Here is a 115,343-nt window from a genome sequence, read left to right as displayed (position 1 = left end):
TTCGCCGCTACGGTGCGAACATAGACCTGACATGGCACACCCGCGAGTTTTTTCAGTCGTGGGCTGAAATCAAGCATTCGGCGAGTGATCGCCTCTATTTCTTTACCCGGCGTTGCTTCACGCGTTTTCACCACTGCGCCGCTAAATTGTTCTTTGCCACTTTCATCTTTAAAGCGGTAAAGCACCGCCAGATAATGGTCGAACAGGTTATGTTTCCATTCCGGTTGGGAATAGGTGTCATATTCCAGATTGCCATTTTCCTGGCAGTCAACGTCATATAACGGCAGGAAATCTAACAGTGAGGTAATACGTAATGCCAGTTCACGCATTTCCGCATTATTAATTGCATGAATGATTGCTCGCGCCAGCATTTCAATCTGCAACTCATTGACGACTAACTCACATTTGCTACCGTCATGTAGCGTTAATACGAAGGTAAGATTTTCGCCTTGATTATCGGTAAGTTCCAGCGTGTTAACCCGACGATTAATATCGGCATTTTTAAGCTCATCAACCAGAATTTCTGGGATGTTTTCTGCCATTTTCTTAATGACTTTATCGCGAGCTTGCTCATACTGAAGGCGTGCAGCAGCATCCAGTTTATGCTTTTGATGCAGACGACTTTCCAGCGCAATCAGCAGGTCGCGCAGTTCCATGACAGACATAAAGAACAACGATTCTTTATTGCGAGGTTCTTTAATTTTCAGCGCCAGTGCAATGAAATTATTACTCTTGCGAATAACACCGGTATTAACACCCTTGATGCTTATGGCCATGTAGGTTCTCCCTAACCATTTCTCAATTAAATAATTAATTTTAATTTATAAGCCAGATAAATGGGCTTGGTAGTAATAGTTGTTAAAATAACATAAATAGCCGTGCTCACTCTATATAAACAGAAAAGAAAGGTTAATTATTGGTGTTAGCTATATAAAAAGTAACAACAGCAATGCATATGAATAATTAAAGGTTATGCAACGGGCAAAGATTAAATTTCTCAGTTTAATGACAGGTTGCTGTACTTGCGTTTGTTGCTCTTGCCGGATGCGGCGTAAACGCCTTATCCGGCCTACAGTTCATGCAAATCCATTCAATTTCAATGCACGATGTAGGCCTGATAAGCGTAGCGCATCAGGCAATTTTAATGTTTAACTTCCCTGTTTAATCAGTTACTGCTGGCGTAGCTGGAGATCCAGCGGCGTTTTGCTGGGTTCGCCGCCGATTTCTCGCGCCAGTTTCGGCACCAGATAACCCGACACCAGTGTCAGCAACTCACGCATAATCTGCCGTGCTTCGTCATCACTCACCATAAAATGCGCCGCGCCCTGTACTTTATCGAGCACATGCAGGTAATACGGCATTACGCCGGCATCGAACAACGCATTACTCAGGTTTGCCAGCGTTTGTGCGTTATCGTTCACACCACGTAACAGAACGCTCTGGTTAAGCAGGGTGACACCGACACGGCGCAATTTAGCCATCGCCTGACGGAACGTTTCATCTACCTCATTGGCATGATTGATGTGATTCACCAGCAAGATTTGCAGCGTAGAACGGGCAAAGCGTTCAACCAGCGCCTCGGTGATACGTGCCGGGATCACAATCGGCAGACGGCTGTGAATCCGCAGACGTTTGATATGCGGGATGGCTTCCAGTTGTGTGAGCAACCAGTCCAGCTCGTGATCTTTCGCCATCAGCGGATCGCCGCCGGAGAAAATCATCTCGTCCAGTTCCGGATGCGCAGCAACATACTCAAGAGCAGTCTGCCAGTTACGCTTGTTGCCCTGATTTTCGGCATAGGGGAAGTGGCGACGGAAGCAATAGCGGCAATTTACCGCGCAGCCGCCTTTGACCAGCAAAAGCGCCCGGTTGTGGTATTTATGCAACAAACCAGGCACTACGCTGTGCTGTTCTTCCAGCGGGTCGGTGGAGAATCCGGACGCGACGACAAACTCATCTTGCGAGGTAAGTACCTGACGCAAAAGAGGATCGTCCGGATTGCCTTTCTCCATGCGATCGATAAATGAGCGGGGCACACGCAGGGCAAACAGCTTTTTGGCGCTGCGTCCGGCCAACAGTTTTTCGTCCGCGTCTATATTCAAAAGACGCAGAAGTTCATCAGGATCGGTCACAACATCGGCAAGTTGCGTTAACCAATCTTCTCTGGATGGGGTATTTAGGGTTACAATATGCGCCATTTTGTGGCTTAGCTACCAATTAACAAATTTCAGAGGGCCTTATGGCAACGTACTATAGCAACGATTTTCGTGCTGGTCTTAAAATCATGTTAGACGGCGAACCTTACGCGGTTGAAGCGAGTGAATTCGTAAAACCGGGTAAAGGCCAGGCATTTGCTCGCGTTAAACTGCGTCGTCTGCTGACCGGTACTCGCGTAGAAAAAACCTTCAAATCTACTGATTCCGCTGAAGGCGCTGATGTTGTCGATATGAACCTGACTTACCTGTACAACGACGGTGAGTTCTGGCACTTCATGAACAACGAAACTTTCGAGCAGCTGTCTGCTGATGCAAAAGCAATTGGCGACAACGCTAAATGGCTGCTGGATCAGGCAGAGTGTATCGTAACTCTGTGGAATGGTCAGCCGATCTCCGTTACTCCGCCGAACTTCGTTGAACTGGAAATCGTTGATACCGATCCGGGCCTGAAAGGTGATACCGCAGGTACTGGCGGCAAACCGGCTACCCTGTCTACTGGCGCTGTGGTTAAAGTTCCGCTGTTCGTACAAATCGGCGAAGTCATCAAAGTGGATACCCGCTCTGGTGAATACGTCTCTCGCGTGAAGTAATGCGGTTGTGGTGCGGCCTGCAGGCTGCACCATCACTTATTCAGGTCAGAGATGATGAAACGCCTTATCGTTCTTGTTTTGCTTGCCAGCACGCTGCTCACGGGCTGTAACACCGCTCGCGGTTTCGGCGAAGACATCAAACATCTCGGCAACTCCATCTCCCGCGCTGCCAGCTAATTTTTCTTCTCTTCCGAAAAATCATCAGATTTCCATCATTTTTGGCGATGTTGTCTATTATTAATTTGCTATAGGCAAACATAAATAACATTACCTAAAAGGAAGACGTTATGGTGAAGAAGACAATTGCAGCGATCTTTTCTGTTCTGGTGCTTTCAACAGTATTAACTGCCTGCAACACCACGCGTGGCGTTGGTGAAGACATTTCTGATGGCGGTAACGCGATTTCTGGTGCAGCAACGAAAGCGCAGCAATAAGCAATAACGGTACGACAGTTATGTCGTGCCGTTTGTTTTTTTGCGATAGTCACAAAGGTAATAGTTGAAATTCCCCTGCCACCTGGCAAAATATCCGTTCAACCATCAGCTTTGCAGGACGACCTGCAAACGCCTCTTTTCACCGGGGACGGCCCCAATTCTCCGGAGCCTGATATGTCCTGGATTATCTTAGTTATTGCTGGTCTGCTGGAAGTGGTATGGGCCGTTGGCCTGAAATATACCCACGGCTTTAGTCGTTTGACGCCAAGTGTTATTACTGTGACGGCGATGATAGTCAGTATGGCGCTACTTGCCTGGGCGATGAAATCGTTACCGGTAGGGACGGCTTATGCCGTGTGGACGGGTATTGGCGCAGTCGGCGCGGCCATTACCGGCATTGTGCTGCTCGGTGAGTCCGCTAACCCGATGCGCCTGGCGAGTCTGGCGTTAATCGTATTGGGGATTATTGGTCTGAAACTCAGCACTCACTAACTACCGGGCTGCTGTACCCAAATAAACTTACTGACATCAAACCCTTCCCGGGTCGCGACTGCCAGCATCTCCTGTTTCACTTCGTCAGAAATGGTTGGCGTGCGGGAGAGTATCCACAGGTAGTCGCGGTCCGGGCCGCAAACCAGCGCATGGCGGTATTCCCGATCGAGTGCAATAACGTTATAACCGCCATAGAAAGGACCAAAGAATGACACTTTCAGCGCAGCGCGAGTTGGTGCGCCGGTAAAGTACGCTTTCCCTTCACTCTGCTGCCACATTCCTCTGTCAGGGTTATAGCCTTTATTAATGACATTCAGGCCGCCGTCATCACGCAGGCTGTATGTTGCGGTGACTTTTTCCAGTCCACGTTCAAAGCGGTGATCAAAACGGGCAATCTCATACCAGGTACCGAGATAACGTTTGGCATCGAAATTATTCACTACGGTCACGCCACGCGGCGGCGTAGGAGAACTGCAGGCAACGACCAGAAATGCAGCTGTCGCTGCGGCAACGAGAGGGAGCAGGCGCATAAATGTTTCCTTACTGGTTTTTTTCTAAGTGTAGATGACAGCAAGGAAAAGCGCAGAAAAGGTCCGAAAATTCGGACCCGATGAAATTTTACTGCAGAGCGTTGAGAATCTGCCAGGCGGCGGCGACTCTCGCTGGATTGGGATAGTTTTTGTTAGCCAGCATCACGATACCCAGCTCTTTTTCTGGAATAAACGCGACATAGCTACCAAATCCGCCGGTCGCCCCTGTTTTATGTACCCATGATGCGCGTACTGCAGGAGTTGGGGGCGTAATCGCTTTTACGGGGCGTGCTGCCAGTGCAATTTTATTGTCACTGCCGTTAACGATGATGTCAGGATTTACCGGCCAGTCCAGCATTTCCCAGCCCAGACCCTGATACATATCGCCGGTTTGCCAGTAGCGAGATTGTGCCACTTGTATCCCTTGTTGAAGCGTTTTCTCATTGATATCAAGGGGTTTTAAATTGATTTGCACCCAGCGGGCCATATCTTCAATGGTCGACTTCACACCATAAGCTTCAGCATCTAACGCCCCTGGCGAAACATGCACTGCCTTACCTTCGCGATATCCCCAGGCGTAATTCTTTTCTTCTGCGGGCGGTACATTAATCCATGTATGGTTGAGTTTGAGTGGCTGGAAGACACGAGTTTGCATCGCCTGCTCAAAACTCAAACCAGACGGCTTCACAGCCAGTGCGCCGAACAAACCGATACTGGAGTTGGCATACAGACGTTGTGTTCCTGGAGCCCATGCAGGCTGCCAGTTTTGATAGAAGCGCAGCAAGTCGCTTGAGGATTTCACTTCATCCGGCACCTGCAATGGCAGGCCGCCAGCAGTGTAGGTTGCGAGATGTAATAGTGTGATCCCATTCCACTGTTTAGCGGTAAGTTCAGGCCAGTATTTTGTTGCGGGATCGCTTAACTTGATTTCCCCTCGAGCAATAGCGTCGCCACCAAGCACGCCCGTAAATGTTTTGCTGACCGAACCTAACTCAAACAACGTTTGCTGTGTGACGGGCTGCTTTTTGGCGATGTCCGCATAGCCCCAGGTAAAGTAATAAGGTTTACCCTGATAAATTACCGCCACCGCCATACCGGGGATCTTTTGTTGCTCTATAAGCGGGGTAATTGTGCGATGCACAATATCGTTGATTTTTTGGGGGGCAGCAAATGTGGAGCAAGAGGCGGTAATTAATAAGGCGCAGAGCGTCGTTTTGAACATAGGGTCTGGTTTCCATACAAAACGGCCCGCCATAGGCGGGCCGGATTTACATTGGCGATGCGTTAGATTGTAACGACACCAATCAGCGTGACAACTGTCAGGATAGCAGCCAGACCGTAGAAAACCCATTTGCCCGCAGGTACGTGGATTTTCAGATCGTGCATCGCGTGGTGCATACGGTGTAAACCACACCACAGCGGCAGAACGATCATCAGGAACAGGAATACGCGACCAATGAAGCTCTGCGCGAACGCCAGAACGCGCTCGTAGCTCAGTGCATCACCCGGAAACAGCCCCAGCGGCAGCAGAATACCCACCAGCAGGATCATCACCGGCGCAATAATTGCGCTCCACATACCACCGGCCCCGAAGAGGCCCCAGAATACCGGTTCGTCAGAACGCTTTGGATTTGGATTGATCATCTCAGGCTCCTTACCAGTACAGGGCAACAAACAGGATTACGAGGGTGGCAACCACAGTTACCGCCCAGAGACTTTTGATAATTGGCTCTGGACCCATTTTTTCGTCTTTTACAATGATATTGGCCGCTTTCGGTGCCAGTTCAAACCAGGTTTTGGTGTGCAGCAGAGCTGCCGCCAGAGTGATCAGGTTAATGATCACAATAACCGGGTTTTGTAAAAAGTCGACGAATCCCGCCCAGGCTTCCGGGCCATTTTTCAGGGCAAACAGCCCGAAAATCAGTTCAATGCTGAACCACACAGCCGGAACCGCCGTGCCTTCGCGCAGCATGTAAAAGCGATAAAACGGCAATTTTTTCCACCAGGTGGACGTCATTGGCCGTACATACGGTTTACGTTTAGTCGTCATGTTGCACTCCTTAGCGTGGTTTCAGGGTCGCGATAAGAAAGTCTTTCGAACTTTCTACTTTGCCCTGCTGAATGGCCGCAGCCGGATCGACGTGTTTCGGGCAGACTTCGGAGCAATAGCCCACGAAAGTACAGCTCCATACGCCGTTCTGGCTGTTCAACTGCGCCATACGCTCCTTCTTACCGTGGTCGCGGCTATCTTCGTTATAACGATGCGCCAGCGTAATGGCAGCCGGACCGATGAACTCTGGGTTCAGGCCAAACTGCGGGCACGCGGCGTAGCACAGACCACAGTTGATGCAACCGGAGAACTGGTGATACTTCGCCATCTGCGCCGGGGTCTGGATGTTAGTACCCTGATCCGCGGTGCGGGAGTTGCCGATGATGTACGGTTTGATCGCTTCCAGACTTTCGATGAAGTGGGTCATATCGACCACCAGATCGCGTTCAATCGGGAAGTTAGCTAACGCTTCAACCTTCATACCGTCGGTGTAATCACGCAGGAAGGTTTTACATGCCAGTTTTGGCACGTTGTTAACCATCATGCCGCAGGAACCACAAATCGCCATACGGCAGGACCAGCGGTAGCTCAGGTCCGGTGCCAGATTGTCTTTGATGTAGCCCAGCGCATCCAGTAATGAGGTAGTTGCGTCATAAGGCACTTCATAGAATGCGCTATGCGGTGCGGTATCGACTTCCGGGTTATAGCGCACCACCTCAATTTTCAGGTTTTTCATCTCAGCCATTCGCCTTCTCCTTCTTATTGGCTGCTTCCGCCTTATCGGCTGCATCCGCTTCGCCACCGTAAACGCGTTTAGCTGGCGGCAGCGTAGTAATCTTCACGTCGCTGTACTCCAGGCGAGTCGTGCCATCAGCATCGCGGAAGGCGAGGGTGTGTTTGAGGAAGTTGACGTCGTCACGCTCGGTGCAACCTTCGTCCAGACGCTGGTGTGCGCCGCGGGACTCTTTACGTGCCATTGCGGAGTGCGCCATACATTCAGCAACGTTCAGACCGTGGCCCAGTTCAATGGTGTAGAGCAGGTCGGTGTTGAACACGCTGGAAGTGTCGGTGATGCGCACGCGCTTGAAGCGTTCCTGCAGCTCAGCCAGCTTGTCGATGGTTTTCTGCATCAGTTCCGGCGTACGGTAGATACCGCAGCCTTCTTCCATTGCCAGGCCCATTTCGTCGCGGATCTTCGCCCAGTTTTCGCCGCCATCCTGGTTAACCAGATCTTTCAGACGTTGTTCAACGCCAGCTGCCTGCGCTTCAATTGCCGCTTCGTTGCCATTACCGGCAGTTGCTGCACGCTCTGTCGCTTGTTCACCGGCCAGACGGCCGAAGACCACCAGTTCCGCCAGGGAGTTGGAGCCCAGACGGTTTGCACCGTGCAGACCAACAGAGGAACATTCACCCACGGCGAACAGACCTTTAATGCGGGTTTCACAGTTCTGATCGGTTTCGATACCGCCCATGGTGTAGTGTGCGGTCGGACGTACCGGAATCGGTTCTTTAACCGGATCGACGCCAACGTACGCTTTCGCCAGTTCGCAGATGAACGGCAGACGTTCATGCAGTTTTTTCTCGCCGAGGTGACGCAGGTCGAGATAAACCACATCGCCACGCGGCGTGGAGATGGTGTTGCCTTTACGCCATTCGTGCCAGAAGGCCTGAGAAACTTTGTCGCGTGGACCCAGTTCCATATATTTGTTTTTCGGCTCGCCCAGCGGAGTTTCCGGGCCCATGCCGTAATCTTGCAGATAACGGTAGCCATTTTTGTTGACCAGAATACCGCCTTCACCGCGGCAGCCTTCGGTCATCAGGATACCGGAACCTGGCAGACCGGTTGGGTGATACTGAACGAATTCCATGTCACGCAGCGGAACGCCGTGGCTTAGCGCCATACCCATACCGTCACCGGTAACGATGCCGCCGTTGGTGTTGTAACGATAAACGCGACCCGCACCGCCAGTAGCCATAACGACCGCGTTAGCACGGATCTGCACCAGCGTGCCTTCCATCATGTTCATTGCTACCAGGCCGCGAACATGACCATCATCAACCAGAATATCCAGCACGAAATGTTCGTCAAAACGCTGGATCTGCGGGAATTGCAGAGAGGTCTGGAACAGCGTGTGCAGCATATGGAAGCCGGTCTTATCGGCGGCGAACCAGGTGCGCTCGATTTTCATGCCGCCGAAGCGACGTACGTTGACGCTACCATCCGGGCGACGGCTCCATGGGCATCCCCACAGTTCCAGTTGGGTCATTTCGGTTGGGCAGTGGTGGACGAAATAATCCACGACATCCTGCTCACACAACCAGTCGCCACCCGCTACTGTATCGTGAAAGTGATATTCGAAGCTGTCATGATCCTGCGCGACAGCGGCGGAGCCCCCTTCTGCAGCAACGGTATGGCTACGCATCGGGTATACTTTTGAGATTAGTGCGATTTTTGCATTCGGATTTGCCTGCGCGGCAGCAATTGCAGCACGTAATCCCGCGCCACCGGCGCCTACAATGGCAAGATCGGCTTGAAAGGTTTGCACGACATTCCTCCAGATTGTTTTTATCCCACAGCCACGTACTTCAGGGTAAGTACCTGAAAGTTACGGTCTGCGAACGCTATTCCACTGCTCCTTTATAGGTACAACAGTATAGTCTGATGGATAAGTCTGAAATTTGACGAGATCGATTTTTTTAGTGCGCAAGAGGGCTAAATTATCACTGAAGATGATTAATTTAATTACTAAACCATCAGATCGTGCTTTTTTTAGTCACTGCCCACCGCTGTTTGATTCCTGCGTAAAATTTGTCTCGCCGTCGCGTTGCGAGTAGACTTCGTGCCCTTGTCAAAAACTGGAGATTTAACTATGAGCGAAACGGCATCCTGGCAGCCGAGCGCATCCATTCCTAACTTATTAAAACGCGCGGCGATTATGGCGGAGATCCGTCGTTTCTTTGCCGATCGTGGAGTGCTGGAGGTGGAGACGCCTTGTATGAGCCAGGCGACGGTAACCGATATTCATTTGGTCCCGTTTGAGACACGTTTCGTTGGCCCCGGGCATTCGCAGGGGATGAATCTCTGGTTAATGACCAGCCCGGAATACCATATGAAACGCCTGCTGGTTGCCGGTTGTGGGCCTGTATTCCAGCTGTGCCGCAGCTTCCGTAATGAAGAGATGGGGCGTTATCACAACCCTGAGTTCACTATGCTGGAGTGGTATCGACCGCACTATGATATGTACCGGTTGATGAACGAGGTGGACGATCTCTTACAACAGGTGCTGGACTGCCCGGCAGCAGAAAGCCTTTCTTATCAACAAGCTTTCTTGCGTTATCTGGAAATTGACCCGCTCTCTGCCGACAAAACGCAACTGCGGGAAGTCGCAGCGAAACTGGATTTGAGCAATGTTGCTGATACCGAAGAAGACCGCGACACGCTGCTACAATTGCTGTTTACCTTTGGCGTAGAGCCAAATATTGGCAAAGAAAAACCGACCTTTGTGTACCACTTTCCAGCCAGCCAGGCATCACTGGCGCAAATCAGTACCGAAGATCATCGGGTCGCTGAACGCTTTGAGGTTTATTATAAAGGTATTGAGCTGGCGAATGGTTTCCATGAATTGACGGATGCCCGTGAGCAGCAACAACGCTTTGAACAAGATAACCGTAAGCGCGCGGCGCGCGGTTTGCCGCAGCACCCCATTGACCAGAATCTGATTGAAGCCTTGAAAGTCGGTATGCCTGACTGTTCCGGCGTGGCATTAGGTGTTGATCGTCTGGTGATGTTGGCGCTGGGCGCGGAGACACTGGCTGAAGTCATCGCCTTTAGCGTTGACCGGGCATAATTCTGAAAAATTACTGAATTAACAGCGAAGAATGGCGTGATAAGCGCCATTCTGTAGCATATGTTTTCATTTTTCCGTTAAAGGCCACAATTTAAGACTGGATATTTGATATCATCCAGGTATCAATTCTGTATTGGTTTTTACGCTGCCTGCTCAATGTTGCGCAGTGCAGTTCAGTGGGCACGTGTTATACACGCGCTGAAATGAAGGATGGTTTCATGCCTCACACGATAAAAAAGATGAGTCTGATAGGACTCATATTGATGATCTTTACTTCCGTATTTGGATTTGCCAATAGCCCATCGGCTTATTACTTAATGGGTTATAGTGCGATTCCCTTTTATATATTTTCTGCATTGTTATTCTTTATTCCATTCGCCTTAATGATGGCTGAAATGGGAGCTGCTTATCGCAAAGAAGAAGGCGGTATCTATTCCTGGATGAATAATAGTGTCGGACCACGTTTTGCCTTCATTGGTACGTTTATGTGGTTTTCCTCTTATATCATCTGGATGGTGAGTACCTCCGCGAAAGTTTGGGTACCGTTCTCAACATTCCTCTATGGTAGCGACATGACCCAGCACTGGCGTATTGCCGGACTGGAGCCTACGCAGGTGGTTGGTCTGCTGGCAGTGGCATGGATGATTCTGGTCACCGTCGTTGCTTCTAAGGGGATTAATAAAATTGCCCGCATTACTGCGGTGGGCGGTATTGCAGTAATGTGTCTGAATTTAGTATTGCTGTTAGTAAGCATTACTATTTTGTTATTAAATGGTGGGCATTTCGCGCAGGATATTAATTTCCTTGCATCACCGAACCCGGGTTATCAGTCCGGTCTGGCAATGCTATCGTTTGTGGTATTTGCCATTTTTGCCTATGGCGGAATTGAAGCGGTTGGTGGTCTGGTCGATAAAACGGAAAATCCAGAAAAGAACTTTGCCAAAGGTATTGTTTTTGCCGCTATTGTTATTTCAATCGGTTATTCGCTGGCAATATTTTTATGGGGCGTCAGCACAAACTGGCAGCAGGTATTAAGTAATGGTTCCGTTAACCTCGGCAATATTACCTATGTGCTGATGAAGAGCCTCGGGGTGACGCTGGGTAACGCACTGCATTTGTCACCTGAAGCGTCATTGTCGCTGGGCGTATGGTTTGCGCGTATTACCGGACTTTCGATGTTCCTCGCCTATACCGGTGCGTTCTTTACGCTTTGCTATTCACCGCTGAAAGCCATCATCCAGGGGACGCCGAAAGCGTTGTGGCCGGAACCGATGACGCGCCTGAATGCGATGGGGATGCCGTCTATCGCCATGTGGATGCAGTGCGGGTTGGTTACTGTCTTCATCCTGCTGGTTTCGTTTGGTGGCGGTACCGCATCGGCGTTCTTTAACAAGCTGACGCTGATGGCGAACGTGTCTATGACGCTTCCTTACCTGTTCCTCGCGCTGGCTTTCCCATTCTTTAAAGCACGTCAGGATCTCGACAGACCATTTGTGATTTTCAAAACGCGTATGTCGGCAATGATTGCGACGGTGGTTGTCGTACTGGTGGTGACATTTGCGAACGTCTTCACCATTATTCAGCCTGTGGTTGAAGCCGGAGACTGGGACAGCACATTGTGGATGATTGGCGGCCCTGTCTTCTTCTCGCTGTTAGCGATGGCGATTTACCAGAACTATTGCAGTCGCATGGCGAATAAACCTGAGTTAGCTCTCGACTGATCATATGAAATCCTGCAACTCATCGTCTCTCCGGCGATGAGTTGTCAGGAAGTAATGCGTATGGATGATACTCTCAGGGCCGGTGATAACTGAAGATGATGTTAAGCTGCTAAATGAGCCACGTTGACATCATTTGGCAGCTTCATGCATTACAAACTTCCCGCCTGACGACCTTTGCCCGCAGACGTCAGCGTTCTCCCCGTTTGTTTACCGTTGAGGCTTTCCAGACGCATCTGGAAGGGCGGGAATGGCATATCGATACCGTGGGCATGGAAGCCAGCCAGAATCAGCTGGTGGATCTCATGGCGTAGCGGCATACGGTGACCCATCTCAGCGGCATAAATACGCAGCTCGAAAATCTGAATCCCTTGTTGCAGATCCACCAGGAAGACTTCCGGTGCCGGGTTGTCGATCACCAGCGAGCAGCGACGCGCTGCGGTGAGCAGGATTTCCGTCACTTCTTCACTGTTGGCATCAGCAGGGGCCGGAATCGTCAACACTACGCGCGTGACCGAGTCAGAGAGCGACCAGTTGATAAACTGCTCGGTAATAAACGCCTTGTTCGGCACGATTATCTCTTTACGGTCCCAGTCGCTGATGGTGGTGGCGCGGGTGTTAATTTTTGTCACGCTACCAGTAAGATCGCGGATCGTTACCGTATCGCCAATGCGAATCGGTTTTTCGAACAGGATGATCAGGCCAGAGATAAAGTTGGCGAAAATTTCCTGCAAACCAAAACCGAGACCAACACCGAGCGCGGCAACCAGCCACTGCAATTTCGACCACTCAATACCAATCATTGAGAAGCCGACCAGCCCGCCAATCAGCATCAGCAGATATTTTGTGATGGTGGTGATGGCGTAACCCGTACCCGGCGTTAAATCCAGGTGCTGCAAAATCGCCAGTTCCAGCAGCGCGGGCAGGTTGCGCACCAGCTGCGTGGTGATGATAAATACCAGAATGGCAATCAGCACCGCACCGAGGGTAATTGGCTCCAGACTTTCTACGCCCTGTACCGTGGAGGTGACATCCCACAGCGAAATATTTTCGAGGAAGCCGAAAGCGGAATGGATTTCTGACCACAGCACAATGACCGAAAGCAGGGCGATCAACATCAAAATTGAGCGCACCAGCCGCAAGGATTGCGCACTGATGGCATCGAGATCGACTTCGCTTTCATCGACTTCAATTGCTCCTTCCGGGCTACTGTGATGATGCGCTTCCTCTTCGCCACGCGCACGTTGCGCTAACATCTCTGCCCGGCGATGCTTCGCCCGGTCAAACGCCAGCCTGCGGCGCTGGATCAGCATCCAGCGGCGGATAACGTGATAAACCACCAGTAGCAGGAACCAGATGGCAACCGAGGTTTCAAGCCTCGCTAACAGCGCCTGTGCCGTTGCCAGATAACCCACAGCCGACGCCAGAATGGCAACCAACGGCGCGCCAATCATCATGTTCCACAGCATATGGTTGGTAATGTTGTCGCCGCTGCCCTCTTTGTTGAGATACAGTGGGATCCCGGCCTTTTTCAGGCTGAGGGTGACCACCGCCAGCGCACCGCAAATGAGGATAAAGCAAAGCCGTCCCAGCGAACCGGAGAATTCACGGTCGTCGAGGTTATCGAACATCATCAGCGCCATAATCAGCGGCACAATAAGCCCGATGCTCATCAGGTAGTAGCGCATCCCACGGGAAACACGTTCGCGCGGCCAGCCAAAATGAGCGATAAACAAGCCGTTCGGGCGGGCAAAGGTGGCGCAAATCATCACTACCCACAGCAGCGGCACGGTGGCCGTTACGCCATCGCCAATCGCGACCGCCAGCGGATAAGGCCACGCCTCGCGCAAGCCGTAACCCAGCGTCATCCACAGCACCGGCAGCGGTGACGCGACGAGAATCGACCAGAAAAGAGTGCGCAACGTCAGCCAGAAGTGATCCTGAGTCACTTTGCCGACTTTCGCCGCCGAACGTTCAAGAAAACGGGTGAAATAGCGGCGCGAGTAAATACTGCAACCGACCAGAATCAACGCGCCAAACAGCGGCAAAATTGTCTCTTTGCTGGTCAGCATCATCACACTGGCTTTGCCCAACTGACTGAAGGTGTCCAGCGAAATGAGACGACGCAGATCCTGGGCGATTTCCAGCGGCCAGGCGATGGTCATCGGGCGCACGTCAGAGGTCCAGAACAGATAGCGGTGCGTTGCTTCGTTCACCTCTTTCAGCGCATCCTCCAGTTGCCCGTTGGAGACTTTCAGCTTGGTCAGTTCCAATAGTAGCGTGTCGCCACCCTGCAACAATGAGTTCAGCAACTCACGCTGAGTGCGTAGTTGTGCTTCCAGAATACGGTTTTGCTCGGCGGTCAGCGGCTGACCGTCGGCCTGATGAATTTGCCGTAGCAGCGGCTGTTTATTAAGCAGATCCTCATAACGTAACCGTTGCACACGCAACTGCGCCATTTCGGTATCAAGCTGTTGTGGTTTCGGCATTTCCGGCAGCCGTGCCACCTGCGCCCGCAACGCTTCGCCGAGCAGGTTGGACGATCCCAGCCATTGCGACTGTTCACGCAGCGTATTCAGCGCCTGCCGAACCTGTAACGTCTGGCTGGTGGCCTGGCGCTGTTGCGAGGCAACGAGATCCATCCGCTGCGCCTGTTGATTCAGTGCCGCCGATAGTTCGCGGTTAATTTTGAATTGCGCGACGATGTCTTTCGGCAAATCGGCGCTGTTTTCTGCCAGCAATTCGGTACTTTCCAGCGCCCGCTCCGCCTCAAGCTGACGTTGGCTGTTCAACTGATTACGTAAGGCCTGCAAATACGCATCCAGTTGCTGGCTCTCTTTTTCCGCCAGCTCTGAGCGTAAGCGCGCTAATTCCTGACGGTTATTGGCAGACAGCTGCGCCAGTTCCAGTTCATCAACGAGCGCTTTCAGGCGTGCGGAGTCAGACTGCAACGCGAAATTTTGTGCCTGATTGAGCGGAGTATTGCCGGTAAGCGTTCCCAGGCGGCGCTCGATCTCATTTAACTGACGGCGGGCGTCGGTTTGCTGTTGCGGCAGTTGATTCAGCGAATCGGCAATCTCGCGGGCGCGCTCCTGCTCTTGCTGGGCCTGACGGCTTTTATCCAGCAACTGGCTGCTGACCTGGAGAATTTCCTGATTCAGCGCGTCGGTAGACATTCCCGGCGACACGCTGCGCGGCTCGTCACGCATGTTGTTTAATTGTGCGCGCAGAGTAGCGGAGAGTTTCGGATAATTATCGATAACTTGCTGATATTGTTTGATGCGCTCAAGGGAACCTTTTCGTTCCTCAAGCGCATTTAAGGCAGACTGGAGCGCCTCTACGACTTCCGGCTGTGCGGGTTTCGCCGCTTTTGCCTGCTCCAGTTCCTGAGTGATTTGTTTGCTATCGGGGGCCGTCGCGGCGTACGCCCCCCAACTGAGGCACCAGGCCATCAGAAAAGTGATAATCAGGCGCACGTCAGCGTTTCCTTTGATGGATTAGACCTGGTCTTTTTTGTCGTCAACCAATGGGCTGGCGTCGTGTTCTGCTTCGATCTCTTCAGCAGGAAGCGGGGCCGGTTCAGCGTCTGGCGTAACAAAGGTTTCGGTAGATACTGCCAGCGGCTGGCCAATTTTCGTGACAGACAGGCTTTCCAGTTGCTCAACCAGATTCACTTTACCCGGTGCAAACAGGTTGATAACGGTGGAACCGAGTTTAAAGCGACCCATTTCCTGGCCTTTCAGCAGTGCCACAGAACCGTCGTTTTCCCCGGCAGGCCAGGTCCAGCGCTTGATGATGCCTTCGCGCGGCGGCGTAATGGTGCCCGCCCAGACAGTCTCAATGCTGCCTACAATCGTCGCACCGACCAGAATCTGCGCCATTGGGCCAAATTCGGTATCGAACAGGCAGATCACGCGTTCGTTACGGGCAAACAGATTCGGCACGTTCTGAGCGGTGAGATGGTTAACGGAGAAGAGATCGCCCGGCACGTAGATCATCTCACGAAGAATACCGTTGCACGGCATGTGTACGCGGTGGTAGTCACGCGGGGAGAGGTAAGTGGTCACAAACGTACCGTTGCGGAACAGGTCCGCCATCAGATAGTTACCTGCCAACAGGGCTTCGAGGCTGTAGTTGTGGCCTTTGGCTTGCAGGATTTTATCTTCTTCGATTTTACCCAACTGGCTGATAACGCCATCGGCAGGCATGACCAGGACATTCGGATCGGTATCGATTGGGCGTACTTCGTCACGCAGCGGACGGACAAAGAATTCGTTAAAGGTGCGGTAGCTGGCGGTGTCCGGCTTTTGCGCCTCTTTCATGTCGACCTTGTAGTATTTAACGAACAGATCGATAACCAGTTTTGTCAGCCATCCTGCCCGCTTGCTTGCGCCCCAACCCGCCAGGCGAGTAAGCCATAGTTTCGGCAGAATGTACTGTAGCGAAAGTTTAAATGAATTTAACAAGGTAGCCTCCAGGCCATTGTTTTGTCGTTCCTGATCCGGCCTACATGCCGGATCCTGAAAAAAAGGGGACGATTCTAACGACGGTTAGCTTAATTGTCAGTCATCCGTATCAGAAAAGTTTTTACGCGTTTTTACCTGCGCCATGCTTTCCAGAATACGGTGATAGTTTTCGAAACGGGTTTCCGCGATTTTTCCTTCCTCAACCGCTTCCCGGATAGCGCAGCCCGGATCGGTATCGTGTTTGCAATCGCGATATTTACACAGACCTAAATAGTCATGGAATTCGACAAAGCCCTGAGTGATTTGTTCCGGCTCCAGGTGCCAGAGGCCGAACTCACGCACACCTGGGGAGTCAATCACATCACCGCCGTGCGGGAAGTGATACAGCCGAGCGGCGGTCGTGGTGTGCTGACCAAGCCCCGAGTTGTCAGAGACATCGTTGGTCAGGATCTCTTTTTGCAGCCCCAGCAACGCGTTCAGCAGGCTGGATTTACCAACGCCAGACTGCCCGGCAAAAATGCTGATACGCCCAGTCAACGCCTCTTCCAGCGGTTTTAGCCCATCCTGAGTATGGCTGGAAACCATCAATACGCGATAACCGATATTGCGGTAGATATCCATCTGTTCGTTGACGAACGCCATGCCTTCGTCGTCCAGCAGGTCTATCTTGTTGAGCACAATAATCGGCTCAATCTGCAAGGTTTCGCAGGCCACCAGGTAACGGTCGATAATATTGAGCGACAGCTCCGGCAAAATGGCGGAGACAATGACAATCTGGTCGATGTTGGCGGCAATAGGTTTCACGCCGTCGTAGAAATCCGGACGCGTCAACACCGAGGTGCGCTCATGCACCGCTTCCACGATCCCTTTGACATTTACGCCTTCCGCCGCCGGTTTACCCGGACGCCAGACTACGCGGTCGCCGGTCACCAGCGAACGGATGGTACGGCGAATATTGCAGCGGTGAACGTCGCCATCGGCGGATTCCACATCAGCGTGCATACCAAAGCGGCTGATGACGATACCTTCATCAGGCTCGCCAAACAGATTGTCGTCGTAGTCGGGCTTCTCCTTAGACGTTTTAAGACGACGCTGGTGATTGGCGTTCACGCGGCGCTGCTGGCCTTTGGAGAGTTTATTTTTACTCAATCGTACAGACTCCTGGTCGCCCCTGATGGGCAAAACATCTATGATACACGCAATTGTGGATCAATATAGTCACTGTGAATGGGTGGAAAATAGCATGAGTGCCAATGAAAACAACCTGATTTGGATCGATCTTGAGATGACCGGTCTGGATCCCGAGCGCGATCGCATTATTGAGATTGCCACGCTGGTGACCGATGCCAACCTGAATATTCTGGCAGAAGGGCCGACCATTGCAGTACACCAGTCCGATGAACAGCTGGCGCTGATGGATGACTGGAACGTGCGCACCCATACCGCCAGCGGGCTGGTAGAGCGCGTGAAAGCGAGCACGATGGGCGATCGGGAAGCTGAACTGGCAACGCTCGAATTTTTAAAACAGTGGGTGCCTGCGGGAAAATCGCCGATTTGCGGTAACAGCATCGGTCAGGACCGTCGTTTCCTGTTTAAATACATGCCGGAGCTGGAAGCCTACTTCCACTACCGTTATCTCGATGTCAGCACCCTGAAAGAGCTGGCGCGCCGCTGGAAGCCGGAAATTCTGGATGGTTTTACCAAGCAGGGGACGCATCAGGCGATGGATGATATCCGTGAATCGGTGGCGGAGCTGGCTTACTACCGCGAGCATTTTATCAAGCTGTAAAATTTTTCCTGGTCACGTAAGCGCCGGAATCCACTTGCGGCGGCGTGATTTTGACGCTAAATTGAACGTCTTGCTGATAATTTCAGCACTTGAGATAAAAACGCAAAAAAAACTTTTTTGGGGGGTTGCAGAGGGAAAGATTTCTCGTATAATGCGCCTCCCGTAACGACGCAGAAATGCGAAAATTACGAAAGCAAAATTAAGTAGTACGCGGGAATAGCTCAGTTGGTAGAGCACGACCTTGCCAAGGTCGGGGTCGCGAGTTCGAGTCTCGTTTCCCGCTCCAAAATTTGAAAAGTGCTGAAAAGCGCAGACCACCCAATCGCAGTATTTCGAATTGCGACAAGGCGGCAACTGAACGAATCCTTGGGAGCTTACAAAAGTAAGTGACTAAGGTGAGTGAAGGCAGCCAAGGCAGTAGCGGTTCGAAAGACGAAGATTAAGCGGGAATAGCTCAGTTGGTAGAGCACGACCTTGCCAAGGTCGGGGTCGCGAGTTCGAGTCTCGTTTCCCGCTCCAAAATTTGAAAGTGCTGTAAGGCACAGACCACCCAAGCGGGAATAGCTCAGTTGGTAGAGCACGACCTTGCCAAGGTCGGGGTCGCGAGTTCGAGTCTCGTTTCCCGCTCCAAATTCTTCTCTCAATAAAATATCCACAGCGACGCGATGCGTTATTGCTGGTTTTTGTTGTCTCTGACAAACTCTTGTAAACAGAGTTATCCACAGCCTCAGGCTGTAATCTTAATTTCAAAGAAACTTCGCACGGTGAATAGTATTTTTTTAACCTATTGATAGATAAGTTAAAAATTAAGATTCCGTTTTGTCGAGTCGATCACTTGACGATTTTATTCGTCTTGAATTGCAATGCGTTTTTATTTTTATTCACAAGCTGTGGATGAATCAGGCGTCACGCGGTAACCCTTTTTCAATCACCCGAACCAGACGCTGTTTTTTCGGCAATTGCACTTCGACTATGCACGCATTTCGTCTCTCTATTTGCTGCGCAATCGCCCACGCTATGTGCTCATCGAGAAGTGGGTGCTCACCTTTACGACTTTCCAGCGCTGTCAAAATCGTTTCATCCCAAGGGGCATTGCCTAATGCTACGGCGATATTACGCAGCCAACGCAGGTGACCAATACGACGAATCGCCGATCCTTCCGTGACTTTTAAAAACTTCTCTTCGCTCCAGGCGAATAACTCAATGAGTTCCGGTGCGTGTAGCGGCTTACGCGGGCTGAAATCCTCTTCTGTGGTGAGCTGTGAATAGCGATTCCACGGGCAGATAAGCTGGCAGTCATCGCAACCGTAAATACGGTTTCCCGTTAACGGTCGCAACTCTTCCGGGATCGCCCCTTCAAGTTCGATGGTGAGATAAGAGATACAGCGGCGAGCATCGACGGTATATGGCTCGACGATGGCACCGGTCGGGCAAATCGTCATACAGGCCACGCATTTGCCGCATCCTTCCTCGACTGGTTGATCCACGGGCAGCGGAATATCGACCAGCAATTCGCCTAAAAAGAAGAACGAACCGGCCTCGCGATTGAGGATAAGTGAGTGCTTACCTGTCCAGCCGAGCCCAGCTTTTTCAGCTAACGGGCGCTCGAGAATAGGCGCAGAATCGACAAACGGTCTAAAATTCAGCGAAACACAATGTTGCTGAATCATCTCGCCCAGCTTTTTGAGTCGGTTGCGCAGAAGTTTGTGATAGTCACGGCCCAGCGCATAACGGCTAACATAGCCGAGTTTGGGGTTTTTCAGCGTGCTGGCAAATGCGGCGTTAGCAGGAAGGTAATTCATCCGCACGCTGATCACGCGCAGCGTACCGGGCAATAACTCATGAGGGCGAGCGCGCAGCATACCGTGACGTGCCATCCAGTCCATTTCGCCGTGGTATTGTTTGTCCAGCCATGCTTGCAGTTTGGGCTCGGACTCGCTGAGATCGGTATCGGTAATACCTACCTGCTGAAAGCCCAGTTCCAGCCCCCACTGTTTAATTTTTTGCGCTAACTGATTGAGATCGAGGGGCTCTGACATGACGGACCATACAATGAAGAAAAACCCCGTAAGTATACCACACACCGTCTGGTACGCCGACGATATCCGCCGCGGAGAACGCGAGGCGGCAGATGTGCTGGGGCTCACACTCTATGAGCTGATGCTTCGCGCTGGCGAGGCCGCATTCCAGGTGTGTCGTTCGGCGTATCCTGACGCCCGCCACTGGCTGGTGCTGTGCGGTCATGGTAATAACGGCGGCGATGGCTACGTGGTCGCGCGACTGGCCAAAGCGGTCGGCATTGAGGTCACGTTGTTGGCCCAGGAGAGCGACAAACCGTTGCCGGAAGAGGCCGCGCTGGCACGCGAAGCATGGTTAAACGCGGGTGGCGAGATCCATGCTTCGAATATTGTCTGGCCCGAATCGGTAGATCTGATTGTTGATGCGCTGCTCGGTACCGGTTTGCGGCAAGCGCCCCGCGAATCCATTAGCCAGTTAATCGACCACGCTAATTCCCATCCTGCGCCGATTGTGGCGGTTGATATCCCTTCCGGCCTGCTGGCTGAAACTGGCGCTACGCCAGGCGCGGTGATCAACGCCGATCACACCATCACTTTTATTGCGCTGAAACCAGGCTTGCTCACTGGAAAAGCGCGGGATGTTACCGGACAACTGCATTTTGACTCACTGGGGCTGGATAGTTGGCTGGCAGGTCAGGAGACGAAAATTCAGCGGTTTTCAGCAGAACAACTTTCTCACTGGCTAAAACCGCGTCGCCCGACTTCGCATAAAGGCGATCACGGGCGGCTGGTAATTATCGGTGGCGATCACGGCACGGCGGGGGCTATTCGTATGACGGGGGAAGCGGCGCTGCGTGCTGGTGCTGGTTTAGTCCGAGTACTGACCCGCAGTGAAAACATTGCGCCGCTGCTGACTGCACGACCGGAATTGATGGTGCATGAACTGACGATGGACTCTCTTACCGAAAGCCTGGAATGGGCCGATGTGGTGGTGATTGGTCCCGGTCTGGGCCAGCAAGAGTGGGGGAAAAAAGCACTGCAAAAAGTTGAGAATTTTCGCAAACCGATGTTGTGGGATGCCGATGCATTGAACCTGCTGGCAATCAATCCCGATAAGCGTCACAATCGCGTGATCACGCCGCATCCTGGCGAGGCCGCACGGTTGTTAGGCTGTTCCGTCGCTGAAATTGAAAGTGACCGCTTACATTGCGCCAAACGTCTGGTACAACGTTATGGCGGCGTAGCGGTGCTGAAAGGTGCCGGAACCGTGGTCGCCGCCCATCCTGACGCTTTAGGCATTATTGATGCCGGAAATGCAGGCATGGCGAGCGGCGGCATGGGCGATGTGCTCTCTGGTATTATTGGCGCATTGCTTGGGCAAAAACTGTCGCCGTATGATGCAGCCTGTGCAGGCTGTGTCGCGCACGGTGCGGCAGCTGACGTACTGGCGGCGCGTTTTGGAACGCGCGGGATGCTGGCAACCGATCTCTTTTCCACGCTACAGCGTATTGTTAACCCGGAAGTGACTGATAAAAACCATGATGAATCGAGTAATTCCGCTCCCTGATGAGCAGGCAACATTAGACCTGGGCGAGCGGGTAGCGAAAGCCTGCGATGGCGCAACCGTAATCTATCTGTATGGCGATTTAGGCGCAGGTAAAACCACCTTTAGCCGGGGCTTTTTACAGGCTCTGGGTCATCAGGGTAATGTCAAAAGCCCCACTTATACGCTGGTCGAACCCTATACGCTCGACAACTTAATGGTCTATCACTTTGATTTGTACCGCCTTGCCGATCCCGAGGAGCTGGAGTTTATGGGGATCCGCGATTATTTTGCCAACGATGCCATCTGCCTGGTGGAGTGGCCACAACAAGGTACAGGTGTTCTTCCTGACCCGGATGTCGAAATACACATTGATTATCAGGCACAAGGCCGTGAGGCGCGCGTGAGTGCGGTTTCCTCTGCGGGTGAATTGTTGCTGGCGCGTTTAGCCGGTTAACCTTTGAAAGGTGGCGGGATGATGTATCGCATCAGAAATTGGTTGGTAGCGACGCTGCTGCTGCTGTGCACGCCGGTGGGTGCCGCGACGCTCTCTGATATTCAGGTTTCTAACGGTAATCAACAGGCGCGGATAACGTTGAGTTTTATTGGCGATCCTGATTATGCGTTTAGCCATCAAAGCAAACGCACCGTGGCGCTCGATATCAAACAAACGGGCGTGATTCAGGGACTGCCGTTGTTGTTCAGCGGCAATAATCTGGTGAAGGCGATTCGCTCTGGAACGCCTAAAGATGCACAAACGCTACGGCTGGTGGTCGATCTTACCGAAAACGGTAAAACCGAAGCGGTGAAGCGGCAGAATGGCAGCAATTACACTGTCGTCTTTACGATTAACGCCGATGTGCCGCCACCGCCTCCTCCGCCGCCCGTGGTTGCGAAACGCGTTGAGACGCCTGCGGTTGTCGCACCGCGCGTCAGCGAACCGGCGCGCAATCCGTTTAAAACGGAAAGTAACCGCACTACGGGTGTTATCAGCAGTAATACGGTAACGCGTCCGGCAGCGCGCGCGACGGCTAACACTGGCGATAAAATTATCATCGCTATTGATGCCGGACACGGCGGTCAGGACCCTGGCGCTATCGGCCCCGGTGGTACGCGGGAGAAAAATGTCACCATCGCCATCGCGCGTAAATTGCGTACTTTGCTCAATGACGATCCGATGTTTAAAGGCGTTTTAACCCGTGACGGGGATTACTTTATCTCGGTGATGGGGCGCAGTGATGTGGCACGTAAGCAAAACGCCAATTTCCTCGTGTCGATTCACGCTGATGCCGCACCGAACCGCAGTGCGACTGGCGCTTCCGTATGGGTGCTCTCTAACCGTCGCGCCAACAGTGAAATGGCCAGCTGGCTGGAGCAGCACGAGAAACAGTCGGAGCTGCTGGGTGGGGCGGGTGATGTGCTGGCGAACAGTCAGTCTGACCCCTATTTAAGCCAGGCGGTGCTGGATTTACAGTTCGGTCATTCCCAGCGGGTAGGGTATGATGTAGCGACCAGTATGATCAGTCAGTTGCAACGCATTGGCGAAATACATAAACGTCGACCAGAACACGCCAGCCTTGGCGTTCTGCGCTCGCCGGATATCCCATCAGTACTGGTCGAAACCGGTTTTATCAGCAACAACAGCGAAGAACGTTTGCTGGCGAGCGACGATTACCAACAACAGCTGGCAGAAGCCATTTACAAAGGCCTGCGCAATTACTTCCTTGCGCATCCGATGCAATCTGCGCCGCAGGGTGCAACGGCACAAACTGCCAGTACGGTGACGACGCCAGATCGCACGCTGCCAAACTAAGGACGATTGATGCCAATTCAGGTCTTACCGCCACAACTGGCGAACCAGATTGCCGCAGGTGAGGTGGTCGAGCGACCTGCGTCGGTAGTCAAAGAACTAGTGGAAAACAGCCTCGATGCAGGTGCGACGCGTATCGATATTGATATCGAACGCGGTGGGGCGAAACTTATCCGCATTCGTGATAACGGCTGCGGTATCAAAAAAGATGAGCTGGCGCTGGCGCTGGCTCGTCATGCCACCAGTAAAATCGCCTCTCTGGACGATCTCGAAGCCATTATCAGCCTGGGCTTTCGCGGTGAGGCGCTGGCGAGTATCAGTTCGGTTTCCCGCCTGACGCTCACTTCACGCACCGCAGAACAGCAGGAAGCCTGGCAGGCCTATGCCGAAGGGCGCGATATGAACGTGACGGTAAAACCGGCGGCGCATCCTGTGGGGACGACGCTGGAGGTGCTGGATCTGTTCTACAACACCCCGGCGCGGCGCAAATTCCTGCGCACCGAGAAAACCGAATTTAACCACATTGATGAGATCATCCGCCGCATTGCGCTGGCGCGTTTCGACGTCACGATCAACCTGTCGCATAACGGTAAAATTGTGCGTCAGTACCGCGCAGTGCCGGAAGGCGGGCAAAAAGAACGGCGCTTAGGCGCGATTTGCGGCACCGCTTTTCTTGAACAAGCGCTGGCGATTGAATGGCAACACGGCGATCTCACGCTACGCGGCTGGGTGGCCGATCCAAATCACACCACGCCCGCACTGGCAGAAATTCAGTATTGCTACGTGAACGGTCGCATGATGCGCGATCGCCTGATCAATCACGCGATCCGCCAGGCCTGCGAAGACAAACTGGGGGCCGATCAGCAACCGGCATTTGTGTTGTATCTGGAGATCGACCCACATCAGGTGGACGTCAACGTGCACCCCGCCAAACACGAAGTGCGTTTCCATCAGTCGCGTCTGGTGCATGATTTTATCTATCAGGGCGTGCTGAGCGTGCTACAACAGCAACTGGAAACGCCGCTACCGCTGGACGATGAACCCCAACCTGCACCGCGTTCCATTCCGGAAAACCGCGTGGCGGCGGGGCGCAATCACTTTGCAGAACCGGCAGCTCGTGAGCCGGTAGCTCCGCGCTACACTCCTGCGCCAGCATCAGGCAGTCGTCCGGCTGCCCCCTGGCCGAATGCGCAGCCAGGCTACCAGAAACAGCAAGGTGAAGTGTATCGCCAGCTTTTGCAAACGCCCGCGCCGATGCAAAAATTAAAAGCGCCGGAACCGCAGGAACCTGCACTTGCGGCGAACAGTCAGAGTTTTGGTCGGGTACTGACTATCGTCCATTCCGACTGTGCGTTGCTGGAGCGCGACGGCAACATTTCACTTTTATCCTTGCCAGTGGCAGAACGTTGCCTGCGTCAGGCACAATTGACGCCGGGTGAAGCGCCCGTTTGCGCCCAGCCGCTGCTGATTCCGTTGCGGCTAAAAGTTTCTGCCGAAGAAAAATCGGCATTAGAAAAAGCGCAGTCTGCCCTGGCGGAATTGGGTATTGATTTCCAGTCAGATGCACAGCATGTGACCATCAGGGCAGTGCCTTTACCCTTACGCCAACAAAATTTACAAATCTTGATTCCTGAACTGATAGGCTACCTGGCGAAGCAGTCCGTATTCGAACCTGGCAATATTGCGCAGTGGATTGCACGAAATCTGATGAGCGAACATGCGCAGTGGTCAATGGCACAGGCCATAACCCTGCTGGCGGACGTGGAACGGTTATGTCCGCAACTTGTGAAAACGCCGCCGGGTGGTCTGTTACAATCTGTTGATTTACATCCGGCGATAAAAGCCCTGAAAGATGAGTGATATCAGTAAGGCGAGCCTGCCTAAGGCGATTTTTTTGATGGGGCCGACGGCCTCCGGTAAAACGGCGTTAGCCATTGAGCTGCGTAAAATTTTACCAGTAGAGTTGATAAGCGTTGATTCTGCCCTTATTTACAAAGGGATGGATATCGGGACGGCGAAGCCGAACGCTGAAGAGTTACTCGCCGCGCCGCACCGATTGCTGGATATTCGCGATCCGTCGCAGGCTTACTCGGCTGCTGATTTTCGCCGCGATGCGCTGGCGGAAATGGCCGATATCACCGCGGCGGGGCGGATCCCACTGTTAGTGGGCGGTACGATGTTGTATTTCAAGGCATTGCTGGAAGGGTTGTCGCCGCTACCGTCGGCAGACCCGGAAGTACGGGCCAGAATTGAGCAACAGGCGGCAGAGCAAGGTTGGGAGTCATTGCATCGTCAACTTCAGGAGGTAGATCCGGTTGCGGCAGCAAGGATTCATCCAAATGATCCACAAAGGCTTTCCCGGGCACTGGAAGTTTTTTTCATTTCGGGTAAAACTTTAACGGAACTGACGCAAACGTCAGGAGACGCTCTACCGTATCAGGTGCATCAGTTCGCCATCGCCCCGGCGAGCCGTGAACTGCTCCATCAACGCATTGAGCAGCGTTTTCATCAGATGTTGGCTTCAGGTTTTGAAGCAGAAGTCCGGGCGCTTTTTGCCCGAGGAGATTTGCATACGGACTTGCCTTCCATTCGTTGCGTGGGTTATCGCCAGATGTGGTCTTACCTTGAAGGCGAAATCTCATACGATGAAATGGTTTATCGAGGTGTTTGCGCCACGAGACAGTTGGCGAAGCGGCAGATAACCTGGCTGCGTGGTTGGGAAGGGGTTCACTGGCTTGACAGTGAAAAACCAGAACAGGCGCGTGACGAAGTATTACAGGTTGTTGGTGCTATCGCAGGCTGAATGTGTACAATTGAGACGTATCGTGCGCAATTTTTTCAGAATCGAAAGGTTCAAAGTACAAATAAGCATATAAGGAAAAGAGAGAATGGCTAAGGGGCAATCTTTACAAGATCCGTTCCTGAACGCACTGCGTCGGGAACGTGTTCCAGTTTCTATTTATTTGGTGAATGGTATTAAGCTGCAAGGGCAAATCGAGTCTTTTGATCAGTTCGTGATCCTGTTGAAAAACACGGTCAGCCAGATGGTTTACAAGCACGCGATTTCTACTGTTGTCCCGTCTCGCCCGGTTTCTCATCACAGTAACAACGCCGGTGGCGGTACCAGCAGTAACTACCATCATGGTAGCAGCGCGCAGAATACTTCCGCGCAACAGGACAGCGAAGAAACCGAATAAGGTTTCGGGCTGTTTTTTTACACGGGGAGCCAGCGATCCTGCGTTCCCCGCTGATCTATTTAGAGGGTTATACGCTTGTTTGACCGTTATGATGCTGGTGAGCAGGCGGTACTGGTACACATCTATTTTACGCAAGACAAAGATATGGAAGACCTCCAGGAGTTTGAATCTCTGGTCTCTTCCGCCGGTGTCGAAGCATTGCAGGTGATTACCGGTAGCCGTAAAGCGCCGCACCCAAAGTATTTTGTAGGTGAAGGTAAAGCAGTTGAAATTGCGGAAGCTGTCAAAGCGACGGGTGCTTCGGTCGTTCTTTTTGACCATGCCCTGAGCCCGGCGCAAGAGCGTAACCTGGAGCGTTTGTGCGAGTGTCGTGTTATCGACCGCACCGGCCTTATTTTAGATATTTTCGCCCAACGTGCGCGTACCCATGAGGGTAAGTTGCAGGTTGAGCTGGCGCAGCTGCGCCATCTGGCTACGCGCCTGGTGCGTGGCTGGACCCACCTTGAAAGACAGAAAGGCGGGATAGGTTTGCGTGGTCCGGGTGAAACCCAGCTCGAAACCGACCGTCGTTTGTTGCGTAATCGCATCGTGCAGATACAGTCGCGCCTGGAAAGAGTTGAAAAGCAGCGTGAGCAGGGGCGGCAATCGCGTATCAAAGCCGACGTTCCTACTGTTTCGCTGGTGGGATATACCAACGCCGGTAAATCTACCCTTTTCAATCGCATCACCGAAGCGCGGGTCTACGCGGCAGACCAGTTGTTTGCCACCCTCGACCCGACGTTGCGGCGTATTGACGTTGCAGATGTCGGTGAAACCGTACTTGCAGATACCGTAGGGTTTATTCGCCACCTGCCGCACGATCTGGTGGCGGCATTTAAAGCCACGTTACAAGAGACGCGGCAAGCCACATTACTGCTGCACGTCATTGATGCGGCGGATGTGCGTGTACAAGAAAACATCGAAGCGGTGAATACGGTTCTTGAAGAGATCGACGCTCACGAGATCCCAACCCTGCTGGTGATGAACAAGATCGATATGCTGGAAGATTTCGAACCGCGTATTGATCGGGACGAAGAGAACAAACCGATCCGTGTCTGGCTTTCCGCACAGACCGGAGCGGGGATACCACAGCTTTTTCAGGCTTTGACGGAGCGGCTTTCCGGCGAGGTGGCGCAGCATACATTGCGTCTGCCACCGCAGGAAGGGCGTCTGAGAAGTCGTTTTTATCAGCTTCAGGCAATAGAAAAAGAGTGGATGGAGGAGGACGGCAGCGTAAGTCTGCAAGTTCGTATGCCGATCGTTGACTGGCGTCGCCTCTGTAAACAAGAACCGGCGTTGATCGATTACCTGATCTAACGGCGTAGCGTCTGAAGCGTGGAGTCATATCCTCTGGCGTCGAAAGACAACAGGGATCACCGCATAACAAATATGGAGCACAAACATGGCGTGGAATCAGCCCGGTAATAACGGACAAGACCGCGACCCGTGGGGAAGCAGCAAACCTGGCGGCAACTCTGAGGGAAATGGAAACAAAGGCGGTCGCGATCAAGGGCCACCTGATTTAGATGATATCTTCCGCAAACTGAGCAAAAAGCTCGGTGGTCTGGGCGGCGGTAAAGGCACCGGATCTGGCGGTGGCAGTTCATCGCAAGGCCCGCGCCCGCAGCTTGGCGGTCGTGTCGTTACCATCGCAGCGGCAGCGATTGTCATTATCTGGGCGGCCAGTGGTTTCTATACCATTAAAGAAGCCGAACGCGGCGTGGTAACACGCTTTGGTAAATTCAGCCATCTGGTTGAGCCGGGTCTGAACTGGAAACCGACGTTTATCGACGAAGTCAAACCGGTGAACGTGGAAGCCGTGCGTGAACTGGCCGCTTCTGGTGTGATGCTGACGTCGGACGAGAACGTAGTGCGCGTTGAGATGAACGTGCAGTACCGCGTCACCAATCCGGAAAAATATCTGTATAGCGTGACCAGCCCGGATGACAGCCTGCGTCAGGCTACCGACAGCGCCCTGCGTGGAGTTATCGGTAAATACACCATGGACCGCATTCTGACGGAAGGTCGTACCGTGATTCGTAGCGATACTCAGCGCGAACTGGAAGAGACGATTCGTCCGTATGACATGGGTATCACGCTGCTGGACGTCAACTTCCAGGCTGCTCGTCCGCCGGAAGAAGTAAAAGCGGCGTTTGACGATGCGATTGCCGCGCGTGAAAACGAACAGCAATACATTCGTGAAGCAGAAGCGTATACCAACGAAGTTCAGCCGCGTGCGAACGGTCAGGCGCAACGTATCCTCGAAGAGGCGCGTGCGTACAAGGCCCAGACCATCCTGGAAGCCCAGGGTGAAGTGGCGCGCTTTGCTAAACTTCTGCCGGAATATAAAGCCGCGCCGGAAATTACTCGCGAGCGTCTGTATATCGAGACGATGGAAAAAGTGTTGGGCAACACCCGCAAAGTGCTGGTTAACGATAAAGGTGGCAACCTGATGGTTCTGCCGTTAGACCAGATGCTGAAAGGTGGTAACGCCCCTGCGGCGAAGAGCGATAACGGTGCCAGCAATCTGCTGCGTCTGCCGCCAGCCTCTTCCTCCACAACCAGTGGAGCAAGCAACACGTCGTCCACCAGTCAGGGCGATATTATGGACCAACGCCGCGCCAACGCGCAGCGTAACGACTACCAGCGTCAGGGGGAATAACGATGCGTAAGTCAGTTATCGCGATTATCATCATCGTGCTGGTAGTGCTTTACATGTCTGTCTTTGTCGTCAAAGAAGGTGAGCGCGGTATTACGCTGCGTTTTGGTAAGGTACTGCGTGACGATGACAACAAACCTCTGGTTTATGAGCCGGGTCTGCATTTCAAGATACCGTTCATTGAAACGGTGAAAATGCTCGACGCACGTATTCAGACCATGGACAACCAGGCCGACCGCTTTGTGACCAAAGAGAAGAAAGACCTGATCGTCGACTCTTACATCAAATGGCGCATCAGCGATTTCAGCCGTTACTACCTGGCAACGGGTGGTGGCGACATTTCGCAAGCGGAAGTGCTGTTGAAACGTAAGTTCTCTGACCGTCTGCGTTCTGAAATTGGTCGCCTGGACGTGAAAGACATCGTCACCGATTCCCGTGGTCGTCTGACCCTCGAAGTACGTGACGCGCTGAACTCCGGTTCTGCGGGTACAGAAGATGAAGTTACTACCCCGGCGGCAGATAACGCCATTGCCGAAGCGGCAGAGCGCGTAACGGCTGAGACGAAGGGCAAAGTTCCGGTCATCAACCCGAACAGTATGGCGGCGCTGGGTATTGAAGTTGTCGATGTGCGAATTAAGCAGATCAACCTGCCTACCGAAGTGTCTGAAGCGATCTACAACCGTATGCGCGCCGAGCGTGAAGCGGTAGCGCGTCGTCACCGTTCACAAGGTCAGGAAGAAGCGGAAAAACTGCGCGCGACTGCCGACTATGAAGTGACCAGAACGCTGGCAGAAGCTGAGCGTCAGGGCCGTATCATGCGTGGTGAAGGCGATGCCGAAGCAGCCAAACTGTTTGCTGATGCATTCAGTAAAGATCCGGACTTCTACGCATTCATCCGTAGCCTGCGTGCTTATGAGAACAGCTTCTCTGGCAATCAGGACGTGATGGTCATGAGCCCGGATAGCGATTTCTTCCGCTACATGAAGACGCCGACTTCCGCAACGCGTTAATATAACGACTGCGGTACAGGTCAATAAAGCCACCGCATCCTCAGGGATGTCGGTGGTTTTCTTTTTCTATATGAATGAATTCGACAATCTGGCTGGCGCTTGCCCTGGTTTTGGTACTGGAAGGTTTAGGGCCGATGCTTTACCCGAAGGCATGGAAGAAGATGATCTCTGCGATGACCAATTTGCCCGATAATATTTTACGTCGTTTTGGCGGTGGACTTGTGGTTGCGGGCGTTGTGGTCTACTACATGTTGAGGAAAACGATTGGCTGAACAAAAAACAGACTGATCGAGGTCATTTTTGAGTGCAAAAAGTGCTGTAACTCTGAAAAAGCGATGGTAGAATCCATTTTTAAGCAAACGGTGATTTTGAAAAATGGGTAACAACGTCGTCGTACTGGGCACCCAATGGGGTGACGAAGGTAAAGGTAAGATCGTCGATCTTCTGACTGAACGGGCTAAATATGTTGTACGCTACCAGGGCGGTCACAACGCAGGCCATACTCTCGTAATCAACGGTGAAAAAACCGTTCTCCATCTTATTCCATCAGGTATTCTCCGCGAGAATGTAACCAGCATCATCGGTAACGGTGTTGTGCTGTCTCCGGCCGCGCTGATGAAAGAGATGAAAGAACTGGAAGACCGTGGCATCCCCGTTCGTGAGCGTCTGCTGCTGTCTGAAGCATGTCCGCTGATCCTTGATTATCACGTTGCGCTGGATAACGCGCGTGAGAAAGCGCGTGGCGCGAAAGCGATCGGCACCACCGGTCGTGGTATCGGGCCTGCTTATGAAGATAAAGTAGCACGTCGCGGTCTGCGTGTTGGCGACCTTTTCGACAAAGAAACCTTCGCTGAAAAACTGAAAGAAGTGATGGAATATCACAACTTCCAGTTGGTTAACTACTACAAAGCTGAAGCGGTTGATTACCAGAAAGTTCTGGATGATACGATGGCTGTTGCCGACATCCTGACTTCTATGGTGGTTGACGTTTCTGACCTGCTCGACCAGGCGCGTCAGCGTGGCGATTTCGTCATGTTTGAAGGTGCGCAGGGTACGCTGCTGGATATCGACCACGGTACTTATCCGTACGTAACTTCTTCCAACACCACTGCTGGTGGCGTGGCGACCGGTTCCGGCCTGGGCCCGCGTTATGTTGATTACGTTCTGGGTATCCTCAAAGCTTACTCCACTCGTGTAGGTGCAGGTCCGTTCCCGACCGAACTGTTTGATGAAACTGGCGAGTTCCTCTGCAAGCAGGGTAACGAATTCGGCGCAACTACGGGGCGTCGTCGTCGTACCGGCTGGCTGGACACCGTTGCCGTTCGTCGTGCGGTACAGCTGAACTCCCTGTCTGGCTTCTGCCTGACTAAACTGGACGTTCTGGATGGCCTGAAAGAGGTTAAACTCTGCGTGGCTTACCGTATGCCGGATGGTCGCGAAGTGACTACCACTCCGCTGGCAGCTGACGACTGGAAAGGTGTAGAGCCGATTTACGAAACCATGCCGGGCTGGTCTGAATCCACCTTCGGCGTGAAAGATCGTAGCGGTCTGCCGCAGGCGGCGCTGAACTACATCAAGCGTATTGAAGAGCTGACTGGTGTGCCGATCGATATCATCTCTACCGGTCCGGATCGTACTGAAACCATGATTCTGCGCGATCCGTTCGACGCGTAATTCTGGTACGCCTGGCAGATATTTTGCCTGCCGGGCTAACAGTGTGATACATTGCTGTGTCGGTTAAGCCATTACGCTATCCGACACAGTGTTAAATCCTCGCTTTTTTCCTTCCCCGAACTGAAATAAATTAGCGACACAGCTTGTGGCTGGTTTATCATCAATATAAATGTATTTTTTCCCGATTTCCCTTTTGAGGTTGATGTGCAGTTAACGAGTTTCACTGATTACGGATTACGTGCGCTGATCTACATGGCGTCATTGCCAGAAGGGCGGATGACCAGTATTTCTGAAGTGACTGACGTCTACGGCGTCTCCCGTAATCATATGGTCAAAATAATCAATCAACTTAGTCGTGCCGGCTACGTGACTGCTGTTCGTGGAAAAAATGGCGGCATTCGCCTGGGTAAATCGGCGAGTGCGATACGTATTGGTGATGTGGTGCGCGAGCTGGAGCCCTTATCGCTGGTGAATTGCAGCAGTGAGTTTTGCCACATTACACCTGCCTGTCGGTTGAAACAGGCGCTTTCTAAGGCCGTGCAAAGTTTTCTTACGGAACTGGATAACTACACGCTTGCCGATTTGGTTGAAGAGAATCAACCGCTTTATAAATTATTGCTGGTGGAGTGACGAAAATCTTCATCAGAGATGACAACGGAGGAACCGAGATGTCACAAGATCCTTTCCAGGAACGCGAAGCTGAAAAATACGCGAATCCCATCCCTAGTCGGGAATTTATCCTCGAACATTTAACCAAACGTGAAAAACCGGCCAGCCGTGATGAGCTGGCGGTAGAACTGCACATTGAAGGCGAAGAGCAGCTTGAAGGCCTGCGTCGCCGCCTGCGCGCGATGGAGCGCGATGGTCAACTGGTCTTCACTCGTCGTCAGTGCTATGCGCTGCCGGAACGCCTCGACCTGGTGAAAGGTACCGTTATTGGCCACCGTGATGGCTACGGCTTTCTGCGGGTTGAAGGGCGTAAAGATGATTTGTATCTCTCCAGCGAGCAGATGAAAACCTGCATTCATGGCGATCAGGTGCTGGCGCAGCCGCTGGGCGCTGACCGTAAAGGTCGTCGTGAAGCGCGTATTGTCCGCGTACTGGTGCCAAAAACCAGCCAGATTGTTGGTCGCTACTTTACTGAAGCGGGCGTCGGCTTTGTGGTTCCTGACGATAGCCGTCTGAGCTTCGATATCTTAATCCCGCCCGATCAGATCATGGGCGCGCGGATGGGCTTTGTGGTCGTAGTCGAACTGACTCAGCGTCCGACTCGCCGCACCAAAGCGGTGGGTAAAATCGTCGAAGTGCTGGGCGACAATATGGGCACCGGCATGGCGGTTGATATCGCTCTGCGTACCCATGAAATTCCGTACATCTGGCCGCAGGCTGTTGAGCAACAGGTTGCCGGGCTGAAAGAAGAAGTGCCGGAAGAAGCAAAAGCGGGCCGTGTTGATCTGCGCGATTTACCGCTGGTCACCATTGATGGCGAAGACGCCCGTGACTTTGACGATGCAGTTTACTGCGAGAAAAAACGCGGCGGCGGCTGGCGTTTATGGGTCGCGATTGCCGACGTCAGCTACTATGTGCGTCCGTCAACGCCGCTGGACAGAGAAGCGCGTAACCGTGGCACGTCGGTGTACTTCCCTTCGCAGGTTATCCCGATGCTGCCGGAAGTGCTCTCTAACGGCCTGTGTTCGCTCAACCCGCAGGTAGACCGCCTGTGTATGGTGTGCGAGATGACGGTTTCGTCGAAAGGCCGCCTGACGGGCTACAAATTCTACGAAGCGGTGATGAGCTCTCACGCGCGTCTGACCTACACCAAAGTCTGGCATATTCTGCAGGGCGATCAGGATCTGCGCGAGCAGTACGCCCCGCTGGTTAAGCATCTCGAAGAGTTGCATAACCTCTATAAAGTGCTGGATAAAGCCCGTGAAGAACGCGGTGGGATCTCATTTGAGAGCGAAGAAGCGAAGTTCATTTTCAACGCTGAACGCCGTATTGAACGTATCGAACAGACTCAGCGTAACGACGCGCACAAATTAATTGAAGAGTGCATGATTCTGGCGAATATCTCGGCGGCGCGTTTCGTTGAGAAAGCGAAAGAACCGGCACTGTTCCGTATTCACGACAAGCCGAGCACCGAAGCGATTACCTCTTTCCGTTCAGTGCTGGCGGAGCTGGGGCTGGAACTGCCGGGCGGTAACAAGCCGGAACCGCGTGACTACGCGGAGCTGCTGGAGTCGGTTGCCGATCGTCCTGATGCAGAAATGCTGCAAACCATGCTGCTGCGCTCGATGAAACAGGCGATTTACGATCCAGAAAACCGTGGTCACTTTGGCCTGGCATTGCAGTCCTATGCGCACTTTACTTCGCCGATTCGTCGTTATCCAGACCTGACGCTGCACCGCGCCATTAAATATCTGCTGGCGAAAGAGCAGGGGCATCAGGGCAACACCACTGAAACCGGCGGCTACCATTATTCGATGGAAGAGATGCTGCAACTGGGTCAGCACTGTTCGATGGCGGAACGTCGTGCCGACGAAGCAACGCGCGATGTGGCTGACTGGCTGAAGTGTGACTTCATGCTCGACCAGGTAGGTAACGTCTTTAAAGGCGTAATTTCCAGCGTCACTGGCTTTGGCTTCTTCGTCCGTCTGGACGACTTGTTCATTGATGGTCTGGTCCATGTCTCTTCGCTGGACAATGACTACTATCGCTTTGACCAGGTAGGGCAACGCCTGATGGGGGAATCCAGCGGCCAGACTTATCGCCTGGGCGATCGCGTGGAAGTTCGCGTCGAAGCGGTTAATATGGATGAGCGCAAAATCGACTTTAGCCTGATCTCCAGCGAACGCGCACCGCGCAACGTCGGTAAAACGGCGCGCGAGAAAGCGAAAAAAGGCGATGCAGGTAAAAAAGGCGGCAAGCGTCGTCAGGTCGGTAAAAAGGTAAACTTTGAGCCAGACAGCGCCTTCCGCGGTGAGAAAAAAACGAAGCCGAAAGCGGCGAAGAAAGACGCGAGAAAAGCGAAAAAGCCATCGGCGAAAACGCAGAAAATAGCTGCAGCGACCAAAGCGAAGCGTGCGGCGAAGAAAAAAGTGGCAGAGTGATCAATACCCTCTTTAAAAGAAGAGGGTTAGATTGCTGACAAAATGCGCTTTGTTCATGCCGGATGCGGCGTGAACGCCTTATCCGGCCTACATAATCACGCAAATTCAATATATTGCAGAGATCATGTAGGCCGGATAAACGTAGTGCATCAGGCAAAACGTAAACAACGAGTACATTAATGAGCGAAATGATTTACGGCATCCACGCAGTGCAGGCCCTGCTGGAGCGCGCCCCTGAACGTTTTCAGGAAGTCTTTATTTTAAAAGGCCGTGAAGATAAACGTCTGTTACCGCTGATTCACGCCCTTGAGTCTCAGGGCGTGGTTATCCAGTTGGCAAACCGCCAATATCTCGACGAGAAAAGCGACGGTGCCGTGCATCAGGGCATTATCGCCCGCGTGAAGCCAGGACGTCAGTATCAGGAAAACGATCTGCCGGATCTGATCGCTTCGCTCGATCAACCGTTCCTGCTGATCCTCGACGGCGTAACCGATCCGCACAACCTCGGCGCGTGCCTGCGTAGTGCGGACGCCGCAGGCGTTCATGCGGTGATTGTGCCGAAAGATCGCTCCGCACAGCTCAACGCTACGGCGAAAAAAGTAGCCTGCGGCGCGGCAGAAAGCGTTCCGCTGATTCGGGTGACTAACCTTGCGCGCACCATGCGTATGTTGCAGGAAGAGAATATCTGGATCGTCGGTACGGCAGGCGAGGCGGATCATACACTCTATCAGAGCAAAATGACCGGACGCCTGGCGCTGGTGATGGGTGCGGAAGGTGAAGGTATGCGTCGCCTGACTCGTGAACATTGCGATGAGTTGATCAGCATCCCGATGGCTGGAAGCGTTTCTTCCCTGAACGTTTCGGTTGCGACCGGAATTTGCTTATTTGAAGCGGTGCGCCAGCGCAGCTAATTTCTCAGAATTATGAAAAGCCATCCAGATTTGGATGGTTTTTTTTTGTCTATAGCTGGTAAGATAATTACGTATTGCAAATATTCATTTTATTAATATTTAAACTTAATCTATATGGAATAATATATGACATGGAATCCGTTGGCGCTAGCGACGGCGCTGCAAACTTTACCTGAACAAAATATTGATGTAACAAATAGCGAGAACGCATTAATTATTAAAATGAATGATTATGGCGATTTGCAAATCAATATTCTTTTTACTTCCCGCCAAATGATTATCGAAACCTTTATTTGTCCGGTGAGTAGTATCAGCAATCCAGATGAATTTAATACCTTCTTATTAAGAAATCAGAAGATGATGCCGTTGTCATCGGTAGGGATCTCCAGCGTACAACAGGAAGAGTATTACATTGTTTTCGGGGCGTTATCGCTTAAATCTTCTCTTGAAGATATCCTGCTTGAGATAACCTCGCTGGTAGATAACGCATTGGATCTGGCTGAAATTACAGAAGAATATTCACACTAATTACAAGGACGGGTATTTATGGGAATTTTAAAAAGTTTATTTACGCTGGGGAAATCGTTTATCTCCCAGGCGGAAGAATCCATTGAAGAAACCCAGGGCGTGCGCATGCTGGAACAGCATATTCGTGACGCTAAAGCTGAACTCGATAAAGCCGGAAAATCTCGCGTTGATCTGCTGGCGCGGGTGAAATTAAGTCACGATAAGCTGAAAGATTTACGTGAGCGCAAAGCCAGTCTGGAAGCCCGTGCGCTGGAAGCGTTAAGCAAGAACGTTAATCCGTCGTTGATTAACGAAGTTGCTGAAGAAATCGCGCGCCTTGAGAATCTCATTACCGCTGAAGAGCAAGTGTTGTCGAATCTGGAAGTCTCCCGTGATGGCGTGGAAAAAGCAGTTACAGCGACAGCGCAGCGTATCGCTCAGTTTGAGCAGCAAATGGAAGTCGTTAAAGCCACTGAAGCCATGCAGCGTGCACAACAGGCTGTAACAACCTCTACCGTTGGCGCATCTTCCAGCGTTTCGACAGCGGCAGAATCCTTAAAACGCCTGCAAACGCGTCAGGCCGAACGTCAGGCTCGCCTGGATGCTGCCGCACAGTTGGAGAAAGTCGCAGACGGTCGCGACCTTGACGAAAAGCTGGCGGAAGCCGGAATTGGCGGTAGCAATAAAAGTAGCGCCCAGGATGTATTAGCAAGACTGCAACGCCAACAGGGCGAGTAATTTTTTTGCCAGCCTCGCTAAAAGGCTGGCAACTATTTTAAGGATAAAATATGTCTGGTTTTTTCCAGCGTCTGTTTGGCAAGGATAATAAGCCAGCTATCGCTCGTGGTCCGCTGGGACTTCATCTCAATAGTGGCTTTACGCTCGACACGTTAGCGTTTCGTTTGCTGGAAGATGAATTGCTGATTGCGCTGCCGGGTGAGGAATTTACGGTAGCCGCCGTCAGCCACATCGATCTGGGCGGCGGTAGTCAGATTTTCCGCTACTACACTTCAGGCGATGAGTTTCTGCAAATCAATACCACCGGCGGCGAAGATATTGATGACATTGATGATATCAAGCTCTTTGTCTATGAAGAGAGCTACGGTATCAGTAAAGAGAGTCACTGGCGCGAGGCGATCAACGCCAAAGCGATGGGAGCAATGACCTTAAACTGGCAGGAAAAACGCTGGCAGCGATTTTTTAACAGCGAAGAACCGGGAAATATCGAACCCGTCTACATGCTGGAAAAAGTAGAAAATCAAAACCATGCCAAATGGGAGGTCCATAATTTTACCATGGGCTACCAACGGCAAGTAACCGAAGATACTTACGAATATTTGCTGCTAAATGGTGAGGAATCTTTTAACGATCTCGGCGAGCCAGAGTGGTTATTTTCGCGCGCGTTGGGTGTCGATATCCCGCTGACATCACTTCATATTATTGGTTAATTACAAGGACGTTTACAATGCATATACTGGATTCACTTCTTGCCTTTAGCGCCTATTTTTTTATTGGCGTGGCTATGGTGATTATTTTTCTGTTTATCTATTCTAAAATTACACCGCACAACGAATGGCAGTTAATCAAAAACAATAATACCGCGGCGTCACTGGCGTTCAGCGGTACATTGTTGGGTTACGTTATCCCCTTATCCAGTGCGGCAATCAATGCGGTGAGTATTCCAGACTATTTCGCCTGGGGCGGGATTGCACTGGTGATTCAGTTACTCGTTTTTGCTGGTGTCAGACTTTATATGCCCGCATTAAGCGAAAAAATTATTAATCACAATACCGCAGCAGGAATGTTTATGGGAACCGCCGCGCTGGCTGGCGGTATTTTTAACGCAGCTTGTATGACATGGTAATGGACGATCATGGCCAGAAAACGCAAATCAAGAAATAACAGTAAAATTGGTCACGGAGCGATTAGTCGCATTGGTAGACCGAATAATCCTTTTGAACCGCGTCGCAATCGCTACGCACAAAAATACTTAACGTTGGCGCTAATGGGCGGTGCCGCTTTTTTCGTATTGAAAGGTTGTAGCGATAGTAGCGATGTCGATAACGACGGCGACGGAACGTTTTACGCGACAGTGCAGGATTGTATTGATGACGGTAATAATGCCGACATTTGCGCGCGTGGCTGGAACAACGCCAAAACGGCATTTTATGCCGATGTTCCGAAGAATATGACTCAGCAGAACTGTCAGTCTAAGTACGAAAATTGCTACTACGACAATGTTGAACAGAGTTGGATCCCGGTCGTTTCTGGATTTTTGTTAAGCCGGGTTATTCGTAAAGATCGCGATGAGCCGTTTGTTTATAACAGCGGCGGTTCCTCTTTTGCTTCGCGCCCAGTCTGGCGCAGCACTTCTGGTGATTACTCTTGGCGCTCCGGTTCTGGCAAAAAAGAGTCTTACTCTTCGGGCGGCTTTACCACCAAAAAAGCGTCTACCGTTTCTCGCGGCGGCTATGGTCGTTCTTCCAGCGCCCGTGGGCATTGGGGAGGCTAATCATGCTGAGACACAACGTTCCTGTGCGACGGGATCTGGACCAGATCGCCGCTGACAACGGTTTCGACTTTCATATCATCGACAATGAAATCTATTGGGATGAGAGTCGGGCTTACCGTTTTACTCTGCGCCAGATTGAAGAGCAGATCGAAAAACCGACTGCGGAACTGCATCAGATGTGCCTTGAGGTGGTGGATCGCGCGGTAAAAGATGAAGAGATCCTGACGCAACTGGCGATCCCGCCGTTGTACTGGGATGTGATCGCTGAAAGCTGGCGCGCCCGCGATCCTTCGCTGTATGGACGGATGGATTTTGCCTGGTGTGGCAATGCGCCGGTGAAGCTGCTGGAGTACAACGCCGATACGCCAACTTCATTGTACGAGTCGGCTTATTTCCAGTGGCTGTGGCTGGAGGATGCCCGGCGCAGCGGCATTATTCCGCGTGATGCCGATCAGTACAATGCTATTCAGGAACGCCTGATTTCACGCTTTAGCGAGCTTTACAGTCGGGAACCGTTTTATTTTTGCTGCTGTCAGGACACCGATGAAGACAGGAGTACCGTGCTGTACTTGCAGGACTGCGCCCAGCAGGCAGGGCAGGAGTCGCGGTTTATCTACATTGAAGATCTCGGTTTGGGCGTCGGCGGCGTACTGACCGATCTTGATGATAATGTCATCCAGCGTGCATTTAAGCTGTATCCGCTGGAGTGGATGATGCGTGACGATAACGGTCCGCTGCTGCGCAAGCGTCGCGAGCAATGGGTGGAGCCGTTATGGAAAAGTATCTTGAGTAATAAAGGGCTAATGCCGCTGCTTTGGCGCTTCTTCCCTGGTCATCCTAACCTTCTTGCATCCTGGTTTGAGGGTGAAAAATCGCAGATTGCCGCTGGCGAAAGCTATGTGCGTAAACCGCTCTACTCGCGCGAAGGCGGAAATGTCACCATTTTCGACGGCTAGAATAACGTCGTTGACCACGCTGATGGTGATTACGCCGATGAACCGATGATCTACCAGGCGTTTCAACCTCTGCCGCGGTTTGGCGATAGCTACACACTCATCGGTAGCTGGATTGTCGATGATGAAGCGTGCGGAATGGGGATCCGTGAAGATAACACACTGATCACCAAAGACACCTCACGTTTCGTTCCGCATTACATTGCTGGATAAGAATGTTTTAGCAATCTCTTTCTGTCATGAATCCATGGCAGTGACCATACTAATGGTGACTGCCATTGATGGAGGGAGACACAGTGCACTGGCAAACTCACACCGTTTTTAATCAACCTATACCATTAAATAACAGCAACTTATACCTGTCTGATGGCGCGCTCTGCGAAGCGGTAACGCGTGAAGGTGCTGGCTGGGATAGCGATTTTCTAGCCAGTATTGGTCAGCAGTTAGGAACGGCTGAATCCCTTGAACTGGGGCGGCTGGCGAATGTGAATCCGCCTGAATTATTGCGCTACGATGCGCAAGGACGCCGTCTGGACGATGTGCGTTTTCACCCCGCCTGGCACCTGCTGATGCAGGCGCTATGTACCAATCGGGTGCACAATCTTGCCTGGGAAGAAGACGCTCGCTCCGGCGCATTTGTGGCGCGCGCGGCGCGTTTTATGTTACATGCGCAGGTTGAGGCAGGGTCGTTATGTCCGATAACCATGACCTTTGCCGCCACGCCATTGTTGTTACAGATGTTACCCGCGCCGTTTCAGGACTGGACCACGCCGCTATTGAGCGATCGCTACGATTCTCACTTATTGCCAGGTGGGCAAAAACGCGGTTTGTTGATTGGCATGGGAATGACGGAAAAGCAGGGCGGTTCCGATGTTATGAGCAACACCACCCGTGCAGAGCGTCTGGAAGATGGCTCTTATCGGCTGGTGGGGCATAAATGGTTTTTCTCGGTTCCGCAAAGCGATGCGCATCTGGTGCTGGCGCAGACCGCGGGTGGTCTGTCCTGCTTTTTTGTGCCGCGCTTTTTGCCTGACGGGCAACGCAACGCGATTCGCCTCGAGCGGCTGAAAGATAAGCTGGGTAATCGCTCTAACGCCAGTTGCGAAGTGGAGTTTCAGGATGCCATTGGTTGGTTGTTGGGGCAGGAAGGGGAAGGAATTCGTCTGATCCTGAAAATGGGTGGGATGACGCGTTTTGATTGCGCCCTGGGTAGCCATGCCATGATGCGCCGTGCATTTTCGCTGGCGATTTATCATGCACATCAACGCCATGTTTTTGGTAATCCATTGATCCAACAGCCCCTTATGCGTCATGTCTTAAGTCGCATGGCACTTCAGCTTGAAGGGCAAACGGCGTTGCTGTTTCGTCTTGCGCGAGCGTGGGACCGGCGTGCCGATGCCAAAGAAGCCCTGTGGGCGCGTTTATTTACGCCTGCGGCAAAATTTGTGATCTGCAAAAGAGGTATGCCGTTTGTGGCCGAAGCGATGGAGGTGCTGGGCGGCATTGGTTATTGCGAGGAGAGCGAGCTGCCGCGGCTTTACCGGGAGATGCCGGTAAACAGTATTTGGGAAGGTTCCGGCAATATTATGTGCCTGGATGTGTTGCGCGTTCTCAATAAGCAAGCGGGCGTATACGACTTATTGTCGGAAGCATTTGTGGAAGTGAAAGGGCAGGATCGCTATTTTGATCGCGCGGTTCGTCGTTTACAGCAGCAGCTGCGTAAGCCAGCTGAAGAACTGGGGCGAGAGATTACTCATCAGCTATTCCTGCTGGGCTGCGGTGCGCAAATGTTGAAATATGCTTCTCCGCCAATGGCGCAGGCGTGGTGTCAGGTGATGTTAGATACGCGCGGCGGCGTACGGTTGTCAGAGCAGATCCAGAATGATTTATTGCTGCGGGCGACGGGGGGAGTGTGTGTGTAAGCGTATACGACTGATGCGACGCTGGTTTCGATTAACTAAATGAAATATGTGAAAATTGTAGGCCGGACAAGGCGCTCGCGCCGCATCCGGCATTGTTCATTTGCTGTAGATGACACTCATGCATACAGTATCGCCTGTACGCGCCAGTTATCAGGCTGCTGGTCTTCGTACATGGTAATAATGCGGTACCATGACGCACCTTGTTCATCGGCCTTTAACGCCACGATACGTTCCACGTCCTGCGGATCCCCTGAAATATTGCTAACTGAGATCTGACCTATTTCATTCAGGCCCGTCACGCAGTCAGCACTGGCGAATTCTGCAGACTGTGCCGTGGCGCTCGCAGGATAAGTCACTAATTGCAGCGAGGGTGAGGCAAGTAATTGTTTCATCGTCAGCTCCATTTTTCGTTTCCCCACATGTTGCAGGGCATTCCATCGCGGTAATAAACGCCCAGGCTTCCAGCCGGTAATTTATTGTGCACAGGTAAACGCATAGGGACGCAAAGCAATGTAAAGCTGACTATGTAAGTTGTCTGATTTATTTACGGTACAAAATGGCTTGTGAATACCACTGTCCTGTCACGATGGTTTCGTCCACCATGACGACAACGTAATAATCAGCTTTTGCAGCGACAGCTTTCGCTTTGATTTCTGCTAATGCGTCATCCGGAGAACCCCGAACCATCGTGCTTACGCTACCTATTCGCTGTAACCCTTGCGTCTGGTCGCGGCGAATCTCTTGCGGATGGTCCGTTACTGGCGGTGCTGGCTGTGGCGTACCTTGCAGTGCGCTACAGGCACTTAACATCAACACCAATAATAAACTGGCAAACCGGTAAATAACGCTATTACGTTTCCTGCTAACCATAGTGTAGTGCCTTATTAATTTAACTTTGGGGGAATGTTCCCGAATTGTTACCTGGTACGCGATTTTCGAATGAAAACGTGACGAAAGCGTAACCCACATCTCAACATTATGAACTAATACCGCCAGCAGAAACTTGTGCTAAGGATTTCTTCATGTCATACCAGACAAAAAGGAGAGACAGATGATTGAAATAGAATCACGCGAGCTGGCAGATATTCCCGTTCTTCATGCTTATCCTGTCGGACAAAAAGATACCCCGTTACCGTGCGCGATTTTTTATCACGGCTTTACTTCGTCCAGTCTGGTGTATAGCTATTTTGCCGTTGCGCTGGCGCAGGCTGGTTTGCGGGTGATCATGCCGGATGCGCCCGATCACGGTAGTCGTTTTAGTGGCGACGCAGCGCGGCGGTTAAATCAATTCTGGCAAATCTTGCTACAAAGTATGCAGGAATTCACTACTTTACGTGCGGCAATAGCCGAAGAAAAGTGGCTGCTTGATGACCGTCTGGCAGTCGGTGGTGCGTCGATGGGCGCGATGACGGCACTGGGGATTACCGCTCGCCACCCCACGGTGAGATGTACCGCCAGCATGATGGGATCGGGCTATTTTACATCACTCGCCCGTTCACTGTTTCCACCGCTGATACCTGAAACGACAGCACAGCAGAATGAATTCAATAACATTGTCGCGCCGCTGGCAGAGTGGGAAGCGACAAACCACCTGGAACAACTTAGTGACAGACCTCTACTGCTGTGGCATGGCCTCGACGATGACGTTGTGCCTGCCGACGAATCACTACGTTTGCAGCAGGCCTTAAGCGAGACGGGACGGGATAAACTGCTAACCTGTTCATGGCAGCCAGGCGTGCGTCACCGCATTACGCCTGAGGCGTTAGATGCTGCAGTGACATTTTTCCGCCAGCATCTTTAAACACGCAGAATGCTGACCCCTTGCGCTTCCAGTTGTTGCAGGATTTCCGGGTTAGCATTTTTGCCGGTGATCAGCATATCAATTTGATCGGCACGGCTAAAAAGCATTCCCGCGCGTTCGCCAATCTTACTGCTATCAACCAGTACCACCAGTTTCCCTACCACGCTCAGCATCTTCTGCTCTGCCATTGCCGTCAGCATATCGGTTTTATACAACCCTTCTGCTGTCAGTCCTTTGCCGCTGGTAAACATCCAGTGCCCGGCATAGAGACTGTTTTCGCTGCCCTGCGGGCTTAAAGTGATGGACTGACTTTTGTTGTACTGTCCGCCCATAATGATCACGCTGTCATGTTCTTGATCGATCAGGTAATTTGCCAGCGGTAGATAATTAGTGATGATTTGCACTGGCTTGCCACACATTTCCCGCCCAAGCAGAAACGCGGTGGAGCCGCAGTTGATGACTACGCTTTCGCCCGGATTAACCAGCTGCGAGGCCGCTTTAGCGATACGTACTTTTTCATCGTGATTCTGCGCCTGATGCAGATTCATCGGCGTCCAGCGCGGGCGCTGTTGGGTAATAGCTTCTGCGCCATTGCGCACTTTTTTCAGTTTGCCGCTTTCGTCAAGTTTATTGATATCGCGTCGCGCAGTGGCAGGCGAAATTCCCAGACGCTCAACGACTTTCTCAACGGTCACAAAGCCCAATTGTGCGAGCATTTCCAGGAGGATTTGATGTCTTTGTGCTTCAGTCATGAGCTATTCCGATAAAATTTGATTTTTTTAGATGATATTTGAAATAGCCAGGAAATACTACGCCGGATAGCGCGAACTACTCCACGCTATCCGGTATAAACGACAGATTACAGGAATGACTTGAACGGCAGATCCGGTTCAATAGTGAAGCAATCATCGAAACCACGCGGATAGTGGTACTCGAAGTTGTCTTTATCCAACGGCCAGGTAAATTTGCCGCCAACCTGCCAGATAAACGGCTTGAAGCCATACTTCAGGCGATCTTTTTTCATCTCCCACAGCACGCGGATCTCTTGCGGATCGGCCTGGAAGTTTGACCAGATATCGTGGTGGAACGGGATAACCACTTTCGCATTCAGGGCTTCACCCATACGCAGCATATCGGCGCTGGTCATTTTGTCGGTGATACCGCGCGGGTTTTCGCCGTATGAACCTAAAGCCACGTCGATCTGATGTTCGTTACCGTGCTTCGCATAATAGTTAGAGTAGTGGGAGTCGCCGCTGTGATACAGGGAGCCGCCAGGCGTTTTGAACAGATAGTTCACCGCGCGATCGTCCATGCCGTCCGGCAGTACGCCAGCCGCTTTTTGATCGGCAGGCAGGGTGATCAGTGCAGTACGGTCGAAAGCGTCAAGCGCATGAATTTCAATGTCTTTCACTTTTACAACATCGCCCGGTTTGACCACGATGCAACGCTCTTTCGGTACGCCCCAGCCAATCCACAAATCCACACAGGTTTTCGGTCCAATGAACGGTACGTCATCAGCACAGTTCTGCATCACAGCAGCAGCGACGTTGACGTCGATATGATCGTTGTGATCGTGAGTCGCCAGTACCGCGTCGACCTGGCGAATCGCAAACGGATCAAGAACAAACGGGGTGGTGCGCAGGTTTGGCTGCAGTTTTTTCACGCCAGCCATGCGCTGCATTTGGTGACCCTGTTTCATTAACGGGTTACCGTGACTTTGTTTGCCAGTGCCGCACCAGAAATCAACGCAAACGTTGGTGCCACCTTCCGATTTTAACCAGATCCCGGTGCAGCCAAGCCACCACATCGCAAATGTGCCAGGAGCGACCTGTTCTTGTTCAATTTCTTCATTCAACCAGCTACCCCACTCCGGGAAAGTGCTCAGGATCCAGGATTCACGGGTGATACTTTTCACTTTACTCATCGCCATTTACCTTCATGATAGTTCAATTCGAATCAATATTTGATTGGTTTTGATTAATCCTGACACTATTTTTTCAGGAAGGCAATGACCATTTTTTGACTTTTTGCCAGGGAAGTTGTTGTTGATTTTGAGTGTGGAAAGATTTAATGGAATGTGTAGTTAAATTAACTAAATGAATTTAAATAAATAATTGTTTCTTTGTGTGAATCCCACTCTATCCGTGTGGAATTATTTGCGGGTCGCGTCACATTTAATCATAAATAATCTTGTTGTGATTACTTTTGAAAATTAGAGTGAGTGCACAACATTCCGGGTGTGCGGAATACCCGGTTACCTCTTCTTCAGGAGATCGTTATGGAGATCCTCTACAACATCTTTACCGTGTTTTTTAACCAGGTCATGACCAATGCCCCGTTGTTGCTGGGTATTGTGACCTGTCTGGGCTACATCCTACTGCGCAAAAGTGTCAGCGTTATTATTAAAGGCACGATTAAAACCATAATTGGTTTCATGTTGTTGCAGGCAGGGTCCGGCATCCTCACCAGCACCTTCAAACCGGTGGTGGCGAAAATGTCCGAAGTCTACGGCATTAACGGCGCAATTTCCGATACTTACGCGTCGATGATGGCAACCATCGACCGCATGGGCGATGCCTATAGCTGGGTAGGTTACGCGGTGTTGTTAGCGCTGGCGCTGAACATCTGTTACGTGCTGCTGCGTCGCATTACCGGTATTCGTACCATCATGCTGACTGGTCATATCATGTTCCAGCAGGCGGGGCTGATTGCCGTTACGTTGTTTATTTTCGGCTACTCCATGTGGACAACCATTATCTGCACGGCGATTCTGGTTTCGCTCTACTGGGGCATTACCTCCAACATGATGTACAAGCCGACTCAGGAAGTGACGGACGGCTGCGGTTTCTCCATCGGTCACCAGCAGCAGTTTGCATCATGGATTGCCTATAAAGTTGCGCCGTTCCTCGGCAAAAAAGAGGAAAGCGTTGAAGACCTCAAACTGCCAGGCTGGCTGAATATTTTCCACGACAACATCGTCTCCACGGCGATTGTCATGACCATCTTCTTTGGTGCCATTCTGCTCTCCTTCGGTATCGACACCGTGCAGGCGATGGCAGGCAAAGTGAACTGGACGGTGTACATCCTGCAAACTGGTTTCTCCTTTGCGGTGGCGATCTTCATCATCACTCAGGGCGTGCGCATGTTTGTGGCGGAACTCTCTGAAGCATTTAACGGCATTTCCCAGCGCCTGATCCCAGGTGCGGTTCTGGCGATTGACTGTGCGGCTATTTATAGCTTCGCGCCGAACGCCGTGGTCTGGGGCTTTATGTGGGGCACTATCGGTCAGCTGATTGCGGTTGGCATCCTGGTCGCCTGCGGTTCCTCGATCCTGATTATTCCAGGCTTTATCCCGATGTTCTTCTCTAACGCCACCATCGGCGTATTCGCTAACCACTTCGGCGGCTGGCGTGCGGCACTGAAGATTTGTCTGGTGATGGGGATGATTGAAATCTTTGGCTGCGTCTGGGCGGTGAAACTCACCGGCATGAGCGCCTGGATGGGCATGGCGGACTGGTCAATTCTGGCACCACCGATGATGCAGGGCTTCTTCTCCATCGGTATCGCCTTTATGGCCGTCATCATTGTAATTGCACTGGCTTATATGTTCTTCGCTGGCCGCGCGTTGCGCGCAGAAGAAGACGCAGAAAAACAACTGGCAGAACAGTCTGCTTAATAAGGAGTTTTGATTATGACCGTACGTATTCTGGCTGTGTGTGGCAACGGACAAGGCAGTTCCATGATCATGAAGATGAAAGTGGACCAGTTTTTAACCCAATCAAACATTGACCACACGGTAAATAGCTGCGCGGTTGGCGAATACAAAAGCGAGTTGAGCGGCGCGGATATCATCATCGCATCTACGCACATTGCGGGCGAAATCACCGTGACCGGCAACAAATACGTGGTTGGCGTGCGCAACATGCTCTCTCCGGCTGACTTTGGCCCGAAATTGCTGGAAGTGATCAAAGAACATTTCCCGCAGGATGTGAAGTAAGGACGCGCCATGAAATTACGTGATTCGCTGGCTGAAAATAAATCCATCCGCCTGCAGGCCGAAGCAAATACCTGGCAGGAAGCGGTGAAAATCGGCGTTGACCTGCTGGTAGCGGCAGATGTGGTAGAGCCGCGTTACTACCAGGCGATTCTGGATGGCGTTGAACAGTTTGGTCCTTATTTCGTTATCGCTCCGGGGCTGGCAATGCCGCACGGGCGTCCGGAAGAGGGCGTTAAGAAAACCGGTTTCTCTCTGGTAACGCTGAAAAAGCCGCTGGAATTTAACCACGACGACAACGATCCGGTGGATATCCTCATCACCATGGCGGCGGTTGATGCCAACACTCACCAGGAAGTGGGCATCATGCAGATCGTCAACCTGTTTGAAGATGAAGAGAATTTCGACCGTTTACGCGCCTGCCGTACCGAGCAGGAAGTACTGGATCTCATTGACCGCACCAACGCGGCAGCTTAAGAAGGAATTGAACATGTCATTACCGATGTTGCAAGTCGCGCTGGACAACCAGACTATGGATAGCGCCTACGAAACCACTCGCCTGATTGCCGAAGAAGTCGACATTATCGAAGTGGGCACCATTCTGTGCGTGGGCGAAGGCGTGCGTGCGGTTCGTGACCTGAAAGCGCTTTATCCGCACAAAATCGTGCTGGCAGACGCCAAAATTGCCGATGCGGGCAAAATCCTTTCGCGTATGTGCTTCGAAGCCAACGCTGACTGGGTGACCGTGATTTGCTGTGCGGATATCAACACTGCCAAAGGCGCGCTGGACGTGGCAAAAGAGTTTAACGGCGACGTGCAGATCGAACTGACCGGCTACTGGACCTGGGAACAGGCGCAGCAGTGGCGCGACGCAGGCATTCAGCAAGTAGTTTATCACCGCAGCCGTGACGCGCAGGCCGCAGGCGTAGCGTGGGGCGAAGCGGACATTACCGCGATCAAACGTCTTTCTGAGATGGGCTTCAAAGTCACCGTCACCGGTGGCCTGGCGCTGGAAGATCTGCCGCTGTTCAAAGGCATTCCGATCCACGTCTTTATTGCCGGTCGCAGCATCCGTGATGCCGCCTCTCCGGTTGAAGCCGCGCGTCAGTTCAAACGTTCCATCGCCGAACTGTGGGGCTAAGGAGCGGATATGTTGTCCAAACAAATCCCGCTTGGTATCTACGAAAAAGCGCTCCCCGCCGGGGAGTGCTGGCTGGAACGGCTGCAACTGGCAAAAACGTTAGGCTTCGATTTTGTCGAGATGTCGGTGGATGAAACGGACGAGCGCCTGTCGCGCCTCGACTGGAGCCGCGAGCAGCGTCTGGCGCTGGTCAACGCGATTGTTGAAACCGGCGTGCGCGTGCCGTCCATGTGCCTTTCTGCTCATCGTCGTTTCCCGCTGGGTAGCGAAGATGACGCGGTGCGGGCGCAGGGGCTGGAGATTATGCGTAAAGCTATCCAGTTCGCCCAGGACGTTGGCATTCGCGTGATCCAGCTGGCGGGCTATGACGTTTACTATCAGGAAGCCAATAACGAAACGCGTCGTCGTTTCCGTGACGGCCTGAAAGAGAGCGTTGAGATGGCGAGCCGCGCGCAGGTGACGCTGGCGATGGAGATCATGGATTATCCGTTGATGAACTCCATCAGCAAGGCGCTGGGTTACGCGCACTATCTCAACAACCCGTGGTTCCAGCTCTACCCGGATATAGGCAACCTGTCGGCGTGGGACAACGATGTGCAGATGGAGTTGCAGGCCGGAATCGGGCATATCGTCGCGGTGCATGTGAAAGACACCAAACCTGGCGTCTTCAAAAACGTGCCATTTGGCGAAGGCGTGGTGGATTTCGAACGTTGCTTTGAAACGCTCAAACAGAGTGGCTATTGCGGGCCGTACCTGATTGAGATGTGGAGCGAAACGGCGGAAGACCCGGCGGCAGAAGTGGCGAAAGCGCGTGATTGGGTGAAAGCGCGCATGGCCAAAGCAGGCATGGCGGAGGCGGCATAATGCAAAAGCTCAAACAGCAAGTTTTTGAAGCCAACATGGATCTGCCGCGTTACGGGCTGGTGACCTTTACCTGGGGCAACGTCAGCGCCATCGACCGCGAACGCGGGCTGGTGGTGATCAAGCCCAGCGGCGTCGCCTACGAAACCATGCAAGCGGCCGATATGGTGGTGGTCGATATGAGCGGCAAGGTGGTGGAAGGGCAGTATCGTCCATCTTCCGACACCGCAACGCATCTCGAACTCTACCGTCGTTACCCGTCGCTGGGCGGCATTGTCCATACTCACTCGACTCATGCCACCGCATGGGCGCAGGCGGGTCTGGCGATCCCGGCGTTAGGCACCACGCACGCTGACTACTTCTTTGGCGATATCCCGTGTACGCGTGGGTTAAGCGAAGAAGAGGTGCAGGGCGAGTATGAACTGAATACCGGCAAAGTGATTGTCGAAACGCTGGGCGATGCCGAGCCTCTGCATACGCCGGGAATAGAGGTTTATCAGCACGGACCATTTGCCTGGGGGAAAGATGCTCACGATGCGGTGCATAACGCGGTGGTGATGGAAGAAGTGGCAAAAATGGCGTGGATTGCGCGCGGTATTAATCCGCAGCTTCATCCCATCGACAGCTACCTAATGAATAAACACTTCATGCGTAAGCATGGTCCCAACGCCTATTACGGGCAGAAGTAGAACACGCGCTGCGGAAATTTCCTTCCTCGGGAGATAACTGGTCTAATTCCGCAGCCGTTTTTCAAAAAAAGCCCCCTGCGAAGGGGGCAAAGCAAACTATGGCAATGTTTCGTTGGTTATACCTGGTGCTAGCGATAAATATCCGCGCTGGCGTGCATATTGCCGTTACTCCCCGGTCCCCGCATCAGAATTACGTGGTAGTACGTTGCGCCCTGCGCATCTGTCTCTTCATTTAATGCCTGACGCGCTTCGCTTTCAGTGGCGAAATTATGATTGATATAAATCACGCCTAAGCTTTGCACATCATCCATGTTTCTGGCCTGGTGGTTATTAATTTCAATGGCTGCCCATGTATTTGCACTTAGCAAAAGCACAGCCAGAAGGGCTAAAACTCGACTGAACATAGATACCTCCTCGACGGCTGACTTTGTGTGCTCTCCTCTGTGATGATCTTCTGATTTAATTTTAATCAATGATAAAGAAGTTGATGGTGACCATTTCTGATGCAGTTGTTCGAAAAAACACTGTGACGGAATGTGATGAACTTCAAATCAGCGAGTTAGTTCTTTTGAGCGAAAGATGAGATTTATTTGTCGGCTGCCCTTGAGTTTAGCGGGGCATACAAGTACTATAACGCGTCATTTTTCAGCCGACCTTTAACACGTTCCTTGCCTCCCCGGGATTCGGCTGACCCAGACAGGAGGCTGAATAATCCGTAAGGAGCAATTCGATGCGTCATTACGAAATCGTTTTTATGGTCCATCCTGACCAGAGCGAACAGGTTCCGGGCATGATCGAGCGCTACACTGCTGCCATCACTGGTGCAGAAGGCAAGATCCACCGTCTGGAAGACTGGGGCCGCCGTCAGCTGGCTTACCCGATCAACAAACTGCACAAAGCACACTACGTTCTGATGAACGTTGAAGCTCCGCAGGAAGTGATCGATGAGCTGGAAACTACCTTCCGCTTCAACGATGCCGTTATCCGCAGCATGGTTATGCGTACCAAGCACGCTGTTACCGAAGCATCTCCGATGGTTAAAGCGAAAGACGAGCGCCGTGAGCGTCGCGATGATTTTGCAAACGAAACCGCTGATGATGCTGAAGCTGGGGATTCTGAAGAGTAATTTCTGATGACCAACCGTCTGGTGTTGTCCGGCACCGTGTGCAGGACTCCCCTTCGAAAGGTCAGTCCATCAGGAATTCCTCACTGCCAGTTCGTGCTTGAGCATCGTTCTGTGCAGGAGGAAGCCGGTTTTCACCGGCAGGCGTGGTGCCAAATGCCCGTTATTGTTAGCGGACACGAAAACCAGGCCATTACTCACAGTATAACGGTCGGCAGTCGCATAACCGTTCAGGGGTTCATTTCATGCCACAAGGCAAAGAACGGACTGAGCAAAATGGTTTTGCATGCCGAGCAGATTGAATTGATAGATTCTGGAGACTAGCCATATGGCACGTTATTTCCGTCGTCGCAAGTTCTGCCGTTTCACCGCGGAAGGCGTTCAAGAGATCGACTATAAAGATATCGCTACGCTGAAAAACTACATCACCGAAAGCGGTAAGATTGTCCCAAGCCGTATCACCGGTACCCGTGCAAAATACCAGCGTCAGCTGGCTCGCGCTATCAAACGCGCTCGCTACCTGTCCCTGCTGCCGTACACTGATCGCCATCAGTAATCGGTCACGGTCCATTAATACGACTTTGAGAGGATAAGGTAATGCAAGTTATTCTGCTTGATAAAGTAGCAAACCTGGGTAGCCTGGGTGATCAGGTAAACGTTAAAGCGGGCTATGCTCGTAACTTCCTGGTACCGCAGGGTAAAGCTGTTCCAGCTACCAAGAAAAACATTGAATTCTTCGAAGCACGTCGCGCTGAACTGGAAGCTAAACTGGCTGAAGTTCTGGCAGCTGCTAATGCTCGCGCTGAGAAAATCAATGCACTGGAAACTGTTACCATCGCGTCTAAAGCTGGCGACGAAGGTAAACTGTTCGGTTCCATCGGTACTCGCGACATCGCTGACGCTGTAACTGCAGCTGGCGTTGAAGTGGCTAAGAGCGAAGTTCGTCTGCCGAACGGCGTTCTGCGTACCACTGGCGAACACGAAGTGAGCTTCCAGGTTCACAGCGAAGTATTCGCGAAAGTGATCGTAAACGTAGTAGCTGAATAATTCGTTATTCAACGAGACGTAAAAACGCCGACCATTGGTCGGCGTTTTGCTTTTGTAGCGAGCACTTGCAGATATCGATAAGGGCCACAATAAGCAGCCCTACGAAGATAATTACTTAGCTGCCTGAATATCAGCCAGCATTGGGGCAAGGGCTGGGTTGTCCTTAGCGAAGTTTGCGTACATTGGCTGTACTTTCTCGATAAACGGAGCTTTATCTACCTGGTAGACTTTCACGCCCATTTTATCCAGTTTTGCAAATTCTTGTTTCTCTTCCTCGCTCCACAAGTCTTTCATGTAGCTCATTGATTCTTTAGCTGCTTTTAATATAACTGCCTGATTTTCCTGGCTAAGTTTATCAAACGCAGCATTGCTCATCAGAACCACATCGGGAACCATAGTGTGTTCGTCAAGGCTGAAGGATTTTGCCACTTCACCGTGACGCATGGTAGTCAGCGCCATCACGCTGTTTTCTGCCATATCGACCACACCCTGCTGTAAGGCTGTATACAACTCGCCGTAATCCAGTGGCGTCGGGTTACCGCCCATGACTTTGATCATTTCAACTGCGCCAGGGCTTGGCTGGACACGGACTTTCATGCCTTTCAGATCGTCTGGTTTCAGTACTGGTTTATTGCCATAGAAACTGCGGGCGCCTCCATCATAAAAAGTCAGCCCGAAATAACCTTTGCTTTTCGTTGAGTCGAGGATTTTTCTCCCGATATCGCCCTGCATGACCTGATAATAATGATCACGATCGCGGAACAAATAAGGCAGGCTAAATAATTTATAGGAATTTTCAAATGCTTCCATTTCTGCCGCATTGGTTTTTACCAGGGGAATAGCGCCAGAACGAATCAGCTCCATTGTTTCTCGTTGAGTACCCAATGTTCCATTTGGATAAATACGAATAGTAATATCACCGTTAGAGTACTCTTTGCTCTTTTTCGCAAAGAACTCCATCGCTTTATGAACAGGATGAGACTTATCCTGATTATGACTCAGTTTTAATGTCACTGCCCAGGACTGGCTTGCGGATAACATAAGAACAGCACCGATAATGCCAGCGGATACTTTTATTTTCATAGATGTTCCTTTTCTAATAAATATGGCGGCAGGTGCCGCCAGTGAATGCGCATCAGTAGCCCAGTGCTCTTGGCAATGCCATACTGATTTGCGGAATATAGGTCACCATTGCCAGCACCAATACCATCACGGCATAGAATGGCAGCATAGGTTTGATAATTTTATTAATCGGTAATTTAGATACACTACAACCGACAAATAACACACTGCCTACAGGCGGAGTACAAATACCGATACACATGTTCAGTACCATGACAATACCAAAGTGAATCGGGTCCATGCCCAGTTCGGTGACAACCGGTAAAAATATCGGCGTAAAAATCAGTACCGCCGGTGTCATATCCATAAAAGTGCCGATAATCAACAGGATAATATTGATAATAAGCAGGATTATTATTGGGTTGTCAGAAATAGTGTTAAGCAAATCGAGAATCAGGAAGGGAACGTCAGCGTTTGACATTGCCCATGACATACCCATCGAAGAACCAATTAATAACAAGACAATTGCAGTGGTAATAACGGATTCCAGAAATATTTTAGGTAAATCTTTAACTGAGATTTCACGATAAAGAACCAGTGCAAGGAAAAGGGTATAAATTACTGCAATTGCGGAGGCCTCTGTCGGGGTAAAAATACCACTTAATACACCCCCCATAATTAAAATAATCAGGAAAATACTGGGGATAGCCATCCATATCGCAACGCCAGCCTGGCGTAAAGTCGGGCGTTCTGGCTTTGGATAACCGCGACGTACCGCGATAATACCGGCTATTACCATCAGTGCCAGACCCAGCAAAATTCCCGGAACATAACCCGCCAGGAACAGTGCGGCAATAGAAGTACCACCACTGACCAGTGAATAGACGATTAACGTATTACTTGGTGGAATAAGCAAACCCGTCGGGGCAGAGGCAACGTTAACCGCAGTACTGAATGCCGGGTCGTAACCCTCTTTAACCTGTTGCGGATGCATGACGCCGCCCATCGCAGCCGCCGAAGCCACGGCTGAACCAGAAATTGCCCCGAACAGCATATTGGCGAGAATATTACAGTGGGCAAGTGAGCCTGGCAGACGACCGCCGAGAATACGGGCAAAGTTGATTAATCGTCGCGCTATTCCTCCATGGTTCATAATGTTGCCAGACAAGATAAAAAATGGGATTGCCAACAACGTAAAACTATCTAACCCGGAGGCTAACTTTTGGGAAACCACACTCAATGCTGAGTTGAAATCGAGTTGTGTGGAAATTGATGCCAGTGTCGATAAACCAATGGCATAAACAATAGGTACACCTAATGCCAACATAAAAAAGAAGGCACCAAATAACACAATAATCGGTAACCAGTAATCCATAATTTCTCCATTCCTACTATGGTTGGTTGTTGTTTGTTATCTTTAGAGTGGTTGTTTAAGTTCGGTTAAAACCATATCTATGGTGTATATAATAATAAGTACACCACTAATCGGGATGCTCATATAGATATATCCCATTTGCCAGCCTAAAGCGGGCGAGGTCTGACCTGAATCGAATGTATCCATCGTTAATAGCCCACCACCATATACCATAATGATGGTTGCGAAGATAATAACGATAATCTGAATACACAAAAATAAATGACGTCGGGCTTTTCCTTTCAGCATCATAGGTAGCAGGTCAATCGCCAGATGCCGGTTTTGCCCTGCGGTGTATGCCCCACCAAAAAGTCCAAGACAAATAAAGAGCAAACGGCTGAGTTCATCTGTAAAAATACTGGGACTAGTAAATATAAATCGTGCAGCCACCTGCCACGTCACACATGCCACGATGATCGCCAAAATGGTAATGTTCAATGCTGCAAGCAGAGCATTAATAGATCTAATTATATTTCGCATAGTGATTAACCTTTGCAATATCATTCATCCTGTGGCTGGTAAATTGTCCCATTAAGAAAACCAGGCCAGTTTTTTTCAAACCAAATACCTCGGATAATAGGAAACTCACGAACAGGTGTTTCTCTGACGTGAAAGATACCGTTGCAATAATGAATAAGTAGTTTATCTTTTTTATCCTCAGTACGCTCTGAACGAAAGCGCCAGGCATCACAAAAACCATTTCGTGTTTGCGGAATAGAATTTCCATCCCTGTCGAGAATAATACGTGCTCCCCGACTACCACCACCTGCGTCAATATAATGCGTTAATTGCGTTAATACGGCGGCAGAAGTCAGTGCCATATGCCGCCACATAAACAGCTCGGCAACTTCACCCACATGTTTGATAGCCAATCCATGCCGTTGGACAAATTCGCTCAATAGCAGGGCATCGCGAGTGGCGCGTCGGACTTTATCGGCATGGCAAATAAATCCCGCATGGTCAGACATTCGTGCCTGAATTTTTTCTCTCACAACCGACAACGGCATCCCGGTCCCGTTATCGTGCGCCTGAGTAATGATCTCTCTTATAGAAGCCAGTGTAGGAGCTACCAGCTGTGCTATATCTCCATCAATATTCCGCTTTTGCGTGCAACCAATAAAACGTGCCAGACGAACAGCAAAAACCTGCCCGGCATTCAATGCTGCACCACCAGGGCGAGTGACGCCGTGTGTGCCAGCAACTTCCCCCACGGCGAAACAGCCGGGCAGGGAGGTTTGTCCCCAGATATCCACTTCAATGCCGCCATTCATATGCTGATTATTCATGGCAAACTGCAAAGGCTGTGTGGTGAGATCGTAACCGTGCATCTTATACAGCGAGATAGACAGCGGATTCATTCGTTGCAGCCGTTCGATGGGCGATGGTGCCAGAGCGTCGTTATTTTCCAGATACGCGCGAACGTCGTCGTCCAGTCGATCTAATGAGAACGGCAGGTCACCCGGCACCGCTTCAGGATTGCGATTGAAATCCATAAATACCTGACGCCCTGATTGCTGCTCTTGCGCTACTGCCATATCTAACAAGCTGGAGCCAAAATCCATCACCCGAGTGGCGTGGAACGGCCACTGATAGCCTTTACGGAAAATGTTTGAAGCCAGCTCCTGGGTGGTGCGATAGTAATCCGCGAGGAAGTTATACTCGTTACCCTCAGCATCCACGGAATAGATATACGGGATCACCTGTACATAGGTGCCGGATAAATTCCACGGAAACGTGCTACGCGGCGTGCCTATACCAAACTGGCTTTCGGTCAGATTGGTTAGCGTCAGGCCTTCCTCCAGCGCCAGCCCCAGCGAGCCAAAACATTTGTGTGGGTACACACTGTCGCGATAAAGCTCGCCAGGCCCTCCTGTTGCCAGTACCACATTGGGCGCAGTCACAATTGCCAGCCCCCAAGGGTTATGGGCGCGATGACCGGTCGCGAGGATTGCCCCCGCAACACGGTCTTCGCCGTTTTCGTCACGCTGATGCAGCAGTTTAATCACTGTTGCACTGGTCAACACTGGAATGGCGAGGCGCTGTACTTCTTCCAACAGCACTTTCACCATTAACCTTGAGGTACGCGGCCCACACGAGGTTGCACGCCCGGCTTCGTCATGGTCAGTTTGATAACGAAGAATCGCGCCATAGCGATCTTCCGGTAATTCCAGACCAAGATATTGCAACCCGCCAAGAGTGTGCAGAGAACCTACCGCTTCGACATAAGCGGTGTCGTGATCCATCGCCCCACCGCTCGCCAGTGCCTCTGCCAGTTTGGCGAAGTTGTCGCCGTTGCCCGCGGTAGCGGCGGTAAACAGTGTCTGTTTATCGGAACCAGAACATGCCGACGTCCCCATATATAACCCAGCGGTAGCGATCAGCACATTTTGCTGGCGGCGTTTAAGTTCAACTGCCGCACGTAATCCTGCTGCGCCGCTACCAACGACCAGCGCATCAACTTGCCAGATCGGGTAATCAACATCCTCAACGGTGACAATTGACGTTGGCTCTGCTGACACAAACCCCTTTGGGAAAGTGACGTGTGTCAGCGCATCAAGGATGGTGTCATCAAGCTGACTCATGCATCCTCCATCGGCGTAAACAGACTACTTTCCATCAGGTGTGGGTGCTTGATAATTGGACGGAAGGCCATATACGGCAGAATGTCGCGCTCAATCTCCACACCCGGCGCGATTTCAATTAATTCAACGCCTTCTGCCGTTAACTGGAATACTGCGCGCTCAGTGATATACAACACTTCCTGACCACTTTGCTGTGCGTAGGCGGCGCTAAAAGTGATTTTTTCCACCTTGGTAACCAGTTTAGGGATTTGACCTGACTGGGTGATATGCAAACCATCTGGCGTTACATCGATCTTGCTGCCTTTAGCGTCGAACGTGCCGCAGAACACCACTTTACGGGCATTTTGCGCAATTTCGAGAAATCCGCCGGGGCCAATCAGATTGCCATTGAGATGGGATACGTTGACGTTACCGTACTGATCCATCTCTCCCATGCCGAGGAAGGTGATATCGATGCCGCCGCCACTGTAGAACTCAAATTGATCGAGTGATGGAATAATGGCATCGGCGTTGCGGGCACAACCAAACAGAGCATCATCAAGCATCATGCCGTTATGTACGCCTTGCTCGACGCTCAGCCATAAACTTTGGTAAGGAACGCCTTCGCGCAGCGCTACTCCTGGAATACCGCCGGGAATACCAAAGCCAAAGTTGGTTGAAGCGCCAGCTACCAGTTCGCGTGCCGCCCGACGGGCAATCAGGCGACGTACCGGATGACTAACCAGTTCAATAGCGTCGTTAGAACTCAGACGGCGATGTTGGCCGCTGATGGTCAGGTCGTAACCGCCAAGATAGGTTTGTGGTTGTTCGCGGTGTTCAACGATGCCATCAACCAGAATGCCCGGTAATTTGACCCGGCGTGGTTCAATCGCGCCAGCTTCCAGCACATCGCGTACCTGTACGAACACTTTGCCGCCGCTGTTGTGTGCTGCCAGCGCCATGGAATAGCTATCCATATCAATCGCTTCTTCTTCAAGGCTGACGTTGCCTCGAGGATCGGCATAAGTGCCACGCAAAATCGCGTAATCCACTTTGAAAGGGCGATAACGAAGTTTGGTTTCACCGTCGATTTCAATCAGTTCTACCAGCTCGTCGGTAGTGCATTCATTCGACTTACCGCCGCCATTGCGTGGATCAACAAACGATCCCAGCCCAACGTGGGTAAAAAGCCCCGGACGTCCGGCGCCGATCTCCCGTAGCAGTGCCTGAATCACGCCACCAGGAAAGCAGTAGGCTTCAATCGTGTTATTTTTTACCAGCGCCTGCATTTTGGGCGACCAGGTAAAGTGCCCGGCAATAATGCGTTTGAGCATCTCTGCGTGCGCAAAACGATTAGTGCCTTTGCAGTCGCGATCGCCAATACCCAGCGAGTGGATTAGCGTCAGGTCGCGAGGGTGTCCGGTTTGCAGGAAACGCGCTTCAATAGCAGCCAGAATATGGTCGGCTTCCACCATACCGCCGCCGTTACCGCTAATAGCAATAGTCGCACCGTCCTGAATTTGCGCCGCCAGTGCCTCGGCGGTTGTTATCTTACGCATACAATTTCCTTATTGATTATGGAAGCTCACGCTACTTTTTTCGGCAAAGGCGCGCGTCGCCTGCTGGCAATCCTGAGTGGCGGACATTAATCCGGCCAGTAGCTGGTGCGGGTAATCGGCATGTTTATTTTCCAGTGCCAGAATCAGTTGCTTAATATGCGCCAGTGCCACCGGACCGCATTTTTCCAGCTGCGCTAACTGGTTCACCATCCAGCTTTCCACCTGTTCTTTTTCTACCACTTCATCAATTAAATTCGCCGCCTGAGCTTCCTGCGCCGTCAGGCGTTTACCCAGCATCAGCATCTGGCGACCGACCACCGGACCAACCTGATTAAGCACACGTTCAATGCCCATCCAGCCAGGCACCATGCCGAGCATCACTTCCGGGTTAGAGAATTTCGCGCCGGGGCGGGCAATACGAATATCGCAGCACAAGGCCAGTTCAATACCACCGCCGATGGTATGACCGTTGAGATTCGCAACGGTTAATTGGGGTAAGTTTCGCAGGCGATTAAAAACGTCATTACCGCGTTTAATCCATTTTCTGCCCATATCTAATGGCGAATAGGCTGACCACGATTTAATATCGCCGCCCGCACAAAAGAATTTATCGCCGGTTGCCGTTAATTCGACTAATCGTAATGTGGTGTCGTTTTCAATTTCATTTAAATAATGGTCGAGAGATTCGATCATTTCTTCATTAATAGCATGACATTTATCTTCACGGTTCAATGTCAGGCGGCAGGAAGCTGCCGCTCTGCTGAACAGAACGGGTTGGTCACTCATGATCATTCCTTAACAATAATGCGCGATGCGATCGACGCTAATATCCAGCGTGCTGTTAATATCTTTCTGCCACCAGTAAGGCGAGAATATTTCCAGTTCTATAGCGCCATTAAATCCGGCGTTTTCAACCAGCCGACGAATTGACGGAATATTGATGACGCCATCTCCCGGCATTCCCCGGTCATTGACCAGATCGGTGGTCGGTACTAACCAGTCGGAAACATGAAACGCGAGGATGCGTTTTCCAGCACGCAGGATCTGACTGGCGAGATCCGGATCCCACCAGACGTGATAAACATCCACCGCCACGCCGAGGCCAAACTCACCATCGGGATCGAGTTCATCACACCAGTCCAGCGCCTGACGTAACGTGCACAGGCAAGAGCGATCGGCAGCTGTCATCGGGTGCAGTGGCTCCAGCGCAATTGGCACGCCGACATCTTTCGAATGTGGCAGCAACTGGCGAATCCCTTGTTTCACTTGTTCTCGCGCTTCATATAGATCTTTAGTGCCCGTTGGCAGACCGCCAACCACCTGCATATAACAGGCGGCGTTAAGCACCGCTGCGTCGTCCAGCGCCCGGCGGTTATCATCAATCGCCAGTTTGCGTTCCGCCAGTGTCGGCGCGGTGTAGTAAGTGCTACGGCACAAACCGGAAACGCTCATGTTACTGGCGGCAAGCTGGCGGGTGATTTGCTGGAGATCTTCACCCTGCAACTCCCTGCGCCAGGGGGCAATTGCGCCAATACCGCGTGCGGCGCAGGCATCAATAATGGCGGGTAGCGGCGTTTTATAGCCCAGTGTCGCGGTATTGATACTGAATAAATCCGGGCGTTGTAACAGATCTCTCATGATTCAGCCTCAGAAGCGCGGCATACTTAAGCCGCCGTCGATGGCGACCGCTTGACCACAGGTGTAAATCAGTTTACCTTCCGCCATCGCGCGGACGGTGGAAGCAATATCAGCCGGATAACCCCAACGTCCCCACGGCACCAGACCTTTGGCAATCAGTTCGTCGTAATAAGCCGTTGCTGGAATAGTCATATCGGTTTTGATGAGACCAGGGCGCACTTCATAAACGCCAATTTGTTCATTACAAAGGCGAGCAGCAAACAGACGAGCAGCGGCAGAAACGGCGGTTTTGGCAATGGTGTATTCGCCGCGATTCATCGCCAGCATGATGGCGTTGATGGAACTGACGAAAATAATCGAGCGGTGCGGCAGCTCCGCTTCCGGTTTCGGCTGTGCCAGTAAGCGCTTACTGAATGCCTGAGCAAGGAAGAACGGCGCGCGGGTGTTAATGGCAATGTTTTGATCGAAGCTGTCTGGTTCGAGGTCGAGGAGGTCACCGCGTTTTTTCACTGAAATGCCTGCGTTGTTGAGCAGGCAGTCCAGACGTCCCCACAGGTTTTGCGCCGCGTCGAGCATCTCTTCATGCAAGGAGAGATCGCCGACATCGGCAGGGAAGCAAATCACTTCCACGCCTTCAGCTATACATTCTTGTTGTGTGATATGCAGTTTTTCTACGCTGTCGGCATCGGGAAGATCGTTAATCAGCAGGTTAAATCCGCCACGAGCAAGCTCCAGCGCACAGCCCTTTCCAATACCACGAGCGGCTCCGGTAATCACGGCAACAGGACGAGTGGATTTCATACAATAGCTCTCTTTTTTTGAATATTGTTTTCTAAGTGACAATTAGCTTGCGACGTGCCGCAAGAAAGATCAACCATCTGGTTGGTTGATATGCGATAGTGATCACAGGACATTTGATAACTTGATGAAAGTACAAGTTTTTATCCTTTTTACTGGAGCTTCTAATTAATCGGGTTAAGATAGTTATCTTGAAGAGGTCGTGGGGAAGCGTTATGTATCTTGATACCAGCAACGTACAGAGCCTGAAGGAAAAGCTGCTGTTATGCGCGGTTAATGAATTTGCCGAATATGGTTATGAAGGGGCCAGGGTCGATAATATTGTTAAGGCTGCGGGGTGTAGTAAACAGACGGTTTATCATCACTTTGGTAATAAAGAAAATTTATTTATTGAAGTACTGGAATATACCTGGAACGATATTCGACAAAAAGAAAAGGCCCTTGATTTCTCAGATCTTCCGCCACAAAAAGCCATTGAGAAAATTATTGATTTTACATGGGATTATTATATTGCTAATCCCTGGTTTTTAAAAATTGTGCATAGTGAAAATCAAAGTAAAGGTGTGCATTATGCAAAATCACAGCGTCTCTTAGAAATTAACCATGCGCACTTGCAGTTAATGGAATCCTTATTGGATGAAGGGAAGAAACACAATATTTTTAAGCCAGATATCGACCCATTGCAGGTGAATATTAATATTGCTGCGCTTGGCGGATATTATTTGATCAACCAGCATACGCTTGGCCTGGTTTATCATATCAGTATGGTTTCCCCCCAGGCACTGGAAGCCAGACGTAAGGTCATCAAAGAGACAATCCTTAGCTGGCTTTTGGTTGACCCTTCATCTACCGCGCACGAATAAAACTGCCATCCGGCTGGCGGGTGAACAGGACCTGTTGATTATTCCCCGTATCAATGGTTAAGCCCGTCACCACGCCGCTGGCGTTCTGGCGGATTTTCACCATTTGCCCGTTTTGCAAATTACTCAGCGGCTTACCCGCGCCTTCTACCTGCGCCATTGCATAGACATCGGTAGCGGGCAGTCCGTGGTCGCGGAACAGCTGCGCCATCGTTTTACCGGGTTCGACACGGTAAGAGCGCCATTGATTATCAATTCCGCTATCTGGCTGGAATGGTTGTGTTTGGGTAGTTTGCGGCTGTTCTTCTGGCTGGCCTTCCTGTATAGGTTCTGGAGCGACCGGAGCCACCTGATCAGGATCATTTTGTGGTGTGACTAATTGCGCCCGCAGCTGTTCTTCTGTCGGCGGTTGTGATTGCGACTGAATATCTAACTGCGCTTCACGCGTCACCACCGGCGCGTTGGGCGTATCATCAGATGGAAGCAGAAATCCGACCACCAATATAATGGCGGCAATAATGATCCCCCGACGATGCATCGGCGGCAGCGGGTCCATGAAGCGAAAATTGTCCGGCGCGTGCCAGACTTTCTCCAGGGTTGGTTTTAGTTCAAAGCGCCCGGGCATGGTTTCCTCCTGCTCCGCGTCTTGTTCCTCAATCATAGCCTATGAATAAGCTAACGCTATGATGTCCGTGGTAAACCCGCCTTTATTATATTCATACGGGATATTGCTATTGTTTCTTTTTCCCCGGGATTTGTCATCATTCCTGCGACAAAGTTTTACCCAAAGAAGTGTGGCTGATATGCTGCCCGCTACTTTTATACCCTAAGAAAGGAAATACGATGACCACCCCAACTTTTGACACCATCGAAGCGCAAGCAAGCTACGGCATTGGTTTACAGGTAGGCCAACAACTGAGTGAATCTGGCCTGCAAGGGCTGCTGCCGGAGGCGCTGGTGGCTGGTATTGCAGATGCGCTGGAAGGCAAACATCCGGCTGTTCCGGTTGATGTGGTGCATCGCGCGCTGCGTGAAATCCACGAACGCGCCGATGCCGTTCGTCGTCAGCGTTTCCAGGCGATGGCTGCCGAAGGTGTGAAATATCTTGAAGAAAATGCCAAAAAAGAAGGTGTGAACAGCACCGAATCTGGCCTGCAATTCCGCGTGATCAACCAGGGTGAAGGCGCAATTCCGGCACGTACTGACCGCGTTCGTGTTCATTACACCGGTAAACTGATCGACGGCACCGTGTTTGACAGCTCCGTTGCTCGTGGTGAACCCGCTGAATTCCCGGTTAATGGCGTGATCCCTGGCTGGATTGAAGCACTGACTCTGATGCCGGTAGGTTCTAAATGGGAACTGACTATCCCGCAGGAACTGGCATATGGCGAGCGCGGCGCAGGCGCATCCATCCCTCCGTTCAGCACCCTGGTGTTTGAAGTCGAACTGCTGGAAATCCTCTAAGCAGCGCATTCTGTTCCCCTCGATCCAGAGGGGAGCAGGCATTCAGCAATAAACCCTTCAGTTTGCCAAACGGCGCTATTTTGTGTTGCAAAGACCCCGTAAGCGTGTATTTTTGTGAGCTGTTTCGCGTTATCACCGTGATATGACACTCACTTTAAACATAAAATTAACATTAGATCTAAATCTTAGTATTCATCCCGCGTATTGTTACCTAATATCGATGAGTCCCGATACAGATTCGTCGTATCATAGACTGACTAAAGGCCGTAGAGCCTGAACAACACAGACAGGTACAGGAAGAAAAAAACATGGTAGATCAGGTAAAAGTCGTTGCCGATGATCAGGCTCCGGCTGAACAGTCGCTACGGCGCAATCTCACAAACCGACATATTCAGCTTATTGCCATTGGCGGTGCCATTGGTACGGGGTTGTTTATGGGGTCTGGCAAAACGATTAGCCTTGCCGGGCCGTCGATCATTTTCGTTTATATGATCATCGGTTTTATGCTCTTTTTCGTGATGCGGGCAATGGGGGAATTGCTGCTTTCGAATCTGGAATACAAATCTTTTAGTGACTTCGCTTCCGATTTACTCGGGCCGTGGGCAGGATATTTCACCGGCTGGACTTACTGGTTCTGCTGGGTTGTAACCGGTATGGCAGACGTGGTGGCGATCACTGCTTATGCTCAGTTCTGGTTCCCCGATCTCTCCGACTGGGTCGCCTCGCTGGCGGTGATAGTGCTGCTGTTGACGCTCAACCTTGCCACCGTGAAAATGTTCGGTGAGATGGAGTTCTGGTTTGCGATGATCAAAATCGTCGCCATCGTGTCGCTGATTGTCGTCGGCCTGGTCATGGTGGCGATGCACTTTCAGTCACCGACCGGTGTGGAAGCGTCATTCGCGCATTTGTGGAATGACGGCGGCTGGTTCCCGAAAGGTTTAAGTGGCTTCTTTGCCGGATTCCAGATAGCGGTTTTCGCTTTCGTGGGGATTGAGCTGGTAGGTACAACAGCTGCGGAAACCAAAGATCCGGAGAAATCACTGCCACGCGCGATTAACTCCATTCCGATCCGTATCATTATGTTCTACGTCTTCGCGCTGATTGTGATTATGTCCGTGACGCCGTGGAGTTCGGTAGTCCCGGAGAAAAGCCCGTTTGTTGAACTGTTCGTGTTGGTAGGGCTGCCTGCTGCCGCAAGCGTGATCAACTTTGTGGTGCTGACCTCTGCGGCGTCTTCCGCTAACAGCGGCGTCTTCTCTACCAGCCGTATGCTGTTTGGTCTGGCGCAGGAAGGTGTGGCACCGAAAGCGTTCGCTAAACTTTCTAAGCGCGCAGTACCAGCGAAAGGGCTGACCTTCTCCTGCATCTGCCTGCTCGGTGGCGTGGTGATGCTGTATGTGAATCCTAGCGTGATTGGCGCGTTCACGATGATTACAACCGTTTCCGCGATTCTGTTTATGTTCGTCTGGACGATTATCCTTTGCTCGTACCTGGTTTACCGCAAACAGCGTCCTCATCTGCATGAGAAGTCGATCTACAAGATGCCGCTCGGCAAGCTGATGTGCTGGGTATGTATGGCGTTCTTTGTGTTCGTGGTCGTGTTGCTGACACTGGAAGATGACACTCGCCAGGCGCTGTTGGTCACCCCGCTGTGGTTTATCGCACTGGGGCTGGGCTGGTTGTTTATTGGTAAGAAGCGGGCTGCTGAACTGCGGAAATAACCGCATTATCATGCTGGATGGCGCAATGCCATCCAGCTTTTAGATTACTCACCCGCCAGCGCGCGTGGGAACAGTACATTGTTTTCCAGACTGATGTGATCCATCAGGTCATCAATCAGTTCATTAATGCCGTTATACATCGCTTTCCAGGTGGTGCAGGCTTCTGGCGGCGGTGTGACGTTATTGGTAGTGTGTTTGATCACTTCCAGCAGTTCGCCCGCTTCATCGTGCTCGCTTTCCATTACGCTGATTGGCCCCATTGCCTGGCTGCCCATGCCTTGTTTGATCATCGGGAAGAGGATCTGCTCTTCTTTCATCATGTGGCTGGAAAGCTCTTCATGCAGCATGGTCAGGTATTTTGTCAGCCCTTTTGGCACGCTCGGTTTGTCGGCGTGAACGCGCTCGACTTTAGTCGCTTGCAGGATCAGCTCCGGCAGTTGCTCGCGGTGACGATCGTGGTAGCGCACGATGATATGGTCGATGATTTCTGCCAGCGGGGCGCTACGCCAGTCTTTCTCAATCGGTTGTTCAGCAAGCTTTGCCAGCTCAGCTTCAATGACCTCAACATCCAGTTCTTTACGTGCCGCCGCACGCGCCAGCGTTTGCTTACCGCCGCAGCAGTAATCCATATCATATTTACGAAACAGAGCCGAAGCGCGAGGGATAGAGAGCGCCAGTTCACCTAAAGGTTGGTCGCGATAAGCCATAGCTGATACCTCATTCTTAATAAGATAAGATGTATTTTAAATGCATCTTTAAGGCAAATGCTATAACCCTTACGTAGCAGAGGCTTATTTAACTCACTGCCAGTATGTCAACTTTCTGAGACAGATTCAGTTAAAGGCTTTTCCGGTTTTGCTCTGACTGCAATGACCACGCCAACCACTAACAGCGCGATACCGCTCAGCGTCATCAGCGGCGGCATTTGCTGGCGTATCAAAAAGGTGTACAGCAAACCTGCCAGTGTTTCGAAAACGATCAGCGGCCCGAGAATCACTGTCGGTAATCGCTGGCTGGCGACGTTCCAGCAGAGTGCGCCAACCCATGAGCAAAGCACGGCTATCGCAACCATCAGACTAATAAACACCAGCGGACGGGGGCCAAAAGGTAAGGAGAAGTCCGGCGTTTGTATATTCAGCCAGTAACAGGCGACGAGATAGCCGATGAGAGAAACCGGCAGCGTGACCAGCGCCTGCGCCGTCGCCCACATCATCGGATGTTTGTCGGGATTTTCCCGCAGCCAGCGGGCGTTGCGCAGGGCATACCATGCCCAGCAGACCACGGAAACTAACGCTAGCACGATGCCAGAGGTATAACGTGCCCAGTCAAAATCGGGGAGTCCGTGGTTTAACTCAGCAATATTCACACACGCCAGGCCGATGCCAATACAAATCAGTGCCGGGGCGAGTTTTCCCCACGCGAGTTTGCCGTCGCGCTGGCTATAAAGCAGATTGGCAAAGACAGGAATGACCACCGGCAGGGTGCCAATAATCATCGTAGAAACAGGCGCGCCAGTACGTTGAATGGCACTGGCAAGGCAGAAGTAATAGATGAGGTTGCCCATCATAGTGAGCATCAAGGCGGTAAGCCAGTCGCGACGCGCCAACTGACGCAGACGCACGCGTCCCAGCCAGGCAATGGGTAGCGCAATTAACCCTAACGCCAGATAACGCCCCATCGACTGCAACATCGCCGGGTATTCCGGCACGATCAACGGCCCGACAAAAATAAGCCCCCACATCAACCCTGCTAACAGGGCGTACAGCACGCCGCTAATCATTACTGGCATCCATTGGTCTGTCAGAAGAAACGTTCAGGAAGCAGACATGATTGCTCCCGGCATCCCGTCATTATCAGAGAGGATGCGGGAGGATGCCACTTTAATTAACTATTTATTAACATTAAAAAGATGGCTTACGCTTTCGGCTAACGTTGTCGTTGGGCGGCCAATCAATTTGCTCAGCGTTTTGCTGTCATCAAACAGACCGCCTTTCGATGCGCCAACGTCAGAATCCGCCAGCATATCCGCCAGTCCGTCAGGCAGGCCAACGCTTTTCAGCGCCGCAGCGAAATCGGTTTCGCTCAGATTTTGATAGGTAACCTGTTTGCCGCTCTGTTTGGTCAGCTCTGCCGCTAACTGTGTCAACGTCCAGGCACTATCGCCCGCCAGCTCGTAAACCTTGCCTTCGTGACCGGCTTCGCTAATCACGCGTGCCGCAGCTGCCGCATAATCTGCCCGCGTTGCCGAGGCAATTTTGCCATCGCCCGCGGCACCGATAAATACGCCGTGCTCCAGTGCTGCCGGGGCGCTGGCGAGATAGTTTTCGGTGTACCAGCCGTTGCGCAGCAGGGTGTAAACGATGCCAGAATCAGCCAACATTTTCTCCGTCTCGATGTGCTCATCGGCGAGGCCGAGCGGAGATTTATCCGCGTGAAGCAGACTGGTATAAGCGATAAATTTCACGCCAGCCGTCTTTGCGGCATTAATAACATTACGATGCTGCGGGGCACGTTGACCCACTTCGCTGGAAGAGATCAGCAGTAGTTTTTCCACTCCCTGAAGTGCAGATGTCAGTGCGGCTTCATCGCCGTAGTCAGCCTGACGCACGGTAATGCCTTGTGCTGTCAGTGCCTGGGCTTTTGCCGGATTACGAACGATAGCCACTATTTGGCTGGCAGGAACCGTTTTCATCAAGGATTTAATAACATAGTGACCAAGTTGGCCAGTGGCACCAGTAATAGCGATCATGGGAAGTCTCCATCGTTTTGTCTTGTGTTTAAATACGCTAACACCTAAACTTACTTTTAGTAAGTACGTACAAAAAGGTAAGTATGAAATGAGTCAGGTTAGCCTGTCACAACAACTGAAAGAGGGTAATCTCTTTGCGGAACAGTGCCCGTCGCGCGAGGTGTTGAAACACGTCACCAGCCGTTGGGGGGTGTTGATTCTGGTGGCGCTACGCGAAGGTACTCATCGCTTTAGCGACCTGCGGCGCAAAATCGGTGGGGTGAGTGAAAAGATGCTTGCGCAGTCGTTACAGGCGTTAGAACAGGATGGTTTTCTTAACCGTATCGCGTATCCGGTGGTGCCGCCGCATGTGGAATATAGCCTCACGCCGCTGGGCGAGCAGGTGAGCGAAAAGGTTGCTGCACTGGCGGACTGGATTGAGTTGAATTTGCCCGAGGTGTTGGCGGTGCGGGATGAACGTGCGGCATAACTGCCGGCTGCGCTTATCCGGCCTACGGTTCATGACTTGTAGGGCGGATAAGATGCGCCAGCATCGCATCCGACAAAAGTGCCGGATGCGGTTGATGATTTATAGGCCGAAAAAGAAGTGTATTACTTACTCAAATCCACCTGATAAATCGCAAACCCGATATCATCGGTCGCGACTTTATTCATCGGATATTGCCCTTTCTCTTTAATAAACGCCGCGGCTTTATCTGATGGAGAGGTTTCGAAACGGATATCCAGTTTCTTATCGCCAGCTATCGGTGCTAAACGCCAGTTGTTATCTGCCGCCGGGTGAATTTCCCCCGCACGTTTCGACTCATCAGCAATCCACGCTGCCAGCACCGAGCGGTTCTCATCCGGTGAAGCAAAAGCGATATGGCTGTCGCCCGTACCGGCAAATTTGCCGCCGTAAGCGCGATAGTTATTGGTGGCAACCAGGAACATGGCGTTCGGATCAATCGGCTTGCCATTAAAGGTCAGGTTCTTAATCCTTTCCGCATTGGCATTAACCATCTGGCACTCGCCGTCATAACGGGCAGGCTGGGTAACATCAATCTGATAATTCACACCATCAATCACATCAAAGTTATAGGTGCGGAAACCATCCCAGTTGATGAGTGACTGTGGTTTCGTGTTGTCAGGATCAATCTGGTTAAACTGTCCGGCGGAGCACTCCAGCCACTCTTTCACCTCTTTACCGCTGGCTTTCACCACAATCAGCGTATTGGGGTAGAGATAAAGATCGGCGGCATTACGGAAGGTCAACTGGCCTTTTTCCACCTCCACATAGCTTGCCGGATCATTTTTGCGACCACCAACTTTAAACGGTGCAGCAGCTGAAAGCACCGGCAGTTTTGCCAGATCCGGATCGCCCTGAATGTAATGCTCGACATACGCTTTTTGCGCGTTGTTCACCACCTGCACGGTCGGATCGTCCTGCACCAGCGCCAGATAGCTATACATATTGTCGGCGGATTTACCGATTGGCTTGCTGACGAACTGGCGTGTGGCATCGTGATCGGCTTTGAGTGTTTCTACCAGCTTGCTGTCTTCCGCCGCGAGGGATTTTTTATTGGCGATGTCGTAAATCGGCCGTGCTTCCGCTTTCGCCTGCGTCACCTGCCATTTACCGCTGTTATTACTGAGTTGTAAGTCGACCACCCCAAGATGATCGCCCCACATGCCCGGCATTACCGCCGGAACACCATTCAGCGTGCCTTTCGCGATATCAGCCCCTTCGATATCAGCAAAATCTTTACCTGGGAAAACGGCGTGAGCATGGCCAAACATAATGGCGTTAACGCCAGGAATTTCACTGAGGTAATAAACTGAGTTTTCCGCCATCACTTTATACGGATCGGCAGATAGCCCGGAATGCGCCAGAACGACAACGACATCGGCACCTTTCTCGCGCATTTCAGGCACGTATTTGCGCACGGTTTCGGTAATATCATTCACCGTCACTTTTCCGGATAAATTAGCTTTATCCCAGCCCATGATTTGCGGCGGCACGACGCCAATATAGCCAATCTTCAGCGTCTGTTTTTTTCCGTCTTTATCGACCACTTCGGTATCTTTAATTAAATACGGTGTAAACATTGGCTGTTTGGTTCTGGCGTCAATGACGTTGGCATTTACATAAGGGAATTTCGCTCCCGCCAACGCATTTTTCAGGTAATCCAGACCGTAGTTAAATTCATGATTGCCGAGTGTACCGACCGTATAATCCAGCGTATTCAGCGCCTTATAAACCGGATGAACATCACCTGCTTTTAATCCTTTCGCCGATATGTAATCGGCCAGCGGACTCCCCTGAATCAAATCGCCGTTATCGACCAGTACGCTGTTTTTCACTTCATTGCGGGCATCGTTAATCAGGCTTGCCGTACGTACCAGTCCGAATTTTTCCGTGGCGGTGTCTTTGTAATAATCGAAATCCATCATGTTGCTATGCAGATCAGTGGTTTCCATGATACGTAGATCGACCGTCGCTGCATTCACACTGGCGGCAATCAGCGTGGCCAGGAGCGTTGCGCTAAACTTAATCATCAGGGACATCCTTTTATCATCGGGAATACGAAAGAAAAGGGAGAATAAACGCCTTACTTATAGAACAGTGAAGAATGCCACAATTTTACGCTTTGAAAATGATGACACTATCACAGTTGGCGCATTCATTAACGATAGGGTATAAGTAAAACAATAAGTTAACACCGCTCACAGAGACGAGGTGGAGAAATGTTAGATCAAGTATGCCAGCTTGCACGGAATGCAGGCGATGCCATTATGCAGGTCTACGACGGGACGAAACCGATGGACGTCGTCAGCAAAGCGGACAATTCTCCGGTAACGGCAGCGGATATTGCCGCTCACACCGTTATCATGGACGGTTTACGTACGCTGACACCGGATATTCCGGTCCTTTCTGAAGAAGATCCTCCCGGTTGGGAAGTCCGTCAGCACTGGCAGCGTTACTGGCTGGTAGACCCGCTGGATGGTACTAAAGAGTTTATTAAACGTAATGGCGAATTCACCGTTAACATTGCGCTCATTGACCATGGCAAACCGATTTTAGGTGTGGTGTATGCGCCGGTAATGAACATAATGTACAGCGCGGCAGAAGGCAAGGCCTGGAAAGAAGAGTGCGGTGTGCGCAAGCAGATTCAGGTCCGCGATGCGCGCCCGCCGCTGGTGGTTATCAGCCGTTCCCATGCAGATGCGGAGCTGAAAGAGTATCTGCAACAGCTTGGCGAACATCAGACCACGTCCATCGGCTCTTCGCTGAAATTCTGCCTGGTGGCGGAAGGGCAGGCGCAGCTGTACCCGCGCTTCGGACCAACGAATATTTGGGATACCGCCGCTGGTCATGCTGTGGCTGCAGCTGCCGGAGCGCACGTTCATGACTGGCAGGGTAAACCGCTGGATTACACTCCGCGCGAGTCGTTCCTGAATCCGGGATTCAGAGTGTCTATTTATTAATTAATTTATGCAGCAGGTCCATCACTTGCTGCACCTCTTCCGGTGTGAGCGCCCCGTCTTTGGCCCATTGCACGCGACCGTCTTTATCCAGCACCACTACAGCAGAACTTTCTTCATCCAGCTGCCAGGCACCGCGCGCGACGCCATTGCTATCGACAATAAACTGCGACCAGGGATAAAGCTTTTTATTACTCTCCAGACTGCTGCGCACAAACATGCCGGAACCCGGAATTGCGTCGTCGGTGTTAACAATGGTGGTGGTCTGGTAACGATCGTGCGGTAACTTCGCTGATTTAATCGCTTCAATCAGCGTCGCGTTTTTCTCTTTTGCAGAGGTGCGACCAGCAATATGTTGCAGTACCCGCACTTTTCCCACTAACTGCGCGCTGTTCCAGGTTTTGTAGCTAAACTGATCTTTATCAAGCACCAACTCGCCCCGATCGGTAATGCCAATCGGCGGCACTCGCTGACCGGTTTCGAACTGATGTGCGGAAGCCATCATCGGCAACAGCAGGCAGGTGAGTGCCAGAATCTTGCGTAGGGTCATGGTGTTTCCTTCTTATGATATGCAGGTGATCCGACCACTTGGGTCTGAGTTTTAATCATATGTGCTATTTATCGAATTTCCCGCAAGTGTGATGCCAGTTTGCGGTCAAGCGCACAAATCATATGAAAAATGAATGCTTATACTGAAGACCGCGCTTCGGTAAAAAGATAATTCTGAATAATTGTAACCTTTAGGTAAAAAAAGTTATACGCGGTGGAAACATTGCCCGGATAGTCTATAGTCACTAAGCATTAAAATTTGCGCCTCATAATAGTTGGGCCGATTGTGGCACCGCACAGGCGTAATACTCAGCAGGAGATAACAATGAAAATTTTCCAACGGTACAACCCACTTCAGGTGGCGAAGTACGTAAAGATCCTGTTCCGTGGACGGTTATACATCAAGGACGTTGGCGCTTTTGAATTTGATAAGGGTAAGATTCTTATCCCAAAAGTGAAGGATAAGCTGCATTTGTCAGTGATGTCCGAAGTTAACCGTCAGGTTATGCGTCTGCAAACAGAGATGGCTTAACCAAAGTGCTATGCAGTAAAAAGTGCTATGCAGTAATAAGACGGCTCCTGATTCAGGAGCCGTTGATGTTTCTGGGGGTTACGCGACGCTTTCTTCTTTATCTTTAGCGTCAGGCAGTTTTGGCGAAAGGGCGGTGGCCTTGCTGTCGATCCGGGTCACCAGCAGCTGGTCGATGCGGTAGTTATCGATATCCACCACTTCAAATTTGTAGCCAGCGAATTTCACCGAATCGGTGCGTTTTGGGATCTTACGCAGCATAAACATCATAAAGCCGCCGATGGTTTCGTAGTTGCCCGACTGCGGGAATTCGTCAATATCCAGCACGCGCATGACGTCGTCAATCGGAGTGCCGCCGTCAATCAGCCATGAGTTCTCATCACGGGCGACAATCTGCTCTTCCAGCCCCTGGCCGACCAGATCGCCCATCAGCGTGGTCATCACGTCGTTGAGGGTGATGATCCCCACTACCAGCGCGTACTCGTTCATGATCACCGCGAAGTCTTCACCTGCGGTTTTAAAACTTTCCAACGCCTCTGAAAGGGTTAACGTATCCGGCACAATCAGCGTGTTGCGAATTTGTACGCCGCTGTTCAGTGCCAGGCTTTGGTTAGCCAGCACGCGGTTCAGCAGGTCTTTAGAATCGACATAGCCGATGATGTGGTCAATATCTTCATTACAGACGAGGAACTTAGAGTGCGGATGTTCCGCCACCTTATTCTTCAGACTTTGCTCATCTTCGTGGAGATCAAACCAAATCACGTTTTCACGCGGTGTCATTGACGACGGAACGGTACGGGATTCCAGCTCAAAGACGTTTTCAATCAGCTCGTGTTCCTGTTTACGTAACACGCCCGCCAGCGCACCGGCTTCCACTACCGCGTAGATGTCATCAGAAGTGATGTCATCTTTACGTACCATTGGCAGTTTGAAAATACGGAAGATCATGTTCGCCAGGCCGTTGAAGAACCATACCAGCGGGGTGCAAACGTACAGGCAGAAGCGCATCGGGTTGATGATACGCAAAGCGACAGCTTCTGGCGCAATCATACCGATGCGTTTCGGGGTTAAATCCGCAAACAGGATAAACATGCCAGTCACTAACGAGAAAGAGAGAATAAAGCTCAGTTGCTCAGAGAGCTCTGCCGACATATAGCGGGAGAACAGGCTGTGAAAAGCTGGAGAAAATGCCGCATCACCGACGATACCGCCGAGAATCGCCACTGCGTTCAGACCGATTTGGACCACGGTAAAGAACATACCGGGATTTTCCTGCATATTCAGAACGCGTTGGGCATTTATATTGCCTTCATCAGCCAGCAGTTTAAGTTTGATTTTGCGTGAGGCGGCAAGCGAGATCTCGGACATCGAGAAGAACGCACTTACAGCGATCAAGCAGAGTATGACTAAAATACTGTTTAACATATCTTATCCGACCTTTCAGGCCAGATCCTCGGAAGGGGAAGTTGATTAATTTGTGTGAAATACACATTGAAAGCCGATTCGAAGAAAGTGAACCGGCATTTTCAGTGGCTAGTATAGCGTAAGGTACTGTAAAGCCGCCAGAGGGTTAAAATTCAGACAGCTGAAAAATGCAAAACTGCCTGATACGCTATGCCGATCAGGCCTACGCAGTCCTTGCAATATATTGAATTTGGACGATTTTGTAGGCCTGGTAAGTCGTTTACGCCGCATCAGGCATAAACAAAACGCACTTTATCAACAATCTACATTTGTACCCGTAACGCTATGCTTCCGGCGGCAGACAGACGCCAATTCCGCCAATTCCACAGTAACCATACGGGTTTTTATGCAGATATTGCTGGTGGTCATCTTCGGCATAATAAAACGGTGTGGCGTTAGCGATTTCCGTGGTGATGTGACGATCGTCATCGGCGGCAAGCATCGCCGCCTGAAAACGTTCCAGACTGGCGCGAGCTGCGGCATCCTGTTCTGGGGTCAGCGGATAAATCGCTGAACGATACTGCGTGCCGTGGTCATTGCCCTGACGCATTCCCTGGGCGGGATCGTGATTCTCCCAAAATACCTGTAGCAACTGCTCATAGCTGATGACGGAAGGATCGTAAACAATGCGTACCGCTTCGGCATGACCCGTATCACCGGAGCACACTTCCCGATAAGTCGGATTTGGCGTATAGCCGCCGGTATAGCCTGCGGCGGTGCTGTAAACGCCGGGTAACTGCCAGAACAGACGCTCCACACCCCAGAAACAACCCATCGCAAAAATGGCAATCTCCATTCCGTCAGGTACATTGGTCATTGAGTGACCGTTGACCGCATGCAGCGTGGCTACGGGCATCGGGGTGTTACGTCCAGGCAGGGCATCGGCGGGGGAAACCAGATGCTTTTTATCAAATAAACTCATGGTGTCGCTCTCCCGAAAATCGGTCATTGGGGTTAAGGTTGTAACAAGAGGCGTATTTGCACACAATAACCACCGTGAATAGGTCTAAAGTAAAACATAAGAAATATTTGGGGTTTAGTCTGCTTTTTAATCCATATTACTGGATTTTTGTTAAGCCGTTTAACGGCGTTCCAGGGGCAGGAAAAAAGGATATTCAGGAGAAAATGTGCGCTATATCCGACAGTTATGCTGTGTAAGCTTACTCTGCTTAAGCGGATCTGCCGTCGCCGCGAACGTCCGTCTACAGGTCGAGGGGTTATCGGGACAGCTGGAAAAGAACGTTCGTGCGCAGCTTTCTACGATTGAAAGTGATGAAGTGACGCCAGACCGTCGCTTTCGCGCACGCGTCGATGATGCCATCCGCGAAGGTCTGAAAGCGCTGGGTTATTACCAGCCGACCATTGAATTTGATCTCCGTCCACCGCCAAAGAAAGGGCGGCAGGTATTGATCGCCAAAGTCACGCCAGGCGTGCCGGTGTTAATTGGCGGCACCGATGTGGTATTGCGCGGCGGCGCGCGGACCGATAAAGACTATTTGAAATTGCTCGATACTCGCCCGGCTATTGGCACGGTACTGAACCAGGGCGATTATGAAAATTTCAAAAAGTCCTTAACCAGCATTGCGTTGCGTAAAGGTTATTTCGATAGCGAATTTACCAAAGCGCAGCTGGGCATTGCGCTCGGCCTGCATAAAGCCTTCTGGGATATTGATTATAACAGTGGCGAACGTTACCGCTTTGGGCATGTGACCTTTGAAGGATCACAAATCCGCGATGAATACCTGCAAAATCTGGTGCCGTTTAAAGAGGGCGATGAGTACGAATCGAAAGATCTGGCAGAACTGAACCGCCGACTTTCTGCTACCGGCTGGTTTAACTCGGTGGTGGTGGCTCCACAATTTGATAAAGCGCGCGAAACGAAAGTATTACCATTGACGGGCGTGGTTTCGCCGCGAACAGAAAACACCATCGAAACCGGGGTCGGTTACTCTACGGACGTGGGACCGCGCGTGAAAGCGACGTGGAAAAAGCCGTGGATGAACTCATACGGTCACAGTTTGACCACCAGTACCAGTATTTCCGCGCCGGAACAGACCCTTGACTTCAGCTATAAAATGCCGCTGCTGAAGAATCCACTGGAACAATATTATTTGGTGCAGGGCGGTTTTAAGCGCACTGACCTGAACGATACCGAATCTGACTCCACTACGCTTGTGGCTTCTCGCTACTGGGATCTCTCCAGCGGCTGGCAGCGTGCCATTAACCTGCGCTGGAGCCTCGACCACTTTACCCAGGGTGAAATTACCAACACCACGATGCTGTTTTATCCTGGGGTGATGATTAGCCGCACGCGTTCTCGTGGTGGCCTGATGCCAACCTGGGGCGACTCGCAACGCTACTCTATCGACTACTCCAACACTGCCTGGGGCTCAGATGTCGATTTCTCCGTTTTCCAGGCGCAGAACGTCTGGATCCGCACACTGTACGATCGCCATCGTTTTGTTACACGCGGCACGCTGGGCTGGATTGAAACCGGTGATTTCGACAAAGTACCGCCGGATCTGCGTTTCTTCGCCGGGGGCGATCGCAGTATTCGCGGCTACAAATACAAATCTATCGCCCCGAAATACGCCAACGGTGACCTGAAAGGGGCCTCGAAGTTGATAACCGGATCGCTGGAATACCAGTACAACGTGACCGGAAAATGGTGGGGCGCGGTGTTTGTCGATAGTGGCGAAGCGGTAAGCGATATTCGCCGCAGCGACTTTAAAACCGGTACCGGGGTCGGCGTACGCTGGGAATCGCCGGTCGGGCCAATCAAACTCGATTTTGCCGTACCGGTCGCGGATAAAGACGAACACGGGTTACAGTTTTACATCGGTCTGGGGCCAGAATTATGAGTTTATGGAAAAAAATCAGCCTCGGCGTGGTTATCGTTATCTTACTGTTGCTGGGATCGGTGGCGTTTCTGGTGGGCACCACCAGCGGCCTGCATCTGGTATTTAAAGCGGCGGATCGCTGGGTGCCAGGACTGGATATTGGCAAGGTCACCGGCGGCTGGCGCGATCTCACCTTGTCTGACGTTCGTTATGAGCAGCCAGGCGTGGCGGTAAAAGCGGGTAATCTGCATCTGGCGGTCGGTCTTGAGTGCCTGTGGAACAGTAGCGTTTGTATTAATGACCTGGCGCTGAAAGACATTCAGGTCAACATCGACAGTAAAAAAATGCCCCCTTCTGAACAGGTTGAAGAAGAGGAAGATAGCGGTCCGCTGGATCTCTCCACGCCGTATCCCATCACCCTGACACGGGTGGCACTGGACAACGTCAACATCAAGATTGATGACACCACGGTGTCGGTGATGGACTTCACCTCCGGCCTGAACTGGCAGGAGAAAACCCTGACCCTGAAACCGACGTCGCTGAAAGGCCTGCTGATTGCTCTGCCGAAAGTGGCGGAAGTGGCGCAGGAAGAAGTGGTCGAGCCGAAAATTGAAAATCCGCAGCCGGATGAAAAGCCGCTCGGCGAAACGCTGAAAGATCTCTTTTCTCGCCCGTTATTGCCGGAAATGACCGACGTGCATTTGCCGCTTAACCTGAACATTGAAGAGTTTAAGGGCGAGCAGCTGCGCGTGACGGGCGACACGGACATCACCGTGAGCACCATGCTGCTGAAAGTGAGCAGCATTGACGGCAATACTAAACTGGACGCCCTGGATATCGATTCCAATCAAGGGATCGTCAACGCCAGCGGCACGGCGCAGCTGTCAGACAACTGGCCGGTGGATATCACCCTCAACAGCACACTGAACGTGGAGCCGTTGAAAGGTGAAAAGGTGAAGCTGAAAGTGGGCGGCGCGCTGCGCGAACAGCTGGAGATAGGCGTTAACCTTTCCGGTCCGGTGGATATGGATTTACGCGCCCAGACGCGACTGGCGGAAGCCGGATTGCCGCTCAACGTGGAAATAAACAGCAAACAGCTTTACTGGCCGTTCACTGGTGAGAAGCAGTATCAGGCGGATGATCTGAAACTGAAACTTACCGGCAAAATGACCGATTACACGCTCTCTATGCGTACGGCAGTGAAGGGACAGGAGATCCCGCCAGCCACCATTACCCTTGATGCCAAAGGTAATGAACAGCAGGTCAATCTCGACAAACTCACCGTCGCGGCGCTGGAAGGGAAAACTGAACTCAAGGCGTTGCTCGACTGGCAGCAGGCCATTAGTTGGCGCGGTGAGCTAACGCTTAACGGCATTAACACCGCCAAAGAGATCCCAGAGTGGCCGTCGAAACTCAATGGCTTGATTAAAACCCGCGGTAGCCTGTACGGCGGCACCTGGCAGATGGAGGTGCCAGAACTGAAGCTGACCGGTAACGTCAAACAGAACAAAGTGAACGTTGACGGCACGCTGAAAGGCAACAGTTATATGCAGTGGATGATCCCAGGGCTTCATCTGGAACTGGGGCCAAACAGTGCCGAAGTGAAAGGCGAGCTGGGGGTAAAAGATCTCAATCTTGATGCCACCATCAACGCGCCGGGGCTGGATAACGCGCTGCCGGGGCTTGGCGGTACAGCGAAAGGGCTGGTGAAAGTACGCGGCACGGTGGAAGCGCCACAACTACTGGCGGATATCACCGCGCGCGGCCTGCGCTGGCAGGAACTTTCCGTGGCGCAGGTTCGCGTGGAAGGCGATATCAAATCCACCGATCAGATTGCGGGTAAACTCGACGTGCGCGTTGAGCAAATTTCACAGCCGGATGTAAATATCAACCTCGTCACCCTGAATGCCAAAGGCAGCGAAAAGCAGCACGAGCTACAGTTGCGGATTCAGGGCGAGCCGGTTTCCGGGCAGCTTAATCTGGCAGGAAGTTTTGATCGCAAAGAAGAACGCTGGAAGGGAACTCTTAGCAATACCCGCTTCCAGACGCCGGTCGGCCCGTGGTCGCTGACCCGCGATATTGCTCTGGATTACCGCAATAAGGAGCAAAAAATCAGCATCGGGCCACACTGTTGGCTTAACCCGAATGCGGAACTGTGCGTGCCGCAAACTATCGATGCGGGGGCCGAAGGGCGTGCGGTGGTGAATCTCAACCGCTTCGACCTCGCCATGCTGAAACCGTTTATGCCAGAAACCACTCAGGCCAGCGGTATCTTCACGGGTAAAGCGGACGTTGCCTGGGACACTACCAAAGAGGGGCTGCCGCAGGGCAGTATCACCCTTTCGGGGCGTAACGTGCAGGTAACGCAAACCGTCAACGATGCGGCGCTGCCCGTGGCGTTTCAGACGCTGAATCTGACGGCGGAATTGCGTAACAACCGTGCCGAATTGGGCTGGACCATCCGCCTGACCAATAACGGCCAGTTTGATGGACAGGTGCAGGTGACCGATCCGCAAGGCCGCCGTAATCTTGGTGGCAACGTCAATATCCGTAACTTCAACCTTGCGATGATAAACCCCATCTTTACCCGTGGGGAAAAAGCAGCGGGGATGGTGAGTGCCAACTTGCGTCTGGGTGGTGATGTGCAAAGCCCGCAGTTGTTTGGTCAGCTTCAGGTTACGGGTGTGGATATCGATGGCAACTTTATGCCGTTTGATATGCAACCGAGCCAGCTTGCGGTCAACTTTAACGGTATGCGCTCGACGCTTGCCGGTACAGTACGGACCCAGCAGGGTGAAATCTACCTGAACGGTGATGCCGACTGGAGCCAGATTGAAAACTGGCGGGCGCGGGTAACGGCGAAAGGCAGTAAAGTGCGGATCACCGTGCCGCCGATGGTACGAATGGATGTATCGCCAGATGTTGTATTCGAGGCTACACCAAACCTGTTTACCCTCGATGGTCGCGTGGATGTCCCGTGGGCGCGCATCGTGGTGCACGATCTGCCGGAAAGCGCAGTAGGCGTCTCCAGCGATGTGGTGATGCTTAACGATAACCTGCAACCGGAAGAGGCAAAAACGGCGTCGATTCCGATTAACAGTAACCTGATTGTCCACGTTGGCAACAATGTGCGCATTGACGCCTTTGGCCTGAAAGCGCGGCTGACGGGCGATCTCAACGTCGTTCAGGACAAACAGGGGCTGGGCCTGAACGGGCAGATCAACATCCCTGAAGGGCGCTTCCATGCATATGGTCAGGATCTGATTGTGCGTAAGGGTGAGCTACTGTTCTCGGGCCCGCCGGATCAACCGTATCTTAATATTGAAGCTATTCGTAACCCGGATGCTACAGAAGACGACGTAATCGCTGGAGTTCGCGTCACTGGTCTGGCGGACGAACCGAAAGCGGAGATCTTCTCTGACCCGGCGATGTCGCAACAGGCTGCATTGTCTTATTTGCTACGTGGACAAGGGCTGGAGAGCGATCAGAGCGACAGTGCGGCAATGACCTCGATGCTGATTGGCCTGGGGGTTGCGCAAAGTGGCCAGATTGTGGGTAAAATCGGCGAGACGTTTGGCGTAAGCAATTTAGCGCTCGACACCCAGGGAGTAGGCGACTCCTCCCAGGTGGTGGTCAGCGGCTATGTATTGCCAGGTCTGCAAGTGAAATACGGCGTGGGTATATTTGACTCTATAGCAACACTCACGTTACGTTATCGCCTGATGCCTAAGCTATATCTGGAAGCCGTGTCTGGTGTAGACCAGGCACTGGATTTGCTCTATCAGTTCGAGTTTTAGCAATGCGAATATTTGTCTACGGCAGTTTACGCCACAAACAAGGCAACAGTCACTGGATGACCAATGCCCAGTTACTGGGCGATTTCAGTATCGATAACTACCAGTTGTATAGCCTGGGCCACTATCCAGGCGCAGTTCCGGGGAACGGAACAGTACACGGTGAAGTTTATCGTATTGACAACGCCACGCTGGCCGAACTTGATGCCTTGCGCACCAGGGGCGGTGAATACGCGCGCCAGTTGATTCAGACGCCGTACGGGAGTGCATGGATGTACGTTTATCAACGACCCGTCGATGGATTAAAGCTAATTGAAAGCGGCGACTGGTTAGACAGGGATAAGTAATAATAAAAGCACGCCACCTTCGGGTGGCGTTGTTTTATGCGATGTATCTCGCGATTTTTTTTGTAACTTTTCCATCTTTTGCTTTTCTCTCCGAGCCGCTTTCCATATCTGCAATCGCATAAAAAACTCTGCTGGCGTTCACAAATGTGCAGGGGTAAAACGGGGGCACGCTTTGAACGGTGAGTATGAGTGAGGTCGGCTAACTTCCAGCAAGTGGCTATGAACAGCAAAATGGTGGTCGGGTTTGCTTGTTCTTACCGTTCAAGCCTTTCAACTGCTGAAAATAAAAATAGTGGAGTAGATAGTTTATAAATTGCGGGCATAAAAAAACCCTTACTAACCGAAGCCCGGCGTTCAGGGTTATTACGCCAGAAGAACTTATTTATTCTTTGCGCGCTCGAAGGAGGCAACGATTTCAGCTTTAGCGGCTTCTGCGTTTTCCCAACCTTCAACTTTCACCCACTTGCCTTTTTCGAGGTCTTTGTAGTGCTCGAAGAAGTGAGCGATCTGCGCTTTCAGCAGCTCTGGCAGATCGTTAACGTCTTTAATGTGATCGTATTCTTTGCTCAGCTTGCTGTGCGGAACAGCAATCAGTTTCGCATCTTCACCGGCTTCGTCGGTCATTTTCAGAACGCCAACCGGACGGCAACGGATCACAGAACCCGGCTGCAGCGGGTACGGAGTCGGGACCAGTACGTCAACCGGGTCACCGTCCAGAGACAGGGTGTGGTTGATGTAACCGTAGTTGCATGGATAGAACATCGCGGTGGACATGAAGCGGTCAACGAACAGTGCGCCGCTCTCTTTGTCGATTTCGTATTTGATCGGATCTGCGTTAGCCGGGATCTCAATAACAACGTAGATGTCTTCCGGCAGATCTTTACCCGCAGGGACGTTGAGTAAGCTCATGTCTGTTTCCTTTAAAAATATGTGGCAAACAAGTGCCGAGTATTATAGCCAACTCGCGCCGAATGTCTTCGCTTGTTTTCGTCTTCATTTTCCTTTTTCACCAGTTTTAAGACGGTATACAGAGCAGGAAAATCCATAACCGTAGCCGCATTTTTCATAGTGAGATGAAAGCGATTACAAACTTGTGATTAACGTTTTATTTACTTTTTTGAAGTGTGATGTAACGCAATCCGTTACATAACGAATTGTCTATAGTTTTTTCGCGAACATCTTTTCACCAATAATAATTACTCCGACGAGGACAACCCTATGTGGAAACGCTTACTTGTAGTCTCTGCAGTCTCGGCAGCCATGTCGTCTATGGCGTTGGCCGCTCCATTAACCGTAGGATTTTCGCAGGTCGGATCGGAATCCGGCTGGCGCGCCGCAGAAACCAATGTGGCGAAAATTGAGGCCGAAAAACGCGGAATTACGTTGAAAATTGCCGATGGTCAGCAAAAGCAGGAAAACCAGATTAAAGCGGTACGTTCCTTCGTTGCACAAGGGGTAGATGCGATCTTTATCGCTCCGGTGGTCGCGACAGGTTGGGAACCGGTATTAAAAGAGGCGAAAGATGCCGAAATCCCGGTCTTCTTGCTCGATCGTTCCATTGATGTGAAAGACAAATCTCTCTATATGACCACCGTTACTGCCGACAACATCCTCGAAGGTAAGTTGATCGGTGACTGGCTGGTAAAAGAAGTGAATGGCAAACCATGCAACGTGGTGGAGCTGCAGGGCACCGTTGGGGCCAGCGTCGCCATTGACCGTAAGAAAGGCTTTGCCGAAGCCATTAAGAATGCGCCAAATATCAAAATTATCCGCTCGCAGTCAGGTGACTTCACCCGCAGTAAAGGCAAAGAAGTCATGGAGAGCTTTATCAAAGCGGAAAACAACGGCAAAAACATCTGCATGGTTTACGCCCATAACGACGACATGGTGATTGGTGCAATTCAGGCAATTAAAGAAGCGGGCCTGAAACCGGGCAAAGATATCCTCACGGGTTCCATTGACGGTGTACCGGACATCTACAAAGCGATGATGGATGGCGAAGCGAACGCCAGTGTTGAACTGACGCCGAACATGGCGGGACCCGCTTTCGATGCGCTGGAGAAATACAAAAAAGACGGCACCATGCCTGAAAAGCTGACGTTAACCAAATCCACCCTTTACCTGCCTGATACCGCAAAAGAAGAGTTAGAGAAGAAGAAAAATATGGGGTATTGAGGGTTGCTATGCCTGATGCCGATTCGTAGGCCGGATAAGGCGCTCGCGCCGCATCCGGCGATGGTGCACTGAAGCCTGATGCGACGCTTACCGCGTCTTATCATGCCTACTGGGAGCACGCTTTACACCGGGGGAAACCATGACGACCGACCAACACCAGGAAATCCTCCGCACCGAAGGATTAAGTAAATTTTTCCCCGGCGTCAAAGCGTTAGACAACGTTGATTTCAGCCTGCGCCGTGGCGAAATCATGGCGCTGCTCGGTGAAAACGGGGCGGGAAAATCGACGCTAATCAAAGCATTAACCGGTGTTTACCACGCCGATCGCGGCACCATCTGGCTGGAAGGCCAGGCTATCTCACCGAAAAATACCGCCCATGCACAACAACTCGGCATCGGAACCGTTTATCAGGAAGTCAACCTGCTACCCAATATGTCGGTCGCTGATAATCTATTCATAGGTCGCGAACCCAAACGTTTCGGGCTTCTACGCCGTAAAGAGATGGAAAAGCGCGCCACCGAACTGATGGCATCTTACGGTTTCTCCCTCGACGTGCGTGAACCGCTTAACCGCTTTTCAGTCGCGATGCAGCAAATCGTCGCCATTTGCCGGGCTATCGATCTCTCTGCCAAAGTGCTGATCCTCGATGAACCCACCGCCAGTCTCGACACCCAGGAAGTAGAGTTACTGTTTGGCCTGATGCGTCAGTTGCGTGATCGCGGCGTCAGCCTGATCTTTGTCACTCACTTTCTCGATCAGGTCTATCAGGTCAGCGATCGGATCACCGTCTTACGCAACGGCAGTTTCGTAGGCTGTCGGGAAACGCGCGAGCTACCGCAGATCGAACTGGTAAAAATGATGCTGGGGCGCGAGCTGGATACCCACGCGCTACAGCGTGCCGGGCGAACATTGTTGAGCGACAAACCCGTTGCAGCGTTCAAAAATTACGGCAAAAAAGGAACGATCGCACCGTTTGATCTCGAAGTACGCCCCGGCGAGATCGTCGGTCTGGCTGGCTTGCTGGGATCAGGACGTACCGAAACCGCCGAAGTGATCTTCGGTATCAAACCTGCTGACAGCGGCACTGCGTTGATCAAAGGCAAACCGCAAACCCTGCGATCGCCACATCAGGCGTCAGTACTGGGTATCGGCTTCTGCCCGGAAGACAGGAAAACCGATGGCATCATCGCTGCTGCCTCGGTGCGGGAAAATATCATCCTCGCTCTCCAGGCCCAGCGCGGCTGGCTACGACCCATTTCCCGTAAAGAACAGCAAGAGATTGCCGAACGCTTTATCCGCCAGCTTGGCATTCGCACACCTTCAACTGAACAACCGATTGAATTTCTCTCCGGCGGCAATCAGCAAAAAGTATTGCTTTCACGTTGGCTACTGACCCGACCGCAATTTCTGATCCTTGATGAGCCAACCCGCGGCATTGATGTTGGTGCCCACGCCGAGATCATCCGCCTGATTGAAACGCTATGCGCCGATGGTCTGGCGCTGCTGGTGATCTCCTCCGAACTGGAAGAGCTGGTGGGCTATGCCGATCGGGTGATCATCATGCGCGATCGCAAACAGGTGGCGGAGATCCCGCTGGCAGAGCTTTCCGTTCCGGCGATCATGAACGCCATTGCGGCGTAAGGAGAACAGTGTGATGCCTCAATCTCTCCCGGACACTACGCCGCCGAAAAGGCGCTTTCGCTGGCCAACGGGAATGCCGCAGCTGGCGGCACTGTTGCTGGTGCTGCTGGTCGATAGCCTGGTGGCCCCGCATTTCTGGCAGGTGGTGCTTCAGGATGGGCGTTTGTTCGGTAGCCCTATCGACATTCTTAACCGTGCGGCCCCCGTTGCGCTGTTGGCGATTGGCATGACGCTGGTGATCGCAACAGGTGGGATTGATCTCTCTGTGGGGGCGGTGATGGCTATCGCCGGAGCCACAACGGCTGCGATGACGGTCGCGGGATTCAGCCTGCCGATTGTTTTGTTAAGCGCCCTGGGCACTGGCATCCTGGCGGGATTGTGGAACGGCATACTGGTAGCGATCCTCAAAATTCAGCCGTTTGTCGCCACTCTGATCCTGATGGTCGCCGGGCGCGGCGTGGCGCAACTGATCACCTCCGGACAGATCGTCACGTTTAACTCGCCGGATCTCTCATGGTTCGGCAGCGGATCGCTGTTGTTCCTGCCAACGCCAGTCATAATTGCGGTGCTGACGCTTCTCCTCTTCTGGCTGTTGACCCGCAAAACGGCGCTGGGGATGTTTATTGAAGCTGTTGGTATCAACATTCGGGCGGCAAAAAATGCCGGAGTTAACACACGAATCATCGTCATGCTCACCTACGTGTTGAGCGGGCTATGTGCGGCGATCGCGGGCATTATCGTGGCGGCGGATATTCGCGGTGCCGATGCCAACAACGCCGGGTTATGGCTGGAGCTGGACGCCATTCTTGCGGTGGTGATTGGCGGCGGATCGCTGATGGGCGGGCGCTTTAACCTGCTGCTCTCAGTCGTGGGGGCGCTGATTATTCAGGGGATGAACACCGGAATTTTACTTTCTGGCTTTCCGCCGGAGATGAACCAGGTCGTAAAAGCGGTGGTGGTGCTTTGTGTGCTGATTGTTCAGTCGCAACGCTTTATCAGTCTGATTAAAGGAGTACGTAGCCATGATAAAACGTAACTTGCCGCTGATGATCACCATCGGCGTCTTTGTGCTGGGCTATCTCTACTGCCTAACCCAGTTTCCCGGTTTTGCTTCCACAAGAGTGATCTGCAATATCCTGACCGATAACGCCTTTCTTGGGATAATCGCCGTTGGCATGACCTTTGTGATCCTCTCTGGCGGTATCGATCTCTCCGTCGGTTCGGTGATCGCTTTTACCGGCGTGTTTCTGGCAAAAGTGATTGGCGACTTCGGCCTCTCGCCGTTGCTGGCATTTCCGCTGGTGCTGGTAATGGGCTGTGCCTTTGGCGCATTTATGGGGCTTTTGATCGACGCCCTGAAGATCCCGGCATTTATCATTACCCTTGCAGGGATGTTCTTTTTGCGCGGCGTCAGCTATCTCGTTTCGGAAGAGTCGATCCCGATAAATCATCCTGTTTATGACACGCTCTCAAGCCTTGCGTGGAAAATCCCTGGCGGCGGTCGCTTAAGTGCGATGGGGCTGCTGATGCTGGCGGTGGTGGTTATCGGTATTTTCCTCGCGCATCGTACCCGCTTTGGTAATCAGGTGTACGCCATTGGCGGCAACGCAACGTCGGCGAACCTGATGGGGATTTCCACTCGCAGCACCACTATTCGCATTTATATGCTTTCCACCGGATTGGCGACGCTGGCGGGGATTGTCTTCTCGATTTATACCCAGGCCGGATATGCGCTGGCGGGCGTAGGGGTGGAGCTGGATGCTATCGCGTCGGTGGTGATTGGCGGTACGCTTTTGAGCGGTGGCGTTGGAACAGTATTAGGAACGCTTTTTGGCGTGGCGATTCAGGGACTGATTCAGACTTACATAAACTTTGATGGCACGCTGAGCTCATGGTGGACGAAAATCGCCATCGGTATTTTGTTGTTTATTTTTATAGCATTACAGCGTGGATTAACGGTGCTGTGGGAGAATCGTCAGAGTTCGCCAGTGACAAGAGTCAACATTGCGCAGCGATAAAAACGCCTCTCCGTGTGGAGAGGCGCAGGAGATTACGCGTCCGGGAACTCACGGATAAAGCGTTCGACATCTTCAACCATATGGTCGTTGCCGACAAAGAACGAACGGCGCTGGTGCAGAGTTTCCGGGATGATATCCAGAATACGCTCTTTGCCATCGCTCGCTTTACCGCCCGCTTGTTCCGCCAGGAATGCCATCGGGTTGCACTCATAAAGCAAACGCAGTTTGCCGTCCGGGTGGCTGGCGGTGCTTGGGTAGAGATAAATACCGCCTTTCAGCAGGTTACGGTGGAAATCCGCGACCAGTGAACCGATATAACGTGAGGTATACGGGCGGTTGGTGGATTTATCTTCTTCCTGGCAGAATTTAATGTACTTCTTCACCCCGTTCGGAAACTTAATGTAGTTTCCTTCGTTGATGGAGTAGGTTTTGCCTTTCTCCGGGAAGCGCATCCGTTCCTGGCACAGGCAGAAAACGCCGAGCGAAGGATCGTAAGTAAAGGCGTGAACACCGCATCCGGTGGTGTAAACCAGCATGGTAGAGGAGCCGTATACCACGTAACCTGCCGCAACCTGTTTGTTACCAGGCTGGAGGAAATCTTCTTCCGTTACCGGCGTGCCGACGGGCGTAACGCGGCGGTAGATGGAGAAAATGGTACCGACAGAGACGTTAACATCGATGTTGGACGAGCCATCCAGTGGGTCCATCAGCACCACGTATTTTGCATGTTCACAGCCTTCAAAGACGACAATCTCATCTTCTTCTTCAGAGGCAATGCCCGCAACGATATCGCGTGCTTTCAGTGCGGCTTTCAGTTTTTCATTAGCGAACAAGTCGAGTTTTTGCTGAACCTCGCCCTGCACGTTCTCAGCACCGCTGGCACCCAGGATATCAACCAGTCCTGCTTTGTTGATATCGCGATGGATAATCTTGGCGCCCAGTTTTATTGCCGACAGCAAAGCAGTGAGTTCACCGGTAGCATGAGAAAACTCGTGCTGCTTTTCGACAATAAATTCACCTAACGTTTTCATAAAACTTTCCCTGCAATGTTTATGGAGTAAAGCGACCGTAACAATCTTAACAAATAATCGGAATGTTGCGCTCAGGTGAATCGCGCCAGCAAATTGCGGATTATCCTGAAATGCGTTTCTCACTTGCCCGACATATGCGTAAAATGAGCGGCAGATTAAAAAAGGATAGTGACGTATGCGCATTCATATTTTAGGAATTTGTGGCACGTTTATGGGCGGTCTGGCGATGCTGGCGCGCCAGTTAGGCCATGAAGTAACGGGTTCGGACGCCAATGTGTATCCGCCGATGAGCACCTTACTTGAGAAGCAAGGCATTGAACTGATTCAGGGTTACGATGCCAGCCAGCTCGATCCGCAGCCGGATCTGGTGATTATTGGCAACGCCATGACCCGTGGAAATCCGTGTGTGGAAGCGGTACTGGAAAAAAACATCCCTTATATGTCAGGTCCACAGTGGCTGCACGATTTTGTGCTGCGCGACCGCTGGGTGCTGGCCGTTGCCGGTACACATGGCAAAACCACCACCGCGGGAATGGCGACCTGGATTCTGGAACAGTGCGGTTACAAACCGGGATTTGTGATCGGCGGTGTGCCGGGGAACTTTGAGGTTTCGGCGCGTCTGGGCGAAAGCAACTTCTTTGTTATCGAAGCGGATGAGTATGACTGCGCCTTCTTCGACAAACGCTCTAAATTTGTTCATTACTGCCCGCGTACGCTGATCCTCAACAACCTTGAGTTCGATCACGCCGATATCTTTGACGACCTGAAAGCGATCCAGAAACAGTTCCACCATCTGGTGCGTATCGTTCCAGGGCAGGGCCGTATTATCTGGCCAGAAAACGACATCAACCTGAAACAGACCATGGCGATGGGCTGCTGGAGCGAGCAGGAGCTGGTGGGCGAGCAGGGTCACTGGCAGGCGAAAAAGCTGACCACCGATGCTTCCGAATGGGAAGTTTTGCTGGATGGCGAAAAAGTGGGCGAAGTGAAATGGTCGCTGGTAGGCGAACATAATATGCACAATGGCCTGATGGCGATTGCAGCGGCTCGCCATGTTGGTGTAGCGCCGGCAGATGCCGCTAACGCGCTGGGTTCGTTTATTAATGCTCGTCGCCGTCTGGAGTTGCGTGGTGAAGCGAATGGCGTCACGGTATATGACGATTTTGCCCATCACCCGACGGCGATTCTGGCAACGCTGGCGGCGCTGCGTGGCAAAGTTGGTGGTACGGCGCGCATTATTGCTGTGCTGGAACCGCGCTCGAATACCATGAAAATGGGGATCTGCAAAGACGATCTGGCACCTTCATTAGGTCGTGCCGATGAAGTCTTCCTGCTTCAACCGGCGCATATTCCGTGGCAGGTGGCAGAAGTGGCAGAAGCCTGCGTTCAGCCTGCACACTGGAGTGGCGATGTGGATACGCTGGCAGATATGGTGGTGAAAACCGCTCAGCCTGGCGACCATATTCTGGTGATGAGCAACGGCGGTTTTGGTGGGATCCATCAGAAACTGCTGGATGGTCTGGCGAAGAAGGCGGAAGCTGCGCAGTAATTCGGCCTCAGCCTGAGATAGTGTGCGTAGGCCGGATAAGGCATTCACGCCGCATCCGGCATTTGAGCATAGTGCCTGATGCGACGCTTGATGCGTCTTATCAGGCCTACAGGTGCACCGCATCCGGCAAACCATACTCACATCAACAACGAAAATTACCCTTCATTCTCCGCCAGTTCGCGCAGATACTGGAAAATCTGGCGTGCGGATTTCGGCGGCTTATTCCCTTCTTTCTCTTTCTTCGCGTTGCGGATCAGTGTACGCAGTTGCTGACGATCGGCATCGGGCCACAGATTCAATACTTCAGCGATGGCGTCATCACCTTGATCGATCAGACGATCGCGCAGGTTTTCCAGTTTATGGAACAGCACCACCTGCTGGTTGTGACGGTTTTTCAGCTTATCCAGCGCCTGACGGATCGGTTCTACATCGCGCTGGCGCAGCATCTTACCGATGAGCTGCAACTGGCGGCGGCGACCTTCCATCTTAATACGCTGGGCGAGCTCAATAGCCGCGCGCAGATCCGCATCTAACGGGATCTTATCCAGCGCGTTTTTCCCCAGATCAACAATTTCCGCGCCAAGGCGTTTTAGCTCCTCGGCATCACGTTTAATTTCACTTTTACTGACCCAGATAATTTCATCGTCTTCGTCTTCGATGTCATCACCGGGAACGTCGTCGAGCCAGTCTTCGGGCTGCTTAGTCATCTCAGGCTCCTTAAAAAAAGAGGCTAATGTTACCAGTTAAGATGCGCACTGAAAAACGGTTCTCTGTTAGACTTCAGAGAAACTCTCTACATTATGGCACTTGCAATGAAAGTAATCTCTCAAGTTGAAGCGCAGCGCAAGATTCTGGAAGAAGCAGTTTCCACTGCGCTGGAGTTGGCCTCAGGCAAATCGGACGGTGCGGAAGTTGCCGTCAGCAAGACCACCGGCATTAGCGTAAGCACGCGTTATGGTGAAGTGGAGAATGTTGAATTCAATAGCGATGGCGCGCTGGGGATCACTGTTTATCACCAGAACCGCAAAGGTAGCGCATCATCCACCGATTTAAGCCCGCAGGCCATTGCCCGTACTGTACAGGCGGCGCTGGATATTGCCCGTTATACCTCGCCAGATCCCTGTGCCGGCCTGGCAGACAAAGAGCTGCTGGCCTTTGACGCACCAGATCTCGACTTGTTCCACCCTGCTGAAATTTCCCCGGATGATGCCATTGAACTGGCGGCCCGCGCAGAACAGGCGGCATTGCAGGCGGACAAACGCATTACCAATACCGAAGGCGGCAGTTTTAACAGCCACTACGGTGTCAAAGTTTTTGGCAACAGCCACGGCATGTTGCAGGGTTACTGCTCTACGCGTCATTCACTCTCCAGCTGTGTAATTGCCGAAGAAAATGGCGATATGGAGCGTGATTACGCCTACACCATTGGTCGTGCGATGAGCGATCTGCAAACGCCAGAGTGGGTTGGGGCCGACTGTGCTCGCCGTACTTTATCGCGCCTGTCACCGCGTAAACTCTCCACCATGAAAGCGCCAGTCATTTTTACCAATGAAGTGGCAACCGGGCTTTTTGGCCATCTGGTGGGGGCGATAGCGGGTGGCTCGGTTTACCGTAAATCTACCTTTCTGCTGGATTCGCTGGGTAAACAAATTCTGCCGGACTGGCTGACCATTGAAGAGCATCCGCATCTGCTGAAAGGGCTGGCGTCGACGCCATTCGACAGCGAAGGTGTGCGCACCGAGCGTCGCGATATTATTAAAGATGGCATCCTGACTCAGTGGCTGCTGACCAGCTACTCGGCGCGGAAACTGGGGCTGAAAAGCACCGGACATGCGGGCGGTATTCACAACTGGCGGATTGCCGGACAAGGGCTAAGCTTCGAACAAATGCTCAAAGAGATGGGCACCGGGCTGGTGGTGACGGAGCTGATGGGCCAGGGCGTGAGTGCCATTACCGGTGATTATTCCCGTGGTGCAGCGGGCTTCTGGGTAGAGAATGGCGAAATTCAGTATCCCGTTAGTGAAATCACCATCGCAGGTAATTTAAAAGATATGTGGCGCAATATTGTCACCGTCGGTAACGATATTGAAACACGCAGTAATATACAGTGTGGTTCTGTGCTGTTGCCGGAGATGAAAATCGCCGGGCAGTAAAAAACTGGCGCGACCTGCCGCGCTATAAACTAAAAAATTACACAAAATCATTCGCACTGCATCGAGACGGAAAGTGAATGAGGGCCGGGGAGCGTACTCGCAGTACGTGACCCGGGCGAATGAGCGTAGCCGTCGATGAGGCAGTGTGAAGGATGAAGTGTAAATAAAAAAAGAAGTGAGCAATGCGTAAAAGCCTGTTAGCTATTCTTGCAGTCTCCTCGTTGGTATTCAGTTCTGCGTCGTTTGCCGCTGATCTTGAAGACAATATGGAAACCCTCAACGACAATTTAAAAGTGATCGAAAAAGCGGATAACGCGGCGCAAGTCAAAGACGCGTTAACGAAGATGCGCGCCGCAGCGCTGGATGCGCAAAAAGCAACGCCGCCGAAGCTCGAAGATAAATCACCGGACAGCCCGGAAATGAAAGATTTCCGCCACGGTTTCGACATTCTGGTCGGTCAGATTGACGACGCGCTGAAGCTGGCAAATGAAGGTAAAGTAAAAGAAGCGCAGGCTGCTGCAGAGCAACTGAAAACGACCCGCAACGCCTATCACCAGAAGTATCGTTAATTCCTCATTTCCCTGTTGCCTGCACTCAGGTAACAGGGAACTTATCATCGCAAATGATGCACCACCTGATTGCTGCTGCCGCGCCAGATCAGGGAAGGGTCTTTTAAATCCTGCACAAATTTGCCGTCGACCAGTACGTTAATCAAATCAACAACCTGCATTTGCGCAGCGTTGAGTTCGTCGAGTTTATAGCCTGTCCACACCCAGATGTCTTTACCCGGACACTCGGCGCGGATGCGTTTTACCAGTTTCAGAATATCCGGCACGTTTTGCGGATGCAGCGGATCGCCGCCGGAGAGGGAAATACCCTGGCGTTTGATACGAGTGTCATTCAGATCGTTAATAATCTGGTCTTCCATTGCTTTAGTAAATGTCTGACCGGAATTTACCCGCCATGTGCTTTTGTTATAGCAACCGGGGCATTCATGAACACACCCGGAGACAAACAGGGTGCAGCGAGTGCCGGGGCCGTTGACGATGTCGACAGGATAGTACTGATGATAATTCATTGTTTCGCCTGGCTTATCAGTCCGCGTATAGGATGCATCCGGTAATCAACGCCTGATGCGACGCTGTCGCGTCTTATCAGACCTACAATCGTTGTTGCCATGTAGGCCGGATAAGGCGTTTACGCCGCATCCGGCATTTGCTTAACGTAGAGTGAAGATTAACCTATCTGCCCATTCCCCAAATGTTTAACGCGGCGCTTAACTTCTTCCTGCTTACCGGCGTTAAATGGACGTGCATCCGGGCTACCTAAATATCCGCACACGCGGCGAGTCACCGACACACGGGAGGCGTCATGGTTACCACATTTCGGGCAAGTGAAGCCTTTGCTGGTGCACTCGAACTCACCGGTAAAGCCACACTCGTAGCACTCATCAATCGGTGTATTGGTGCCGTAATACGGTACATGCTGATAGCTGTAATCCCAGACATCTTCCAGCGCCTTCAGGTTGTGCTGAATGTTTGGATACTCGCCGTAGCAAATGAAACCACCGTTCGCCAGCGGCGGGTAAGGCGCTTCAAAGTCGATCTTGTCGTACGGGTTCACCTTCTTCTCCACATCGAGGTGGAAACTGTTGGTGTAGTAACCTTTATCGGTCACGCCCGGCACCACGCCAAACTCAGCAGTATCGAGACGGCAGAAGCGGTCGCACAGGTTTTCACTCGGCGTGCTGTAGAGACTGAAACCATAACCCGTTTCTTCTTTCCACTGATCCACTGCCTGGCGCAGACGTTCAACAATGGCGATACCTTTCGCGCGAAGCTGCTCGTTGTCGTAAACATGCTCGCCGCCGAACAGCGCGTTAATGGTTTCGTGGATGCCGATGTAACCCAGCGAAATAGACGCACGACCGTTTTTGAAGATTTCAGAAACATCATCGTCAGCATTCAGACGTACGCCACAAGCACCTTCCATATAGAGGATCGGGGCCACGCGCGCTTTCACGCCTTCGAGACGAGCGATACGGGTCATCAGCGCCTTACGTGCCAGCACCAGACGTTCATCCAGCAGCTTCCAGAAGGTGGCTTCATCGCCTTTTGCTTCCAGAGCAATACGCGGCAGGTTCAGGCTGATCACGCCGAGGTTGTTACGACCATCGTGGATCTGCTCGCCGTTTTCATTTTCCCACACGCCGAGGAAGCTGCGGCAGCCCATCGGGGTTTTAAACGAACCGGTGACTTTCACTACCTGATCGTAGTTCAGGATATCCGGATACATGCGCTTGCTTGCGCACTCCAGCGCCAGCTGTTTGATGTCGTAGTTCGGATCGCCTTTTTTATGGTTCAGACCATCGCGAATCGCAAACACCAGTTTCGGGAACACCGCAGTTTTACGGTTTTTACCGAGGCCTGCGATACGGTTACGCAGGATCGATTCCTGAATCAGGCGCGATTCCCAGCTGGTGCCCAGACCAAAACCAAAGGTTACAAACGGCGTCTGACCGTTGGCGGTGTGCAGGGTGTTTACTTCGTACTCCAGCGACTGGAAGGCATCGTAGCACTCTTTGATGGTACGAGAGTTAGCGTAGCCTTCGGCGTCCGGGATGTTCCACTCTTCTGCGGTCTTGCGATGTTTGTTGTAGCTGGCGGTAACAAACGGCGCCAGCACTTCATCGATACGGTTAATGGTGGTGCCGCCATAAATATGGCTGGCGACCTGAGCAATAATCTGCGCAGTTACCGCGGTTGCCGTAGAGATCGACTTCGGCGGTTCAATCTCGGCGTTCCCCATTTTAAAGCCCTGGGTCAGCATGCCTTTCAGGTCGATCAACATGCAGTTGAACATCGGGAAGAACGGCGAGTAATCGAGATCGTGATAGTGAATATCGCCACGCTCATGTGCCTGCACCACGTCACGCGGCAGCAGGTGCTGGCGTGCATAGTGTTTAGCCACGATCCCGGCCAGCAGGTCGCGCTGGGTTGGAATCACCTTGCTGTCTTTGTTGGCGTTTTCGTTGAGTAACGAGGCGTTGGTCTGCTCGACCAGACCACGGATCTCCTGGTTCAGGCGACCGCGTTTTTCACGTTCAATGTCGCGATCGTGACGGTACTCGATGTAAGCACGAGCCAGTTGTTTGTATGGACCCGACATCAGCTGGTTTTCAACTGCGGTCTGGATCTCGTTGATATCCACCTGGTTGCGGCCCTGCATCTGCTCGCTGACAACCGCGGCAACAGTGGCGCAATAATCGGCATCATCGACTTCCGCTGCTTTAGCTGCACGCAGAATCGCTTCTTTGATGCGCTCTGATTTAAACGGCACTTTGCAGCCGTCTCGTTTCATCACATGCGGTGTCATGATCGCTCCATATTTTTAAGAACAGGTTATCCACAGAAATTGGGAAAGGCGTTTTCCGGTTTTTTCGTTTCGTTTTCCGGTGCTTTCCGCAATCGCCATCCGCTTATCCACAACGCCGCACCTTTTTCGTGGGGAGCTGTAGTAGCAATTATAGTCGATTAATACAACATATTGGGTTGGGACGCATTTTAAAGTCTATATATAGTGCTTTGCATCAAGGATGTTTGAACTTTTTTTGATGTAGCTCAAAGTAAAAAGCAGAGCGTACGGATGACGGGCGCTACAGCGTTATGTAAATTTTTTAATGAATTTGCTGGTTGAAAAATCAACAAAAACAACATGCTGACAGACAAAACCCCGGAATGACAGGCATTCCCGGGGCTTAGCGGATACTTACTTCTGTAACCACCAGACAGCCTCAAAAGGCCGTAAAGTCATGGCACAGGGTTGTGGTGAGGCTTCTTCGTAGTTATGCATCACAAGCTGCCAGTTGCCGCGCATTTGCCCTGGCTGCCAGGGTTGGATCTCACGGCTAAGGTTGGCAATGACCAGCAAGGTTTGCCCCTTCCATTCACGGCGATAGCACCACAATACAGGGCTGTTTGGCAGCAGATCCTGGTAATTGCCCCATGTCAGGATGGCTTCCTGCTTACGCAGTGCGATTAACTTTTGGTAGGTGTAAAACACCGAGGAATCATCGGCCAGCGCGGCTTCTACGTTGATTTGTTGATAGTTATCGCCCAAGCCAATCCACGGTTCGCCAGCCGTAAACCCGGCATTATCGCCGTTGCTCCATTGCATGGGTGTGCGACTGTTGTCACGGGATTTGCTGGCGAGGATTGCCAATAACTCGTCGGCATCACGCCCATCGTTGCGTAGCTCGGCAAACATATTGAGGCTCTCCACGTCGCGATAGTCAGTAATGCGCGTGAAATGCGGGTTGGTCATGCCAATCTCTTCGCCCTGGTAGATATACGGCGTTCCCTGCATGCCATGCAGCACCATCGCCAGCATTTTTGCCGCAGGCACGCGGTATTCACCTTCATCACCAAAGCGAGAAACAATGCGCGGCTGATCGTGGTTACACCAGAACAAGGCATTCCATGCTACGTTGTGCATTCCTTGTTGCCAGTGGCGGAACAATGTTTTCAACGCCACAAAGTCAGGTTTAGCCAGCGTCCATTTTTCACCACCGGGATAATCGACCTTCAGGTGATGAAAATTAAAGGTCATCGATAATTCACTGCCTGTCAGTGCCGCGTATCGCTGGCAATGCTCAAGGCTGGTGGAGGACATTTCACCTACGGTCATTAACCCGCGTGGCGTAAACACATCGCGGTTCATCTCGTGCAAAAACTCGTGTGCTCGTGGTCCGTCGGTGTAGAAGCGACGCCCGTCGCCATCCAGGTCTTCAGGGAAACGCGGGTCTTTGGAGATCAGATTCACCACATCCAGGCGCAACCCGTCAACCCCACGATCGGCCCAGAACTCACAGACTTTTTTCAGCTCTGCGCGTACCGCTGGATTCTCCCAGTTGAGATCCGCCTGTTCTGGTGCAAAGAGATGCAAATAGTACTGTTCGCTTTCCGCATGCCAGCGCCACGCACTACCGCCAAATTTTGAACGCCAGTTGTTCGGTGGTGTTTCTGGTTCGCCATCGCGCCAGATATAAAACTGGCGGTAAGGGCTTTCTTTGTTCAGCGCCTCGCGAAACCAGGCATGTTGGGTAGAGGTATGGTTAAACACCATATCGAGAATGATACGAATCCCGCGCGATTTTGCCTGCGTCACCAGTTCGTCAAAATCGTCCAGCGTGCCGTAGGTGGGATCAATCGCCGTATAGTTCGCTACATCGTAACCGTTATCGACCTGGGGAGAGACATAAAAGGGGGTTAGCCAGATGGCATCAACGCCCAGTTTATGCAGATAGTCCAGGCGTTGGATAACGCCACGTAAATCGCCGGTGCCGCTACCCGTGGTGTCCTGAAAACTCTTTGGATAAATCTGGTAGATAACGCCGTTTTGCCACCAGTGGGGAAGATTAGTCATTACGTTATTCCTGCAAATGCGAGGGGGCGCAATTGCGCCCCGAAGAAAATTAAACAATGTCCAGCGTGCCCAGGCGGTATTTCCGCTGATAGATAAACGAGGTGAGTACAATCGGGATGATGATGGCGATAGCCATTGCCAGCGCAAACACCTGCCAGTAGCTCGGTTGAATCGAGAGAATTCCCGGCAGGCCGCCTACGCCGATACCATTCGCCATAACGCCGTTCAGGCCGCATAGCAATCCTGCCAGACCAGAACCAATCATCGCGCACAGCATCGGGAAGCGATATTTCAGGTTGATGCCGTACATTGCAGGCTCAGTGACCCCAAGCCAGGCGGAGATAGCGGCAGGCACGGAGATCTCGCGCTCATTGTGCTTGCGGCTGGAAATGATAATGCCTATCACGGCGGAGCCCTGAGCGATATTCGACAGCGCAATCAGCGGCCACACTGGCGTGCCACCCATGCTTTGAATCATCTGCAAATCAATAGCAAGGGTGGTCTGGTGTACGCCGGTGATCACCAGCGGCGCGTACAGGAAGCCAAACAATGCCGCACCAATCGGAGCAAAGCTGCCGGTCATCAGGTGACGTACCGCAAAGGCAACGCCATCGCCAATCATGCGACCAAACGGACCAATCAGCGCATGGGCGAGGAACACCGCGAGGATCAGCGAACAGACGGGCACCACCACCAGATAGAGGTAATCCGGTACGATGCGTTTAAGGCGAGTTTCAATAACGCCCAGTGCCAGCCCGGCTAACAGTGCCGGGATCACCTGTGCCTGATAGCCCACTTTGGCGATGCTGAACATGCCAAAGTCCCACACTTCCGGCAGCTGCTGCCCGAGCAGATAAGCGTTCATCAGCTGGGGAGAAACCAGTGTCACGCCAAGCACGATACCAAGGATCGGCGTGCCGCCCATTTTTTTCACCGCTGACCAGCAAATACCGACCGGCAGGTAGAAGAAGATCGCTTCACCGATCAACCACAGAAAATCGTAGATCGTTTGCAGGGAAGGGTACATTTGCGCCAGCGTCTGACCGTTGCTCATGGGCAAATCGCCGATCACATTGCGAAAACCGAGGATCAAACCGCCGCTAATCAACGCGGGCAGCAACGGGAAGAAGATCTCCGCGAAATGAGAGATCAACTGCTCATGCCATTTCATATTCTGCCGGGCGGCTTTTTTTACCTGCTCTTTATCAACCTGCGCCTGTCCGGTTGACGCTATTAGTGCTTGATAGTAATCACCCACGTTGGTGCCAATCACCACCTGAAATTGCCCGGCATTGGTGAAACAGCCTTTCACCATGGGGAGTTGCTCAATTTCTTTCGGTCTGGCATTGGCCGGTTGGTTGAGGACAAAGCGCAGGCGAGTAATACAGTGGCTCACCGTCGCAATATTGCCGCGCCCGCCGACCAGTTCAATCAACCGATCGATATCCGTTTGGTTTATTTTGCTCATCATAAAGCCCCATGGCAGATGACATTTTTGGTTGGCTGCAGAATATATTGCGCGGAAAAATTTAAAAACGGGAACGTTCCCGAAACGCAGCGAAGATCACAATTTATCGTTCAGGAAACGATCAGGACAGGGTGGCGGGGATGATGATTTGTTGCGGTTCGCTGCGCCCGGTTACCTGTGCGATCAACTGGCAGGCCGCCTGGCGTCCAGCTTCGGCGTAACCAGGATCTACGGTGACGATCTCCGGATGAAGGAATTTCATTAATGGCGTATTACCGACGCTCGCCAGTTGCAAGGTGTCGATGCGTTGCTCTTGCAGGTATTTACTTGCGCCAAGTGCCAGCGTGTCGGTTGCGCACAGTAAGGCGGTAGTTTCAGGCGTAATCACTTTTGCTACGTTCTCATAGCCTTGCTTCATAGCAAGGCCTGGCAGAGCGGCAACGGGATGCAGTTTATGCGCTTTGCAGAACGCCAGGTAGGCTTCGTGACGTCGCTTCCCGGTCGTCACGTCACTATGCGGCACGCCGAGATAACTGATATTACGATGCCCCTGGTCATACAGCCGTTGCATCAGGATCTTGATTGCCCCTTCGTCGTCATAACAGACCGAAGCAAAACCTTTTGCGTCACGCGCCAGCAGAACCAGCGATGACTGCCAGTGGGCTAACATTTCTTCTGTTATGCCAGTAAAACCGAACAGCACTACGCCGTCGATATTACGCCGTTTCAGCACCCCCAAATGTTCGGCAACTAATTGCGGGGAAAACTGACTTTCCATCATGATTGGGTCGTAACCTTGTTCATAGAACGCTGGCAGCATGGTTTGAACGGCGAGATTTTCTGACAACGAATCCAGGCGGGTAACAATGATGGCGACCACTTTATCGCTTTGCCCACGCATAGCGCGCGCAGAGCGGGAAGGGGAAAATCCATGCTGATTCATCACTGCTTCAACACGCTCGCGGGTGCGCTGGCTCACGCCGCTTTCGTTATTCAGCACCCGGGAAACTGTAGATTTCCCCACGCCGCTTAAGCGTGCGATGTCTTTGATGGTCAGCCGATTTTGCATCCTGTTGTCCTGTAACGTGTTGTTTAATTATTTGAGCCTAACTTTACCCGTGCATTCAGCAATGGGTAAAGTCTGGTTTATCGTTGGTTTAGTTGCCAGCAGGTATTATATCGCCATAGATGCTACGAATATTATTGGATTCTCCTTATTATTTGCGGCGCTTTATTCACTTACCGGAGGTTATATGGAACCTGATCCCACGCCTCTCCCTCGACGGAGATTAAAACTTTTCCGGTAAGCCCGTCTTTTCACGGCGTTACCGGATGCGTAAGGCCGTGACGTTTTAACGTCCCTGCTCAGCTTTATTACCTTCAGGTAAGGCTTCGCCACGCCTGAAGACATTTCTGTACTGTTTCAGACAGTGCGGAGGGACTCCTTATGTTTAAAGAAATCTTTACCCGGCTCATTCGCCATTTACCTTCCCGTCTGGTTCATCGTGATCCATTGCCTGGCGCGCAGCAGACAGTGAATACGGTGGTCCCGCCGTCCTTAAGTGCGCATTGCCTGAAAATGGCGGTGATGCCCGAAGAAGAATTGTGGAAAACGTTCGACACCCATCCGGAAGGGTTAAATCAGGCGGAAGTGGAATCTGCCCGCGAACAACATGGTGAAAATAAATTACCCGCACAACAACCGTCGCCGTGGTGGGTACATTTATGGGTCTGCTATCGCAACCCATTTAATATTTTACTCACCATTCTCGGCGCTATTTCTTACGCCACGGAAGATTTATTTGCCGCGGGCGTTATCGCGCTAATGGTCGCTATTTCTACGTTGCTGAACTTTATTCAGGAAGCACGTTCCACTAAAGCGGCAGATGCCCTGAAAGCGATGGTCAGCAATACCGCGACGGTGCTGCGCGTAATTAACGACAAAGGCGAAAATGGCTGGCTGGAGATCCCGATCGACCAGCTGGTGCCCGGCGATATTATAAAACTGGCGGCGGGGGATATGATCCCGGCAGATTTACGTATCTTGCAGGCGCGGGATCTGTTCGTCGCTCAGGCGTCGTTAACCGGTGAGTCTCTGCCCGTGGAAAAAGCCGCTACCACTCGCCAGCCGGAGCACAGCAATCCGCTGGAGTGTGACACCCTGTGTTTTATGGGCACCACCGTGGTGAGCGGCACGGCACAAGCAATGGTGATTGCTACAGGAGCCAATACCTGGTTTGGTCAACTGGCGGGGCGTGTTAGTGAGCAGGAAAGCGAGCCGAATGCCTTTCAGCAGGGGATCAGCCGCGTCAGTATGCTGCTGATTCGCTTTATGCTGGTGATGGCTCCGGTGGTGTTGCTTATCAACGGTTACACCAAAGGCGACTGGTGGGAAGCGGCACTGTTTGCGCTTTCGGTCGCGGTAGGCTTAACGCCGGAAATGTTGCCGATGATTGTTACCTCGACGCTGGCGCGCGGCGCAGTAAAGCTGTCGAAACAGAAAGTGATCGTCAAACATCTGGATGCTATTCAGAACTTTGGCGCAATGGATATTCTGTGCACTGATAAAACTGGCACCCTGACACAGGACAAAATTGTGCTGGAGAATCATACCGATATCTCCGGTAAAACCAGCGAACGCGTGCTGCATAGCGCGTGGTTGAACAGTCATTATCAGACCGGACTTAAAAACCTGCTCGATACAGCGGTGCTCGAAGGTACGGATGAAGAGTCAGCGCGCTCGCTGGCCAGTCGTTGGCAAAAAATTGATGAGATTCCGTTTGATTTCGAGCGTCGTCGGATGTCGGTGGTAGTGGCAGAAAATACCGAGCACCATCAGCTGGTTTGCAAAGGTGCATTGCAGGAAATCCTCAATGTGTGTTCGCAGGTGCGTCACAATGGCGAGATTGTGCCGCTCGATGACATTATGCTGCGTAAGATTAAGCGGGTTACTGATACGCTGAATCGTCAGGGGCTGCGCGTGGTTGCGGTGGCGACGAAATACCTGCCAGCGCGTGAAGGAGATTACCAGCGGGCGGATGAATCCGACCTGATCCTCGAAGGATATATTGCTTTCCTTGATCCGCCAAAAGAGACAACCGCTCCGGCACTGAAGGCATTAAAAGCGAGTGGAATCACCGTAAAAATCCTTACTGGCGACAGTGAGTTAGTTGCAGCGAAAGTGTGCCATGAAGTGGGGCTGGACGCGGGAGAGGTGGTCATTGGTAGTGATATTGAAACGCTATCTGACGACGAACTGGCAAATCTCGCACAGCGCACCACGCTGTTTGCCCGCCTGACGCCGATGCATAAAGAACGCATTGTGACCTTACTGAAGCGCGAAGGGCATGTGGTTGGCTTTATGGGCGATGGTATTAATGATGCGCCCGCCTTACGCGCTGCGGATATCGGCATTTCTGTGGACGGCGCGGTAGATATTGCCCGTGAAGCGGCTGATATCATCCTGCTGGAAAAAAGCCTGATGGTGCTGGAAGAGGGGGTTATTGAAGGACGTCGCACTTTCGCCAACATGCTGAAATACATCAAAATGACGGCGAGCTCCAACTTCGGTAATGTGTTCAGCGTGCTGGTGGCGAGTGCTTTCTTGCCCTTCCTGCCGATGTTGCCGTTACACTTGCTTATTCAGAACCTGCTGTATGATGTGTCACAGGTGGCGATCCCGTTTGATAACGTCGACGACGAGCAAATTCAAAAGCCGCAGCGTTGGAATCCGGCGGATCTGGGGCGCTTTATGATCTTCTTCGGACCGATCAGCTCGATCTTCGATATTCTGACGTTTTGCCTGATGTGGTGGGTATTCCATGCCAACACGCCGGAAACGCAAACGCTGTTCCAGTCGGGATGGTTTGTGGTGGGCTTACTGTCGCAAACGCTGATTGTGCATATGATCCGCACCCGCCGTGTGCCGTTTATTCAGAGCTGTGCATCGTGGCCGTTAATGATCATGACCGTGATCGTGATGATTGTCGGGATCGCATTGCCGTTTTCACCGCTGGCCAGTTATCTGCAGCTGCAGGCGCTGCCGTTAAGCTATTTCCCGTGGCTGGTTGCGATTCTGGCAGGGTATATGACATTAACTCAGTTGGTGAAAGGATTTTATAGCCGTCGTTACGGCTGGCAGTAAAGAATAAACTGGGCACGATAGCCCCGATTCAGATTGCAGACAAAGTAAGCTTTGTTCATGCCGGATGCGGCGTAAATGCCTTATCCGGCCAACAAATTCAATAAATTGCAGGAATCACGTAGGCCTGATAAGCGTAGCGCATCAGGCGATTTTGCGTTTGTCATCAGACTTAATCCGGGCATGATAGCCCGGATTTCCATCAAGATTAGCGACGAACAGCGATCGCTTCGATCTCAATCTTCACGTCTTTCGGCAGACGGGCAACTTCAACGCAAGAACGTGCCGGGAAGGTGGCATTGTGTTCGGTGAAGAAGGCTTCGTAGGTAGCATTAACGGTTGCGAAGTCGTTCAGATCTTTCACAAACACGGTGGTTTTAACGATGTCGCCCACTTTCAGGCCTGCGGCTTCGACGATCGCTTTTACGTTATCCAGCGACTGACGTGCCTGTGCAGCGACGTCTGCCGGTACTTCGCCCGTTTTCGGATTTACCGGGATCTGGCCGGAGGTGATGATCATATTGCCCAGATCAACGCCCTGTACGTAAGGACCGATAGCTGCCGGTGCATTTTCCGTCGCGATAGTTTTGCTCATGATTTCTCCTTTATTACAGCGGTAAAAAGTCTGGCTCATTATAGGGAGCCAGACTTTTATTACCAACCGCAATTAATTGGCCAGCACCACATTATGGGAAAACTCTTTTTCACAGTATTTGCATTTGAGCGCGATGTCATTGGCGCGTTTTCGCACGGCAAAGCTGGAAGAAACCGGTTCGGCATGGCTGATACAGTTGCTGTTCGGGCAGACCAGCACATTGTCGATGCGCTCTGGCAGACTGGGGCGCGATTTACCCACCACTTCATAGTTGTCGATACGGTTAACCGTGGCTTGCGGCGCATACAATGCCAGTTGATCTACCTGATCTTCACTCAAAAAGGTATTTTCGATTTTGATCAGATCTTTGCGGCCCATCTCGCCAGAAGGCAAGTTCAGACCGATGGTGATGCGCTGATCCGTTTCGGTCAGCTTGAACAGACTCAACAGCTTAAAACCGATCTGGGCGGGGATATGGTCAATTACCGTGCCGCGTTTAATAGCTTCAACCTGCAATTTATTATCGTGTGTCATCTCTATTTCCCCTTACAGTACCAGATCGCGATTCAGAACCAGTGCCAGTAACGCCTGGCGAGCGAAAATCCCGTTGCCTGCCTGCTGGAAGTACCAGGCGTGTGGCGTTTTATCAACATCCGTCGCAATCTCATCAACACGCGGCAGCGGATGCAGCACTTTCATATTGGCTTTGGCGTTGTGGAGATCGCTGGCGCGAAGAACAAACTGCGCTTTCACGTTGGCGTACTCGGACGGGTCCAGACGCTCTTTTTGCACGCGGGTCATGTACAGGATGTCTACTTCCGCCATCACTTCTTCAATAGAGCTGTGCAGACTCCATGCGATCCCTTTTTCATCGAGCATATCCAGAATGTATTGCGGCATTGCCAGCGCGTCCGGCGCGATGAAGTAAAAACGGTTGCCGTCGAACTTCGCTAACGCCTGAGTCAGGGAGTGAACGGTGCGGCCATATTTCAGGTCACCAACCATTGCGACGTGGAGATTGTCCAGACGCCCCTGGGTTTCCTGAATAGTGAATAAGTCCAGCAAGGTTTGCGTCGGATGTTGGTTGGAGCCATCACCGGCATTCAGTACCGGTACATTGCCGGAAAACTCGGTGGCCAGGCGCGCCGCACCTTCCTGCGGATGACGCATCACTATCGCATCGACGTAAGTGCTGATAACCGAAATGGTATCGGCCAGCGTTTCGCCCTTTTTACCCAGTGATGTATTGGCGCTGTCGGAGAAGCCCACCACGCTGGCACCCAGGCGGTGCATAGATGTTTCGAAAGAGAGGCGGGTACGGGTAGAGGCTTCGAAGAAACAGCTGGCAATGACTTTGTGCTTCAACAGCTCTGGTTGCGGGTTTGCTTTCAGTTTCGCCGCTGTCGCCAGCACCAGATTAAGGTCATCGCGACTAAGGTCGTTTATGGAAATGATATGTTTCTGATATAGCGGATTAGCCATCTTTTATCTCCTGACGCCTGGGCAAAAAAAAGCCCCTCGATTGAGGGGCTGGGAATGGGTGATCAACGGGAAAAAAAACGGCAGGCCAGCGTCTTTTTTCAGACGCGGTAAGACAAAATGTCGAACACACTGAACCATACATCCTCCCGGCAAATTGTCCGGCATTATACTCATCGTCAGAAGCGGTGCAAGCATTTGATGCAATATTTTGTCAGCGCAAACGGTTTATTTGAATTAAAAGTCAAGGTATATGCATTTTTATTTGATGTGATTCTGCAGGGGAACTGTCCTTCGGTATCAATAATTGCAGACATTCCCTGCTTTTTCCTTTTTCACTTTCACGCAATCAGATATGCATTTTATTCCATTCATCCGACTTATAGGGCGGAGTGTGAAAGCGAACGGCTAACACTATTGCTTACTGCTCAGGGATGCGCGCTATCACTTTAATTTCAAAATCAAAGCCTGCCAGCCATGTAACACCCACCGCCGTCCAGTTTGGATAAGGTGGGGCGCTAAATATTTCATTTTTCACTGTCATGATGTCTTCAAATTGGTTTTCTGGATCGGTATGGAAGCTCGTAACATCAATGATATCGTCAAAAGTGCATCCCGCAGCTGCCAGGGTCGCATGCAAATTATCAAATGCCAGTCTGACTTGTTGCTGAAAATCGGGTTCTGGTGTTCCGTCCTCTCGACTTCCTACTTGCCCGGAAACAAACAGCAAATCGCCGGAACGAATAGCCGCAGAATAACGATGCTCAGCATACAGTGAATGTCGGCCAGCAGGGAAAACAGCGGTTCTTTCTACCATTTGGTTATCCTCAAGATTTACGACATGAACAGAAGATTTCTCTTTACCGGGAGCCGCTTTTAGCGGACGACGTGAGTAAACAAAACCCAGACATCATGGATAATGGCTGGGCTTAATTGAGCGTAGTCGGTTATGCGCCAAACGCGCCATCAATGGTATGCATCGCGCCGGTAACAAAACTGGCTTCTGGCCCTGCTAACCATGCGACCATACCAGCGACCTCTTCCGGTTGCCCATGTCTTTTGATGGCCATAAAACTATGCAACATATCGCGCATTGGCCCGTTGGCGGGATTAGCATCGGTATCAATTGGCCCTGGCTGGACGACGTTGATGGTGATCCCACGCGGTCCAAAATCACGGGCCAGCCCGCGCGCCATGCCTTGCAGGGCAGATTTGCTGGCGGCATAAGCAGCCATGCCTGCAACAGGCATACGATCGCCATTCACGGAGCCGATGATTAAGATGCGCCCGCCTTCGGGCATCTGCCGGGCGGCTTCAACAGAGGCATGATAAGGAGCATGAATATTGATTTTGAAAAGGCGATCAATATCGTCGGCATTTAATTCCAGGGCATCGCCAAAGACGCCAATACCTGCATTTACTACCAGAATATCCAATGCGCCACTCTTACGAACGACATCAATGACAGCGTCTCTGTCAGCACTATCTGTGAATACTGCTGTCGCTCCAGTCTCTTGTGCCAGGTGTTCAGCGGCATCTTTCGACCCCGCATAGGTGAATCGTACATTGGCCCCATCGGTGACGAAACGACGTACGATAGCGGCACCGATTCCACGGCTGCCACCGAGGATGAGAACTGTCTTACCTGTAAAAGCGCCCATAAGGACTCCTTGATTTATTATGTAACATGCATTACAAAACTGTTTTAACTTTCTGTCAACAAGTTTTGTAATGGTCACTAAAAAACAATCTCGCGTTCCAGGTCGTCCCAGACGTTTCGCTCCTGAGCAGGCAGTCTCTGCGGCAAAAGTGCTTTTTCACCAAAAAGGTTTCGATGCTGTCAGTGTTGCTGAAGTTACTGATTATATTGGTATTAACCCCCCGAGCCTCTACGCGGCTTTTGGCAGTAAAGCTGGTTTATTTAGCCGTGTACTCAATGAATATGTCGGTACGGAAGCTATTCCGCTTGCCGATATTCTTCGTGATGATCGTCCGGTAGGCGAGTGCCTGGTTGAGGTATTAAAAGAAGCGGCGCGCAGATATAGCCAAAACGGCGGCTGCGCTGGCTGTATGGTTCTTGAAGGTATTCATAGTCATGATCCACAAGCGCGTGATATTGCCGTTCAATATTATCACGCCGCAGAAACGACCATTTATGACTATATCGCCAGGCGGCATCCACAAAGCGCACAATGTCTGACTGATTTTATGAGTACCGTGATGTCAGGGCTTTCTGCGAAGGCACGGGAGGGGCACTCCATCGAACAACTTTGTGCAACAGCTGTACTGGCGGGGGAAGCGATAAAAACTATTCTCGAGGAGTGATGCTGACCTTGACCCGAAAGGCGGGAACGCGCCTGCCGATAAGTTGTGATAAGACAATAATTCACGCGTTAAGGCTAGCGGAATTGATCATCTTTTCGTATAACGATAGAAATGAAACATTGTTTTAATTAAGGAGTGGAAAAGATGATCATCGGAAATATTCATAATCTTCAGCCGTGGCTACCCCAAGAGTTACGCCAGGCGATTGAGCATATCAAAGCGCACGTTACGGCAGAAACGCCAAAGGGTAAGCACGATATCGAAGGCAATCGTCTGTTTTATCTTATCTCGGAAGATATGACCGAGCCGTACGAAGCCCGCCGTGCGGAGTACCATGCCCGCTATCTCGACATTCAGATTGTGTTAAAAGGTCAGGAAGGCATGACCTTCAGCACGCAACCTGCAGGCACGCCGGATACCGACTGGTTAGCTGATAAAGACATCGCATTTTTGCCGGAAGGCGTTGATGAGAAAACAGTTATCCTTAATGAAGGTGATTTTGTTGTGTTTTATCCGGGGGAAGTGCATAAACCGCTGTGCGCAGTGGGCGCGCCAGCCCAGGTTCGCAAAGCAGTAGTGAAGATGCTGATGGCGTGATGACTTTTCGCCGTAAATAACTCCAGGTTTACGGCGAGTTTGTGAAAAGAGCGTTTTTTGATATTTTTTTGTGAGTAGAATTTGTAATGCTTAGACGTTCTTATTAACTCAAGGAGTCCGTCATGAGCAAAATATCAGATTTGAATTATTCTCAACACATTACATTAGCCGACAATTTTAAACAAAAAAGTGAAGTTTTAAATACCTGGCGTGTTGGAATGAATAATTTTGCCCGAATTGCCGAGGGGCAGGATAACACAAGAAATATCCTTGATTCTAAGACATTTTTGGAGTTTTTGGTAAAAATATTTACCCTGGGTTATGTGGATTTTAGCAAACGCTCCAACGAAGCGGGTAGAAATATGATGGCTCATATTGAGTCCTCATCTTATATCAAAAATAATGATGGCAGTGAAATAATGCAGTTTGTTATGAATAATCCTGAAGGTGAGCGAGCGGATTCACCCAAGGTGATTATAGAAATTTCACTTTCCACTATCACTACTATGGGGACTCGTCAAGGACATACAGTCATTATATTTCCACAACCTGATGGTTCGACTAATCGTTATGAAGGGAAGTCCTTTGAAAGAAAAGATGAGAGTTCATTACACCTGATTACTAACAAGATTCTGGCGTGTTACCAACGCGAAGCTAACAAGGAAATAGCTCGTCTATTAAATATTCCGCAGGAGTTAAATAATTCTCAGGACTTGAATAACTCGCAGGTGAGTTGTAAAGATTCAGTTGATTCTACGATTACGGATTTATTAGAAAAACCATTGAATAATGCATTATTAGCAATAAGGAAAGAACATCTGCTATTAATGCCTTATGTATGTAATGAATCGATTTCATACTTGCTTGGTGAAAAAGGGATACTGAAAGAAATAGATGACCTTAACGCAGTAAATAATTATCTTCTTAATAATAAGAAAGCTACTGACAATGAAATTAATGACATCAAAGTTAACCTGTCTCATATTCTTATTGATTCCTTAGATGATGCAAAAGTTAACCTTACACCGGTCATTGATTCGATTCTGGAGACTTTTTTAAAATTCCCATATATTAATGATGTAAGAATACTGGATTGGTGTTTTAATAAAAGAATGCAATATTTTGGTGATTCTGAAAAGATAAAGTATGCATGCTCCGTGATAAATCATATTGATTTTAGCCGCGATCAATCTAAAGATTTTAGCTGCGATCAATCTAAAATTAAAATAGCTGAGACCTTATTTTTCAATCTCGATAAAGAACACTATAAAAATAGCCGTAAATTACAGGAATTGATTTGGGATAAGTTGGTTGCATATGTCAATGATTTTAACTTAAGCAATCAAGAAAAATCACGCTTAATACTAAGGTTATTTGATGATGTTAAGTTGCTATTTAATGAAGTGCCTGTCAGCATTTTAGTAAATGATATTTTTTTTTGAAGGATTTTTTCATGAAGCAACCTGATTTTGCTAAGTGGTATTTCTATCAATTACTTAAAGATTATGAGGGAGAACAGCTGTATCTTAATGAGTTAGGATATGTTTATGGTAATGAAGAAAAAACAAATGAAATTGTAAAAAACAATCCGGGTTATGTCGTTAAGATTTTTGAAGAAAAGATGGTTAATGAATTAAAAATTAGAACAAGAATGATGAAAATCCTCCGGAAGATTTACGTATAGCAATAGAAAAATATGGATGGAATAATTGAACTATTACTGCATAAAATAATGTGATGCCGGGATGTTTTTGTATTTTCCGGCATCTTTATAGCGATATCAATTATTTACTGAGCGTCGCGACCATCACCGCTTTGATGGTATGCATGCGGTTTTCCGCCTGATCAAAAACAATGCTGGCGGCAGATTCGAAGACCTCATCAGTCACTTCCATTCCGCCATGTAGGCCAAACTCTTCCGCCATTTTCTTACCAAGCGTCGTCTGGTCGTCATGAAACGCGGGCAGGCAGTGGAGGAATTTGACCTCCGGGTTACCGGTCAACTGCATCATCTTGCTGTTCACCTGATAATCACGCAGTAATGCAATCCGTTCTGCCCATTTCTCTTTTGCTTCCCCCATCGACACCCATACATCGGTATAGATAAAGTCAGCACCTTCAACTCCTTTGGCTACATCTTCCGTCAGCGTAATATTCCCGCCATTTTGCTGTGCCAGGGCGCGGCATTCCGTAACCAGCGCAGCTTCCGGCCAGCATGCCTGTGGCGCGACCAGACGCAAATCCAGACCGGTAAGCGCCGCAGCTTCGAGCATCGAATTGCCCATGTTGTTACGTGCGTCACCTGCATAGACCAGCGTCATTTCGTTGAATGCTTTACCGGGTAAATGCTCCTGCATGGTGAGGAGATCCGCCAGCAACTGCGTGGGGTGAAACTCATTGGTCAGGCCGTTCCATACCGGCACGCCAGCGTATTCCGCCAGTGTTTCGACAATCTCCTGACCATAGCCGCGATACTGAATACCGTCATACATGCGACCCAGCACGCGGGCAGTGTCTTTAATCGACTCTTTATGACCAATCTGACTGCCGCTTGGGCCGAGATAAGTAACGCGAGCACCCTGGTCATATGCGGCAACTTCGAAAGAGCATCGGGTACGGGTCGAGTCTTTTTCGAAGATGAGCGCGATGTTTTTACCAGTGAGTTTGGCTTCTTCTTTGCCGCTTTTCTTATCGGCTTTCAGTTTCGCGGCTAACTGCAGCAGGCTGTTGAGTTCAGCTGGCGTGAAATCGAGTAATTTCAGGAAATGCTTATGATAAAACCTGGACATAGATCCCTCCTGTGGCTAACGCCTCAATGAATTAAAATTCAATTTATATGGATGATTATTCATTTGCAAGTCTAAAGCATAAATCTTTGTCACAAAGGTGGAGGCAATGTCAGTGGTGTGTGACAATAAGAGTATCGGCAGGACATTAAGAGGAATGAGCCATGGCAAACCCGGAACAACTGGAAGAACAGCGTGAAGAAACACGTTTGATTATTGAAGAATTACTGGAAGATGGCAGCGATCCGGACGCGCTGTACACCATCGAACACCATCTTTCCGCAGACGATCTGGAAACCCTGGAAAAAGCAGCAGTTGAAGCGTTTAAACTCGGTTACGAAGTGACCGATCCAGAAGAGCTGGAAGTTGAAGATGGTGATATCGTGATTTGCTGCGACATCCTCAGCGAGTGCGCGTTGAATGCCGATCTGATCGATGCCCAGGTTGAACAACTGATGACGCTGGCGGAGAAATTTGACGTTGAGTACGACGGTTGGGGCACTTACTTTGAAGATCCTAACGGCGAAGACGGCGACGATGAAGATTTTGTCGATGAAGACGATGACGGGGTTCGCCACTAATTAATTGATTAAAATGCCCGATAGCACACACTAGCGGGCATTTTTTTAGAGTTCGCGTAGCATCCGCACTTCACAATCTACATGGCCCGTGCAGCCAAGTGCATAGTCGATATGTTGAAAACCTAAATGTTCATACAAACCAATCGCTTCTTTCAAAAAAGCGGTCGTTTCCAGATAGCAGCGTTTGAAGCCCATCTCTCGTGCCTGCTCCATCGCCATTAAGGCCAGTTTTTTCGCCAGCCCTTTACCGCGAATAGCCGGAAGAAAATACATCTTCTGCAGTTCGCAAATGTCCGACTCACTCCCGGTTAATGGCGCAATCCCACCGCCGCCGACCACTTCACCATCGTACTCAACCACCCAATATGCATGACCCGGCTGACTATACACTTGATACAACTCGTCCAGGTTCGGATCGGCGACGGTGTAGCCTTTATCAGCGGTAAGACCGTATTCGGCGGATACCTGACGAATGACGCGGGCGATGGCGGGATTATCCTGCTGCGTCAGGCGACGCATTACAGGTGATTGCGGCGCAATGTTATTCATAGTTTAACCCAATAAAAATAAAGTAATTATACATTTGTTTAATACCACTCTCTTCTTACGTGCGCAAGCGACTTATAAAGTAATAAAGTTTTTGCCAGCCTATTACTGATAAGAGTATTGTAACGTGGCAGAACATTTTACTGTCTGTATATATAAATTATATCAATGGATTTTTTAATTCAGGGAATTTTTATGGCTCAAGTTATTAATGAAATGGATGTTCCGTCCCATTCGTTTGTTTTTCATGGTACAGGTGAGAGATATTTTCTTATTTGTGTGGTGAATGTGTTGTTAACGATTATAACGCTAGGTATCTATTTGCCATGGGCATTAATGAAATGTAAGCGTTATCTCTATGCTAATATGGAAGTTAACGGACAACGATTTTCTTATGGAATTACTGGTGGGAATGTTTTTGTTAGTTGTCTTGTTTTTGTTTTTTGCTATTTCGCAATCTTAATGACAGTGTCAGCAGATATGCCGCTTGTTGGCTGTGTTTTGACTTTGTCACTGTTGGTTTTGCTTATATTTATGGCAGCAAAAGGACTGCGTTATCAGGCCTTGATGACCAGTCTCAACGGCGTAAGATTTAGTTTTAATTGCTCTTTGAAAGGGTTCTGGTGGGTAACCTTTTTCTTGCCGATTTTAATGGCCATTGGGATGGGGACTGTTTTCTTTATCTCGACAAAGATGCTACATGCCAATAGTTCAAGTAGTGTTATTATATCTGTGGTTCTGATGGCAATAGTTGGTATTGTTTCCATTGGTATTTTTAATGGTACTTTATATAGCCTGGTAATGAGTTTTCTCTGGAGCAATACCAGTTTCGGTATACATCGTTTCAAGGTGAAATTAGATACTACGTATTGTATAAAATATGCCATTCTCGCATTTTTAGCTTTATTACCTTTTCTCGCTGTTGCTGGTTATATTATCTTCGATCAAATATTAAATGCGTATGATAGTTCTGTGTATGCAAATGATGATATTGAGAATTTACAGCAATTTATGGAAATGCAACGTAAAATGATAATCGCGCAGTTAATCTATTATTTTGGGATTGCTGTTAGCACCAGTTATTTAACGGTGTCGTTGCGAAATCATTTTATGAGCAACCTGTCACTGAATGATGGGCGTATTCGTTTTCGCTCAACTTTAACGTACCACGGTATGCTTTATCGCATGTGTGCGTTGGTGGTGATATCCGGGATTACGGGCGGTCTGGCTTATCCACTGCTGAAAATATGGATGATTGACTGGCAGGCAAAAAATACGTATTTGCTGGGCGATTTGGATGACCTTCCTTTAATCAATAAAGAAGAACAACCAGATAAAGGCTTCTTAGCCAGGATTTCACGGGGAATTATGCCTTCTTTACCATTTCTGTAAGAGATAAAAAAGGCCGGAGCATGCTCCGGCCTTCGTTTTCATTACTGTGTTTTGATTACAGCGCGGCGATAACAGCCTGCTGTTCAATCAGCTTCGCTTTCGCTTCTGCATAGCCTTCCAGCTTTTCACGCTCTTTCGCGATGACCGCTTCCGGTGCGCGGGCGACAAAGCCTTCATTCGCCAGCTTGTTCTCGATACGGCTGATTTCACCTTCAATCTTCGCCACTTCTTTCGCCAGACGCGCCAGCTCATCTTCTTTGTTGATGAGGCCAGCCATCGGGATCAGCAGCTCTGCACCGTCGATGATCTTAGTAACGGAAACCGGACCTTTGTCATCGGCAGGCAGCACGGTGATACTTTCCAGACGCGCCAGGGTTTGCAGGAAGCCACGGTTTTCATTTACGCGACGTTCTGCATCCGCGCTGCAACCACGCAGTAGCAGCTCCAGCGGTTTGCCCGGCGCGATGTTCATTTCTGCACGGATGTTACGTACCGCAACGATCGCCTGCTTCAGCCACTCGGTGTCGGCCAGTGCGGCTTCATCAACCTGAGATGCATCGTACTGCGGGAACGGCTGCAGCATGATGGTGTCGGCAGTGATACCGCAAAGTACTTTCACACGCTGCCAGATGGTTTCGGTGATGAACGGAATGATCGGATGCGCGAGGCGCAGCAGACCTTCCAGTACAGTCACCAGCGTATGGCGAGTACCGCGCAGTTCTGCTTCGGTGCCACCGTTCATTACCGGCTTGGTCAGCTCGAGATACCAGTCACAGAACTGGTTCCAGGTGAACTCATACAGAATGCCTGCGGCGATATCGAAGCGGAAGCTGTCCAGCGCTTCGCGGTACGCTTTGATGGTCTGGTTGAACTCCGCCAGAATCCAGCGGTCCGCCAGCGACAGCGTCATTTCGCCGCCGTTGAAGCCGCAATCCTGACCTTCTGTGTTCATCAGCACAAAGCGGCTGGCGTTCCACAGCTTGTTACAGAAGTTACGGTAACCTTCCAGGCGCTTCATATCCCAGTTGATGTCACGACCGGTAGACGCCAGTGCCGCCAGGGTGAAGCGCAGCGCGTCAGTACCGTGCGGTTCAATACCGTTCGGGAACTGCTTCTCGGTGCGCTTACGGATTTTGTCCGCCAGCTGTGGCTGCATCATATTGCCGGTGCGTTTTTCCAGCAGTTCTGGCAGCGAAATACCGTCAACCATATCCAGTGGGTCGATAACGTTACCCTTGGATTTGGACATCTTCTGGCCTTCGTCGTCACGAATCAGACCGGTCATGTAAACAGTGTGGAACGGCACCTGCGGTTTGCCATTTTCATCTTTGATGAAGTGCATGGTCATCATGATCATGCGGGCAATCCAGAAGAAGATGATGTCGAAACCAGATACCATCACGCTGGTTGGGTGGAACTGACGCAGGGCGTCGGTGTTTTCCGGCCAGCCAAGGGTAGAGAAGGTCCACAGCGCAGAAGAGAACCAGGTGTCGAGAACGTCTTCGTCCTGACGCAGGACAACATCAGCACCGAGGTTATTTTCTTTACGCACTTCGTCTTCGTTGCGGCCAACATAAACGTTACCCGCTTCGTCATACCATGCCGGGATACGGTGACCCCACCACAACTGACGAGAGATACACCAGTCCTGAATATCGCGCATCCAGGAGAAGTACATGTTTTCGTACTGCTTCGGTACGAACTGAATGTCGCCGTTCTCAACCGCTTCAACTGCCGGTTTCGCCAGGACATCGGCACGCACGTACCACTGGTCGGTCAGCATCGGTTCGATGACCACGCCACCACGGTCGCCATAAGGAACGGTCAGGTCATGTGGTTTAATTTCTTCCAGCAGGCCGAGTGCGTCAACCGCAGCAACGACCGCTTTACGTGCAGCAAAACGCTCCAGTTTCTGGAATTCTGCGGGGATCTCGCTGGAATAAACGTCAGATTCGTTACCTTTGGTATCGAACACC

111 protein-coding genes, 3 tRNA genes and 2 pseudogenes (2 of these 116 cut by a window edge) are annotated in these 115,343 nt (G+C 51.3%); 66 read left to right on the top strand and 50 right to left on the bottom strand.

The window, feature by feature from the left end:
• Positions 1-776: the 5' portion of a YjeJ family protein gene (locus AB4H76_RS20895; protein ID WP_001008049.1), read on the bottom strand. The gene continues 94 nt to the left of window position 1, outside the view; 776 of the gene's 870 nt are visible here — the first part of the coding sequence; the start codon lies at positions 774-776; the stop codon falls past the left edge of the window.
• Between the two features lie 393 nt (positions 777-1,169).
• Positions 1,170-2,198, bottom strand: a complete 1,029-nt coding sequence (gene epmB, locus AB4H76_RS20890) for an EF-P beta-lysylation protein EpmB (protein ID WP_000940530.1) — start codon at positions 2,196-2,198, stop codon at positions 1,170-1,172.
• Positions 2,199-2,239: 41 nt separating this feature from the next.
• Between epmB and efp the strand changes: the two genes are divergently transcribed.
• The 4 genes from efp to sugE all read left to right on the top strand — a co-directional run bounded on the left by efp (position 2,240) and on the right by sugE (position 3,732).
• Positions 2,240-2,806, top strand: a complete 567-nt coding sequence (gene efp, locus AB4H76_RS20885) for an elongation factor P (protein ID WP_000257278.1) — start codon at positions 2,240-2,242, stop codon at positions 2,804-2,806.
• A gap of 51 nt (positions 2,807-2,857) precedes the next feature.
• Positions 2,858-2,983, top strand: a complete 126-nt coding sequence (gene ecnA, locus AB4H76_RS20880; RefSeq protein WP_000977757.1) for a lipoprotein antitoxin entericidin A — start codon at positions 2,858-2,860, stop codon at positions 2,981-2,983.
• Positions 2,984-3,093: 110 nt separating this feature from the next.
• Positions 3,094-3,240: a lipoprotein toxin entericidin B gene (gene ecnB, locus AB4H76_RS20875; RefSeq protein WP_000239596.1), complete on the top strand. Its 147-nt coding sequence runs from the start codon at positions 3,094-3,096 to the stop codon at positions 3,238-3,240.
• A 174-nt stretch (positions 3,241-3,414) separates the two neighbouring features.
• Positions 3,415-3,732, top strand: a complete 318-nt coding sequence (gene sugE, locus AB4H76_RS20870; RefSeq protein WP_000118482.1) for a quaternary ammonium compound efflux SMR transporter SugE — start codon at positions 3,415-3,417, stop codon at positions 3,730-3,732.
• Here sugE and blc read toward each other — a convergent pair.
• The 6 genes from blc to frdA all read right to left on the bottom strand — a co-directional run bounded on the left by blc (position 3,729) and on the right by frdA (position 8,858).
• Complete coding sequence (gene blc / locus AB4H76_RS20865) at positions 3,729-4,262, bottom strand: lipocalin Blc (RefSeq protein WP_001238378.1); 534 nt, start codon at positions 4,260-4,262, stop codon at positions 3,729-3,731. The two genes, sugE and blc, sit on opposite strands and share 4 nt — an antisense overlap.
• An 88-nt stretch (positions 4,263-4,350) precedes the next feature.
• Complete coding sequence (locus AB4H76_RS20860; RefSeq protein WP_001460207.1) at positions 4,351-5,484, bottom strand: BlaEC family class C beta-lactamase; 1,134 nt, start codon at positions 5,482-5,484, stop codon at positions 4,351-4,353.
• A 62-nt stretch (positions 5,485-5,546) separates the two neighbouring features.
• Complete coding sequence (frdD, locus tag AB4H76_RS20855; RefSeq protein ID WP_000609663.1) at positions 5,547-5,906, bottom strand: fumarate reductase subunit FrdD; 360 nt, start codon at positions 5,904-5,906, stop codon at positions 5,547-5,549.
• 10 nt (positions 5,907-5,916) lie between these two features.
• Positions 5,917-6,312, bottom strand: coding sequence for a fumarate reductase subunit FrdC (gene frdC / locus AB4H76_RS20850; protein WP_001565385.1), 396 nt, complete (start codon positions 6,310-6,312; stop codon positions 5,917-5,919).
• Between the two features lie 10 nt (positions 6,313-6,322).
• Positions 6,323-7,057, bottom strand: coding sequence for a fumarate reductase iron-sulfur protein (frdB, locus tag AB4H76_RS20845; RefSeq protein ID WP_000829498.1), 735 nt, complete (start codon positions 7,055-7,057; stop codon positions 6,323-6,325).
• Complete coding sequence (gene frdA, locus AB4H76_RS20840; protein WP_001192973.1) at positions 7,050-8,858, bottom strand: fumarate reductase (quinol) flavoprotein subunit; 1,809 nt, start codon at positions 8,856-8,858, stop codon at positions 7,050-7,052. Before frdA ends, frdB begins: the two co-directional genes overlap by 8 nt.
• Positions 8,859-9,182: 324 nt before the next feature.
• Between frdA and epmA the strand changes: the two genes are divergently transcribed.
• Positions 9,183-10,160 (top strand): elongation factor P--(R)-beta-lysine ligase, encoded by a 978-nt coding sequence (gene epmA / locus AB4H76_RS20835; protein WP_000004771.1) that lies wholly within the window; start codon positions 9,183-9,185, stop codon positions 10,158-10,160.
• 218 nt (positions 10,161-10,378) lie between these two features.
• Positions 10,379-11,881 carry a glutamate/gamma-aminobutyrate family transporter YjeM gene (yjeM, locus tag AB4H76_RS20830; protein WP_001300174.1) on the top strand — a complete coding sequence of 501 codons (1,503 nt, stop codon included), beginning with the start codon at positions 10,379-10,381 and terminating at the stop codon, positions 11,879-11,881.
• Positions 11,882-12,030: 149 nt separating this feature from the next.
• Here yjeM and mscM read toward each other — a convergent pair whose 3' ends face one another.
• The 3 genes from mscM to rsgA form a co-directional block, all read right to left on the bottom strand.
• Complete coding sequence (gene mscM, locus AB4H76_RS20825; protein ID WP_001236850.1) at positions 12,031-15,354, bottom strand: miniconductance mechanosensitive channel MscM; 3,324 nt, start codon at positions 15,352-15,354, stop codon at positions 12,031-12,033.
• Positions 15,355-15,375: 21 nt separating this feature from the next.
• On the bottom strand, positions 15,376-16,344 hold the full coding sequence (gene asd, locus AB4H76_RS20820; protein ID WP_000934920.1) for an archaetidylserine decarboxylase: 969 nt from the start codon (positions 16,342-16,344) through the stop codon (positions 15,376-15,378).
• Between the two features lie 96 nt (positions 16,345-16,440).
• Positions 16,441-17,493 carry a small ribosomal subunit biogenesis GTPase RsgA gene (gene rsgA / locus AB4H76_RS20815; protein ID WP_000041970.1) on the bottom strand — a complete coding sequence of 351 codons (1,053 nt, stop codon included), beginning with the start codon at positions 17,491-17,493 and terminating at the stop codon, positions 16,441-16,443.
• Positions 17,494-17,587: 94 nt separating this feature from the next.
• Between rsgA and orn the strand changes: the two genes are divergently transcribed.
• The 5 genes from orn to AB4H76_RS20790 all read left to right on the top strand — a co-directional run bounded on the left by orn (position 17,588) and on the right by AB4H76_RS20790 (position 19,050).
• Entirely contained in the window at positions 17,588-18,133 is a 546-nt protein-coding gene (gene orn, locus AB4H76_RS20810; protein WP_001295188.1) for an oligoribonuclease, read from the top strand.
• 210 nt (positions 18,134-18,343) lie between these two features.
• Positions 18,344-18,419, top strand: a tRNA-Gly gene (locus AB4H76_RS20805).
• A 157-nt stretch (positions 18,420-18,576) separates the two neighbouring features.
• A tRNA-Gly gene (locus AB4H76_RS20800) sits at positions 18,577-18,652 on the top strand.
• A gap of 35 nt (positions 18,653-18,687) precedes the next feature.
• Positions 18,688-18,763, top strand: a tRNA-Gly gene (locus tag AB4H76_RS20795).
• Positions 18,764-18,996: 233 nt separating this feature from the next.
• Positions 18,997-19,050 carry a hypothetical protein gene (locus AB4H76_RS20790; protein ID WP_010723271.1) on the top strand — a complete coding sequence of 18 codons (54 nt, stop codon included), beginning with the start codon at positions 18,997-18,999 and terminating at the stop codon, positions 19,048-19,050.
• On the opposite strand, the gene queG is transcribed toward AB4H76_RS20790, so the two are convergent.
• Positions 19,033-20,172: a tRNA epoxyqueuosine(34) reductase QueG gene (queG, locus tag AB4H76_RS20785; RefSeq protein ID WP_077492113.1), complete on the bottom strand. Its 1,140-nt coding sequence runs from the start codon at positions 20,170-20,172 to the stop codon at positions 19,033-19,035. The two genes, AB4H76_RS20790 and queG, sit on opposite strands and share 18 nt — an antisense overlap.
• Here queG and nnr point away from each other — a divergent pair.
• The 21 genes and pseudogenes from nnr (at position 20,171) to AB4H76_RS20680 (ending at position 41,998) form a co-directional block, all read left to right on the top strand.
• The gene (gene nnr, locus AB4H76_RS20780) at positions 20,171-21,718 is read left to right on the top strand and encodes a bifunctional ADP-dependent NAD(P)H-hydrate dehydratase/NAD(P)H-hydrate epimerase (protein WP_001295189.1); all 1,548 of its coding nucleotides are present in this window, start codon (positions 20,171-20,173) and stop codon (positions 21,716-21,718) included. The two genes, queG and nnr, sit on opposite strands and share 2 nt — an antisense overlap.
• Positions 21,690-22,151, top strand: a complete 462-nt coding sequence (tsaE, locus tag AB4H76_RS20775) for a tRNA (adenosine(37)-N6)-threonylcarbamoyltransferase complex ATPase subunit type 1 TsaE (protein ID WP_000981977.1) — start codon at positions 21,690-21,692, stop codon at positions 22,149-22,151. Before nnr ends, tsaE begins: the two co-directional genes overlap by 29 nt.
• A gap of 18 nt (positions 22,152-22,169) precedes the next feature.
• On the top strand, positions 22,170-23,507 hold the full coding sequence (gene amiB / locus AB4H76_RS20770; protein WP_000990333.1) for an N-acetylmuramoyl-L-alanine amidase AmiB: 1,338 nt from the start codon (positions 22,170-22,172) through the stop codon (positions 23,505-23,507).
• A 9-nt stretch (positions 23,508-23,516) separates the two neighbouring features.
• Positions 23,517-25,364: a DNA mismatch repair endonuclease MutL gene (gene mutL / locus AB4H76_RS20765; RefSeq protein WP_085452760.1), complete on the top strand. Its 1,848-nt coding sequence runs from the start codon at positions 23,517-23,519 to the stop codon at positions 25,362-25,364.
• Entirely contained in the window at positions 25,357-26,307 is a 951-nt protein-coding gene (gene miaA, locus AB4H76_RS20760) for a tRNA (adenosine(37)-N6)-dimethylallyltransferase MiaA (RefSeq protein ID WP_001280345.1), read from the top strand. The genes mutL and miaA overlap by 8 nt, the downstream gene beginning before the upstream one ends.
• Positions 26,308-26,392: 85 nt before the next feature.
• Entirely contained in the window at positions 26,393-26,701 is a 309-nt protein-coding gene (gene hfq, locus AB4H76_RS20755; RefSeq protein ID WP_001051883.1) for an RNA chaperone Hfq, read from the top strand.
• Positions 26,702-26,776: 75 nt separating this feature from the next.
• The gene (gene hflX / locus AB4H76_RS20750) at positions 26,777-28,057 is read left to right on the top strand and encodes a ribosome rescue GTPase HflX (RefSeq protein ID WP_000460360.1); all 1,281 of its coding nucleotides are present in this window, start codon (positions 26,777-26,779) and stop codon (positions 28,055-28,057) included.
• Between the two features lie 85 nt (positions 28,058-28,142).
• Positions 28,143-29,402: an FtsH protease activity modulator HflK gene (gene hflK, locus AB4H76_RS20745; RefSeq protein WP_000312488.1), complete on the top strand. Its 1,260-nt coding sequence runs from the start codon at positions 28,143-28,145 to the stop codon at positions 29,400-29,402.
• A 2-nt stretch (positions 29,403-29,404) separates the two neighbouring features.
• A complete protein-coding gene (hflC, locus tag AB4H76_RS20740) occupies positions 29,405-30,409 on the top strand; it encodes a protease modulator HflC (RefSeq protein WP_001232412.1) in 1,005 nt (334 codons plus the stop codon).
• A gap of 74 nt (positions 30,410-30,483) precedes the next feature.
• On the top strand, positions 30,484-30,681 hold the full coding sequence (locus tag AB4H76_RS20735) for a DUF2065 domain-containing protein (protein WP_001089295.1): 198 nt from the start codon (positions 30,484-30,486) through the stop codon (positions 30,679-30,681).
• Positions 30,682-30,784: 103 nt separating this feature from the next.
• The gene (purA, locus tag AB4H76_RS20730) at positions 30,785-32,083 is read left to right on the top strand and encodes an adenylosuccinate synthase (RefSeq protein WP_000527955.1); all 1,299 of its coding nucleotides are present in this window, start codon (positions 30,785-30,787) and stop codon (positions 32,081-32,083) included.
• 204 nt (positions 32,084-32,287) lie between these two features.
• A complete protein-coding gene (gene nsrR, locus AB4H76_RS20725; protein ID WP_001177644.1) occupies positions 32,288-32,713 on the top strand; it encodes a nitric oxide-sensing transcriptional repressor NsrR in 426 nt (141 codons plus the stop codon).
• Positions 32,714-32,751: 38 nt separating this feature from the next.
• A complete protein-coding gene (gene rnr / locus AB4H76_RS20720) occupies positions 32,752-35,193 on the top strand; it encodes a ribonuclease R (protein WP_000076332.1) in 2,442 nt (813 codons plus the stop codon).
• Between the two features lie 179 nt (positions 35,194-35,372).
• Entirely contained in the window at positions 35,373-36,104 is a 732-nt protein-coding gene (rlmB, locus tag AB4H76_RS20715; protein WP_001293282.1) for a 23S rRNA (guanosine(2251)-2'-O)-methyltransferase RlmB, read from the top strand.
• 126 nt (positions 36,105-36,230) lie between these two features.
• Positions 36,231-36,632 carry a YjfI family protein gene (locus AB4H76_RS20710; RefSeq protein ID WP_077492118.1) on the top strand — a complete coding sequence of 134 codons (402 nt, stop codon included), beginning with the start codon at positions 36,231-36,233 and terminating at the stop codon, positions 36,630-36,632.
• A gap of 18 nt (positions 36,633-36,650) precedes the next feature.
• Entirely contained in the window at positions 36,651-37,349 is a 699-nt protein-coding gene (locus tag AB4H76_RS20705; RefSeq protein WP_000511955.1) for a PspA/IM30 family protein, read from the top strand.
• A gap of 50 nt (positions 37,350-37,399) precedes the next feature.
• Positions 37,400-38,059 carry a YjfK family protein gene (locus AB4H76_RS20700; protein ID WP_000012550.1) on the top strand — a complete coding sequence of 220 codons (660 nt, stop codon included), beginning with the start codon at positions 37,400-37,402 and terminating at the stop codon, positions 38,057-38,059.
• A 17-nt stretch (positions 38,060-38,076) separates the two neighbouring features.
• A complete protein-coding gene (locus AB4H76_RS20695) occupies positions 38,077-38,475 on the top strand; it encodes a DUF350 domain-containing protein (protein WP_000547760.1) in 399 nt (132 codons plus the stop codon).
• 9 nt (positions 38,476-38,484) lie between these two features.
• Positions 38,485-39,123 (top strand): DUF1190 domain-containing protein, encoded by a 639-nt coding sequence (locus AB4H76_RS20690; protein ID WP_000101685.1) that lies wholly within the window; start codon positions 38,485-38,487, stop codon positions 39,121-39,123.
• Positions 39,124-39,125: 2 nt separating this feature from the next.
• Positions 39,126-40,289: pseudogene (locus AB4H76_RS20685) on the top strand (glutathionylspermidine synthase family protein).
• An 83-nt stretch (positions 40,290-40,372) separates the two neighbouring features.
• On the top strand, positions 40,373-41,998 hold the full coding sequence (locus tag AB4H76_RS20680; RefSeq protein ID WP_001295190.1) for an isovaleryl-CoA dehydrogenase: 1,626 nt from the start codon (positions 40,373-40,375) through the stop codon (positions 41,996-41,998).
• Between the two features lie 116 nt (positions 41,999-42,114).
• Here AB4H76_RS20680 and yjfN read toward each other — a convergent pair whose 3' ends face one another.
• A complete protein-coding gene (gene yjfN, locus AB4H76_RS20675; RefSeq protein WP_000811566.1) occupies positions 42,115-42,390 on the bottom strand; it encodes a DUF1471 family protease activator YjfN in 276 nt (91 codons plus the stop codon).
• Positions 42,391-42,538: 148 nt separating this feature from the next.
• On the bottom strand, positions 42,539-42,868 hold the full coding sequence (gene bsmA, locus AB4H76_RS20670; RefSeq protein WP_000254633.1) for a biofilm peroxide resistance protein BsmA: 330 nt from the start codon (positions 42,866-42,868) through the stop codon (positions 42,539-42,541).
• Between the two features lie 181 nt (positions 42,869-43,049).
• On the opposite strand from bsmA, the gene yjfP reads away from it, so the two are divergent.
• Positions 43,050-43,799: an esterase gene (gene yjfP / locus AB4H76_RS20665; protein WP_000569679.1), complete on the top strand. Its 750-nt coding sequence runs from the start codon at positions 43,050-43,052 to the stop codon at positions 43,797-43,799.
• Here the strand turns inward: yjfP and ulaR are convergent.
• Positions 43,796-44,551: an HTH-type transcriptional regulator UlaR gene (gene ulaR / locus AB4H76_RS20660; RefSeq protein WP_000133631.1), complete on the bottom strand. Its 756-nt coding sequence runs from the start codon at positions 44,549-44,551 to the stop codon at positions 43,796-43,798. The genes yjfP and ulaR overlap by 4 nt on opposite strands.
• Positions 44,552-44,658: 107 nt before the next feature.
• Positions 44,659-45,723 carry an L-ascorbate 6-phosphate lactonase gene (ulaG, locus tag AB4H76_RS20655; protein ID WP_001301370.1) on the bottom strand — a complete coding sequence of 355 codons (1,065 nt, stop codon included), beginning with the start codon at positions 45,721-45,723 and terminating at the stop codon, positions 44,659-44,661.
• 354 nt (positions 45,724-46,077) lie between these two features.
• On the opposite strand from ulaG, the gene ulaA reads away from it, so the two are divergent.
• Genes ulaA through ulaF form a run of 6 tightly spaced genes read left to right on the top strand, consistent with a single transcriptional unit; the run spans position 46,078 to position 50,484 of the window.
• Complete coding sequence (ulaA, locus tag AB4H76_RS20650) at positions 46,078-47,475, top strand: PTS ascorbate transporter subunit IIC (protein ID WP_001300695.1); 1,398 nt, start codon at positions 46,078-46,080, stop codon at positions 47,473-47,475.
• A gap of 15 nt (positions 47,476-47,490) precedes the next feature.
• Positions 47,491-47,796, top strand: coding sequence for a PTS ascorbate transporter subunit IIB (gene ulaB, locus AB4H76_RS20645; protein WP_000218362.1), 306 nt, complete (start codon positions 47,491-47,493; stop codon positions 47,794-47,796).
• A gap of 9 nt (positions 47,797-47,805) precedes the next feature.
• Positions 47,806-48,270, top strand: a complete 465-nt coding sequence (gene ulaC / locus AB4H76_RS20640) for a PTS ascorbate transporter subunit IIA (RefSeq protein ID WP_000776520.1) — start codon at positions 47,806-47,808, stop codon at positions 48,268-48,270.
• Between the two features lie 13 nt (positions 48,271-48,283).
• A complete protein-coding gene (gene ulaD / locus AB4H76_RS20635; RefSeq protein WP_088542817.1) occupies positions 48,284-48,934 on the top strand; it encodes a 3-keto-L-gulonate-6-phosphate decarboxylase UlaD in 651 nt (216 codons plus the stop codon).
• A 9-nt stretch (positions 48,935-48,943) separates the two neighbouring features.
• Entirely contained in the window at positions 48,944-49,798 is an 855-nt protein-coding gene (gene ulaE / locus AB4H76_RS20630) for an L-ribulose-5-phosphate 3-epimerase UlaE (protein WP_085452761.1), read from the top strand.
• Positions 49,798-50,484: an L-ribulose-5-phosphate 4-epimerase UlaF gene (ulaF, locus tag AB4H76_RS20625; RefSeq protein WP_077492668.1), complete on the top strand. Its 687-nt coding sequence runs from the start codon at positions 49,798-49,800 to the stop codon at positions 50,482-50,484. Before ulaE ends, ulaF begins: the two co-directional genes overlap by 1 nt.
• 128 nt (positions 50,485-50,612) lie before the next feature.
• On the opposite strand, the gene yjfY is transcribed toward ulaF, so the two are convergent.
• Positions 50,613-50,888, bottom strand: coding sequence for a DUF1471 family protein YjfY (yjfY, locus tag AB4H76_RS20620; protein ID WP_077492670.1), 276 nt, complete (start codon positions 50,886-50,888; stop codon positions 50,613-50,615).
• A 326-nt stretch (positions 50,889-51,214) separates the two neighbouring features.
• Here yjfY and rpsF point away from each other — a divergent pair, with 326 nt between their 5' ends.
• The 4 genes from rpsF to rplI are packed head-to-tail and all read left to right on the top strand — an operon-like array spanning position 51,215 to position 52,654.
• Positions 51,215-51,610 carry a 30S ribosomal protein S6 gene (gene rpsF / locus AB4H76_RS20615; protein ID WP_001216676.1) on the top strand — a complete coding sequence of 132 codons (396 nt, stop codon included), beginning with the start codon at positions 51,215-51,217 and terminating at the stop codon, positions 51,608-51,610.
• 6 nt (positions 51,611-51,616) lie between these two features.
• Positions 51,617-51,931 carry a primosomal replication protein N gene (priB, locus tag AB4H76_RS20610; RefSeq protein ID WP_001296681.1) on the top strand — a complete coding sequence of 105 codons (315 nt, stop codon included), beginning with the start codon at positions 51,617-51,619 and terminating at the stop codon, positions 51,929-51,931.
• 4 nt (positions 51,932-51,935) lie between these two features.
• The gene (gene rpsR / locus AB4H76_RS20605) at positions 51,936-52,163 is read left to right on the top strand and encodes a 30S ribosomal protein S18 (protein ID WP_000135199.1); all 228 of its coding nucleotides are present in this window, start codon (positions 51,936-51,938) and stop codon (positions 52,161-52,163) included.
• A gap of 41 nt (positions 52,164-52,204) precedes the next feature.
• A complete protein-coding gene (rplI, locus tag AB4H76_RS20600; RefSeq protein WP_001196062.1) occupies positions 52,205-52,654 on the top strand; it encodes a 50S ribosomal protein L9 in 450 nt (149 codons plus the stop codon).
• 111 nt (positions 52,655-52,765) lie between these two features.
• Here the strand turns inward: rplI and AB4H76_RS20595 are convergent, their stop codons facing one another.
• Genes AB4H76_RS20595 through AB4H76_RS20560 form a run of 8 tightly spaced genes read right to left on the bottom strand, consistent with a single transcriptional unit; the run spans position 52,766 to position 61,689 of the window.
• Positions 52,766-53,737, bottom strand: a complete 972-nt coding sequence (locus AB4H76_RS20595; protein WP_000695892.1) for a TRAP transporter substrate-binding protein — start codon at positions 53,735-53,737, stop codon at positions 52,766-52,768.
• Between the two features lie 52 nt (positions 53,738-53,789).
• The gene (locus AB4H76_RS20590; protein ID WP_000386846.1) at positions 53,790-55,091 is read right to left on the bottom strand and encodes a TRAP transporter large permease; all 1,302 of its coding nucleotides are present in this window, start codon (positions 55,089-55,091) and stop codon (positions 53,790-53,792) included.
• A gap of 42 nt (positions 55,092-55,133) precedes the next feature.
• A complete protein-coding gene (locus tag AB4H76_RS20585) occupies positions 55,134-55,610 on the bottom strand; it encodes a TRAP transporter small permease (RefSeq protein WP_001244358.1) in 477 nt (158 codons plus the stop codon).
• Positions 55,611-55,630: 20 nt separating this feature from the next.
• Entirely contained in the window at positions 55,631-57,712 is a 2,082-nt protein-coding gene (locus AB4H76_RS20580) for an FAD-binding protein (protein ID WP_001401480.1), read from the bottom strand.
• Positions 57,709-59,250, bottom strand: coding sequence for an acyl CoA:acetate/3-ketoacid CoA transferase (locus AB4H76_RS20575; RefSeq protein WP_001401481.1), 1,542 nt, complete (start codon positions 59,248-59,250; stop codon positions 57,709-57,711). The genes AB4H76_RS20580 and AB4H76_RS20575 overlap by 4 nt, the downstream gene beginning before the upstream one ends.
• 9 nt (positions 59,251-59,259) lie before the next feature.
• Entirely contained in the window at positions 59,260-60,036 is a 777-nt protein-coding gene (locus tag AB4H76_RS20570; protein ID WP_001283549.1) for an enoyl-CoA hydratase/isomerase family protein, read from the bottom strand.
• Between the two features lie 9 nt (positions 60,037-60,045).
• Complete coding sequence (locus AB4H76_RS20565) at positions 60,046-60,888, bottom strand: sugar phosphate isomerase/epimerase family protein (protein ID WP_001205246.1); 843 nt, start codon at positions 60,886-60,888, stop codon at positions 60,046-60,048.
• Between the two features lie 9 nt (positions 60,889-60,897).
• The gene (locus tag AB4H76_RS20560; protein ID WP_000843384.1) at positions 60,898-61,689 is read right to left on the bottom strand and encodes a 3-ketoacyl-ACP reductase; all 792 of its coding nucleotides are present in this window, start codon (positions 61,687-61,689) and stop codon (positions 60,898-60,900) included.
• A 212-nt stretch (positions 61,690-61,901) separates the two neighbouring features.
• Between AB4H76_RS20560 and AB4H76_RS20555 the strand changes: the two genes are divergently transcribed.
• On the top strand, positions 61,902-62,549 hold the full coding sequence (locus AB4H76_RS20555) for a TetR/AcrR family transcriptional regulator (RefSeq protein WP_001299246.1): 648 nt from the start codon (positions 61,902-61,904) through the stop codon (positions 62,547-62,549).
• On the opposite strand, the gene ytfB is transcribed toward AB4H76_RS20555, so the two are convergent.
• The gene (gene ytfB / locus AB4H76_RS20550; protein ID WP_001119458.1) at positions 62,533-63,171 is read right to left on the bottom strand and encodes a cell division protein YtfB; all 639 of its coding nucleotides are present in this window, start codon (positions 63,169-63,171) and stop codon (positions 62,533-62,535) included. The genes AB4H76_RS20555 and ytfB overlap by 17 nt on opposite strands.
• A 218-nt stretch (positions 63,172-63,389) precedes the next feature.
• Between ytfB and fklB the strand changes: the two genes are divergently transcribed.
• Together fklB and cycA are read left to right on the top strand one after the other, a co-directional pair.
• Positions 63,390-64,010 (top strand): FKBP-type peptidyl-prolyl cis-trans isomerase, encoded by a 621-nt coding sequence (gene fklB, locus AB4H76_RS20545; protein ID WP_000211237.1) that lies wholly within the window; start codon positions 63,390-63,392, stop codon positions 64,008-64,010.
• Between the two features lie 308 nt (positions 64,011-64,318).
• Positions 64,319-65,731, top strand: coding sequence for a D-serine/D-alanine/glycine transporter (gene cycA, locus AB4H76_RS20540; protein ID WP_000228346.1), 1,413 nt, complete (start codon positions 64,319-64,321; stop codon positions 65,729-65,731).
• Between the two features lie 44 nt (positions 65,732-65,775).
• On the opposite strand, the gene ytfE is transcribed toward cycA, so the two are convergent.
• The 3 genes from ytfE to qorB form a co-directional block, all read right to left on the bottom strand.
• Positions 65,776-66,438 (bottom strand): iron-sulfur cluster repair protein YtfE, encoded by a 663-nt coding sequence (ytfE, locus tag AB4H76_RS20535; protein WP_000331456.1) that lies wholly within the window; start codon positions 66,436-66,438, stop codon positions 65,776-65,778.
• Positions 66,439-66,545: 107 nt separating this feature from the next.
• Positions 66,546-67,511 (bottom strand): DMT family transporter, encoded by a 966-nt coding sequence (locus AB4H76_RS20530; protein ID WP_001295194.1) that lies wholly within the window; start codon positions 67,509-67,511, stop codon positions 66,546-66,548.
• Between the two features lie 108 nt (positions 67,512-67,619).
• Positions 67,620-68,480, bottom strand: a complete 861-nt coding sequence (qorB, locus tag AB4H76_RS20525) for an NAD(P)H:quinone oxidoreductase (RefSeq protein ID WP_000560597.1) — start codon at positions 68,478-68,480, stop codon at positions 67,620-67,622.
• Between the two features lie 88 nt (positions 68,481-68,568).
• Between qorB and AB4H76_RS20520 the strand changes: the two genes are divergently transcribed.
• A complete protein-coding gene (locus AB4H76_RS20520; RefSeq protein ID WP_000084622.1) occupies positions 68,569-68,949 on the top strand; it encodes a winged helix-turn-helix transcriptional regulator in 381 nt (126 codons plus the stop codon).
• A gap of 122 nt (positions 68,950-69,071) precedes the next feature.
• Here the strand turns inward: AB4H76_RS20520 and cpdB are convergent, their stop codons facing one another.
• The gene (cpdB, locus tag AB4H76_RS20515) at positions 69,072-71,015 is read right to left on the bottom strand and encodes a 2',3'-cyclic-nucleotide 2'-phosphodiesterase (RefSeq protein ID WP_000589409.1); all 1,944 of its coding nucleotides are present in this window, start codon (positions 71,013-71,015) and stop codon (positions 69,072-69,074) included.
• 189 nt (positions 71,016-71,204) lie between these two features.
• Between cpdB and cysQ the strand changes: the two genes are divergently transcribed.
• Positions 71,205-71,945 (top strand): 3'(2'),5'-bisphosphate nucleotidase CysQ, encoded by a 741-nt coding sequence (gene cysQ / locus AB4H76_RS20510; protein ID WP_000886900.1) that lies wholly within the window; start codon positions 71,205-71,207, stop codon positions 71,943-71,945.
• On the opposite strand, the gene AB4H76_RS20505 is transcribed toward cysQ, so the two are convergent.
• Complete coding sequence (locus AB4H76_RS20505) at positions 71,935-72,492, bottom strand: YtfJ family protein (protein WP_077492814.1); 558 nt, start codon at positions 72,490-72,492, stop codon at positions 71,935-71,937. The two genes, cysQ and AB4H76_RS20505, sit on opposite strands and share 11 nt — an antisense overlap.
• A gap of 324 nt (positions 72,493-72,816) precedes the next feature.
• Between AB4H76_RS20505 and AB4H76_RS20500 the strand changes: the two genes are divergently transcribed.
• Entirely contained in the window at positions 72,817-73,023 is a 207-nt protein-coding gene (locus AB4H76_RS20500) for a DUF1107 domain-containing protein (protein WP_000689228.1), read from the top strand.
• A 78-nt stretch (positions 73,024-73,101) separates the two neighbouring features.
• Here AB4H76_RS20500 and AB4H76_RS20495 read toward each other — a convergent pair whose 3' ends face one another.
• Positions 73,102-74,445, bottom strand: coding sequence for a hemolysin family protein (locus AB4H76_RS20495; RefSeq protein ID WP_000935042.1), 1,344 nt, complete (start codon positions 74,443-74,445; stop codon positions 73,102-73,104).
• A gap of 322 nt (positions 74,446-74,767) precedes the next feature.
• Positions 74,768-75,406 carry a peptide-methionine (S)-S-oxide reductase MsrA gene (msrA, locus tag AB4H76_RS20490; protein ID WP_001295196.1) on the bottom strand — a complete coding sequence of 213 codons (639 nt, stop codon included), beginning with the start codon at positions 75,404-75,406 and terminating at the stop codon, positions 74,768-74,770.
• 205 nt (positions 75,407-75,611) lie between these two features.
• Here msrA and tamA point away from each other — a divergent pair, with 205 nt between their 5' ends.
• The 3 genes from tamA to AB4H76_RS20475 are packed head-to-tail and all read left to right on the top strand — an operon-like array spanning position 75,612 to position 81,465.
• The gene (tamA, locus tag AB4H76_RS20485; RefSeq protein WP_001269327.1) at positions 75,612-77,345 is read left to right on the top strand and encodes an autotransporter assembly complex protein TamA; all 1,734 of its coding nucleotides are present in this window, start codon (positions 75,612-75,614) and stop codon (positions 77,343-77,345) included.
• A complete protein-coding gene (gene tamB, locus AB4H76_RS20480) occupies positions 77,342-81,121 on the top strand; it encodes an autotransporter assembly complex protein TamB (RefSeq protein ID WP_085452762.1) in 3,780 nt (1,259 codons plus the stop codon). The genes tamA and tamB overlap by 4 nt, the downstream gene beginning before the upstream one ends.
• Before the next feature lie 2 nt (positions 81,122-81,123).
• Complete coding sequence (locus AB4H76_RS20475) at positions 81,124-81,465, top strand: gamma-glutamylcyclotransferase family protein (RefSeq protein WP_001219160.1); 342 nt, start codon at positions 81,124-81,126, stop codon at positions 81,463-81,465.
• 378 nt (positions 81,466-81,843) lie between these two features.
• Here AB4H76_RS20475 and ppa read toward each other — a convergent pair whose 3' ends face one another.
• Positions 81,844-82,374, bottom strand: a complete 531-nt coding sequence (ppa, locus tag AB4H76_RS20470; RefSeq protein ID WP_000055070.1) for an inorganic diphosphatase — start codon at positions 82,372-82,374, stop codon at positions 81,844-81,846.
• A 309-nt stretch (positions 82,375-82,683) separates the two neighbouring features.
• On the opposite strand from ppa, the gene ytfQ reads away from it, so the two are divergent.
• From ytfQ to yjfF, 4 genes are all read left to right on the top strand, one after another.
• Complete coding sequence (ytfQ, locus tag AB4H76_RS20465) at positions 82,684-83,640, top strand: galactofuranose ABC transporter substrate-binding protein YtfQ (RefSeq protein ID WP_077492816.1); 957 nt, start codon at positions 82,684-82,686, stop codon at positions 83,638-83,640.
• 139 nt (positions 83,641-83,779) lie between these two features.
• Positions 83,780-85,282, top strand: a complete 1,503-nt coding sequence (gene ytfR, locus AB4H76_RS20460) for a galactofuranose ABC transporter, ATP-binding protein YtfR (RefSeq protein ID WP_000205813.1) — start codon at positions 83,780-83,782, stop codon at positions 85,280-85,282.
• A 13-nt stretch (positions 85,283-85,295) separates the two neighbouring features.
• Positions 85,296-86,318 (top strand): galactofuranose ABC transporter, ATP-binding protein YtfT, encoded by a 1,023-nt coding sequence (gene ytfT, locus AB4H76_RS20455; RefSeq protein WP_001367906.1) that lies wholly within the window; start codon positions 85,296-85,298, stop codon positions 86,316-86,318.
• Positions 86,305-87,300, top strand: coding sequence for a galactofuranose ABC transporter, permease protein YjfF (yjfF, locus tag AB4H76_RS20450; RefSeq protein ID WP_000596021.1), 996 nt, complete (start codon positions 86,305-86,307; stop codon positions 87,298-87,300). Before ytfT ends, yjfF begins: the two co-directional genes overlap by 14 nt.
• Before the next feature lie 32 nt (positions 87,301-87,332).
• Here the strand turns inward: yjfF and fbp are convergent, their stop codons facing one another.
• Positions 87,333-88,331 carry a class 1 fructose-bisphosphatase gene (gene fbp, locus AB4H76_RS20445; protein WP_000853753.1) on the bottom strand — a complete coding sequence of 333 codons (999 nt, stop codon included), beginning with the start codon at positions 88,329-88,331 and terminating at the stop codon, positions 87,333-87,335.
• Positions 88,332-88,506: 175 nt separating this feature from the next.
• On the opposite strand from fbp, the gene mpl reads away from it, so the two are divergent.
• The gene (gene mpl, locus AB4H76_RS20440) at positions 88,507-89,880 is read left to right on the top strand and encodes a UDP-N-acetylmuramate:L-alanyl-gamma-D-glutamyl-meso-diaminopimelate ligase (protein WP_001219806.1); all 1,374 of its coding nucleotides are present in this window, start codon (positions 88,507-88,509) and stop codon (positions 89,878-89,880) included.
• Positions 89,881-90,035: 155 nt separating this feature from the next.
• Here mpl and yjgA read toward each other — a convergent pair whose 3' ends face one another.
• Entirely contained in the window at positions 90,036-90,587 is a 552-nt protein-coding gene (gene yjgA / locus AB4H76_RS20435) for a ribosome biogenesis factor YjgA (protein WP_000166270.1), read from the bottom strand.
• A 93-nt stretch (positions 90,588-90,680) separates the two neighbouring features.
• On the opposite strand from yjgA, the gene pmbA reads away from it, so the two are divergent.
• A complete protein-coding gene (gene pmbA, locus AB4H76_RS20430) occupies positions 90,681-92,033 on the top strand; it encodes a metalloprotease PmbA (RefSeq protein WP_121689851.1) in 1,353 nt (450 codons plus the stop codon).
• A 182-nt stretch (positions 92,034-92,215) separates the two neighbouring features.
• Entirely contained in the window at positions 92,216-92,602 is a 387-nt protein-coding gene (gene cybC / locus AB4H76_RS20425) for a cytochrome b562 (RefSeq protein ID WP_001232240.1), read from the top strand.
• A gap of 44 nt (positions 92,603-92,646) precedes the next feature.
• Here the strand turns inward: cybC and nrdG are convergent, their stop codons facing one another.
• The 5 genes from nrdG to treR form a co-directional block, all read right to left on the bottom strand.
• On the bottom strand, positions 92,647-93,111 hold the full coding sequence (gene nrdG / locus AB4H76_RS20420; protein WP_001106238.1) for an anaerobic ribonucleoside-triphosphate reductase-activating protein: 465 nt from the start codon (positions 93,109-93,111) through the stop codon (positions 92,647-92,649).
• Between the two features lie 158 nt (positions 93,112-93,269).
• A complete protein-coding gene (gene nrdD / locus AB4H76_RS20415) occupies positions 93,270-95,408 on the bottom strand; it encodes an anaerobic ribonucleoside-triphosphate reductase (RefSeq protein WP_000187778.1) in 2,139 nt (712 codons plus the stop codon).
• 393 nt (positions 95,409-95,801) lie between these two features.
• Positions 95,802-97,457, bottom strand: coding sequence for an alpha,alpha-phosphotrehalase (gene treC / locus AB4H76_RS20410; RefSeq protein WP_000183355.1), 1,656 nt, complete (start codon positions 97,455-97,457; stop codon positions 95,802-95,804).
• 49 nt (positions 97,458-97,506) lie between these two features.
• The gene (gene treB / locus AB4H76_RS20405; RefSeq protein WP_001299664.1) at positions 97,507-98,928 is read right to left on the bottom strand and encodes a PTS trehalose transporter subunit IIBC; all 1,422 of its coding nucleotides are present in this window, start codon (positions 98,926-98,928) and stop codon (positions 97,507-97,509) included.
• Between the two features lie 118 nt (positions 98,929-99,046).
• Complete coding sequence (treR, locus tag AB4H76_RS20400; RefSeq protein WP_001181324.1) at positions 99,047-99,994, bottom strand: trehalose operon repressor TreR; 948 nt, start codon at positions 99,992-99,994, stop codon at positions 99,047-99,049.
• Between the two features lie 184 nt (positions 99,995-100,178).
• Here treR and mgtL point away from each other — a divergent pair, with 184 nt between their 5' ends.
• Together mgtL and mgtA are read left to right on the top strand one after the other, a co-directional pair.
• Positions 100,179-100,232, top strand: a complete 54-nt coding sequence (mgtL, locus tag AB4H76_RS20395) for a mgtA regulatory leader peptide MgtL (RefSeq protein WP_001387276.1) — start codon at positions 100,179-100,181, stop codon at positions 100,230-100,232.
• A 140-nt stretch (positions 100,233-100,372) separates the two neighbouring features.
• The gene (gene mgtA / locus AB4H76_RS20390) at positions 100,373-103,069 is read left to right on the top strand and encodes a magnesium-translocating P-type ATPase (protein ID WP_000471889.1); all 2,697 of its coding nucleotides are present in this window, start codon (positions 100,373-100,375) and stop codon (positions 103,067-103,069) included.
• A gap of 205 nt (positions 103,070-103,274) precedes the next feature.
• On the opposite strand, the gene ridA is transcribed toward mgtA, so the two are convergent.
• The 6 genes from ridA to bdcA all read right to left on the bottom strand — a co-directional run bounded on the left by ridA (position 103,275) and on the right by bdcA (position 106,801).
• Positions 103,275-103,661 carry a 2-iminobutanoate/2-iminopropanoate deaminase gene (ridA, locus tag AB4H76_RS20385; protein ID WP_000047539.1) on the bottom strand — a complete coding sequence of 129 codons (387 nt, stop codon included), beginning with the start codon at positions 103,659-103,661 and terminating at the stop codon, positions 103,275-103,277.
• A 72-nt stretch (positions 103,662-103,733) separates the two neighbouring features.
• Positions 103,734-104,195: an aspartate carbamoyltransferase regulatory subunit gene (pyrI, locus tag AB4H76_RS20380; RefSeq protein WP_000148581.1), complete on the bottom strand. Its 462-nt coding sequence runs from the start codon at positions 104,193-104,195 to the stop codon at positions 103,734-103,736.
• 12 nt (positions 104,196-104,207) lie between these two features.
• Positions 104,208-105,143 carry an aspartate carbamoyltransferase gene (pyrB, locus tag AB4H76_RS20375; protein ID WP_000013046.1) on the bottom strand — a complete coding sequence of 312 codons (936 nt, stop codon included), beginning with the start codon at positions 105,141-105,143 and terminating at the stop codon, positions 104,208-104,210.
• Positions 105,144-105,146: 3 nt separating this feature from the next.
• Positions 105,147-105,281, bottom strand: a complete 135-nt coding sequence (gene pyrL / locus AB4H76_RS20370; RefSeq protein ID WP_001296693.1) for a pyr operon leader peptide — start codon at positions 105,279-105,281, stop codon at positions 105,147-105,149.
• Positions 105,282-105,561: 280 nt separating this feature from the next.
• The gene (locus AB4H76_RS20365; protein WP_000230281.1) at positions 105,562-105,957 is read right to left on the bottom strand and encodes a RidA family protein; all 396 of its coding nucleotides are present in this window, start codon (positions 105,955-105,957) and stop codon (positions 105,562-105,564) included.
• A 130-nt stretch (positions 105,958-106,087) separates the two neighbouring features.
• Positions 106,088-106,801 carry an SDR family oxidoreductase gene (gene bdcA, locus AB4H76_RS20360; RefSeq protein WP_000500686.1) on the bottom strand — a complete coding sequence of 238 codons (714 nt, stop codon included), beginning with the start codon at positions 106,799-106,801 and terminating at the stop codon, positions 106,088-106,090.
• Between the two features lie 70 nt (positions 106,802-106,871).
• Between bdcA and AB4H76_RS20355 the strand changes: the two genes are divergently transcribed.
• The 3 genes and pseudogenes from AB4H76_RS20355 (at position 106,872) to AB4H76_RS20345 (ending at position 109,775) form a co-directional block, all read left to right on the top strand.
• Positions 106,872-107,465, top strand: coding sequence for a TetR/AcrR family transcriptional regulator (locus AB4H76_RS20355; RefSeq protein WP_032257108.1), 594 nt, complete (start codon positions 106,872-106,874; stop codon positions 107,463-107,465).
• Between the two features lie 144 nt (positions 107,466-107,609).
• Positions 107,610-108,062 carry a toxin-antitoxin biofilm protein TabA gene (tabA, locus tag AB4H76_RS20350; RefSeq protein WP_000583470.1) on the top strand — a complete coding sequence of 151 codons (453 nt, stop codon included), beginning with the start codon at positions 107,610-107,612 and terminating at the stop codon, positions 108,060-108,062.
• Positions 108,063-108,184: 122 nt separating this feature from the next.
• Positions 108,185-109,775 (top strand): annotated as a pseudogene (locus AB4H76_RS20345) (DNA-binding protein).
• A 71-nt stretch (positions 109,776-109,846) separates the two neighbouring features.
• On the opposite strand, the gene argF reads toward AB4H76_RS20345, so the two are convergent.
• A complete protein-coding gene (gene argF, locus AB4H76_RS20340; RefSeq protein WP_000086237.1) occupies positions 109,847-110,851 on the bottom strand; it encodes an ornithine carbamoyltransferase in 1,005 nt (334 codons plus the stop codon).
• Positions 110,852-111,012: 161 nt separating this feature from the next.
• On the opposite strand from argF, the gene rraB reads away from it, so the two are divergent.
• Positions 111,013-111,429 (top strand): ribonuclease E inhibitor RraB, encoded by a 417-nt coding sequence (rraB, locus tag AB4H76_RS20335; protein ID WP_000002953.1) that lies wholly within the window; start codon positions 111,013-111,015, stop codon positions 111,427-111,429.
• Positions 111,430-111,474: 45 nt separating this feature from the next.
• Here rraB and AB4H76_RS20330 read toward each other — a convergent pair whose 3' ends face one another.
• Positions 111,475-111,978, bottom strand: coding sequence for a GNAT family N-acetyltransferase (locus tag AB4H76_RS20330; protein WP_001059422.1), 504 nt, complete (start codon positions 111,976-111,978; stop codon positions 111,475-111,477).
• Between the two features lie 192 nt (positions 111,979-112,170).
• Between AB4H76_RS20330 and AB4H76_RS20325 the strand changes: the two genes are divergently transcribed.
• Positions 112,171-113,367: a YjgN family protein gene (locus tag AB4H76_RS20325; RefSeq protein ID WP_000079644.1), complete on the top strand. Its 1,197-nt coding sequence runs from the start codon at positions 112,171-112,173 to the stop codon at positions 113,365-113,367.
• A 55-nt stretch (positions 113,368-113,422) separates the two neighbouring features.
• On the opposite strand, the gene valS is transcribed toward AB4H76_RS20325, so the two are convergent.
• Positions 113,423-115,343 carry the 3' portion of a valine--tRNA ligase gene (gene valS, locus AB4H76_RS20320; protein WP_000416392.1) on the bottom strand. 935 nt of this gene lie beyond the right edge of the window, so only the last 1,921 of its 2,856 coding nucleotides appear in the window; its start codon lies beyond the right edge, outside the window — the gene reads right to left on this strand; the stop codon is at positions 113,423-113,425.

This window comes from Escherichia sp. UTM R2 (genome assembly GCF_048593455.1).
Classification (GTDB): Bacteria; Pseudomonadota; Gammaproteobacteria; order Enterobacterales; family Enterobacteriaceae; genus Escherichia; species Escherichia coli.
Note: the sequence above shows the minus strand (reverse complement) of the source record. Positions and strands in the feature narration are given on the sequence as shown.

Coding starts and splice junctions, on each gene's coding strand:
- efp (WP_000257278.1), top strand. CDS start 2,240: ATGGCAACGTACTATAGCAACGATTTTCGTGCTGGTCTTAAAATCATG.
- AB4H76_RS20705 (WP_000511955.1), top strand. CDS start 36,651: ATGGGAATTTTAAAAAGTTTATTTACGCTGGGGAAATCGTTTATCTCC.
- mgtA (WP_000471889.1), top strand. CDS start 100,373: ATGTTTAAAGAAATCTTTACCCGGCTCATTCGCCATTTACCTTCCCGT.
- rpsR (WP_000135199.1), top strand. CDS start 51,936: ATGGCACGTTATTTCCGTCGTCGCAAGTTCTGCCGTTTCACCGCGGAA.
- blc (WP_001238378.1), bottom strand. CDS start 4,262: ATGCGCCTGCTCCCTCTCGTTGCCGCAGCGACAGCTGCATTTCTGGTC.
- rraB (WP_000002953.1), top strand. CDS start 111,013: ATGGCAAACCCGGAACAACTGGAAGAACAGCGTGAAGAAACACGTTTG.
- sugE (WP_000118482.1), top strand. CDS start 3,415: ATGTCCTGGATTATCTTAGTTATTGCTGGTCTGCTGGAAGTGGTATGG.
- tsaE (WP_000981977.1), top strand. CDS start 21,690: ATGATGAATCGAGTAATTCCGCTCCCTGATGAGCAGGCAACATTAGAC.
- ppa (WP_000055070.1), bottom strand. CDS start 82,374: ATGAGCTTACTCAACGTCCCTGCGGGTAAAGATCTGCCGGAAGACATC.
- AB4H76_RS20475 (WP_001219160.1), top strand. CDS start 81,124: ATGCGAATATTTGTCTACGGCAGTTTACGCCACAAACAAGGCAACAGT.
- yjeM (WP_001300174.1), top strand. CDS start 10,379: ATGCCTCACACGATAAAAAAGATGAGTCTGATAGGACTCATATTGATG.
- orn (WP_001295188.1), top strand. CDS start 17,588: ATGAGTGCCAATGAAAACAACCTGATTTGGATCGATCTTGAGATGACC.
- yjfN (WP_000811566.1), bottom strand. CDS start 42,390: ATGAAACAATTACTTGCCTCACCCTCGCTGCAATTAGTGACTTATCCT.
- ulaG (WP_001301370.1), bottom strand. CDS start 45,723: ATGAGTAAAGTGAAAAGTATCACCCGTGAATCCTGGATCCTGAGCACT.
- argF (WP_000086237.1), bottom strand. CDS start 110,851: ATGTCCAGGTTTTATCATAAGCATTTCCTGAAATTACTCGATTTCACG.
- AB4H76_RS20735 (WP_001089295.1), top strand. CDS start 30,484: ATGAATTCGACAATCTGGCTGGCGCTTGCCCTGGTTTTGGTACTGGAA.
- nrdD (WP_000187778.1), bottom strand. CDS start 95,408: ATGACACCGCATGTGATGAAACGAGACGGCTGCAAAGTGCCGTTTAAA.
- AB4H76_RS20565 (WP_001205246.1), bottom strand. CDS start 60,888: ATGAGAGATCTGTTACAACGCCCGGATTTATTCAGTATCAATACCGCG.
- ulaF (WP_077492668.1), top strand. CDS start 49,798: ATGCAAAAGCTCAAACAGCAAGTTTTTGAAGCCAACATGGATCTGCCG.
- yjgA (WP_000166270.1), bottom strand. CDS start 90,587: ATGACTAAGCAGCCCGAAGACTGGCTCGACGACGTTCCCGGTGATGAC.
- epmB (WP_000940530.1), bottom strand. CDS start 2,198: ATGGCGCATATTGTAACCCTAAATACCCCATCCAGAGAAGATTGGTTA.
- ulaE (WP_085452761.1), top strand. CDS start 48,944: ATGTTGTCCAAACAAATCCCGCTTGGTATCTACGAAAAAGCGCTCCCC.
- ulaC (WP_000776520.1), top strand. CDS start 47,806: ATGAAATTACGTGATTCGCTGGCTGAAAATAAATCCATCCGCCTGCAG.
- AB4H76_RS20700 (WP_000012550.1), top strand. CDS start 37,400: ATGTCTGGTTTTTTCCAGCGTCTGTTTGGCAAGGATAATAAGCCAGCT.
- AB4H76_RS20365 (WP_000230281.1), bottom strand. CDS start 105,957: ATGGTAGAAAGAACCGCTGTTTTCCCTGCTGGCCGACATTCACTGTAT.
- rplI (WP_001196062.1), top strand. CDS start 52,205: ATGCAAGTTATTCTGCTTGATAAAGTAGCAAACCTGGGTAGCCTGGGT.
- AB4H76_RS20355 (WP_032257108.1), top strand. CDS start 106,872: ATGGTCACTAAAAAACAATCTCGCGTTCCAGGTCGTCCCAGACGTTTC.
- bsmA (WP_000254633.1), bottom strand. CDS start 42,868: ATGGTTAGCAGGAAACGTAATAGCGTTATTTACCGGTTTGCCAGTTTA.
- AB4H76_RS20500 (WP_000689228.1), top strand. CDS start 72,817: ATGAAAATTTTCCAACGGTACAACCCACTTCAGGTGGCGAAGTACGTA.
- pmbA (WP_121689851.1), top strand. CDS start 90,681: ATGGCACTTGCAATGAAAGTAATCTCTCAAGTTGAAGCGCAGCGCAAG.
- AB4H76_RS20555 (WP_001299246.1), top strand. CDS start 61,902: ATGTATCTTGATACCAGCAACGTACAGAGCCTGAAGGAAAAGCTGCTG.
- cpdB (WP_000589409.1), bottom strand. CDS start 71,015: ATGATTAAGTTTAGCGCAACGCTCCTGGCCACGCTGATTGCCGCCAGT.
- ecnB (WP_000239596.1), top strand. CDS start 3,094: ATGGTGAAGAAGACAATTGCAGCGATCTTTTCTGTTCTGGTGCTTTCA.
- AB4H76_RS20570 (WP_001283549.1), bottom strand. CDS start 60,036: ATGAGTGACCAACCCGTTCTGTTCAGCAGAGCGGCAGCTTCCTGCCGC.
- AB4H76_RS20595 (WP_000695892.1), bottom strand. CDS start 53,737: ATGAAAATAAAAGTATCCGCTGGCATTATCGGTGCTGTTCTTATGTTA.
- yjfP (WP_000569679.1), top strand. CDS start 43,050: ATGATTGAAATAGAATCACGCGAGCTGGCAGATATTCCCGTTCTTCAT.
- ytfQ (WP_077492816.1), top strand. CDS start 82,684: ATGTGGAAACGCTTACTTGTAGTCTCTGCAGTCTCGGCAGCCATGTCG.
- fklB (WP_000211237.1), top strand. CDS start 63,390: ATGACCACCCCAACTTTTGACACCATCGAAGCGCAAGCAAGCTACGGC.
- rpsF (WP_001216676.1), top strand. CDS start 51,215: ATGCGTCATTACGAAATCGTTTTTATGGTCCATCCTGACCAGAGCGAA.
- ytfE (WP_000331456.1), bottom strand. CDS start 66,438: ATGGCTTATCGCGACCAACCTTTAGGTGAACTGGCGCTCTCTATCCCT.
- hflK (WP_000312488.1), top strand. CDS start 28,143: ATGGCGTGGAATCAGCCCGGTAATAACGGACAAGACCGCGACCCGTGG.
- AB4H76_RS20520 (WP_000084622.1), top strand. CDS start 68,569: ATGAGTCAGGTTAGCCTGTCACAACAACTGAAAGAGGGTAATCTCTTT.
- AB4H76_RS20585 (WP_001244358.1), bottom strand. CDS start 55,610: ATGCGAAATATAATTAGATCTATTAATGCTCTGCTTGCAGCATTGAAC.
- bdcA (WP_000500686.1), bottom strand. CDS start 106,801: ATGGGCGCTTTTACAGGTAAGACAGTTCTCATCCTCGGTGGCAGCCGT.
- AB4H76_RS20575 (WP_001401481.1), bottom strand. CDS start 59,250: ATGCGTAAGATAACAACCGCCGAGGCACTGGCGGCGCAAATTCAGGAC.
- purA (WP_000527955.1), top strand. CDS start 30,785: ATGGGTAACAACGTCGTCGTACTGGGCACCCAATGGGGTGACGAAGGT.
- AB4H76_RS20690 (WP_000101685.1), top strand. CDS start 38,485: ATGGCCAGAAAACGCAAATCAAGAAATAACAGTAAAATTGGTCACGGA.
- treR (WP_001181324.1), bottom strand. CDS start 99,994: ATGCAAAATCGGCTGACCATCAAAGACATCGCACGCTTAAGCGGCGTG.
- amiB (WP_000990333.1), top strand. CDS start 22,170: ATGATGTATCGCATCAGAAATTGGTTGGTAGCGACGCTGCTGCTGCTG.
- rnr (WP_000076332.1), top strand. CDS start 32,752: ATGTCACAAGATCCTTTCCAGGAACGCGAAGCTGAAAAATACGCGAAT.
- pyrI (WP_000148581.1), bottom strand. CDS start 104,195: ATGACACACGATAATAAATTGCAGGTTGAAGCTATTAAACGCGGCACG.
- priB (WP_001296681.1), top strand. CDS start 51,617: ATGACCAACCGTCTGGTGTTGTCCGGCACCGTGTGCAGGACTCCCCTT.
- frdC (WP_001565385.1), bottom strand. CDS start 6,312: ATGACGACTAAACGTAAACCGTATGTACGGCCAATGACGTCCACCTGG.
- hfq (WP_001051883.1), top strand. CDS start 26,393: ATGGCTAAGGGGCAATCTTTACAAGATCCGTTCCTGAACGCACTGCGT.
- frdD (WP_000609663.1), bottom strand. CDS start 5,906: ATGATCAATCCAAATCCAAAGCGTTCTGACGAACCGGTATTCTGGGGC.
- AB4H76_RS20710 (WP_077492118.1), top strand. CDS start 36,231: ATGACATGGAATCCGTTGGCGCTAGCGACGGCGCTGCAAACTTTACCT.
- nnr (WP_001295189.1), top strand. CDS start 20,171: ATGACGGACCATACAATGAAGAAAAACCCCGTAAGTATACCACACACC.
- AB4H76_RS20580 (WP_001401480.1), bottom strand. CDS start 57,712: ATGAGTCAGCTTGATGACACCATCCTTGATGCGCTGACACACGTCACT.
- mpl (WP_001219806.1), top strand. CDS start 88,507: ATGCGCATTCATATTTTAGGAATTTGTGGCACGTTTATGGGCGGTCTG.
- AB4H76_RS20325 (WP_000079644.1), top strand. CDS start 112,171: ATGGCTCAAGTTATTAATGAAATGGATGTTCCGTCCCATTCGTTTGTT.
- miaA (WP_001280345.1), top strand. CDS start 25,357: ATGAGTGATATCAGTAAGGCGAGCCTGCCTAAGGCGATTTTTTTGATG.
- AB4H76_RS20330 (WP_001059422.1), bottom strand. CDS start 111,978: ATGAATAACATTGCGCCGCAATCACCTGTAATGCGTCGCCTGACGCAG.
- AB4H76_RS20695 (WP_000547760.1), top strand. CDS start 38,077: ATGCATATACTGGATTCACTTCTTGCCTTTAGCGCCTATTTTTTTATT.
- qorB (WP_000560597.1), bottom strand. CDS start 68,480: ATGATCGCTATTACTGGTGCCACTGGCCAACTTGGTCACTATGTTATT.
- pyrB (WP_000013046.1), bottom strand. CDS start 105,143: ATGGCTAATCCGCTATATCAGAAACATATCATTTCCATAAACGACCTT.
- nrdG (WP_001106238.1), bottom strand. CDS start 93,111: ATGAATTATCATCAGTACTATCCTGTCGACATCGTCAACGGCCCCGGC.
- queG (WP_077492113.1), bottom strand. CDS start 20,172: ATGTCAGAGCCCCTCGATCTCAATCAGTTAGCGCAAAAAATTAAACAG.
- ytfR (WP_000205813.1), top strand. CDS start 83,780: ATGACGACCGACCAACACCAGGAAATCCTCCGCACCGAAGGATTAAGT.
- cybC (WP_001232240.1), top strand. CDS start 92,216: ATGCGTAAAAGCCTGTTAGCTATTCTTGCAGTCTCCTCGTTGGTATTC.
- mutL (WP_085452760.1), top strand. CDS start 23,517: ATGCCAATTCAGGTCTTACCGCCACAACTGGCGAACCAGATTGCCGCA.
- AB4H76_RS20505 (WP_077492814.1), bottom strand. CDS start 72,492: ATGACCCTACGCAAGATTCTGGCACTCACCTGCCTGCTGTTGCCGATG.
- AB4H76_RS20860 (WP_001460207.1), bottom strand. CDS start 5,484: ATGTTCAAAACGACGCTCTGCGCCTTATTAATTACCGCCTCTTGCTCC.
- ridA (WP_000047539.1), bottom strand. CDS start 103,661: ATGAGCAAAACTATCGCGACGGAAAATGCACCGGCAGCTATCGGTCCT.
- cycA (WP_000228346.1), top strand. CDS start 64,319: ATGGTAGATCAGGTAAAAGTCGTTGCCGATGATCAGGCTCCGGCTGAA.
- ytfB (WP_001119458.1), bottom strand. CDS start 63,171: ATGCCCGGGCGCTTTGAACTAAAACCAACCCTGGAGAAAGTCTGGCAC.
- hflC (WP_001232412.1), top strand. CDS start 29,405: ATGCGTAAGTCAGTTATCGCGATTATCATCATCGTGCTGGTAGTGCTT.
- yjfY (WP_077492670.1), bottom strand. CDS start 50,888: ATGTTCAGTCGAGTTTTAGCCCTTCTGGCTGTGCTTTTGCTAAGTGCA.
- AB4H76_RS20590 (WP_000386846.1), bottom strand. CDS start 55,091: ATGGATTACTGGTTACCGATTATTGTGTTATTTGGTGCCTTCTTTTTT.
- pyrL (WP_001296693.1), bottom strand. CDS start 105,281: ATGGTTCAGTGTGTTCGACATTTTGTCTTACCGCGTCTGAAAAAAGAC.
- AB4H76_RS20495 (WP_000935042.1), bottom strand. CDS start 74,445: ATGTTAAACAGTATTTTAGTCATACTCTGCTTGATCGCTGTAAGTGCG.
- AB4H76_RS20530 (WP_001295194.1), bottom strand. CDS start 67,511: ATGATTAGCGGCGTGCTGTACGCCCTGTTAGCAGGGTTGATGTGGGGG.
- msrA (WP_001295196.1), bottom strand. CDS start 75,406: ATGAGTTTATTTGATAAAAAGCATCTGGTTTCCCCCGCCGATGCCCTG.
- epmA (WP_000004771.1), top strand. CDS start 9,183: ATGAGCGAAACGGCATCCTGGCAGCCGAGCGCATCCATTCCTAACTTA.
- treB (WP_001299664.1), bottom strand. CDS start 98,928: ATGATGAGCAAAATAAACCAAACGGATATCGATCGGTTGATTGAACTG.
- fbp (WP_000853753.1), bottom strand. CDS start 88,331: ATGAAAACGTTAGGTGAATTTATTGTCGAAAAGCAGCACGAGTTTTCT.
- ulaB (WP_000218362.1), top strand. CDS start 47,491: ATGACCGTACGTATTCTGGCTGTGTGTGGCAACGGACAAGGCAGTTCC.
- tamB (WP_085452762.1), top strand. CDS start 77,342: ATGAGTTTATGGAAAAAAATCAGCCTCGGCGTGGTTATCGTTATCTTA.
- tabA (WP_000583470.1), top strand. CDS start 107,610: ATGATCATCGGAAATATTCATAATCTTCAGCCGTGGCTACCCCAAGAG.
- yjfF (WP_000596021.1), top strand. CDS start 86,305: ATGATAAAACGTAACTTGCCGCTGATGATCACCATCGGCGTCTTTGTG.
- cysQ (WP_000886900.1), top strand. CDS start 71,205: ATGTTAGATCAAGTATGCCAGCTTGCACGGAATGCAGGCGATGCCATT.
- ecnA (WP_000977757.1), top strand. CDS start 2,858: ATGATGAAACGCCTTATCGTTCTTGTTTTGCTTGCCAGCACGCTGCTC.
- ulaD (WP_088542817.1), top strand. CDS start 48,284: ATGTCATTACCGATGTTGCAAGTCGCGCTGGACAACCAGACTATGGAT.
- AB4H76_RS20560 (WP_000843384.1), bottom strand. CDS start 61,689: ATGAAATCCACTCGTCCTGTTGCCGTGATTACCGGAGCCGCTCGTGGT.
- rlmB (WP_001293282.1), top strand. CDS start 35,373: ATGAGCGAAATGATTTACGGCATCCACGCAGTGCAGGCCCTGCTGGAG.
- ulaA (WP_001300695.1), top strand. CDS start 46,078: ATGGAGATCCTCTACAACATCTTTACCGTGTTTTTTAACCAGGTCATG.
- ulaR (WP_000133631.1), bottom strand. CDS start 44,551: ATGACTGAAGCACAAAGACATCAAATCCTCCTGGAAATGCTCGCACAA.
- ytfT (WP_001367906.1), top strand. CDS start 85,296: ATGCCTCAATCTCTCCCGGACACTACGCCGCCGAAAAGGCGCTTTCGC.
- treC (WP_000183355.1), bottom strand. CDS start 97,457: ATGACTAATCTTCCCCACTGGTGGCAAAACGGCGTTATCTACCAGATT.
- frdB (WP_000829498.1), bottom strand. CDS start 7,057: ATGGCTGAGATGAAAAACCTGAAAATTGAGGTGGTGCGCTATAACCCG.